Source organism: Siminovitchia sp. FSL W7-1587, from assembly GCF_037963795.1.
In the GTDB taxonomy this organism is placed as follows: domain Bacteria; phylum Bacillota; class Bacilli; order Bacillales; family Bacillaceae_C; genus Siminovitchia; species Siminovitchia thermophila.
Map to the genome: position 1 here is coordinate 230,687 of NZ_CP150169.1, position 115,343 is coordinate 346,029.

Below are 115,343 nucleotides of genomic sequence, written 5' to 3' on the forward strand. Positions count from 1 at the left end.
AACTGTCTCTTCATGATTGCTATAGTCCGGGTTGGAACAATCAACAACATGCAGCAACAGATCCGCCTCACGCGCTTCTTCCAATGTAGAGCGGAAAGCCGCAACCAATGTAGTGGGCAAATCCTGAATAAAACCAACCGTATCTGTAATCAAAACCGAGTATCCGCTTGGGAGGACAAGTCTTCGTGTCAGCGGATCAAGAGTCGCGAACAATTTGTCTTCCGCAAACGACTCCGCCATCGATAAACGGTTGAATAATGTTGATTTTCCGGCATTTGTATAGCCTACAATGGCGATTTGATACGTATTATTTCTTTTTCTCCGGGATCTGTAACCTTTACGATGTTGCACAATCGTCTCCAATTGCCTTTTAATTTCGTCAATCCTCCGCCTGATATGCCGGCGGTCAGATTCAAGTTTTGTTTCCCCTGGTCCCCTTGTCCCAATACCGCCCCCAAGCCTTGACAAAGCAATTCCTTGGCCGGCGAGCCTAGGCAATAAATATTGCAATTGGGCAAGCTCTACCTGCAATTTCCCTTCTCTTGATTTGGCGCGCTGCGCAAAAATATCAAGAATGAGCTGTGTTCTGTCCAGCACCCTTCCAGAAAACTGTTCTTGAAGATTACGCAGTTGGGTTGGAGTCAATTCGTCATTGAAAATGATTAAATCAGGCTCCAACTCTTCCACCAGCGACTGAAGTTCTTCCAACTTTCCTTTTCCCAAATAAGTTGAGGGATGGAGCCGTTCCCGTTTTTGTACCATTGTGGCCAGTACTTTCGCTTTGGCTGTAGTTGTCAACGAAGCCAGTTCATCCATTGAATATTGAAAATGATGGTCGTTTGCATCGAGCTGGCAACCGACAAGAATAGCTGTTTCTTCATGTTTGAGCATTTTAGACACTCCTGCTTTCTTTACAATGTCTAAACACATCATAACAGATATGTTTGGAAAGAAAAAAGAAACTCCGCCAGAAGTCGGAGTGGACATTTAAGTATAGGTGTTATTTTTCGCAAAGACCAAATCGCGGCTATGAAGCGTCATCAAATTATTACGGTTCAATCTGCTTTCGGAAAGAAGCCGCATGGCCTGCGCCCGCACCGCGCCTTCGATAATATTGCGGACATACCGTCCATTGGAAAATGTGGATCTGTTCACACCTTTGGCGTATATAAGATGATCTTTCAATTTCGCTTCTGCTTCATGGGTAAATTCATATTGCTTCTCTCGTAACATGCGTCTGGCAATTTCCATTAATTCATTGACAGAATAGTCCGGAAAATGAAAGACAAGTGGAAACCTGGAGTGAAGGCCGGGATTTAAACTTAAAAAATAATCCATTTCTTTTGAATATCCAGCCAGGATTAAAATAAAGGTATGCTGTTTATCTTCCATATGTTTAACAAGGGTATCAATCGCTTCTTTGCCAAAGTCTTTCTCACCACCGCGGCCAAGTGAATAGGCTTCATCAATGAATAAAATACCGCCGGATGCTTTTTTGATTAAATCCCGTGTTTTTTGTGCAGTGTGGCCAATGTACTCGCCAACAAGATCAGCCCTTTCCGCTTCAATCAGATGTCCTTTAGGAAGAACCTCCATTTTATGGAGCAATTTGCCAATCAGCCTGGCGACAGTCGTTTTTCCCGTTCCCGGATTTCCTTTGAACATCATATGCAACACTTGAGGACCGGCTTTTAATCCTGCAGCTTCCCGTTTTTTGTTAATGTAAATCCACGCATAAATTTCCTTCATTGTTTTCTTTATGTGGTTGAGTCCTACAAGGGAATCCATCTCACTTTCAATTTCATTTAAGATGGCATGTTGGCCGGGCAATGATTTGGAAACAGCATGACCATGTCCATCTTTATGTTTATCCCTTTTATGCATGTTGAGCATTATACTGATCTGGCCATTATTCTTCATCTTGATTGGTTCATCCACAGCCCATCACCTCGCATTCAGAAACAGTATACGCCCAATATGACATTTTGTTCCTCATATTGTTTGTATCCATTATATTCGAAAAAAGCCAGCCTCATTACATAAGGAGGACGACTGGGCTATTAATAAAAAAACGCTGCTTCCTGCAGTTTGGGGTTCTTTTTCTTTACGCCCATAAACTACTAACAAGCTCGGTTTCAACACTAAACGGAACAATTTATTTTCAACTGCCGTTTTCCTGAAAGATAGTTCGTGCCTCTGCGCAGCAAGTTGACGGGCCAGGAACCAGCTATTTAAAGCTAATCCGCCTGCCACTCCAAGTAACAGGTGAGTACACATTCATTATATTAATGTTATGTTGAAAACATATTAGCATACCTTCTCGACTAACGAGTACCATACATTACATACATTTAGTAAAATGAACTTCCTCCCTTTTGGGAAATACTTTTAGAAAGCTAAATCTTCTGACACCTCTCCATCTATGCGTTTCAGTTTTTTACCCTTCATGAAAACGCTTCATTTTTTTCTAAAATAACACCTAGTGTTGCATTAATTAAATTCCACTTTTGAAAATACGCTAAATATTCAATTTTGTCATTTTTTGCATAGAAACCCATCCAAATCCACTAAAAAGGACACAAACTCATGGACAAAATTACACGAAAAACTTCATTTGGACAATGGTTTTCACCAATTAATTTTTCATTATTTGAAGAACAGGTGAAAACCATGAAATTAGATTTCTATACGAAAAAATTAACGACAGAGCCATTCCTAAAATTACTGCTTTTTGCGCAGCTACATGAAATAGAAAGTTTTCATACGCTAAGTGATTGTCTTTTCGACGATCATCTTCTAAAAAGAGATTGACCTTGATTCGATCAGTATTTCGCAGCTGTCACGCCGATTAAATGGCATGAATCCAGATCTATTTCAAGAGCTTCTCCTTGACTTAGTCTCACAAATGCATGCCATATACAAAACTTGTTATGCCGTTAAAAATCATAGATTCAAGCACATTGCCACTGAGTTTAACCAACCATAGGTGGGCAAAGTTCCGCAAGACAAAAGCCGGTGTGAAACTGCATCTACGCCTTGTATTTATGGAAAAAGGAACTTCCTATCCCGAAAAAGCCGTCCAAACAACGGCAAAAGAACACGACCGTGGTCAGCTTGAAATCATGGTGGATGACAAGGAGTGCATGTATGTGTTTGACCGTGGCTATCTGGACTACGAGCGCTTTGACCGCATGACTGATGACGGCTACTTTTTTCTATCTAGACTACGTAAAAACGCTGCCATGCGATAAATTTACAATTTTAAATTGCCCGAGGATACGACTGTTTTATCGGATCAAATGGTGCTGATTGGTACGACTCAAAACCGTGCTGAAAATTACTTTCGTTTTCTAAAAGTGATGGATTCAAAAGGGAATGTACTACATTTCATTACAAATCGGTTTGATTTGAGCGCCGACGAAAGATCAAGCAGCTGGAACAATATCCGGAACCCTTGGGCGATTACAGGAAGTGGCTAAAAGGAAAAAAGGATCGACACAGCGATCTCAATCCACGCACTCACATGGAGTGCGACAATACTCGACGAATATTCATTATTACGACGGCTGATTTCAATCCACGCACTCACATGGAGTGCGACAGCGAAAATTTCCTAATAAAAGGAAAATTGCTCCCAAAATCTAGTAGGATAACCTGTTTTTGGGAGGTGTTTTGCTATCTTCTTTTCAATTTTACCATATATTTTCGTATCATACTGTTTTTTTTGGTGCGGGTCCCCTAGAGATGTTATGTTCGCTTGGGGTTCGCACCAAAGTTTACAATATTATACGAACGGACGGCTGCTCTTTTTAATTAAAAAAATTTCCAATTCTTCCATTAGTCCCAGAATCAAATGTTCAATCCTTTTTTAATTCTGTTCACAATCCAGCTCTCATGTAAGTTGACCGGTGTTTCTCTACATTTCCCGCATTAACAATTTTAATCGTCGCATTCAGTTGAAGAAGAACGTTTTATTAAAGTTGTTTCACTTGTTTTATTGCAAAATAGTATGATCTGCTTATCATTCCAATCGACGATGAATTGTCCCCAGTCCACTTGCCGGCATGGTTTCAAAGTACTCGGTTACTTTGCTTTGGAATAAACGAAAGAATGAAGAATTGTAGAAAGAGAGGTTCAAATTGATTCTGGATCGGTGCAAAACGATTATTCATTAAGATGAAAATTAGTAGTCATACAATAGATGAGCTGATATTGTTAAAGACATTTCCACTTCCTACGCTGATAGAGCAATGTGTTAGTGAGGTGCCGTTATTTCTGCTGTTTGTTATTCCTTCCATTCTTGAGTGAGAGTGAAAGTTACGACACCTTTCTAAAGTTTAAGGTAAGAACGCCATCCATTCATCTGAATGAATAGTAAAATGTTTCATTACTGTTTTTAGTTGCTCGTTTCTTGAAAAAGGAGTTCCCCAATTCCTTTGTGAGAATAGTGGCAATAAGGAGTTCAACTTTGGATCACATACCAGATCAAAGAGCACTTGCTCTTTTAGAGACGATACTGCCGAGCACTTCATAGAATGTTTCCTCATTATGTGGGGATTGCCCAATAATGCTCTCGGCAATCCCCACTCGTTAAATTCTCACTTTATTCTTCTTCAAAATTAATTTGCACGTTGCGTTGGGGCGAAAAAGTTGAGATGGCATGTTTAAAGACAAGCTGATGTTTGCCTTCAGTTTCAAATAGTACGGTAAAGTTATCAAAGCCTCTTACTTGCCCACGCAGTTGAAATCCGTTTAATAAGAACACTGTTACAGGGATTCCTTCTTTACGCAGTTGATTTAAAAATTGATCTTGAATGTTGATCGGTTGCTTCATCGGAAGACCTCCTCTTTTTCTCTATACTTATGTATTCGATTTTAATTGCAGCTTTCCTGCAATAAATTGAACAATCTCATTAATCGTATTCAAGTGTTCCCTTTCATTCGTCATATCAAACCATGTAACATCCATTTTATTACGAAACCAGGTGAGCTGGCGTTTCGCGTATCTCCTTGTATTTTTTTTCAGCAGTCGAACTGCTTCCTCCAGAGACAGCTTCCCATCAAAGTACTCAAAAAGTTCTTTATAGCCGATGGCCTGAACAGACTGGACATTACGGAGGCCTTGATCATAAAAGTATTTGGCTTCTTGAAGAAAGCCCATTTTCATCATGATGTCTACACGATTGTTAATGCGCTCATACAATTTGCTGCGATCCATTGTAAGTCCGATTAAAGCTGTGTCATAAAGCGGCTCAGCCAATGTTGCTTTCGGTTTTTCGCTCATTTTTGTTCCGGTTAAGCGGTAGATTTCCAAAGCGCGAATAACCCTTTTTACATTGTGAGGATGAATACTGCTCGCTGTTTCCGGATCCACCGCGGCCAGCTCCTGATATAGTTCATCTGTTTTTCCTTCTGAAGCTCTTTTTTCCAAGGCTCTGCGGTATTCGGTGTCAGGCGCTTCATCGGTAAATTTGTAGTCGTATAAAACCGAAGCGATATAAAGCCCTGTCCCGCCGACAATAATGGGAACGGCGCCGCGGGCGGTAATATCATTGATTTTTTTTCTGACCACTGTTTGAAACTCGGCGACTGAAAACGGCTCATCCGGTTTTTTGATGTCCAATAAGTGATGTGGAATTCCCATCATTTCATCGGGTTGAATTTTGGCAGTACCAATATCCATCCCTTTATACACTTGCATGGAATCACCGCTAATAACTTCTCCGTTAAAACATTTTGCCACTGTAATGCTCGTATCTGTTTTTCCTACGGCTGTCGGACCGACAATGACGATGAGCTTTTTTTTCTCCTTCAATGGAATTCACTGCTTTCACTAATTGCTTATGTGTTATCTTACCAAAAAAAGTATTCAAAAGAAAATGTTTAAAGCTCGTCAAGGTTTAAAAGCCATGGCAGCCCGAACCGCCGTCTGCCAACCGGCATATAATCTGTCGGCCCGCTCTTCCGCCATTTCCGGATGGAATTTTTCATCTAAAGCCCATCTTTTACCAATTTCTTCTTGATCTTTCCAAAAGCCAACTGCAAGTCCCGCCAGATAAGCTGTTCCAAGTGCTGTCGTTTCATTGATCTTTGGCCTTTCAACAGCCACACGCAGCAGATCACTTTGAAATTGCATTAAGAAGTTGTTTCTCACTGCCCCTCCGTCTACTCGCAGCTTTTTAAGCGAAATACCCGAATCCGCTTCCATCGACAATAGAACATCCTTCGTTTGATAGGCGAGCGACTCCAGGGTCGCGCGGATAAAATGCTCTTTTGTCGTGCCTCTCGTCAAGCCAAACACCGCCCCCCTCACATCACTATCCCAATACGGTGTCCCCAACCCCACAAAAGCGGGAACAACATAGACACCATCGGTCGAATCGACTTTCGATGCGTAAGTTTCACTGGAAGGAGTGTCTTTGATGATCTGCAAACCGTCCCTTAACCATTGGATCGCAGACCCGGCTACGAATATGCTTCCTTCCAAAGCGTACTCCAGCTTCCCTCCAACCTTCCACGCGATGGTCGTAAGAAGTCCGTGCTTGGAAGTAACAGGTTTTTCACCTGTATTCATTAACATAAAGCATCCGGTTCCATATGTATTTTTAGCCATCCCTTTTTCAAAGCAAGCTTGGCCAAACAAAGCGGCCTGCTGATCTCCAGCAGCACTAGCGATCGGTATTTCCTGATCAAAAAAATGTTCCGGAACCGTTTTTGCGTATACTTCCGAAGAGGGCCTCACTTCAGGCAACATGGATCGCGAAATGCCAAGAATATCCAGCAACTCTTGGTCCCATTCAAGCGTATGGATATTATACATCAATGTGCGTGAAGCATTGGAAAAGTCTGTTACATGAACCGCTCCACCGGACAGCTTCCAAATAAGCCATGTATCGATTGTGCCGAATAAAAGCTTTCCGGCTTTTGCCTTTTCCCGCGCTCCTTCGACATTGTCAAGAATCCATTTCACCTTAGTCCCTGAAAAATAGGGGTCGATCAATAGCCCCGTTTTTTTTCGAAATGTTTCTTCCAAGTTCTGTTCCTTCAAGGCATTGCATATCCCTTCGGTTTGCCGGGATTGCCATACGATTGCGTGATAGATCGGCTGCCCTGTATCTTTATCCCATACAACGGCTGTTTCCCGCTGATTTGAAATGCCAATTCCGGCTACTTGAGACGGCTTTACACCAACTTCGGTCAAGCATGCGGCAATGACGGCCAATACAGAACCCCATATTTCAATTGCATCATGCTCCACCCATCCGGGGCTGGGAAAATATTGAGTGAATTCTCTTTGGGATATGTTAACTGTTTCTCCGTTATGGTTAAATAAGATCGCCCTGGTACTGGTCGTCCCCTGGTCGATCGCCAAAATATATTGTTCCATCAAACCCCTCCCATATTTCCAATATTGAATATATTATAACAATAGAAACGATAGAACAGTGAAAAAATAAACAAGCATCGTAAAGATGCTTGATTAGCCGTAGTAAGCTATACCGATGGATACAAATAGAACAACAAGACCTAAAACTATATATATCCACGTCAACCGCTTAATGTTTACTTTTAAAGACGTTTTTTCATAATCGAGAGAACGGGCAAGCTCGTCCTCAGGCGTATCTCCTTGTTCTTCATATTGCTTCATTTGCCGAGAAACATCCCTGCCGACGAGAAACGTCCCAACAAGCGCGGCAATGCTGACGATCACACCGGCAATGATCATATAAAGAGTCACTAAAATCACCTCGACAGATCCTATATACTCATTATAACGTTCATTCCTTAAAAAAGCATTATATTAAGTGAATGATTTGTTACATAATTCTTTTAAACATCTTTTCTAAATCTGTTACTGTAAAGTGAATAATGACCGGTCTGCCATGCGGGCAAGTAAACGGATCTTCCGCCCTTCGGAGCTCGTCTAGCAACGCTTGGATTTCATCATTTCGCAAATGCCTGTTCGCCTTAATGGCCGCCTTGCAGCTCATCATGATGGCTGCTTCTTCCCGCAGTTTTTTCACGTCTACTTTTTTCATCGTCAACAGCTGTTGGATCATCTCTTCCACGATCATTTTTTCCCGGCCTTTCGGAAACCATGCAGGGTGAGAGCGGATAATAAAGCTGTTCATGCCGAACTCCTCTAGGAGGACACCGACTTTCATTAACTCTTCCTTGTATTCTATTATTTTTATATACTCGTCTCCCGAAAATTCCATGGTGATCGGAACGAGAAGCTGCTGCCATTCATTTTCCACTTTGCCAAGCTTTTCGCGGAAGTATTCATATTTGATTCTTTCCTGGGCGGCATGTTGATCAATCAAATAAAGACCGTTTTCATTTTGGGCCAAAATATACGTTCCGTGCATTTGCCCGATCGGGTAAAGAGCCGGCATCCTGGCATGCTCCATACTATCTTCTTTTTCAAGTGACGGCGCCTCCAACAAGGTTTCGTCCTCGACACCTGGCTGCTCTGTTTCATGGGGGACCGAGAGTGGCTCCTCCTCAGGCTGTTCAATCGGTTCATATAGCTTTTTCATTTCTTCAGGAGGCAACAATGTTTCCCTAGTGAAAAATGTGTTTTTTCGGCTGCTCTGCGAATGGTACGTATTTGGTTCAGTTGATGGCTCCAACTTCAGAGTTGTTTGGACACTGCTTTGCTCTCTTGAGCGGGAAGGGGCGGTCCCGTGTGGAATGAGCTGTTCCTTTTTGAAAGCTTGCTTGACTGTTTCAGTAATCAGTTCATTCAGTTCCATTTCTTTACTGAGCCGAACCTCCAATTTTGCCGGGTGAACGTTCACATCAACGAGCAACGGGTCCATCGTAATCGTAATAAGCGCAATGGGGAAACGTCCGATCGGAAGGAGTGTTTTGTAACCTTCCAGAATCGCTTTGACAAGAGAATAATTTTTGATGAATCTGCCATTGATGAGCGTAGAAATATAATTTCTGGAAGCGCGGGTCATTTCGGGTCTGGATATATACCCTTCAATGGAAAAATCAAGCGACCGGCCACTAATGGGCAGCATGTCTCTCGCGATATTTTTCCCGTAAATCGCCGCCAATACTTGTCTAATATCTCCGTTTCCGTTCGTCTGAAGGAGAATTCGGCCATTATGCTGGAGGCGGATGGATACATCCGGATGGGATAATGCCAACCGGTTTACGACATCGGTAATGTGTCCAATTTCGGTATGAAGACTCTTTACATATTTCAGGCGGGCCGGTGTATTATAAAATAAGTCTGACACGGTAATATCCGTACCCTTTCTCGATGGGGCTTTCTCATGCGCAATGATTTTTCCCCCGTCCAATACAACTTTTGAGCCATCTTCACCTTCCCTGGCCGTTATGATCTGCACCCGGGAAACCGAGGCGATACTTGGAAGCGCCTCGCCTCGGAAACCGAGTGTTCTAATGCGGAACAAATCATGCTCATCTTTTATCTTGCTTGTTGCATGTCTTTTAAACGCCGCGATGACATCCTCCTCACCGATTCCCTTTCCATTGTCAATGACCCGAATTTCACTGAGTCCCGCTTCTTTAATGGATATTTCAATGACCGTACTGCCCGCATCCAGGGAGTTTTCCACCAATTCTTTGACAACGGAAGAAGGTCTTTCCACCACTTCACCGGCTGCAATTTTGTTGGATAACGCTTCGTTTAATTCAATAATTTCACGCATCATGATAAACTCCCCTTTTTGTCATTTCTTTACTTTCTTTTGGAGTGAGAATAAAGTATTTAATGCTTGCAGGGGGTTCATCTCCAATAGATTAAGATTTTCAATTTCTTTTAAAATCTTTTTCTCACGGCTGTTCACGCCAGTTTCAGGTTTCTCAAACAAGGCCAGCTGTTCATTGAGTTGATTCGGGGCTTGATCACGAGGTTTAGCTTGTCCTATCTCCCCGCTTTCCAGTTCCGCCAAGATTTCTTGTGCCCTTTCAATCAAATCCTTGGGCAACTCAGCCAGTTCGGCAACATGAATACCGTAACTTTTGTCGGCAGGACCATCTTTCACTTTATGTAAAAAAACGAGCTTTCCTTCTTGCTCCGCCGCACTGACATGAATGTTTTTTAAATGAAGCAACTTTTCCTCCAAGGCCGTCAATTCATGATAGTGGGTAGAAAATAATGTTTTCGCGCCGATTTTTTCATGAATATACTCAATAATCGCTTGAGCGAGAGCCATGCCGTCATATGTGGATGTCCCCCGGCCGATTTCGTCAAACAAAATCAAACTGTTTTTGGTGGCGTTTGAAATGGCATTTTTCGCTTCCAGCATTTCCACCATGAAGGTACTCTGACCGGAAATCAAATCATCTGCCGCCCCAATCCTTGTAAATATTTGATCAAATATCGGTAATTCCGCCTGTTCTGCGGGAACAAAGCAACCGATTTGGGCCATGATGGCCGTTAATGCGATTTGCCGCATGTAGGTGCTTTTACCGGACATATTGGGCCCGGTGATTAAAAGCATCTCATACTGTTCATCCATTATACAGCCGTTTGGGACATATCCTTGGGAACCGATGACTTTTTCCACAACCGGATGTCTGCCATTTTCAATCATTAACTTGCGGGTTTCACTGACCTTTGACCTTGTATAATGGCGGGTTTCGCTTACTGTGGCAAAGCTTTGATATACATCAATTTCACTAATTATTTTCGCTGATTGCTGGAGCCTTGGAATATACGTTTTGACAATCTGCCTGATCTCAAGAAAGATGTCATACTCCAGTTCGATGGACCTTTCATCTGCCTGAAGGATCAACGCTTCCTTTTCCTTCAATTCGGGGGTGATGAACCGTTCTGCATTTGTAAGCGTCTGTTTGCGTTCATAACGCCCTTCCTCGAGAAATTTTACATTGGCTCGCGTTACTTCGATGTAATACCCGAATACACGGTTGTAGCCCACTTTCAATGATTTGATCCCCGTCTTTTCCCTTTCTTCCTTTTCCAAGGCGGCAATCCAATCTTTCCCATTCCGGCTGGCATCCCGAAGTTTGTCAAGTTCTTCATGGTAGCCATCTTTGATCATTCCGCCTTCTTTTACGGAAATGGGTGGATGATCAACAATCGACCTTTCCAGTAAGTCAGTCAACTCTTCACAAGGATCAAGACGTTCCGAAAGCCGTACGGTTTCCTTGTCCCCAATGCCGTTTAACAGTTCGCGAATTGCCGGAATTTGCATCAGCGATTTCTTAAGTTGTACCAAATCACGGGCGTTGGCGTTTCCAAAGGCGACCCTTCCGGCAAGTCGTTCCAAATCATAGACACTCTTTAACAGTTCATTCAGATCAAGCCGTTCAAAATAATGTTTCATGAATATATCGACGAGATGGAGCCGTTTTTCAATAGCTGTTCTTTGGATGAGCGGCCTGTCCAGCCATTGTCTTAACAGCCTCCCGCCCATCGCGGTCGCCGTTTCGTCCAACAGCCAAAGCAGAGTGCCTTTCACCCCTTTTCCCCTGATAGATTCGGTTAATTCCAAATTGCGTTTTGAATAATAATCTATCTTCAAAAATTGACTATTTTCATAGATTGAAAAAGGCTGCAAGTGATCTAAGCTGCGCTTTTGGGTTCTTTTTAAGTAATGCAGCAGCCGCAATGCGGGGGCATGCATCTTTTTATCCGTTATATGAACGAGAATGGGATGAAACTCTTCCTCAAAAGAGCATTGATGTTCGTATGATATGACGGCTTTGCTTCGTTCTTCGATTCTCTTCAAAAGCTGTTCGTCATCCTCTTGGCATGCCACAACCTCTTTGGCGCCAATAGTGGACAACTCGTCCAACAACAACTCACAATCGCCTTCGAGCAAGCTCACTTTGCTCTCCCCGGTCGACAGATCGGTATAGGCAATACCATATGTATGTTCATCTATGCAACTAATGGCCGCTATAAAGTTATTTTCTTTGGCGGCCAATTTGCTGCCGTCCATTACCGTTCCAGGAGTAATGAGCTGGACGACTTCCCTTTTGACAACGCCTTTCGCATGTTTGGGGTCTTCAGTTTGTTCGCAAATGGCGACTTTATAACCCTTTTGAATCAGTTGTTCAATATAACCTGCAGCGGAATGATGCGGAACCCCGCACATTGGGATTCTTTCTTCTGATCCGCCGTCCCTGCTTGTTAACGTGATTTCCAGTTCTTGAGAAGCCTTGAGCGCATCTTCAAAAAACAACTCATAAAAATCTCCCAGACGAAAAAATAAAAAGGCATCCTTATATTCAGCCTTCACCCGTAAATATTGTTGTATCATCGGTGTATACTGACGCATTTATACCAGTTTCCTTTCTATTCCAAAAAGCTTATCCATGATTATATCATAACATCTGTACGTCTTTTTTTTCCAAAATAAACATAACAATATAGCATCCAGCAAATTTACCAAACTCAATTCTAACAGAGCCCTTTAAAGACGCCAAGAAAAAACCGGGAGCGGGTCCCGGATGTTTTAATCTTCTTCTTTCGCTAAGAGAAAATCAGTGTCTATCTCTTCAAAATCTTCATCATCCAATTCCTCAACCCAATCATCTTCTTCATCATCACATGCGCATTTATCCGGGTAGATTGCGACACACACTTTTGTTTCGCCAATTACTTCGACAAGCAATTCTCTCTCCGCATTGACCAATATTTTGTTTCCTTTCTTTGAAATCGTTGCTTCGACACAGTTAGGCTGTTGGAGTACTTTGACTGAAACGATTTTATCATCCAAACAATCTGGATCACGGTATTTCAGCTTGATTACGTCTTTATAATCAACTTTTTCCGTGACAACTGATGTTTTTGTATTGTCGTGATGGGAATACCAAATATTAAGATCAAAAGATCCGAAAATTTCTGCTTGATTTCCGACCTTTCGCGCTTCATATTTATGATTGATAGCCCAACAGCCCAGTATGCTCGAAGGATGGTACGGCGGTGAGATCGTATGGTTGGACTGTGTATATTTACGTCCTTTCGCTACGACCGCTTTCGTTATAATTTCTCTATGATCTGCCATTCGAGCGAAACCTCCTCATTCATGATCACTTCATCGTATGCATCGGCCTAGACTCATGTGCTTATTTTTGACCGTGCATCCCCGCCTAAAATAGGCAGGTTTCCTGGTGAATACATCATATGTCTTTGTTTACATATGGGTGTTGTTGGAGGCTCACTTTCTTGCAACAGCATATTTTATAAAATGTTTGATCCTTACTGCTTGCTAGTTGCCCTGACCTCGTGTGGGGAACTTACTAGCCCGGTGAATGCTAAATCAAGCCCGAATATGCGGCCATTCGAGACAAGAAGTTTTACTGTAAAAGAAAAACCGCCATCCGAAGAATGGCGGGTCGCTTATTGGCAACTGGAAGTGCTGTTTTTAATTTTTGATCCTGTTTCTCCCGTCAGCAGATCACCGCCGGTGGAGACCAGAATTTCGTCTGTTACCTTATTGGAGATGGCAGTTGCAACAAGCTGCAATAAATCATTGACATCTGTTTGCGACTGTTTAAATTCCTGAACGATGGGAATCTCATCCAGTTCTTTTTCCAAGTTCTCAATTTTTTCTTCTACAAGCTTCAATGCACGTTCTTTTCCGTAATGTTGGAAGTTCACTGCCTGTTTCTGTAAGCTTTTAATGCTGGCAATCATCTCTCTTACCTTTTGGTTTTCATTGATTTGTGCCTCTGCCCGCTTGAAAAAATCAACTTCCTCCGTATCGGCAATCATCTTTGCCAATTCATGAGCTTGATTTACGATATCGTCTTTTGTGTATTTAGCCATTACAATTCACCTCAACCGCTTCTCTTTCTTCAACCATCACTCCGTCAAGCGTCCATGTTTTTGCTTCGTTGATTTTTACATGGACCAGTTGGCCGATCGCTGATTTAGGACCTTTAAAGTTTACCAGTTTATTTTTTCTTGTATAACCCGATAATATATCGGGGTTTGTTTTGCTTTCTCCTTCTACAAGCACTTCGACAATCTGGCCTTCATACTTTTTCATCGCTTTGGCGGAAAACTCATTAACGAGCTGATTTAGGCGCTGGAGTCGTTCTTTTTTTACTTCCATCGAAACATTATCTTTCATCCGGGCAGCCGGCGTGCCTTCACGCGGCGAATAAATGAACGTATAAGCAGTCTCAAAGCCCACTTCCCGATACAGCGACAATGTTTCCTCGAACTGTTCATCTGTTTCATTGGGGAAGCCAACGATAATATCCGTGGATAACGCCACATCTGGTATAGCCGCTTTAATCTTTCTCACAAGCTCCAGGAATTGTTCACGTGTATAAACGCGGCCCATGATTTTTAAAATGTCACTGGAACCAGATTGCACAGGAAGATGAATATGTTCAACCAAGTTTCCTTTTTTGGCCAAGACCTCGATTAACCGATCATCAAAATCACGCGGATGACTTGTTGTAAAGCGAATTCTTGGAATATCTACTTTCCTGAGGTCATCCATTAAATCTCCAAGTCCATATTCCATATCATCGAAATCTTTGCCATACGCATTGACATTTTGTCCAAGCAACGTAATTTCTTTATATCCTTGGGCCGCCAACTGGCGGACTTCCTGAATAATATCTTCGGGGCGCCGGCTTCTTTCTTTTCCGCGAGTGTACGGAACGATGCAATACGTGCAAAATTTATCACAGCCATACATAATGTTAACCCAAGCTTTAATATTGCCCATGCGCACTTTAGGAAGGTTTTCGATGATGTCCCCTTCTTTGGACCAGACTTCAATAACCATTTCCTTAGACATATACGCTTCGTTTAAAATTTGTGGAAGCCGGTGAATATTATGAGTTCCAAAGATCATGTCCACAAAATGGTGTTTTTGCAGAATTCGGTTTACTACCGATTCCTCCTGGGACATACAGCCGCATACCCCGATGAGAAGATCCGGTTTTTCCAATTTCAACGGTTTTAAGTGACCCAGCTCACCAAACACTTTGTTTTCGGCATTTTCCCGAATAGCACAAGTGTTTAAAAGAATGACATCGGCATCTTCGATTGTTTCCGTATGGCGGTAGCCTAGCTCCATAAAGATACCAGCCATTACTTCCGTATCATGTTCGTTCATTTGGCATCCATACGTACGGATGTAAAACTTTCTCCCCTGTCCGATTTCGCGAAGCTCATCTGGAATTTCAAAGTCTTTATGGTACTCAATTTCTTCCCTGCCTCTTTTTCTCGCATCTTTCAGGGAAGGTGGCATATAGACAGTTTGGAAATATTGGCTGTAATCCTTCTCTTGTTTTTGGAAGGACGTTTGCTGCTTTGCTTGCTGGCTTTCCAAACGTTGTTTTTCGTTCATAAAAATCCCCTTTCTAATCACTAAAGACAAGGTGCCATGTGAATGGCAGATTCTATATCAAAATGTATCAAGCACGAATGTAAGTGTTAACCCTTATTTATCCATACATTCTAATAGTATAATCTCTTTTGGGGATGAATACAACAGAAGGCTATGATTGTTGGCCATTTTTCGAAAAAACAAGGACGTTTAAAAACAATCGAGCGAAGCGGCTGCCAAGTTATCCGGATACAAGTTCACCACGCCGAATAAGCTTTTCTTATTTCCAACCCAATAAAAAAAGGCTCATAGAAGAGCCCTTATTTTGAATCTCTGTTCCCATTCTCCATTAAATTTTTGCCACCACTGTAAAGGCCGCTTGCGGAGAGTCCGAACATCAGGCCAATAATGATGCCTTCTTTTATATTATCTGCCAGAAGAAAAACACCGAATACGAGCCCTATAAGGATGGCTGCCAATGGTGAAAATTTTGCTGGAAGCCCATATATTTTTAACAACTGCACGATTCCGACGATTAATGGAACAATGGCAACATTATACGGTTCAAACATGTTACACACTTCCTTTTTTGCCTTCTTGTTCCTTGTCATGGTTTGCGAAATACTTGTACTATATGTATACGTAAATGAAGCGGTTTTTGCACTGTACAAAAGATTATTTTCTTCCCAGGCATCTGCCCGAATTCCAATATTTAGTTATTTGGTCAATAAAAAAAGCTGCTCCCCTAAAAGTGAAGCCAGCTCAAATTGCCTTGTATGGGACGTTTTATTTATATTATCTCGGTTCCACAATCAACTTTATGGCCGTCCGTTCTTCCCCATCAATCAATATGTCTGTAAACGCTGGAATACAAATTAAATCTACTCCCGCCGGGGCGACAAATCCTCTTGCAATCGCAACTGCTTTTACTGCCTGATTTAATGCCCCCGCTCCAATTGCCTGAATCTCCGCGCCGCCTCTTTCGCGCAGAACGCCCGCTAATGCGCCCGCCACGGAATTTGGGTTGGATTTTGCTGAAACTTTTAAGATCTCCATCTACTGTTCCTCCTTGTCATTTCCCCATATCGATCGCATGAGTGAATGCAATCGCGGTAGACCTTTCCATTTTTACTATATTCGGTCGCAGGCGGAACTATTCCGGTTTGTCCGAAACATGTGGAAGCGTATTACTTGACTGTCAGCCAGCAAAAAAAGGCGTGTCGTCGTTGATTAATATTCTTTCAATGGAAGTCGCTTTACCAGAATTTTTATTGATTTGAATGATACAGGCACTCAACTGCTTTCGTCCGCTATTTGGCACTTCAAACCTGGCCGGCAACCCAGTAATAAAACGATAAATGACTGCATCTTTTTCCATACCCAGAATGCCATCGTAGGGACCCGTCATGCCTACATCCGACAAATAGGCCGTACCCCCTGGTAAAATCCGGTTATCGGCGGTCTGAACATGTGTATGTGTGCCAATTACAGCCGTCACCTTGCCATCAAGGAACCAACCCATTGCCTGTTTCTCGCTCGTTGCTTCCGCGTGGAAATCGACAAATATTATATCCGTGCGATTTTTTGCCTCAAATACTAACTCCTCGGCTTTTTGGAACGGACATTCGAGAGGGGTCATAAATGTCCGGCCTTGCAAATTAATCACCGCTGCTTCTACATCATTTATTCTGACATAAGCGATTCCTGTTCCTGGGGCCTGAGGAAAATTAGCCGGTCTGACCATGTACTTGGCCCGATCAATAAATTCAAATATATTTTTATTATCCCATGCATGATTCCCGAGAGTAACGACATTGGCCCCCGCTTCAAGCAGCTGTTTATATATCTCTTCCGTAATTCCTCTACCCCCGGCACTGTTTTCTCCATTCACGATCGTAAGATGGGGCCGGAAATGGCTCTTCAGTTTCGGCAAGTATTCCTTTACCATTTTTCTTCCTGGAGCACCAACTACATCTCCAACAAATAAAATATTCATGTAAACTCCTCTATCCTTTAAATTAAACGTTTTGCCCTGTCTATGTCCGCATCGGTTACTTGTTTCCCGACTTAAGTTTTCCCGCGAACATACGAGCCCATACTCTGGTGTGCTCTTTCCACAGAAAAAGCGGTGTGATGTCACACCGCTTTATTTTGCATATTCAACTGCTCTCGTTTCTCGAATAACAGTAACTTTTATGTGGCCCGGATAGTCAAGGTCTTCCTCAATTCTTTTCCGAATATCACGTGCAAGTCGATGGGCCTCCAAATCGTTGATCTGTTCCGGCTTGACAATGATTCGAACTTCTCTTCCAGCCTGAATGGCAAAAGATTTTTCTACACCATCATACGATTCCGAAATCTCTTCCAGCTTTTCAAGTCGTTTAATATAGCTTTCCAATGTCTCACTGCGGGCTCCCGGCCTTGCGGCAGATAACGCATCTGCAGCAGCAACCAATACAGATATGATGGATGTCGGCTCGGTGTCCCCATGGTGGGAGGCAATACTGTTAATAACAACAGGATGCTCCTTATATTTGGTACCCAGTTCAATTCCGATTTCTACGTGGCTGCCTTCCACTTCATGGTCGATGGCTTTCCCGATATCGTGCAACAGTCCGGCACGACGAGCCAGCGCTTCATCCTCACCAAGTTCTGCAGCGAGCAGCCCGGATAAATGAGCAACTTCCATTGAATGTTTCAGAACATTTTGTCCGTAGCTCGTCCGGTATTTTAAGCGACCGAGAATTTTGATCAAATCAGGATGCAGGCCATGAACTCCAACTTCAAAAGTGGTTTGTTCCCCGACTTCCCGAATATGTTCATCAACCTCGCGCCTTGCTTTTTCAACCATTTCTTCGATTCGGGCTGGGTGGATGCGTCCGTCTTGTACAAGCTTTTCGAGTGCGATTCTAGCAGTTTCCCGCCTGATTGGGTCAAAGCCTGACAGTATTACCGCTTCCGGTGTGTCATCGATAATCAGGTCTATGCCCGTCAATGTTTCAAGAGTTCGGATGTTCCTGCCTTCCCGGCCGATAATCCGCCCCTTCATTTCATCGTTTGGCAAGTTGACCACTGACACAGTCGTTTCGGCAACATGGTCGGCTGCACAACGCTGGATTGCAAGCGAAAGAATGTTTTTCGCCTTTTTGTCCGCTTCTTCCTTGGCTCGTGTTTCACTTTCTTTTATCATTAAAGCAGTGTCATGAGCCAACTCTTTGTTAAGACTTTCTAAAAGAAGTGACTTCGCTTCCTCGCGTGTTAGTCTCGAAATGCGTTCTAATTCCGCTTTTTGCTGGCGGATCATTTCATCCACTTTGCTTTCCATCTCTTCAATATGTTGTTGTCTTTCATTAAGAGAGTCCTCTTTCTTTTCAAGCTGGTCTTCACGCTTGGCAAGAGTATCATCTTTTCTGTCGAGGTTCTCCTCCTTTTGCAATAAGCGATTTTCCTGTTTTTGCAATTCAGCTCGTCTTTCACGAAGTTCTCGTTCAGTTTCAATACGAAGTTTGTGATTTTCATCCTTCGCTTCCAACAAGGCTTCCTTTTTCAAAGATTCTGCTTCACGCTTTGCATCTTCTAATATTTGTGTTGCAGAACCTTGGGCGCCTGTTATCTTTGCTTGAGCAAATGTTTTAAAGATGAAATAGGCAACAACTACACCGACGATAAGGGTAAGCAAAATGGAGATGATGAATATGGTTGAATCCATGATTTCACCCCCTCTTGCTATAAACTTGTATCATGCAATCTAACTGTCGGCTGGTACATTGTTACAAAGCTTTCAATATACAGAGCCAAGCTCAAATTTCACGTGAAAAAAATTTGTAAAATATACAAGTTAATTTTAAAGGTGTGGACAACTATTGTCAAGGGATGGCTCCTTGTTCACCAGTAAAAGATGAAACCGCCTTCTTTTTTGCATTGAAAAACTTTCGCTTTTAACAAGAAGGGGGATGAACCCGGATAAAGATTGATGTAAAGATATATTACAGAATTTTAAACTTTCACCGTTGTTTTGTAATGTCCGCCAATCATTGTTGTGAGGGTTCGCCTTCCTTTTTGGAACCCTCATGCGCAGAGTTTCGTACCTCTCACTAACGAGTCGCTACAAGACAATGACAGTATACGTTCGTTTGATCAGCAGCCGTTACACGGTTTTTGACGTGAACAGGCTTTCTTTTATGCCAGCTCTGATTTTCCTTCCTCAAGTTCCCGGTCGATTTTTTCTCTGCTCGGTATGTGAACAGCCGAATGACGACAGTTCTGAGCGGTTTGCACCTGAGGAGCATAAGAACGCCTGCGGGCCGCTATGAGCATACGAGATCTCACCAGCTAAAAACGGGAGCCTTTCTTTTTAACAGCTCCCATTTGGATAAAGCTTAGATGGAGTCTCATCTTGCCGAAATCACCTTGCATCGCCCTTTCTAACCGATTGATTCGAATGGAGTCGTCCCCAAATCGGGAGTTGGGTCCATGCAACATCTCGGCACACACTGTTAAGCTCTTTATCACTTTAACGTTCACATCTTCGGACTTGTATCCTCTATTCTGCAAGATCACTAGGCAAAAAACAAAAACAGCAAAGCCGGCGCTCTGCTGTTGAAAGGATCAATCTAACAGTGTTAATTCTTCCTGTTCTTCTTCATTATCTGCTTTTACTTCATCCAAGCCATGATGGTTGCGGATTTTCACCATAATTTCATCCCGCAAATCTTCATTCTCGCGCAGAAACTGCTTGGCGTTTTCACGTCCTTGCCCAAGCCGCTCATCGTTATATGAATACCACGCCCCGCTTTTTTGAATAATATCCAGCTCGGATCCCATGTCGATAATTTCTCCTTCACGGGAAATGCCTTCTCCATACATAATATCTACTTCGGCTACACGGAAAGGAGGCGCCACTTTGTTTTTGACAATTTTAATCTTCGTCTTCGTTCCAACTACATCCTGTCCTTGCTTAAGTTGCTCGGCACGACGGACTTCAAGCCGGACCGAAGAATAAAACTTCAAAGCCCGTCCACCAGGTGTCGTTTCCGGATTACCGAACATGACGCCAACTTTCTCCCTAATTTGGTTAATAAATATGGCGATCGTCTTAGACTTATTGATTGCTCCGGAAAGCTTTCTGAGGGCCTGGGACATGAGCCGCGCCTGCAAACCAACGTGGGAATCCCCCATTTCTCCTTCAATTTCCGCTTTTGGCACGAGAGCGGCAACCGAGTCAATGACGATCATTTCAATGGCTCCGCTTCGTACAAGAGCTTCCGCTATCTCAAGCGCCTGCTCACCTGTATCCGGCTGGGATAAAAGTAGCTCATCTATGTTAACGCCCAGCTTTTGGGCATAAACCGGATCAAGCGCATGCTCGGCATCAATAAAAGCCGCCTGCCCCCCGCGAGCTTGGGCTTCCGCAATCGCGTGAAGCGCAACAGTCGTTTTACCCGAACTTTCAGGCCCGTAAATTTCAATGACCCTTCCTCTCGGGTATCCGCCAACACCGAGTGCAATATCTAAAGCCAACGAACCGCTGGGAATCGTCGAGATTTTACGATCAGTCTGCTCCCCCAGCTTCATGATAGAACCTTTTCCAAATTGCTTTTCTATTTGCTTTAAAGCCATATCAAGTGCAGCTTGTCTATCACTCACAAATTTTCCTCCTCGTATTTATCATGATCAATGGTGTGTTATATCAGTTCGAACTGATCTTATTATACCTTTTTTTCAAACCATTGCCAAGGAAAAAGCGAACATTCATTCTGGTATTTTTCTAGGCTGTTTTCTTGCAAAATTACAATTTGACGATACGAATATTGATTTTTAACGGAATGAAACAGTATAAATCTTAATTTTTGATGATATTAAAAAATGTTCCGCGGGCTTTAAAATGAAAGAGGGAGCATCCAAAGGGATGAAAGTTCTATATATGAGACAGCACTGCTTCGAGTACGATTCATCTGGTCTCGCGACGAGTTTTCCTTTATCTTTAATAGCACCACCGGCACGATAGGCTGATGATCGGATTCACGAGCATAGCCACTATTGCTCCAAAACAGCCAAAAGGGGGCGAGGGTGTTTTTGGGACACAATCAAGGCAAAGCGGCCACGCGAACTCGAAAAGGCACACGTTGAATTCTGGGGCTTGTACAATGGCGATAACTTCTTGAAATCCATCTCCACCAGCTACTTCAGAGGAATCCTGCAAAATCAACTCAGGTTTTGAAGTAGTGTATATGGCAACTTACATGCGGGATAAAGTGAAACTTCATTCAGTAGGGCTCCTACTGAATGTTAGTTGAACCAATCGGGCATTTAGGTGCCGTTTTCTTTGTATTCACCCAAGATTTTGAAGTGGGAGTCTTACGGCACCTTACATGCGGGATAAATGGCCCAGTGTATCATACGCAAGCTTTTAGCGTCGTCAAAATATATAGACTCCTGCGGGAATAGCTCGAGCTGAAGATCCCGCAGGAAAGCGATCTTTGCTTTCCGAGGAAGCTGAAGAGACCTGCGGAAAGCGAAATATGTTGACGTAGCGATGATAGGGATTTTTTCAACACAAATAAACCGAACAATCATAAATGAATTGTTCGGTTATTTCGTATTTGCTTATGTCCCAGCCCCAACGCTCTCACTATTAACTATTGTTGCCTGTTACTCGCTCTTACTAGTCAATTCTACGACTTTTTTGTAATTCTTTTAATAAGTGATAGCAACCCATTTTTACTGAACGTTTGCGATTTCCGTTGCGGGTTCCGGCCATTTTGGCAAGCAATGCCTTCGCTGGCTGGTCTTTAAAAGCAATGCCGATCCAGACTGTTCCCGCCGGATGGCCTTCAAGTGAATCAGGGCCTGCAACTCCGGTAAAACTGATTCCGATATCCGCACCAAGAGCTTCGCGGACGTTTGAAGCAAGCTCTGCCGCACATTGTTCGCTGACGGCGCCATGCTTTTCAATTGTTTCCGGCTTAACATTGCAAAGCTTGATTTTTGCTTTATTGGAATAACAGACAATCCCGCCAAGCAGCATGGTGCTTACACCAACAACTGATGTCATTTCCGACTGGAACAAGCCGCCGGTCAAACTTTCTGCTGCGGCAATGGTCAACTGGCGCTCTTCAAGCAATTTCAGCAATTCAGCCATGAGGGAAGTATCATCATATCCGTAAAAATATTCCCCCACTCTCTCTAATATTCGTTTTTCAATATCATCCAGCATCGAAACCGCCATGACTTCTTGTTCATGCCTGGCCGTAATTCTAATCGTCACTTCACCATCACCGGCAAGCGGGGCCACGGTCGGATTGGATTGCGATTCTATGAGATCCGAAAGCTCATGGGCTATTTGTGATTCACCAATATTAAAAAAACGAAGAACCCGCGATTCAATGCGCTCCTGTTGTTCAAGCTGGTCCAAGATGGCTTCTCGACCGTAAATCCTGAACATCGGTTTCATTTCATGCGGAGGACCCGGCAACAACATGTAGTACTTCGAGTCATTTTGCAGGAATATCCCGGGGGCCATTCCGTGTTCATTCGGAAGAACTTTTCCCCTCTCAATAACATCTGCTTGTTTTTTATTATTCGGAGTCATCTTTCTTCCAGTCCGCTTAAAGTATTCCTGGATCTTTTTCCAAGCGTATTCATCGGTTGTCAGTTGTTTGCCAAGGTGCTTGGCGACAATTTCTTTCGTCAAATCGTCTTGAGTCGGACCTAGCCCACCCGTAAAAATCAGAAGATCGGCTCTTGTTTCGGCCTGTCTGATTGCCTGAACAAGCCGGTCGGGGTTATCGCCAACGACTGTATGAAAATATACATTCACACCAATTTCCGCCAATTGTTGCGACAAATATTGGGCGTTTGTATTGGCAATTTGTCCAAGTAATAGCTCCGTTCCAACGGCAATGATTTCCGCTTTCATTCATTGATCACTTCCTGTCATTTCGAATGTTTAAAGATGCTCCGATTTATATGAAAGTACTCATAACCTGACCAAACAGTAAAGATAAGGGAAATGTAAAGCATAATATCCGCAAACGGGAAGTTGATTGCCGAAAATGGTATGTTATGAAGAAGCAAGGCACTGATGGCAACAATTTGCGTCCATGTTTTAATTTTCCCAAGCATGTTGGCCGCGACCACTTCCCCAGATCCCGCCAGAATCAATCGCAGCCCCGTAACGGCAAACTCGCGGCTTATAATCGTTATTACGACCCAGGATGGAGCCAGGTGCATTTCAACGAGTACAATTAACGCGGCGGAAACGAGCAGTTTGTCGGCAAGGGGATCGAGAAATTTTCCCAAGTTCGTAACGAGTTTTAACTTTCGTGCAAAATATCCGTCAATCCAATCCGTAATGGAAGCGATAATAAATACAACAGCACCGACAATATGAGCCGCTTTTATTTCGGTCCCAAATATATGCCAGCTTCCCCATTCAAACGGTACAAGCATTAATATAAGGAAGACGGGGATTAATAAAATTCTTGCTACGGTTATTTTGTTAGGTAAATTCACTATAATGTCCTCCCATCAAGAAAAGCTTCAGGCGCCTGAATCTAACCAGGCGATTTGTGTCCATTTATTTATACGATCCAGTCTGACAAAAAATAGCCGCTTTTAAGCGGCTGCTTCGCTACAAGATCACTCTCCCTTTTCAAATTGGATTTGAATATCTTGTTTTACATGTTGCTCTGGTGAATTCTCATACTCCAGCTTCTCCCCATTTACATAAATTTCCGTATCCAACGCTCGTCCAGCGACGATATATGCTTGAGTTTGTTCTGTCAAATCGAAGCTTTGGCTTTCTCCGTTTTTTAGCATTCCTTGAAACAGGGTTTGGTTGCTGCCATCTCTGATACTTACCCATGTCTCGCCGGTTGTAGTCGCACTGACCTTCAATTCGAATTTTTCGGCTTTGGACAGCTTATATGTTGTTACGCTGCCAGATACACCTTCGGCAGTTATACTTTGGGTTTCGGAGCTGTTAGTATCTTTGTCCTTTTTGTCTTTTTTATCTTTTTTATCTTCTTTGTCTTCTTTGTTTTGACCGTCCTCTTTGTTGTCTTTGCCTGAACCTTTTTCCTTGTCTTCCTTGTTAGCAGGCTGTTCGGGAGGAGTGATATCATCAGATTCTTCTATATCAACTGCTTGATCTTCTTTATTTCCTTCTGGCTGGTCAGCTGTATTAATGGACTTTGTAAAGAAATTCCAGATCAAGAAAAGTGTAGCGACCACAACAACTGTTGCTATGATCTTAGGCAAATACTTTAATAATTTGTTTGCACTTGCCGGCATGGAACTCCGGGACTGCACCCGGGAAAGCTGCTCTGTTAAATCTTCTTCATATGCAGCGGGTATTTCGGAACGATATTCTTCAAACAGTTCTTCAGGAGATAAACCAACTGCTTCAGCGTATTGCTTAATAAATGCCCGGGCATAAAATTTTCCCGGCATTATATCATAATTACCTTCTTCAATCCCAATCAAATACTTTTTTTGGATTTTTGTCATTGATTGAAGTTGTTCCAAACTGATTCCCTTTTCTTCACGAGCCATTCTCAGACGGCTCCCTAATTCAGTCAAAGCAAACACCACCAATCCTAAAAATCAAATCCGCCGAAACCGCCCATTCCTTGATTAGGAAAAAAGTTGTGCTTATTAACGGTTTCATATGTAATCTCTTCTTCCGGGTTGTTGCGCAGTTCAATAATGTAGTCAAAATCTTCAATGGAATACTCGGAATGTTCAACAAAAATATCCGGGTGCTCGATTACTTTGACTGCAGGCAGGCTCATAATTTCCCTGACTAGCTGCAAATGCCGCTCGTCCGCCCTTCTTCTGGAAACGATCCCGTCTATAATGAAAATGTTATTTTCATTATATTCATCTTTGATTAACTCTTTGCGGATCGTCTGCTTTAACAAGGTGGATGAAACAAACAGCCACTTTTTATTTGCACAGACACTTGCTGCAACAACCGATTCTGTTTTGCCGACTCGCGGCATTCCCCGGATCCCAATAAGTTTATGGCCTTTCTCTTTAAACAATTCGGCCATAAAATCGACAAGAATTCCAAGCTCATCTCTAACAAAGCGGAATGTTTTCTTATCATCGTGATCCCTTTGTATATAACGTCCATGACGGACTGCCAGCTTATCTCTTAATTTAGGTTCCCTCATTTTTCTTACTTTAATCGTTTCTACGGTTTCCAATATAGATTGAAGGCGGATAATTTGATCTTCGTTTTGCGCCCGAATCAGCAATCCACGCCGCCCGCTGTCTATCCCGTTAATACTGACAATATTAATGGAGAGCATGCCTAAAAGGGATGAAATATCCCCTAACAAACCAGGCCGGTCAATTTTGATCTCATATTCTAAATACCATTCTTTTCGGTCCATCTTTTTACAGCTCCTCAAAACGAAAAATGCCCCAACCATTCATTTCTAGCTTATATCATATCTGATTTTTATTAAAGTTAAAAGAAAAAAATGACGAAAAAAAAAGAGAGGAGTACGTCCTCTCTATGCTTCATCAGTGAGTGCTGTTATTTTCAACCAGCTTAACCATTACACGCGCGATGGCTTGTTGCTCCTCTTCAGACGCAACTGACCACAAATCTGATAACACTCTTTCCTGTTCATTTTTAGGATCAACTTGCTTTGCTAAATAGTCCCCAACCTGATGCGCCATTTGGTTAATAATCTCATCTGACATTCCTTGCCGTTGTGCTTGGTCTAGGCGGTCTCCGAGAAAGTTTTTCCATTGTTCCCAGTTTTCAAGTACTGACATGATCAAATGCCTCCTTCACTAAATTCGTACAATGTTATTATTTGTCACTTTACATGAATTATTCATGAATTTGGCATCGGCCGCAAAATGTCAAGTATACCAGCCGCCGTTCACAGCAATGACTTGTCCGGTTATGTAGGATGCCCTGCTTGATAATAAAAATGCTGCCGCTTCGGCGACTTCTTCCGGCCTTCCAAGCCTTCTCATCGGAATCTCTTCTTTCAGCTGTTCGAGTTCATCACTTGTAAAATGCTTTAACATATCGGTTCTGACGGCCCCGGGAGCAATACAATTTACGTTTAAACCATTGCTGGCCACTTCCTTGCTCAAAGCCTTTACGAAAGAAATCTGCGCCCCTTTGACAGTTGAATACAACACCTCACAAGCGGCGCCTGTCTGGCCCCAAATAGAACTGATTAATACAATTTGTGAAGCGTTGTTTCGCATCAGCTTTGGCAGCAAATGTCTGATTAGTGCAATTGGACTTTTTACGTGAAGTTGAATGGTTTGTTCCACCGTTTCATCATCAAGTTCTGTAAAAAGCCCAAAGGGAGCGTTTCCACTCGAATAAACAATAGCTTGAATATCGAAAATATTGTCAATCAGCTTTTGACAACCTCCGGCCTTTTCTAAATTTGCTTGAACAGGTATCATTTCAACTTCATGATATTCAGCAATTTCTTTCATAAGGGCTTTGATTTTTTCTTCATTCCTATGATAATGTAAATACAGATTCCAACCTTCTTTCGCCAATATTTTTGCGGTAGATGCTCCAATGCCTCCGCTTGCCCCCGTAATTAAAGCAAATTTTTTCATTAACATCTTTCCTTTCCGCTTAGGCGCTAATTCAGATGATTTTCCTCAAAAAATATACCTCTCCTTTCCAACAAAAGAGCCTGGCGCTAGCCAGGCCTTAACTGCCTTTTGGTATTACTTGGCAAACCGATATGCGGTCTTCGGAAAAAAATTGTTGCGCTGCGGTCACAGCATCGTTATGTGTAATGTTTTCTATAACAGGAAGCACTTCAAATAAATTGGAGTTGTTAAATGCATATCGGGTAAACTGGTTGGCGATAAATTCCGGTGAGTTCAAAGATCTTAAAAAGCCGCCAATCCGCTTCTTTTTGGCTCTTTCAAGCATCTCCTCCGTCAAGTAGGCCGATACATCCCCAAGCAAGATTTCATTAAGCCGCTTCGTCAAACGATCGGGGTCCCTTGTATCCCCCCCTATAATCGCAAACCCGAAGCTGTCTTCCTGTGTAAAATCATATTGAAACGTTTCGTCAATGAGCCCTTCATTATAAAGTGACTCGTAATGGCTTGAACTTTTGCTGAACAATGTATCAAGCAGCAAATTCATCACCACTTCTGTTTTAAGCAATTGTTTCCCCTCTGTCTCGGGTTGCATGGCTTTTACGCCTACTAAGCATTTGGCTGTCTGAACATCCATTTGCAAAACTTGTTTCTTTTTGGCGACAGTGGGTGGTTCATCCTCAAAGTGGCGTACAATATCAGCCGCTTTTTCAAATTGCTTTTTGCTTTGATCCGCGCGAATAAATTCCATCATTTCCTGTGGATCAACCGGACCGGTAATAAATAGCAGCATGTTGCTTGGGTGATAAAAAGTCTTATAGCATAGATATAAAAGATCGGCTGTAATCTCGGAAATGGATTCGATCGTACCGGCAATATCGATTTTTACAGGGTGGTTGTGGTACATGTTTTCAATGACCCCAAAATAAACCCTCCAATCGGGATTGTCATCGTACATCGTTATTTCCTGGCCGATGATGCCTTTTTCTTTTTCAACTGTTTTTTCGGTAAAGTAAGGCTCCTGGACCATATGAATAAGTGTTTCCAGGTTTTGCTTCACATTTGAGGTGCTGGAAAATAAATAGGCTGTCCGTGTAAATGACGTAAATGCATTGGCAGAAGCTCCCTGCTTACTAAACAATTGGAATACATCGCCATCTTCTTTCTCAAACATCTTATGTTCCAAAAAGTGGGCGATTCCATCGGGTACGGTTTGCAGTTGTTGACCGTTGAGCGGAATAAAGGTGTTGTCGATTGATCCGTACTTTGTCGTAAATGTGGCAAATGTTTTATTGAAACCTGGCTTTGGCAAAATATACACATCCAAGCCGTTTTCCAACGTTTCGTAATAAATGGTTTCCTTTAACTGCTCGAAAACAAGTGTCTTCATCATTTCTCCCCCTTTCCGCCTGTCAAAAAGTATATCGTATCCAATTGTACTTTTTTAGCGACGGCAACGACATTATCTTTCGTCGTGTTGGCCACTTCATGAATCCAGTCTTCCGGTTTAATGTTTGCCCGGGCAATGACGTTATGGTAAAGGACTTCAACCAGTCCTCTAGATGTATCGATCGCTTCAAGGAATTGGTTTTTGATCACTGCCTTTGTCTGTTCCATTTCTTGTTCTGTAAAATTTCCGGATTTCATGGAAGTCATTTGTTCGTGGATGATCGTTGTTGCCTGTTCGTAATTTTTATCATCAATTCCGGCCATCACCATGAGCAGCCCTTTATGACTTTCAATCCGGCTGGCCGCATAATAGGCCAAGTGTGCTTTTTCACGTACATTGATGAATAATTTTGAGTGGGGGAATCCTCCGAAAATGCCGTTAAACATTTGCAAATGGAAATAGTCCCTATGACCGTAGCGGATATTTGTACGATACCCGATATTTAATTTCCCCTGCTTTACATCCAGTCTTTCCACAATCGTTTTCAAATCCCTGTCCGGTTGCCCGCCTTCCGCATCAATGGTCTTTGGCGCGCGGTCTGTAAAGCTTATCTGTTCACAATATGTTTCAGCTTCCTCGCGGTCAATATCCCCGATAATATAAAGATCCAGCTCATCTTCCGCCAGGGCTTTTTCATAGTATTGATATAGAGATTCAGGTGTTATCTCATCTATCCGTTCCGCTTCTCCATGAACAAAAAGCGCGTATCGCTCTCCCTTGCACATTTCTTCGGTCAAACGGACGCTGGCATAACGCATTTTATCATCGTAAACAGATGTGATCCGCTGTTTTAAATTCCGCTTTTCTTTCTCGACTGTTTCCGAATCAAAAGCATTGTTAGTAGCATTTGGATGTAATAAGACTTCTTTGAGCAAAACCACGGCTTTTTGCAGCAGCGGCTCACTTCCTTGTAAATAAGCCTCATTCGCAATTTCAATGGTAAAAGTGATAATATGATATTCCCCTTTTTTGGCTAAATCCACTTGAAGCGTTGCTCCGTATAAATCATCCAAATAGGAGCGCAAGCTTGCCGTCGTTGGATGGTTTTTCGTCCCGCTTTGCAATACTTGCGGCAACAGCGCCCGCAAAGTGACTGTGTCCTGCTCTAAAGGAGCCTTCATTTTCCAGATAAACGTATTCGTTTTAAATTTATCTGTTTTTATCAAATGTAAAGTATATCCATTTATTTTTACTGTTTCTTCCTGGAGCAGCGCCATTCGCCACGCCTCCTTTTTACAATGAAAATAGGGCTTAAAATTGAAAAAACTTCCTCATGCATATCGTATGCCTTATTCCTTGGGGATATACAGCCTTGAACGTTTATGATGTCTGTTCCTCTGTCTGTTTCGGTATTAGTACTGCTCGAGGTTTACTCCCCTCATATGGACCTACTATTCCCCGAGCCTCCATTTCATCAATCAGTCTGGCAGCCCTCGTATAACCGATTCTGAATCGGCGTTGGAGCATGGAAACAGAGGCTGTCTGCATCTCCGCAATCAGTTGAACGGCATCTTCATAAAGCTCGTCCTCCACTTCAGCAGCTGTTTCCGGAATATCTTCCGGGATCATCTCTTCCTGATACTGTGCTTTTTGCTGGGATATCACAAATTCGACGACATTTTCAACCTCTTTGTCAGATAAAAATGCTCCCTGCACACGAACAGGCTTGGATGCGCCGACCGGCAGAAATAACATATCCCCCCTGCCAAGCAATTTTTCCGCCCCACCTGTATCAAGAATTGTTCTCGAATCGGTTTGCGAGGATACGGCAAACGCAATACGCGAAGGGATATTTGCCTTGATGACGCCGGTAATAACGTCCACAGATGGTCGTTGTGTGGCGATAATCAAATGAATTCCTGCGGCCCGGGCCATTTGGGCGAGCCGAGTGATCGAATCCTCCACATCATTAGAAGCCACCATCATTAAATCGGCGAGTTCGTCGACGATGACGACAATGTAAGGTAAAAGCGGCTGTTTGTCCTCCATTTTCACATTCATACGGTTGACGAACTCATTATAGCCTTCAATATTTCTAGTCCCGGTATGGGAAAACAGTTCATAACGTCTTTCCATTTCGCTGACTACTTTTTTCAGCGCCTGTGATGCTTTGCGGGCATCCGTAACAACAGGGGCAAGCAAATGGGGAATACCATTATAAACATTTAATTCCACCATCTTGGGGTCAATCATCATCATTTTCACTTCATGCGGCTTTGCCCTCATTAAAATGCTTGTAATGATCCCGTTAATACATACGCTTTTCCCGCTTCCCGTTGCCCCGGCTACGAGAAGATGCGGCATTTTATTCAGCTCTGCTACCACCGCCTCGCCCGTTATGTCCCTGCCTAAGCCAATTTGCAGCTTCGCTTCGGGCTTTTGGTGTTGTTTCGACTCCAGTACTTCCCTTAGCGATACGACGGCAACTTCCGAATTCGGCACTTCTATGCCAATTGCCGACTTTCCCGGAATGGGGGCTTCAATTCTTATATCTTTTGCCGCCAACGCCAGGGCTAAGTCGTCACTGAGGCTTACAATCCGGCTTACCTTTACACCTGCGTCCGGATGAACCTCATATTTTGTTACCGCCGGCCCCAAATGAACTTGCGTGACACGTGCTTTTACACCGAAGCTCTGAAATGTTTTTTCAAGTTTTGCCGCATTTGAATGGATTAATTTGTACTCGCTTCTTTGGTCGGCTGCTTTCGGCCTTACAAGCAAAGAGTTGGGGGGAAGCTTATAATCTTTATTTTCCACTTCTGTAAAAGTAAGAGGTTGTGATATGTCTTCGTCCGCCGTGTTTTCCTGTTTTGGCTTCACCGGCTTTTCGCTCTCCGTCACCATTGGCTGATCATGCGCAGCCGGATCTCGTTCCGTAAAACTCGATATAATGGGTTCCACTTCTTCCTCGACAACTTTTTTCACAATATCCTCGTTTTGTACCACTGTTTCATTTGCTTTTTCATCTTCTTTTCTCGCTCTTTTTTCTGCCTTTTCCGCCCTCCACTCTTTCAGGTCGTTTTTAAATGCCGCCCATTGTTTCTTAAAGAATGCCAGGCCCTTGAGACCTGCCGCTTCAATAAATCCTCCAATCGATTTGCCTGTCAAGAGTAATACGCCTGTAAAGATGAGAAAAAAGCTGATGATTTTCGTTCCGGTTGTGTCAAATAGTAAATGAGACCCCGAAAACAAAACGGCGCCGATCATCCCGCCGCCAAGGTCATTTGTCGATGTTTCATTTTGGATGATTTGCATGAAAAGGGAATATGTATTTTTAATCACACTGGCGTTGTCCAGCAGCCCTTTTTCCGACATAAATCCGAATAGCCTGATATGAGAAAACAAAAGTACGCTCGACAATATGAAATAGATGCCAATGAGCCTTCCCTTAAAAAAGGGCGGCCATTCCCTTTTAACAACAAAAAAAGCGGCCATATACAGTACCCAAAGCATCCCGGCCATATACCATTCGCCAAGGAAAAAGTAAAAGAAGTTGTGTATTCCTCGCCCGACCGCTCCCAATTTCACGATGGAAATTAAGCATAACGCGAATAACGCGATACCTGCGAGTTCAAATTGTAAGATCCTTTTCAATTTATTCGCTTTTCGACTTCTTTTTTTTCGTTTTGCCATCTTATTCACCTTGCGATCATTAAAAAATAAAGTGAAACTTCATTTCTTGGATGCCTTTCCCAAGAAATGTTAGTTGAACCAATCGGGCATTTAGGTGCCGTTTTCTCACACTTGGACTTTTTGTATTCACTCAAGACTTTGAAGTGGGAGTCTTACGGCACCTTACATGCGGGATAAAGTGAAACTTCATTTCTTGGATGCCTTTCCCAAGAAATGTTAGTTGAACCAATCGGGCATTTAGGTGCCGCTTTCTCACACTTGGACTTTTTGTATTCACTCAAGACTTTGAAGTGGGAGCCTTACGGCACCTTACATGCGGGATAAAGTGAAACTTCATTTCTTGGTATGCCTTTCCCAAGAAATGTTAGTTGAACCAATCGGGCATTTAGGTGCCGTTTTCTCACACTTAGACTTTTTGTATTCATTCAAGACTTTGAAGTGGGAGTCTTACGGCACCTTACATGCGGGGTAAAGTGAAACTTCATTTCTTGGATGCCTTTCCCAAGAAATGTTAGTTGAACCAATCGGGCATTTAGGTGCCGTTTTCTCACACTTAGACTTTTTGTATTCACTCAAGATTTTGAAGTGGGAGTCTTACGGCACCTTACATGCGGGGTAAAGAGAAAGCAGCCTGAAAACCGGGGCTGCATTTTCTTTCCATTATATCATAGATTTGGCTGGCTGAAGTAATGATACATGAAAGCGGGAACAGCGGTCAAAGCCTATAACAGCTTTGTTTCGTTGATCGTTAAGTAAGAACCGGGCTGTATTTCCGGACGCAAAAAGTCTTCCAAGTTACTGCTCATGACCCGAACCACTTTACATTGCTCCCCTTCCGGCTGCACGATGAGCGGGATGCCGTTCCACTGACACTGTCTTTGGTTCGAGAAATCTTCATCATGGGCAGGGAAAATGAGTTCATGCGGAACGATTGAATGGATGATCATTGGATGATGCCTCCTTCTTCTTCATTTTTGCCGGGATCATTTAGTTCAATGAGTTCATTCAACTTTTTCATCGCCTTTCCTATGCCGCCCACTTCATCTATTAACCCATATTTCACAGCTTCTTTTCCGATAATATTGGTTCCAATATCTCTCGTTAAATTTCCTTTCGCAAACATGAGGTCTTTAAATTTTTCCTCGGAAATATTGGAATGGCTAGTGACAAATTTTACAACCCGCTCTTGCATTTTATCCATGTACTCAAAGGATTGGGGAACACCGATGACAAGCCCGGTCAACCTGATGGGGTGGATGGTCATTGTGGCAGTCTCTGCGATAAAGGAATAAGAGCAGGAAACGGCTATGGGCACGCCAATGGAGTGGCCTCCTCCTAGGACAATCGAAACAGATGGCTTCGTCAAGGTAGACAACATTTCCGATATGGCCAAGCCCGCTTCCACATCACCGCCAACGGTATTTAATACGACGAGTAGTCCTTTAATATTGGGGTTTTGTTCAATCGCCGCCAATTGCGGGATAATATGTTCATATTTTGTTGTTTTATTTTGAGGAGGCAGTTGCATATGCCCCTCAATTTGGCCGATGATCGTCAAGCAATGTATGTTCGTATCCTGAGGCATTTGCGGAACATTCGTTTGCCCTAACTGTTGTATTTTCTCTATGATGCCGGAAGGCTTGTTTTCAGGTGTTTCATTCGGCGTTTCATTTGGTGTTTCAAAACGATATTCTGGATGATTGTCATTATTCATGGAGTCCTCCTGAGGTAAAGAATTCCACGTTATTATTTGCCTGTTTCCACTTTTCCATTCAAAGATAAAGCGTTCAAGAAAAACAAATTCTTGAACGCTTTTATCGCAACTGATTTATATTTCCATGATGATCGGCAAAATCATCGGCCTTCTTTTTGTGCGATCAAATAAATATTGATTGAGTTTGTCCCGGATATCTTGCTTGATTCCCGCCCAATCAAAAGAACCTTCCGCTACCGCTTGTTCCACGATTTTTCGTACGATTTTTGTGGATTCTTCGATTAATTTTTCCGATTCTCTGACATAAACAAACCCGCGTGATATAATTTCCGGTCCTGACGCGATGCGTTTATGCTTCTTGTCCAATGTGACAACAACCGTAAAAATGCCGTCCTGGGATAGTAATTTCCGGTCGCGAAGTACGATGTTTCCAACATCACCTACTCCTATGCCGTCAATTAACACATTCCCGGCAGGAACTCTGCCGCCTTGCCTCATTTTTCCGTCTTTGTATTCAATGACTTCCCCGTTTGCCGGTATAAATATGTGGTCTCTGGCCAGCCCTGTTTCTTCCGCCAGTTTCGCGTGAGAAAACAGCATGCGGTATTCTCCTTGGATCGGAATAAAATATTTGGGCTTCATTAAGTTAAGCATCAATTTTAAATCTTCCTGGCTGCCGTGGCCCGATACGTGTATTTTACGGTATGGTGTATTGACAACCGCGCCCGCCCGGTACAGAAGGTCGATCGTCTTGAACATAAATGTTTCCAACCCAACCGATGGAGTTGCTGTAATCAATACCGTATCACCTTTTTTAATATTTACCTGTCTATGGTTTTGTCTTGCCATTTTTTGTAGTGCTTCCAGCGGCTCGCCCATTGTTCCAGTGGATATAATGACAATTTCACTGTCATCATATTTGCCAATATCGGTGATTGGAATAATTAAATCCGTACCGGCAAGAGATAAATAGTTTAATTTGAGCGCTATTTCAAAGCTGCGTTCAATGCTCTTTCCTACAATAGCCACTTTCCGTCCATTTTCAAAAGCGGCATCAAGCGCTTGCTGGATTCGGATAAAATTCGACGCGAAACAAGCCACAATAATTCTTCCTGTTGCCGAATGAAAAATGGAGGACAGTTCCCTTTCCGTCACTGCCTCTGACGTAGTATAACCTGGGTGTTCCGCTTCCGTGCTGTCTGATAAAAGACACAATACCCCGGACTCGCCAATACTGGCCATTTTTCCGATTTCCGCCCTGTACAACCCGGTAGCTGCCTGGTCGAATTTAAAGTCGCCCGTATGGACAATTTTTCCTTCCGATGTTTGAATACAAATGCCTACAGAATCCGGAATGCTGTGTGTAGTATGGAAAAACGTAACTACTGCCCGGTCAAATTTCAGCCTGGAACCGGACTTGATCGTCTGGAAACGGACTGGTTTGACGCTATTTTCCTTCAGTTTTTCCTTTGCAAGGGCAATCGTTAATTTCGTTCCATATACAGGGGCATTTATTTTTTGCAGTACGTAGGGAAGCGCCCCGATGGCGTCTTCATGGCCGTGCGTTAAAAATATTCCTTTGATCCGTTCCCTTTGTTCTTCAAGCCATGTCGTATCTGGAATGACGATATCAATGCCAAGCATTTCGTTTTCTGGAAACTTGAGGCCGGCATCGATCACGAAGATCTCCTCATCCACCTCAACGACATACATATTTTTCCCAATCTCGCCCACCCCCCCAAGCGGGACAATTTTAATACTTTCGTTTTTTATTTTAGTCAAAATATTTTTCCTCCCATGGTGTTTTATTCCCGATCAAATGAAATCAGTTATGTTTTATTATACTTGATTGTTATTTCCATCTTCAACCCAACTGTCACCCAAAAAAAATAGCTACATGTTGCCAGCGCCGTCCAACAAGCAAATATGAGCTGTCTATGATACAATCCAATTAACCAACCTATGAAAAATATTAAAGGGGCAGCAATATGTATAAGGACTCTCTTTTTCACGAACTGGAAATGTACCGTTCTTTTATCCAATTTTCGGACATCCTTTTTTCCCGCCATGCTTTGGACGGCTCTTTTACATACGTATCACCAACTTCCGTTTCTTTGCTTGGGTACGAACAGGACGAATTGTTTAATACTCCTCTTTTCGAACTCATACACCCTGCGGATAAACATCAAGTTGAAGACTCCTTTTCAAGCAATATACACCAAAAAATATATTATCGTTTTCGCAAGAAGGAAGGGGATTATATATGGCTGGAAACGGCGATCATTCCCTTTCTTGATGGTGAAAAACCAAAGCAAATCTCTTGTATTTCAAGGGATGTCACATTTCAAATTGCCACTAAGGAACAATTGGAGGAGAATAAAGAAATTTATCGCCTTCTCGTGGAAAATTTTCAAGATACGGTCGGCATTATTACGAAACGCGGACATTTTATTTATATTAATGAAGCGGGGAAAAAATTGTTTGGCGTAACCGGAAAAGAAGAGCTGATCGGAAAATCCGTTTTCGACTTTCTCCCTATGGAGTTACATGCTATTTTTCAAAAACAATTGCTGAAAACTGGTTTGAACGAGACGTTTGAGATGAAAATATCCCGCCACGATGAACAACTAAAGCATGTCCAAGTGAAATTGATCCCTACAAAATATAAAGAACGTAGTACATATCAAATTTTAATACGCGATATGACGGAACAAAAAAAGGCCGAAGAATTGATGCACCGGACTGAAAAGTTATCGGTTGTCGGCCAGCTTGCGGCCGGAATAGCTCATGAAATTAGAAATCCACTTACCGTCATTAAAGGATTTACGCAGTTATTAAGCCAGGAAGAGGATAATGATTACCTGAATGTGGTTTTGGATGAACTGGAAAGAATTGAAGATATTGTGAGCGATTTGCTCATATTGGCCAAACCGCAGCCCTCCCGCTTGGAAAACCTTGATATTAGCCAACTACTTTCCAGTACCATCGACTTGTTTAAATCGGAAGCCATTTTGCATAATGTGGAAATCATACCGAATTTTGAGCTTTCAAATCCGTGGATTAAGGGTGAACCGAATAAACTGAAACAAGTATATATTAATATTATTAAAAACGCGATAGAGGCGATGCCAAAGGCTGGAGGAAAAATTTATATTACGGCGCAAAATTTAAGTTACCGCAAAATATTAACAAGGGTGCAAGATACAGGAGTAGGCATTCCGAAGGAAAGAATCCCCAATCTGGGAGAACCTTTTTACAGTACAAAGGAAAAAGGAACGGGCCTTGGATTGATGATTTGTAATCGCATCATTAAAAATCATGGCGGAACAATCAAAATTGACAGTGAACTAAACAAAGGAACTACAATCAGCATCATCATGCCTGCAGCAGACATCACCGAAAATGACGAGCTTGGCCAAGGGCCCCCTCTCCCAAAACCGGATACGGATAATGACCATAAGTGAAAATGAGGCTGGGACACAACAAAATCAGCTGAGAAAAACGAACAATACAGTGAAACTTCATTCAGTAGGCGTTTTCTTCCATCTCCTACTGATTGTTAGTTGAACCAATCGGGCATGTAGGTGCCGTTTCTCCCACTTGGACCTTTTGTATTCACGCAAGATTTTGAAGTGGGAGTCTTACGGCACCTTACATGCGGGATCAATTGTCCCAGTGTATCATACGCAAGCTTTTTGCGTAGTCAAAATATGTAGAGGAATAGCTCGAGCTGAAGATCCACAGGAAAGCGATCTTTGCTTTCCGAGGAAGCTGAAGAGACCTGCGGAAAGCGAAATATGTTGACGTAGCGATGATAGGAATTTTTTTAACACAAATAAACCGAACAATTATAAATGAATTGTTCGGTTTTTGCTATTTCGTATTTGCTTATGCCCCAGCTTAACAATTGGTTACTTTTACAGTTTTCAACAGTGCCTGCAAATTCAACCTTTCATCCTCCGTTAGAGGAACCAACGGAAGACGGACAGACCCCACATCAAATCCGGTTAACTGTAAAGCAGTCTTAACCGGTGTTGGACTGGGAGCATGGAACAGGCCCCGCATTAGTGGTAGTAATCGCTGATGAAGAAGTGCGGCATTTGCATGGTCTCCATTTAAAAAATAGCGTACCATTTCTTGTAATTCATTCCCAATGATATGGCTTGCCACCGATACGACTCCAGCACCGCCAATGGATAATACAGGCAGCGTAAAGGCGTCGTCCCCACTATACAATACGAAGTTGTCATCTGTTTCGGCAATTATTTTTGCCATCGCATCCAAATCTCCGCTTGCTTCTTTCACAGCCACAATGTTGTCTATCTTCGACAACTCAATGATTGTTTCTGGATGGATATTGACAGCTGATCTGCCCGGAATATTATATAGCATGACAGGCAGAGAAGTAGCCTCGGCAATTGAGGCAAAATGCTGATATAATCCAGTTTGGTTCGGTTTATTATAATAAGGGGCTACCAGCATAATTGCATCTACGCCTAATTGTTCTGCACGCTTCGTTAGTTCAATTGACTGATACGTATTATTACCGCCCGTACCCGCAATGACAGGTATACGGCCATCGGCCGCACGGACAGTATGGTCAAAAAGGGCGAGTTTTTCTTCCGTTGTCAGTGTGGGGGATTCCCCTGTTGTTCCTGATACAACCAAAGAATCGGTCCCGTTGTTGATCAGATGGTTGACAAGTTTCATTGTTTTTTTGAAATCTATATTGCCTTTGTTATCGAATGGTGTTACCATCGCCGTTGAAACTCTGCCAAATTGAGCCATTGTATTTACACCTCAACCTTACACATATTCTATTTTTTCTTTTTGCAATTCAAACACATCATGTAAAGCATTCACGGCATCCGCTAAATCTTTTCCTTCGACAAGGACCCAAATTGTCGTATGGCTGTCTGCAGTTTGCAGAATACGGATTTCCTTTTCAGCCAGCGCAGTAACAATTTTTGCCGTAACTCCCGGAACACCGGTGATTCCCGCTCCTACAACAGAAACTTTGGCACAATGACGTTCAACTTCAGGTTCGTATCCATGTTGTTTCAAGACCTCAACGGCACGGTCAATCGTATTTTCCGGTACGGTGTAGACAACATCGTTCGGTGAAATATTAATAAAATCAACACTGATATGTTTATTGGCCATTGCTTTAAATACTTCGGATTGAAAATAATATTGCCCCTCTTTGGCCGTTACTTTAATCTGGGAAACATTTTCCACATGGGCAATACCTGTTACGAGCTGTTCGCGGACATCAGGCATGTTGTTTTTCCGGTCTAACGTTGTAACAAGTGTGCCTGGGGACTCCGAATAAGTCGAACGGATTCGCAAAGGTATTTTAGCCTGCATGGCAATTTCAACAGCCCGGGGGTGAATGACTTTCGCCCCTTGATAAGCCATGTTGCATACTTCGTTGTAAGTAACCACTGTAAGCGGACGGGCTTTTTTGACAATCCGCGGATCCGCCGTCATCATTCCCTCTACATCTGTAAAGATATCAATGTATTCGGCATTAAGCGCCGCCCCAAGAGCTGCTGCAGATGTGTCGCTCCCTCCGCGGCCAATCGTGGTGATATCTCCGTTTTCAGCCGCGCCCTGGAAGCCGGCAACGACGACCACATCATTGGTCTTTAATGCTTCGATCAGGCGCTCGCACTTCATTTTTAATATTTTTGCGTTTGTATAGTCGCGGTTTGTCACAAATCCCGCCTGCGCTCCGGAAAAAGCGGAAGCTTGAATACCTTTTTGCTTCAAAGCATGTGTAAAAACGACACTGGAAATCGTTTCTCCACATGCCAAAAGCATATCTTGCTCTCTGTTTGACAGCGTTGTTTGATTACCGCCAATCAGGCCAAGCAATGTATCCGTCGCATATGGGTCTCCCTTACGACCCATTGCGGATACAACAACGACTACTTTATACCCGTTATGAATCGCATTTATAATGTGATTTTTTGCATGTTCACGTGTTTCGCTGTTTTTGACAGATGTGCCGCCAAATTTTTGAACAATTACTTTCATGATAACACCCCGATTACGAACTATGCTGTGGAGCGTTGACTAAACCCAATTTAACCAGGCTTTCTGCGATCTGAACCGTGTTTAGTGCAGCTCCTTTAAGTAGATTATCAGAAACGATCCACATATGGAACCCATTTTTTTCATCCAAATCTTGACGGATTCTCCCAACAAAGACATCTTCTTTGCCCGCGGCCATTGCCGGCATTGGGTATAGTTGTTCTTTCGGTTCATCCTGCAATGTTACACCGGGTGCACCATTCAGGACTTCCTTCATATTTTCAACTGTTACGTCATTTTGTCCAATTTCAATATAAACCGACTCGGAATGGCCAGTTTCAACAGGAAGACGGACACATGTAGCCGCTACTTTCAAATCAGGCATGCCCATAATTTTTTTCGTCTCATTGATCATTTTCATTTCTTCAAACGTATAGCCGTTGTCTGTGAATTTGTCAATTTGCGGAATCGCGTTAAAAGCGATTTGATAATGTTTTTTATCGCCGCCAACCGGTAAGATTTGCGGCTCGTAATGTTCTTCATCCAGAATCGCTTTCGATTGATCATTCAACTCTTCGATCGCGGCTGCTCCTGCCCCGGATACCGCCTGATAAGTGGAGACAACCACTTTATTTAAGCCGAAGGCTTTTCTGATCGGCTCAAGGGCAACAACCATTTGAATAGTGGAACAATTTGGGTTTGCGATAATTCCCCGGTGGTTTTTCAATGCTTCTGCGTTTACTTCGGGAACAACGAGCGGCACCTCCGGATCCATACGGAATGCACTTGTATTATCGATCACGATTGCTCCTCGTTTAACGGCTTCTTTTGCGAACTTTTGTGAAACGCTGCCACCTGCGCTAAACAAAGCTATGTCTACCCCTTCAAATGATTCAGGAACCGCTTCTGCCACAGTGATTGTTTCTCCGTTAAATGAAACTTGCTTGCCTGCAGAACGTGCTGACGAAAGCAATGTTAATTTACGAATAGGAAAGTTCCTCTTTTCAAGTGTTTGAATAATTTGCTGGCCAACCGCACCTGTCGCTCCCATAACAGCAACATGATAGCCTGTAGAATTTGACATATAAAACTCTCCTCCCAATCCCGACAACTTTTCTTAAAAACTAGGTATTACAGGATTTATTCAATAATAATCATTCTACCACATTTTTAAAAGCTTTTAATACTGTTTTGTGGAAAAGTTGCAACAGGGCAAGAACGAGCAGGGAAAAGAGAGTTGGCGATTTCTCCTTTTCCCTTTACATTTAATCGCCATCCCGAAATCGCTCTATAATGACCGGCTGGATTTGATAGCCTTCAATGGCTGCTTCAACCGTTTCAGGGAGCATATCCATGCGTGCCACCATGGATGTCGGCTTTTTTTCCGGATTATCTTGCCCATACGGAATAAAATATATATGTTTGGCGGCCATCAACCTCATTAAGTTGACGCCATTTAACCCTAAAGCATCATTGGTTGAAATTCCCAATACAACGGGTCTCCGGTTTCGCAGTGTAGCTTTCGCGGCCATGAGGACGGGGGAATCGGTTAAAGCATTGGCGAATTTGCTCATTGAATTCCCAGTCATTGGAGCAATAACCATACAATCAAGAGGCGTTTGGGGTCCCAGCGGTTCCGCCTCTACGATAGAGCCGATTATCTTTCGGCCCGCCAGACTTTCAATTTTGGCGACCCAGTCTTCGCCTTCCCCAAATTTCGTATCGGTGTTTTTAACCGTGTATGTTACAACCGGAATAACTTCCGCCCCCAATTGAACGAGCTTTTCAATTTGCGGCAATACGGCATCATACGTGCAATGAGATCCGGTCAATCCAAAACCAATGCGTTTTCCCTTCAAACTCATGGTTACGTCCCCTTTCGTTCTTGTAAATCATCCGCAAGCAATTTTGATAGAACATTTGCCAAAATATTGCCGGCCGTTTTTGGCGCAACAATTCCAGGAAGACTAGGAGCGAGTAACGCTTTAATTCCCCGTTTTTCCGCATACCTAAAGTCTGTCCCTCCAGGCTTTGAAGCCAAATCAATAATAAGCGTATGTGAAGGCATTTGCGCAATCACAGCGGCATTGATGACAAGATGGGGGATTGTATTGATACAAATATCAATATCATTCACTTCATTTCTTAATTGACTTAAATGAAATGAATCAAGCCCCATTTCTGTCGCCCTTGCAAGATCGGCTGTTTTCCTGGATCCTACCTTGACCTTTGCTCCGAGTAAAGAAAAAGCTCTGGCAACACTCATCCCGACCCTTCCCAGCCCCAATACCGCAACCGAAGAGCCATGGATGGTAATCTCGGTGTTTTGTATCGCCATCAAAATCGTTCCTTCCACGGTAGGAATCGAGTTATATATGGCCACATCATCTCGTTCAAATAAATTGACCAGTCTTCTGTCGGCATTTTTTGTAATCTTGTTTAAATAACGATTGCTGATTCCTGAATAAACGGTACAGTGGGAAGGAGTATGGCGTAAAACTTGCTCAGTGAGGACAACTTTTTCGTTTGAAAAGATCGTTTCGATCTCCCCCTCCGGGTTTGTTCCCGGGACGGGCAATACGATGGCGTCCATTTCCGCAAAATGAATGTCATGAAGCTTCTCTTTTACTGCGCCGGTAAAAGGCTGATCCAAATGTTCAAATCCTACCAGATACACTTTGGCGTCCAGTTCGGTAAGCTTTTTGATAATTTCCAGTTGCCTCGCATCTCCCCCTATGATGACAATTTGCATATCAGTCAACATTAAGTTTCCATCATCTTCTCTATCCATGGTAAATCCCTCCGCTTCCATATTGTATGTTTAACCAGGGGATGAGTGCCTGGCATTCTATGGACGTTTATATCAATTTGTACACTGCTTCTTTAAAATGAAAGAATGCCGGTAACCTCTTTCCGATAAGAAAGAGATCCGGCATTTTGACATCTGCTTTACGATTCCGGGACTTCTAAAATAATCATATCTGACCCAATTGTTCGAATATTCCTCCAAGGAACTCTGATTTCGCCCCCAGATTTTCTCATCCATTTTCCCGTTGGAATGATTAAACTGTTTATTTCACCGGTGCCGCTGTTGATTTCCAGATCAGCCTGGCCCAGTATCCCTAATCGTTCCGCTTTTTTAAAGTCCACAATTTCTTTTCCACCCAGTTCGCTTAACCGCACCTTCCCACCTCCATATTGCTCTTTCTTTAATACAATATATAGCCCGTTCAACTGATTTAGAATGACAAAAGCACCTTAGTGAATTTCACATTGAAAGAACGAAAAATGGAAAAAGCTGGGATACAACTAAATCAGTTTGATGAAAAAACGCACAAACTTCATTCAGTAGGGCTCCTACTGAATGTTAGTTGAACCAATCGGGCATTTAGGTGCCGTTTTCTCCCACTTAGGCCTTTTGTATTCACTCAAGATTTTGAAGAGGTGTATATGGGCACCTTACATGCCGGATAAATTGTCCCAGTGTACCTTTTAGCGTAGTCAACATATGTAGACTCCTGCGGGAATAGCTCGAGCTGAAGATCTCGCAGGAAAGCGAGCTTTGCTTTTACGAGGAAGCTGAAGAGACCTGCGGAAAGCAAAATATGTTGACGTAGCGATGATAGGGATTTTTTTACAAAAATAAACCGAACAATTATAAATGAATTGTCCGGTTTTTGCTATTTCGTATTTTTATGTCCTAGTCTCAGTTAGCTGCAAGTGTCAGCTGTTTTTTGGGACTGATCAATGCCAAGGTGTATTCATCTGAAAATATCTTTTCAGCCATTTCGTTTACACAGCCTACTGTTACTTTATCAATTTCAACAATAATTTCATCTAGTGTACGGTGCTTTCTCAACAATAATTCATTTTTGCCATTTCGGCTCATTCTGCTGTTCGTGCTTTCCAATCCCAGCATTAAATTCCCTTTTAGTTGTTCTTTACTGTTGGTCAGTTCTTTATCGGTTACTCCTGCTGATTTTAAGACACTGAGTGTTTTTCGAATCGTTTCAAACAACTCATCCGCCTGATTTGATCCTGTCCCACCATAGATAGTCACCAGTCCGCTGTCCTTAAATGAAGAATGGTAAGAAAATACCGAATAGGCCAGTCCTTTTTCCTCCCGCACTTCTTGGAACAGCCGAGAAGACATGCTTCCTCCGAAAATATTGTTCATGACGATCAACTTGTATATATCTGGATGTCCGATGGGTAAACCTTCAAATCCGACACACAGATGGGCCTGCTCCGTTTCTTTTTGTCTGACCGCTCTGTTCGTTTGAAAAACAGGCTTCGTTTCGGGGGATGGCCTCCCCTTTCTTTCGAAGTTTCCAAATAAGCGCTCAATCTCATAAATAAACTGCTCGTCAATATTTCCCGCAACAGATATGACGATATTTTCGGGAATATATTTGTCTTCAACGTAAGCATTGAGCAAATCACTTGTAAAAGTAGAGAGCGATTGTTCTGTTCCCAATATGGGAAAACCAAGCGGATGTGTATCATATGCCGCTTTGCTTAATAAGTCATGAACGATATCGTCAGGTGTATCTTCATACATTTTAATTTCTTCCCGGACGACGTTTTTCTCTTTATTGAGTTCATCTTCTGCAAAGGTTGAATTGAAAAACATGTCCGCCAATGTTTCCAAAGCAAATTTTGCGTGGTTGTCCAGCACCTTGGCGTAATAGCAAGTATATTCTTTTGAAGTAAAGGCATTTACATGGCCACCGATGGAATCAAATGCTTCAGCCAATTCTTTTGCGTTTCGGGTAGTTGTCCCTTTGAAAAACATATGTTCCAAGAAATGGGAAATTCCGTTATTCTCTGTCAGTTCATCACGGGAGCCGATTCCCACCCAAATACCGATAGCTACAGAGCGAACAGTGGACATTTTTTCTAGTACGACCCTTACTCCGTTTTGGCATGTATATTTCTTTATCACTATGCTTCCTCCTGTTCGTGGTGCAAAAATCTATTGAGCAGTTTGTATTTTGATTATATATTCTTCATCCATTAATTTACTTACTGTACCGATCCTTAAATGTTTGCTTTTTATTTGAATGATTAACTGTTCCAGAGCTTGAGCGGTTGGATCGGTCGGGTGCATGAGGATCATCGCACCAGGATGGACCCTCGACATGACACGCTTCAAAATTGTACCTGGCGACGGCTTCTGCCAATCAATGGTATCCACCGTCCAAAGTACGGTTTTCATGTTCAGGCCGTGGGCGATTTCAATTGTCTCTTCCCGAAATCCCCCGCTAGGCGGGCCGAACCAGACAGGCTTTTTTCCTGTCGTGGCTTCAATCACTTCATTGGCCTTTACAATTTCTTCTCGCGCTTGGGCAGTTCCAAGCGACTCCATTTTAGGATGGCTGTAGGAGTGGTTGCCAATTTCATGGCCTCCGGCAGCAATCATTTTCGCCAAATCCGGATTTTCTTTTACCCAACGCCCTTCTAAAAAGAATGTTCCTTGTACATTGTGTTTCTTCAATGTTTGCAGCATAGACGGTAAATATTCATTTCCCCAAGCTACATTAATTAAAAGTGCGACCATTGGTTTGTCGGGATGTCCACGGTAAATTGGCGCAGGGGGCAAGTCGTCCAAGTGTACTTTGGGCGGAATTTGTTTAAATACAAGTTTGCGCTCATCGAAAGAACGCCCTTTCATCTTTTTATAGGACGCATCAATATCAACTTGTATTCCGTTATACCCCGGCATCGCCTTCCATACTCTGTCGATTTGCGCATCTTGCGGCGGTATGTCATATTTTTTTGCGGCAGCTTCAATTGATTTTAACAGCTTATTTTCGCTGGATGATGTTTGAACCGCTTCATTTTTTAACTGATGTACATAGGTGCTCGTAAAAGGATTAGACACGGTCAATATTGCTAGAATAGCAACTAGTCCGAAACCAAGCAAGTTTTTTGTATTCATCTCGACATTTGGCCTCCTTCAACATTACTTTATGAAGGAGGAAGACAAGGTAGACCAATTGTAGCAATATGTAAAAAGCCAGGCACAGTACCTGGCATGTAACACGTTATTCTTTTGACTGCTTTTCTTTTTGCTCTTTTAAAATGGCTTTGCGTGACAAGTTAACGCGGCCTTGCTGATCGATTTCAATCACTTTTACAAGCAGTTCGTCACCGAGCGATACAACATCCTCGACTTTGTTCACTCTTTCTTCTGCCAATTGGGAAATATGGACAAGTCCATCTTTTCCTGGGAACAATTCGAGAAACGCGCCAAATTTTTCGATCCGCTTTACTTTTCCTAAATACACTTGCCCCACGGATACTTCGCGAACGAGATCTTCGATAATCTTTTTCGCTTTCTGGTTCATTGTATCGTCAGCTGATGCAATAAATACGGTTCCGTCTTGCTCTATATCAATTTTAACTCCGGTTTCCTCGATGATTTTGTTAATTTGTTTTCCGCTTGGTCCAATTACATCCCGGATTTTATCTGGATTAATATGAAGTGTGACGATTTTCGGCGCATATGGCGATAATTCTTTGCGCGGCTCGGAGATCGCTGCCATCATCGATTTAAGAATGACCATGCGCCCTTCTTTCGCCTGTAGCAAGGCTTCTTCAAGAATTTCCTTGGAGAGCCCTTCTATTTTAATATCCATCTGCAACGCCGTTATACCGTTTTTCGTTCCAGCCACTTTAAAGTCCATATCACCCAGGTGATCTTCCATTCCTTGAATGTCGGTAAGGATTGTGTAATGATCTCCGGATTTCACAAGTCCCATGGCAATACCGGCAACAGGCGCCTTGATGGGAACACCTGCATCCATCATCGCAAGCGTGCTCGCGCAAATACTTGCTTGCGAGGTAGATCCGTTGGATTCCAATACTTCCGACACAAGACGTATCGTATAAGGAAATTCAACCTCATTTGGTATGATTGGTTCCAATGCACGTTCGCCGAGTGCCCCGTGGCCAATTTCCCTTCTGCCGGGACCGCGAATGGGTCCAGTTTCACCGACACTGAAGTGAGGGAAATTGTAGTGATGCATAAATCGCTTCGATTCTTCGATTCCTAGTCCATCCAATATTTGGACATCCCCCAGCGCTCCAAGGGTACATATGCTTAGAGCCTGTGTTTGACCTCTTGTAAACAGACCAGAACCGTGGGTTCTTGCCAACAGGCGAACCTCAGATTGAAGCGGCCTGATTTCATCCGGTTTTCTTCCGTCGGGACGAACTTTTTCAACTGTAATCAAGCGGCGTACTTCTTCTTTTACGAGATGGTCCAAAATATAGCTTACTTGCTTTAACGTATCTTCATCGGTCGTTTCCCGTCCGGTAAAGTCAGCAATCACCTCGTCCTTTACGGATTGAATGGCTTCTTCGCGGGCGTGTTTTTCTTCAACCTGTATCGCAGCAACCAACGATTGCTCGCACATGGAACGAACTTCTGTATCTAATTCCTGATCAACTTCAAAAAGTTCAACTTCCCTTTTTTCTTTACCAACTTGTTGAACAATTTCCTCCTGAAAAGCAATTAAGCGTTTAATTTCTTCATGCCCAAACATGATCGCTTCCAGCATCGTTTCTTCAGGAACCTCATCCGCACCGGCTTCCACCATATTAATGGCATCTTTCGTTCCGGCAACAGTCAGGTCAATATCACTTTTCTCCATTTGTTCCACTGTCGGATTAATGACAAAATGGCCATCCACTCTTCCGACAACGACTCCCGCGATCGGTCCTTCAAACGGAATGTCAGATATGGAAAGCGCCAGGGATGATCCAAACATGGCCGCCATTTCGGATGAGCAGTTTTGGTCGACACTCATGACAATACTGACGACTTGGACTTCATTCCGGAAGCCGTCCGGAAAAAGCGGCCTGATTGGCCGATCGATCAAGCGGCTCGCCAAAATCGCTTTTTCACTCGGGCGTCCTTCTCTTTTAATGAATCCTCCCGGGATTTTTCCAACAGCATATAAACGTTCTTCATAATTGACTGTCAAAGGAAAAAAGTCAACTGATTTTGCTTCTTTTGAAGCTGTGGCGGTGCTTAAAACTGCCGTGTCCCCATATCGGACAAAAACAGCACCGTTTGCTTGTTTGGCCAATTGGCCTACTTCAACGGTCAGTTTCCGACCGGCCCATTCTATGGCAAAAACTTTCTTTTCATGGCTCATAGTGAGTAACGCCTCTCTTTCATATACGAATAAATTTTATTAAAGAGGATAGATGAACGCACCTGCCCGCATGTAACTGAACATTCGACAAGAATATGATCCCTGTCATATCCATGTCCAATGTTCAGTCTATATATGCCGGAGTTTTGTATATTTTCTCACGGCACATTTGTCATTTGCTGGGTTCAGGATTTGTCATCTTCTCTTTTTTATCCTAACAAAAAAGCGGGAGATAATCCCGCTTTTTTAAGCTGACTCCCCACGATTTTATCGACGCAGGCCAAGTCTGTCGATTAATTCACGATAACGCTGCACATCTTTGTTGCGCAGGTATGTCAATAAATTCCGGCGCCGTCCAACCATTTTCATTAATCCCCGTCTTGAATGATGATCTTTTTTGTGGGTTCGAAGATGTTGGTTCAAATTATTGATCTCTTCGGTCAAAACCGCAATTTGTACTTCCGGAGAACCGGTATCTGTTTCATGAATTCGATATTGGCTGATAATATCATTTTTTCGTTCTTGAGAAATGGACAACTGCCTTCACCTCCTGTTTTTCATCCCCTGTTACCGAGCAAGCGTCGGTGAGTCGCATTGCCAAGCAACGGTTCTAAGATACTGTTTTAGGATACATCTTTCTTTTGGAAAAATCAAGTTTAAAAATAGGTCAAGCTTGCAAAAAGTCGGATGCTCTTACAATGTCATATGCAATTTGAGCTTTCAAATCCTCTAAACTATGAAACTTTTTTTCATCCCTTATTCTGTGCCGCCACTCGATTGTGACTTCCTCGCCATAGATTGAACGCTTGAAATGGAGAAGATGTACCTCAATAGATAAATGGGATTGACCCGGATCATGAAAAGTCGGTTTATAACCAATATTACACACACCTTTTTCCCAACGCCCATTAACGAAGAGCCGCACTGCGTAAACGCCGGGTTTGGGGATAATATAATCCTCATTTAATTGGATATTTGCCGTTGGAAAGCCGAGCTGTCTACCGCGTTTCTCTCCGTGGATGACAGTGCCTTTCGTTTCATAATAGCGCCCCAGAAACGTTATAACTGATTCGGTGTCCCCTTCCCGAAGCTTTTCTCGAATGGCGGTGGAGCTTATTTTTTCATTGCCTTCTTCCATTTTGGTTACAGTCGTTACTTGCAATATCCCCATCCCATGGTGCGGAAGCGTATCCATCGTGCCCTTTCCGTATTTGCCATATGTAAAATCAAACCCGGCAACGACATGCCGAACATTCAAATCGATTACATACTGCTGTACAAATTGCGCCGGGTCAAGATTAGCGAAAGAGGACGTGAATCGGACGATAAACAAATAGTCTATTCCCAGCTTGGATATCAAGTCAGCTTTTTCTTTTAAAGGTGTGATATATTCCACCGGACGATTTTCCTGCGAAAGGACAACCGACGGGTGGGGATCAAAAGTCATAACAGCACTTTTCCAGCCGCTATTCACTGCCGCGGCTTTAGCCGTTTCGATGACTTTCCTATGGCCAAGATGAACTCCGTCAAAAAATCCAAGAGCCATGACAAGCGGCGGGAAATCGTGCTGCTGAAAGGTATGAGGATGCTGGACCATTAACACTTTCACTCTATGTTCACCTAATTTCATTTGTTTCTAGAACTTTGACTGGTTTTATTTGTCCGGGTTTTTCGGGATGATTTTTATAGATGGCGATTGCTTTAGATTTATGCGCCAAAACAGTTTCGTCGCCTGGCCAATGCTCCGGTTCAGGCAGAACCGCACCATTTCGTACTTTTATCGCTAATTTATCACTAATTGCAAGATGCGGCAAATGAGAAATCCCTTTTTCCAGCGGAAAAATCGCTTCCGCCGCCTTCCCTGCTTGGACCAGTTTTTCAAGCTCTTCAAACGTCACACAGTCATCTTCCCGAAACGAAGCGGATGCTGTTCTGACGAGGTCCGACATATGTGCTGGATAGCCAAGCTTCTCCCCAATCATAACGGCAAGTGTTCGGATGTAGGTTCCCTTGCTGCATTGAACAGAGAAACGAAAAGACAGCAAGCCGTCTTGCAGCTCAACAGCGTTTTCCAATAATTGGATATGATAGATATAAACAGTTCTTTCCGGCCGCTCAACAGTGATGCCTGCACGGGCATATTCATATAAACGCTTCCCTTTTACTTTTACAGCTGAATACATCGGAGGAATCTGCTTTAATTCTCCTTTGAACGACTGCAGGACTTCTTCGATTCTCTCCAGGGGAAAAATCTCTTGTACCAATCTCTTTTCGACAATATCACCGGATGAGTCCTCTGTTGTTGTAGAGGTTCCAAGTGTCACTTCGCCTTCATACTCTTTTCCTGCATTCGTTATATATTCGGCAATTTTCGTCGCCCTGCCAAGACAAATGGGTAAAACCCCCGTAACATCCGGGTCGAGAGTGCCGGTATGGCCAACTTTTTTGATCCCGAGCCATTTTCGAACTTTGTAAACACAATCATGGGATGTCATCCCTTTGGGCTTCCAGATTGGTAAAATCCCTTCCAACCGCACTTAACCTCCTCGCTTATGAATGACGCCCGCACCTTCCTGCTCTCAATATGAATAACCAGCCCCGAAACGCCAAGTAGGCGCACGGGCCCGATCGACAAGCTGATCCTTTTATGAAAGAAATCTCTTTAGAATAGCAAGCTCCTTGCCAAACTAAGACACGATACACTTGTGATCTAGGGCAAAAGCGGATATTGCCATCCTTATGGCCTTATGCCGAGCTTATACATCCAACCGCCTTGTGGACAAAGCGGATATTGCCATCCTTGGCCGGCTGCTGGCTCAAAGCGGCGCATCCGTGTCACTTCGCCATGCACTTGGACGCCCTGTCCAGCGACTCGCTCAAGCCTTGCAAAAGCAGCAGTCGCTCTTCGTACGATGATATCGCTGCCGGAGACTTCTTTTGGCCTATTACTTCCCATGCACTAAGACGTCCTGTCCGGCGAGAATTGGAGCGGGCATATCATTTCTTTCCTTTCAATTCCACTTTTTTGATCTGATGAAGAACACATCGTTTAGCACCAAGCCTGAAGACGCAGATGATTGTCTGGCTGCTTTTATCATGTCTCTGTTATCTTTCCTAACGAGGAAAAAAGGATAGACCGGGCGTCTATCCTATTCTCCATTCAATTCTTTCAACAGCTTTTCAATTTTATCTCCATATTGAATGGATTCATCAAATTCAAAGCTTATTTCCGGGGTTTTACGGAGCCGTATTCTTTGCCCGATTTCGGATCTGATAAAACCAGTGGCTTTTGCCAATCCCTTTAAAGTGTTCTCCTTTTCCTCCTCGTTTCCAAGGACGGATATAAACACTTTTGCTTGCTGAAGATCACCGGTCACCTGTACATCGGTGACTGTTACAAACCCTACCCGCGGATCTTTAATCTTGCGAGAAATAATTTCTCCCAGTTCTTTTTTCATTTGTTCTGCCACACGATGGGCTCGCAGACTCATTTTCGACACCTCACATTACAGCCATTCATACGTAGTTCCGATTCTCTCCCACTCTGGAAAAGAGTCGAGGAATTCAATGGCATGTTCCAATTCATGTTCAGCCCTTTTCCTGGTGGAAGCAACAGCGGCAATCGCAATTTCAGTACGCTGCCATAAGTCCTGATGCTTCACCTCGGCAATCGAAATATTAAACTTTTGTTTGGCCCTTGTCAGTATACGCTTGACGATTGATCGTTTATCCTTGAGCGAATGGGTATTGTATATACGAAATTCTATCAAGGCAAAGCCGATCAAGCACGTTCAACTTCTTCCATTAGGAAAGCCTCGATGACATCTCCTTCTTTTACGTCATTGAAGTTTTTAATCGTAATCCCGCACTCGTATCCTTGGGCGACTTCTTTAACGTTGTCTTTAAAACGTTTTAAATCGTCAATTTCGCCTTCAAAAATAACAATGCCATCACGAATCAGGCGGACTCCGCTGTCGCGGGTGATTTTTCCATCTGTTACGTAGGAACCAGCAATTGTACCGATTTTGGAAACTTTGAATGTTTGTCTTACTTCCGCCTGGCCAATTACTTTTTCCTCATATTCAGGATCAAGCATCCCTTTCATGGCTGCTTCAATTTCTTCAATAGCCTTGTAGATAATCCGGTGCAGACGTATGTCCACATTCTCGGATTCAGCCGCCCGCTTAGCATTGACATCCGGACGGACATTAAAGCCAATGACGATGGCATTGGAAGCCGCGGCCAAGGTAATGTCAGATTCATTGATGGCCCCGACACCGGAATGAATGATTTTGATATTGACGCCATCCACTTCGATTTTCTGTAAAGAAGCCGCCAATGCTTCAGCAGAGCCTTGTACGTCGGCCTTGATGATGACATGGAGGTCTTTCATTTCTCCTTGCTTCATGTGCTCAAACAGCGTATCAAGGCTTACACGGGATCTTTCATTTCTTAATGCTTGCAATGCCTGTTGAGAACGAGCCTCCCCGACTTGGCGGGCTGTTTTTTCATCCTCGAACACGACAAACCGATCACCTGCTTGCGGTACATCATTCAATCCGGTAATTTCAACAGGGGTAGAAGGTCCAGCTTTTTTTACTCTTCGCCCCATATCATTCACCATGGCCCGTACACGTCCATGCGTATTACCGGCAACGATTGGGTCTCCCACTTTTAATGTACCATTTTGAACGAGTAGTGTGGCAACCGGGCCGCGTCCTTTATCAAGCTGGGCTTCGATCACGGTGCCAAGGGCAAGCCTTGCTGGGTTTGCTTTTAATTCTTCTACTTCGCTCACAAGGAGAACCATCTCAAGTAACGAATCGATTCCTTCTCCTTTTAAAGCAGAAATGGGAACAAAAATGGTATCTCCGCCCCAATCTTCCGGAACAAGCCCATGTTCAGTCAATTCCTGCATCACACGATCCGGATTGGCGGTTGGTTTATCAATTTTATTGACGGCTACAATAATGGGAACTTCTGCCGCTTTCGCGTGATTAATCGCTTCAACAGTTTGCGGCATGACACCGTCATCTGCGGCAACGACCAAAATGGTAATGTCGGTTACTTTCGCTCCTCTTGCACGCATTGTTGTAAACGCGGCATGTCCCGGCGTATCTAAAAATGTGATTTTTTTGCCGTTTGAATCAATTTGGTAGGCACCGATATGCTGGGTAATGCCGCCAGCTTCTCCGGCAGTCACCTTAGTATTCCGTAAAGAATCAAGCAACGTCGTTTTTCCATGGTCAACGTGTCCCATAATGGTAACGACTGCTGGTCTTTCCACCATTTCTTTTTCTTGATCTTCGGTAAAATACACTTCAAGGTCCGTTTTATCAATTTGAATCTCTTCTTCTACTTCCACACCATATTCGGCGCAAACTAATTCGATCGCATCTTTGTCAAGCTCCTGATTAATCGTTGCGATCACACCGAGCATAAAGAGCTTTTTGATAATCTCGGACGGTTCTCTATGAAGCTTTTTAGCAAGTTCAGCCACTGAGAGAGATTCCGTAAAAGTGATTTTTTCCGGAAGTTCTTTTTGTTTCGGCGGAGCAGGCTGATGTTGGTGTTGCTTTTGGCGCTGGCGTTGTTGATTTTGCTTCCTGTTGCGATTCGGTCCTTTGTTTCCGCCTTTGAATTGGCTTTTTCCGTGCTGTCTTTGCCCGCTTTCGCTCTTTTGATTGTTCGGTTTATGATTCCGTCCGTTCTTGGCATTTTGCTGGCTTCCTTGGGCATTTTGCTGGCTTCCTTGAGCATTTTGTCCCTGCTGCTGGGGTTTGTAATTTTTCTGTCTCCCCTGCTGGCCGGTTGCTCCGCTTTTGCGGTTATCTTTTCCTTGCGTCTTTATGTTCTCCGTACTTCTCTGCCGCCCATGATTTGGTTTTTCTTTCCGTTTCGCATCTTGCGGCCGGGATTCTTTCTTTTTAAAAATGGCGTCAAGCTTCGTAACCGTTCCTCCCTCAATTGTTGACATATGGTTGGCTACTTCTATATTCATGCCTTTCAGCTTATCAATAACATCCTTGCTGGTAATACCTTGTTTTTTTGCATATTCATATACACGCATTTTACTCATATGTTCACCCCCGTTTATTCATAAAGCAAAGCAGCAATTTTTTCAGCAAAACCCGCTTCCAATATCGCTGCCACAACCCTCGCATCCTTGCCAATGGCATGGCCGAGTGTTTTTCTAGTGTCTACATGCCGTAAAGGCACATGGTAATATTGGCATTTATCCTTGATTTTCTTTGCCGTATTATGGGAGGCGTCTTTCGCCAAAATGACCAGTTTGGCACGTCCACTCTGGATTTCCTTGACTACCAGTTCTTCCCCTGAAACAACTTTCCTGGCCCGATGTGCCAGACCAAGTAACGACATCCCTTTAGCTTGTTTCACTTGTTTTCCTCTTCAACAAGAGAAAGAAGTTCTTCGTATACATCGTCTGTGACATCTGCCTGTAAATGATTCGCCAGAATATTTTTTCTTCGTGCATTCATGATGACTTCCCTGTCTTTTGACAGGTAAGCCCCTCTCCCGGACTTTTTCCCCGTTACATCAACAGATATCTCACCTTCTTTGGAACGGACAATCCGAATCATTTCTTTCTTTGGCTTCATCTCTCCCGTTGCTACACATTTGCGGAGTGGTATCTTTCTCTTTTTTACCATCTTGCTTCACCTCTATTCGATTTCTTCGTTTATAAAATCGAATGATTCGTCTGACTCTTCTTCCTCCAGATCCCTTGGATAAATGCCAGCTTCTCTTGCATCTGTCTCACTTTTAATATCGATTTTCCAACCGGTCAATTTTGCTGCGAGTCGCGCGTTTTGCCCTCTCTTGCCGATAGCCAGCGATAGTTGATAATCCGGAACGACAACTGTCGTGGCTTTTTCTTCCTCATTCACGATTACATCGAGAACTTTGGATGGACTTAAAGCATTGGCGACGAAGACAACCGGATCTTGTGACCATTCAACAATATCTATTTTTTCACCCTTTAATTCGTCCACGATTGCCTGAACTCTTGAACCTTTCGGTCCGACACATGAACCAACCGGATCGACATCTTCTTGGTCTGTCGCTACAGAAATTTTGGAGCGGTCGCCCGCTTCTCTCGCAACCGATTTAATTTCAACGGTTCCATCATATATTTCAGGGACTTCGATTTCAAATAATCGCTTTAACAATCCCGGATGTGTCCTTGATACAAATATTTGCGGACCTTTCGTCGTTTTTTCGACTTTCGTAATGTACACTTTAATTCGGTCATGCGGTTTGTATGTTTCGTTGGGCATTTGCTCGCTTTGCGGAAGCAATGCTTCAATTTTCCCAAGACTGACATATATAAAACGCGGGTCCTGCCTTTGCACGATTCCGGTCATAATGTCATCTTCCCGGTCCACAAACTCGGAATAGATGATCCCTCTTTCTGCTTCTCTTACCCGTTGGGTGACGACTTGTTTTGCTGTTTGTGCCGCAATTCTGCCAAACTCCTTCGGGGTCACTTCGAGTTCTACAATATCCCCTGTGTCATAGACCGGGTTAATGGTATGGGCTTCTTCCAATGAAATTTCAAGCCTGGAATCAAAAACTTCATCCACTACCTCTTTTCTGGCAAAAACCCTCATCGTTCCTGTTTCCAAGTTCATGTCTACACGAACGTTTTGTGCTTGGTTAAAGTTCCTTTTGTACGCAGATACTAAAGCGGCTTCGATCGCCTCGATCAAGACATCCCGGGAAATTCCCTTTTCCTTTTCCAATATGACTAGAGCATCCATTAATTCTGAGCTCATGACCATGTCCTCCCCTTTATTATTCTTCGCTTTACCTGTTAAAAGACGACTGCCAAGCGGGCTTTTGCCACTTTATTGATTGGAATTTCAAACGTCTTTGTCCGGGTTTTTATTTTCACTTCAACTAGCAGGTTTTCTCCGTTAAACTCCGTTAACCGTCCCTCAAACACTTTTTCCCCATCGATCGGTTCATATGTTTTAACATGAACTTGCTTTCCAACCGCATTGGCAAAGTCGGCTTCTTTCTTTAAAGGACGCTCCGCTCCGGGCGAGGAGACTTCCAGAAAGTAATTATGGGGAATCGGGTCTACTTCATCAAGCTTCTCGCCAAGACGCTCACTGACTATGCCGCACTCTTCAATATCAACACCATCCGGTTTGTCAATGAAGAGGCGGAGAAACCAGTTTTTTCCTTCTTTTACATATTCAATATCGACCAGTTCAAGTTTCATTTCGTCCAAAATAGGAGCCGCAAGATTCTCTACTGTGTCTGTTACTTTACTCATACAAACCTCCTATGTTCAGGTATCCATGTATATCAAAGTTTTCCGTAACAATACGAAAGAGTGGGGGGCGCCCACTCTTTTGCAACGAGAGTATTCATAGTATTTCCAATAAAAATATACCATAACCGATTTTCAATTGCAAACAAGGCAAACTACCGCCAAGTATGCAAAGAAAAGCGGTTCCTACTTTTCTTCTAGAAAAGGGATAATTGATTCTGTTCGGGAAGTGATTCCAAACAGCCATGGTTGTCCAAATACTCCATAATTGTTTTGGATACTTTTCCACGGATTTGCAAGTCCTCTTTGGAAAGAAATTCTCCGTCTTCTCTGGCTTTTACAATATTCAACGCCGCGTTCGTACCCAGCCCCGGAATAGAGTTAAAAGGCGGGATAAGAGAATCTCCGTCTATGATAAACTCGGTGGCGCTCGATTTGTACAAATCTACGCGCTTGAACTTAAATTTGCGTTCGCACATTTCCAACGCAATTTCCAAAACGGTAAGAAGACTTTTCTCTTTGGCCGTCGCATCCAGGCCTTTGGCATTGATTTCTTCGATTTTGGAGCGAATCGCCTGAGAACCCCTGACCATTACTTCCAAATCAAAATCTTCTGCCCGCACCGTAAAGTAGGCGGCATAGTAAAGGAGCGGATGGTGCACTTTAAAATAGGCAATCCTGACAGCCATCAAAACATATGCCGTGGCATGCGCCTTGGGAAACATGTATTTTATTTTTTTACATGAATCAATATACCATTCCGGCACATTATTTTTTCTCATCTCTTCTTCCCATTCTGGAGTAAGACCTTTTCCTTTTCGTACAAACTCCATAATTTTAAAAGCAAGAGACGGTTCCAAACCTTGATAAATGAGGTATACCATGATATCGTCCCGGCAGCCAATCACTTCCGACAGCGTACAAGTTCCTGAACGAATCAGCTCTTGTGCATTGCCAAGCCATACATCTGTACCATGTGAAAGGCCGGATATTTGAACGAGCTCGGAAAACGTTGTCGGCTTTGTATCTTCAAGCATTTGCCTGACAAATCTTGTCCCAAATTCGGGAATTCCAAGCGTTCCTGTTTTACACATAATCTGTTCCTCTGTTACGCCGAGAGATTCGGTACCACTGAATATTTTCATCACTTCCGGGTCATCGATCGGAATCGTTTTTGGATCAATTCCGCTTAATTCCTGAAGCATCCGGATAACGGTCGGATCATCGTGGCCAAGAATGTCCAGTTTGAGTAAGTTGCTGTCGATGGAGTGGAAATCATAATGCGTCGTTCTCCAATCAGACCCAACCGCGTCAGCCGGATATTGAATCGGTGAGAAATCGAAAATTTCCATATTGTCCGGCACAACAATAATCCCTCCGGGGTGCTGGCCGGTTGTTCTTTTTACGCCTGTACACCCTTGGACGAGCCTTTCCACTTCCGCATTTCTCAACATAAGATTATGGTCTTGCTCATAAGCTTTGACATACCCGTAAGCGGTTTTCTCTGCTACTGTTCCGATCGTGCCAGCACGATATACGTAGTCTTCCCCAAACAAAACCTTCGTGTAATGGTGGGCTTTCGGCTGATAGTCCCCTGAAAAGTTCAAATCAATATCTGGCACTTTATCTCCCTTGAAGCCCAAAAACGTTTCAAACGGAATATCATGTCCGTCTTTTTTATATGTTGTCCCACACTTCACACAGTCTTTGTCGGGCAAGTCAAATCCGGACCCGACCGAACCGTCATCAAAAAACTCGGCATGCTTGCAATTGGGGCAGACATAATGCGGGGGAAGGGGGTTTACTTCCGTAATTTCCGTCATGGTGGCCACGAAGGAAGAGCCGACAGAGCCCCGTGAACCGACAAGATATCCGTCTTCAAGCGATTTTTTTACAAGCTTATGAGAAATTAAGTAAATAACTGCAAAACCATGGCCAATGATGCTTTTTAGTTCTTTTTCGAGCCTGGCTTCCACAATCTCGGGAAGCGGGTCTCCATAAATGGATTTGGCCATGCCGTAGCTCATTTGCCTGATTTCATCTTCGGCTCCTTCAATTTTCGGTGTGTACAAGTCATCTTTAATCGGTTTTATTTTATCGATCTTGTCATTAATGAGATTGGTGTTTGTGACAACCACCTCATAAGCTTTTTCATCACCAAGGAAAGAAAACTCGGACAGCATTTCGTCTGTTGTCCGGAAATGAACATCGGGAAGCTTATGCCTGTTTAGCGGATTTGCCCCGCCTTGGGAGTTTATGAGAATCTCCCGGTATATTTTATCTTCTTTATTTAAATAATGGACATTTCCTGTTGCAACGACGGGCATGTTTAAAGTTTCTCCCATCATGACGATGTTTCGGATAATGTCTTCCAAGTCTTTTTCATTCCTGACAAGCTCCATCTCAATTAGCGGGGCATATACAGGTTTGGGATGTATTTCCAAGTAGTCGTAAAAGGCGGCCGCCTGTTCGGCCTCAGCCCGTCCTTTTTGCATCATCGCTTCAAACACTTCACCTTTGTCACACCCGGAGCCAACCAAAATCCCTTCTCGGTGTTTCTCCAGCAAAGAACGCGGGATGCGCGGTACTCTATAAAAATAGTGCAGATGCGAATAAGATACGAGTTTATATAAGTTTTTCAGACCCGCTTCATTTTGGGCAAGCAAAGTGCAATGGTATGGACGCGCCTGTTTATAAGCGTCACCTTTGCCCATATTGTCATTGAGCTGATCATGATAAAGGATTCCCTTTTTCTTGGCATCGCCCAGCATTTTCAAAAAGATATTACCAGTTGTTTCGGCATCATAAATGGCCCGGTGGTGTTGCACAAGCTCTATATCAAACCTTTTTGCCAGCGTGTTTAACCGATGGTTTTTAAATTCGGGATATAGGAATCTTGCAAGCTCAAGCGTGTCAATGACCGGATTTGCGACTTTATCAAATCCAATCCTTTGATATCCGCTATTTAAAAAGCCGATATCAAAAGAGGCGTTGTGGGCTACAAGAATGCCGTCCCCTGTCCAATTCTTAAATTCTTCCAGCACTTCCTCGATTTCGGGGGCGTTTTCTACCATATCGTCTGTAATGCCTGTCAATTCAATCGTTGTTGCGGACAATGGATGGTGGGGATTGGCAAATCTCTCAAACTTGTCAATCACTTCCCCCTGATGAATTTTGACTGCCGCCAGTTCAATGATTTTGTCATATATCGCCGATAGACCGGTTGTTTCCACGTCAAAAACGATAAACGTATCTTCTTCCAGCAGCCTGTTGGCGCTATTATAGGCGATTGGCACCCCGTCGTTTACCAAATTGGCTTCCAGCCCATAGATGATCTTCATATCATGTTTTCCGCCCGCCCCAAACGCTTCGGGAAATGATTGAACGACGGCATGGTCGGTAATTGCCACCGCCGGATGTCCCCACTTTTTCGCCTGGGCAATAAGATCCCCCACTGAGGTAACAGCATCCATTTGGCTCATGGGTGTATGCATGTGGAGTTCAACCCGCTTATCACCGGCTGCTTTATCCTCACGTATTTTCGGCTTTACTTCATTAATGTCTTGCGCCATAATGACCAGTTCGCGGGCAAATGTGTCCGTTTGGACACTTCCTCGAACCTTCACCCACATGCCTTTTTTTAAACTGGCCATGATGGAAGCATCCTCATTATCTTTTGAGAACATTTTTACGGAGATGGAATCGGTATAATCCGTCATTTTAAACGTCAGTAAAGTTCTTCCGCTTCGCAGTTCCCTTGTCTCTGCCTGAAAAACATACCCTTCTACCGTGACCCTGCGCTCTTCGTCCACTATTTCCTCGAGTCTTTTCATCTCTTCACCATTTTTAATGGCATACCCAAGCATTAACGGTCCGGAAGGCGCCTCACCTTCGTTTGTCCGCCTTTCCTGCTCAAGCTTTTGCATTTCTAAAACAGCTTGTCTTGCCCGCTCTTCATCCTCTTTCCGTTTCGCTTCAACAAATTTTGCATATTCTTCACTCGATTCACTTTCAGAGCGGACTTCCGCTGAAAATAGGAGTGAAGGAAAGCCAAAGTATTGATACACTTCGGTGATGATTTTTCCATATTTCTCTTGAAGCGTCCTGGCCTCCATATCGTTGCGGACTTGAACGATGATTTTATTTCCATCGACTTTGGGTGTTTGATGATGTAAAAGACTGAGCAGCATAGGAGACATTCCTTCTATTTCTTTCAAGCAGCCCTGCCAGTAATCTGCCACAAGCTGATCAGTGATCGTTGTTTGCGATATCGACAACGAGAATTGAACCCGGGCAATGTGTTGAAACGACTGTTCAAGTCTCCTGGTGAAATGTTCATATATTTGGAAAGGCAAAATCCGCTCAAAAATAAAATAAAAATGCCATTTCTGATTGATGCGATCCACAACAAGCTTTTCAATTTGTCCAGACCGCAAGTGCTCTATGTACGGGTCATCTGTTAAGCCGATCTGTTGCAGCAGCAGATGGAAACGTTTCTTTTGTTCGACGGGATTTTGCGTCTTTTGCATCGTTTATCCTCTCCCATCTATTAATCGTCCAATCAATAAAAAGATCATATGAAACTTCAATCAGCGAGGGCTTTCTTCCCCCGCTGATAAGAAATAATACAAAAGCCCAGTTCTATAGCGTCCTGTTGGCAAGCTCAGGCAACGATGTCACCAAATTGCACTAGTACATCCTGTACGTCGCAAAGCATTTGTGACCGATACCCTTGATGCATGATAGATGTCGAAGTCTTTCAGGTTCTGTCTATCGGAAATAGACAATGATCTGACACCCTTCTCCACATATAGACGGAAGCCTTGCCGGCTTTTACATGCGGGTAAAGGAGTCACCTGAAAGAACCGTTATACCGATAATGCTTTAAAAATATTTTGCAATGTTGCCGAAAGATCCCCCCGATGTACTTCCAACATTTCACCGGTCTTCCGGACTTTCACTTCCACGATTCCTTCGGAAGCTCTCTTTCCGACAGTCACGCGAACAGGAAGACCGATTAAATCCGAGTCGTTAAATTTGACGCCTGCGCGTTCGTTGCGGTCATCAAACAGCACATCATATTCAGCCTGTAATTCATCGTATAATTGTTCGGCACAGCTCGCTTGTTCCGAATCTTTCATATTGATCGGAATAAGATGAACATCGTATGGCGCAATATTCACAGGCCAGATCAACCCTCGCTCATCATTGAACTGTTCCGCTACTGCGGTAAGGGTTCTTGATACACCGATTCCGTAACAGCCCATGATATAAGGATGGGGTTTTCCGTTTTCATCAAGGAATCCGGCGGACATCGCTTCACTGTACTTTGTTCCCAATTTAAAAATATGCCCTACTTCAATACCACGCGCGAATCGAATTGTTCCTTTTCCATCAGGGGAAGGGTCGCCTTCCTGGATAAACCGGAGATCGGCATATTCGTCAACAGCAAAATCACGCCCTGGTACGACATTGATATAATGATGCTCATCTTCGTTGGCGCCGCAGACCGCATTGACCATTGCCCCGACCGCATGGTCGGCTATGATCTTCATTTCGGATGGTATCTGGATCGGCCCTATCGATCCGAAGGAACATTTCAATAGCTCTTTCGTTTTTTCTTCCTCCGCAAATTCTACCATTTTGGCGTTCAAAGCATTTTTCACTTTAATATCGTTTACTTCGTGATCACCTCGCACGAGTACCATGACGGGCTCTTCATCTGCAAGCATTACAAGGGATTTAATAACTTCTGAAGGCTTTACACTTAGAAACTCTGAAACATCCACGATCGTTTTTTGACCTGGGGTTTTTATTTTTTTCAACTCTTTTTCCGCAACATCCGGCTTTTCATAAACTTGACAGACGTCTGCCATTTCAATGTTGGCGGCATAATCGGACTGATCGGAATAGGCAATGGTATCTTCGCCAATCTCCGACAACACCATGAACTCCTGTGTGTCTTTACCGCCAATGGCTCCGGAATCCGCCAATACGGATCTAAAGTTCAGACCGCACCTTTTAAATATATTCGTATACGCCACATGCATTTTCTGATAAACTTCATCCAAACTTTCGTGTGAAGTATGGAAGGAATAAGCATCTTTCATAATAAATTCACGCCCGCGAAGCAACCCGAAACGGGGGCGCTTTTCATCCCTGTATTTCGTTTGAATTTGAAATAAGGTTAATGGCAGACGCTTATAGGATTGGACTGCATCCTTTACGATACTCGTAATGACTTCTTCATGAGTGGGACCTAAAGCAAAATGTCTGTCGTGGCGGTCATGAAGGCGCATTAACTCATCGCCATATGTATGCCAGCGCCCGGATTCCTGCCATAGTTCAGCAGGCTGGAGAGCCGGCAGAAGCAGTTCTGCAGCTCCCGCCTTTTCCATTTCTTCCCTAACGATATTTTCGATGTTATCGAGCGCTCTTTTTGCCAATGGCAAATAGGAATAAATGCCGCTGGCAATTTGCTTAATAAACCCTGCTCTTAAAAGCAGCTGATGGCTTTTTATTTCTGCATCAGACGGAACTGCCCTTAGAGTGGGGATGAAAGTCATGCTTTGTTTCATCAATTGCACCTCTACTTATAGTTATTTAATAATAAAAAAGCGCTGTATATCATTCCAGGTGACTACAATCATCAAAACCATCAAGAGCGCAAAGCCGATAAAATGCACCATTCCTTCTTTTTGCCGGTCAATCGGTTTACCCCGCAACGCCTCAACGCCGAAGAACAAGAGGCGGCCTCCATCAAGCGCCGGTATCGGCAGCAAGTTCATGATGCCGAGGTTAATGCTCAACAACGCAGCCCATTTCATTAATATCAATATTCCTGCCTGGGCAGCTGTCTCTGTCGTTTTATAAATCCCTACCGGACCAGCCAGCATATCAATGGAGAATTGACCCGTAACAAGTGTTCCCAGCAACTCGATAATTTTGACTGTCCAATTGTACGTTTCTACAAACCCGAATGTCGCCAGCCGCAGGAACGACTTGTCGACCGGTGCTTGTACCCCGATTAAGCCAATTTCCTTATCCTCGATGATTTCCCGTTTTGGTGTCACCGGAACGTCCAGTGTTTCTTCATTTCGTTCCACCGTAAAAATGAGCTCTTCTTCAGGATGGCTTCGTACAATTTCAGTGATGTCATCAAAATCCGAAATTTCCGCTCCATCAATGCTCAGGACAACATCACCCTCCTGCAGCCCCGCTTTATGGGCAGACCCTTCAGGAAGAAGTTCACCGATGAACGGCTCATTGACTTGAACCCCTTGGATAAAACCGAGCAATGTAAAGATCACAATTGCCAGTAAAAAGTTCATCATCGGACCCGCAAAAATCGTCATTGCTCTGGCCCCGAGCTTTTTGGAAGCAAATTGCCGGTCCCAAGGCGCGATAAGTGTTTCCGCTTGTTCTTCCACAATGACTGCGGTGTGAGAAAGATGAAATGTTTTCAATGTCTCATCTTCTTCGTCTTCATATCCTTTAATGATCAGATCGTGTTCCAAATCAGCCATTTCCACTTCGATAATCCTGGCGTTTGGAAACCGGTCTTTCCCCTGTAAAACAATTTTTTCAACGAGATTATCGTCGTTCAATACGAGCGCGATCCGATGACCCGGTTTAATTTCAACCATTTCGGGGTCGTCTCCCGCCATCCGGACAAATCCGCCGAGCGGCAAAAGCCGAATCGTATAGTTCGTCTCATTTTTTGTGTGAGAAAACACTTTCGGTCCAAATCCGATGGAAAAATCCCTGACAAGGATTCCAGCGCGTTTGGCAAAAATAAAATGTCCAAGTTCATGGAAAAACACAAGCGCCCCAAAAATAATAATAAACGCAATGACTGTATTCAAAAAAATAACCACCTTTTACAGGAGTGTATAAACGTGCTTCCTTGTCTCACGGTCAACTTCCTCTATAGCCGCCAAATCCGGCTGATCAATAACATTATGCCTTTCCAACGCTTTTTCAATCAACTCTTCAATATTTAAAAAGGAAATTTGTTCTTTCAAAAATGCTTCGACAGCTACTTCATTCGCCGCATTTAACACTGTGGGCATCGTTCCCCCTCTCATTCCCGCATCATAAGCAAGCTTTAGGCAACGATAGCGATCCATGTCCATTTTTTCAAAATGAAGGATGCCTATCTCCGCGAGGCCGAGTCCTTTCGTATCAAGCTTCATTCTGTCCGGATAAGTAAGTGCATATTGAATCGGAATACGCATATCCGGAGTACCTAGTTGGGCGATGACGCTGCGATCCTTATATTCCACTAGTGAATGGATGATGCTTTCCCGGTGAAGAAGAACCTCAATGTTTTCATAGGGAATATGGAACAGCCAATGTGCTTCGATCACTTCCAGCCCTTTGTTCATCATTGTAGCAGAGTCAATCGTAATTTTGGAACCCATTGACCAGTTTGGGTGCTTCAATGCTTGTTGTCGTGTAACATGCTTCAGCTCTTCCCTGCTCAAATCCCGAAAGCTTCCTCCGGACGCCGTGATGATCAATTTAGAAACATTTTCCCGGCTTTCTCCCTGCAAGCACTGAAAAATAGCAGAATGTTCGCTGTCAACCGGAAGAATATCCACTCCGAACTTTTTAGCTGCACCCATAACAATATGACCCGCCGTTACAAGTGTTTCCTTATTGGCCAGCCCAATCGTTTTTTTAGCTTCAATCGCGTGCATTGTCGGAACAAGGCCGACGCTTCCCATAACGGCGTTTAATACAATATCGGCCTGGTCGTGTACCGCGGCCTCGATTAAACCATGCTTGCCGTAAGTAAATTTGATCCCGGACGGGAATTCGGCTTTTAATCGTTCACAGTCTTCCTTTTCAAGCACTGCTACGAGATTTGGTTGAAAATCTGAAATGATTTTTCGGACTAGGTCAATGTTTCTTCCAGCCGAAATCGCGCAGAGCCGAAATTGGTCCGGATGTTCTTTTATGACTTGCAGTGCTTGCGTCCCTATCGATCCGGTTGCGCCCAGCAAACTAACATACTTCATCATTTCACTCCTAAACTAATTCTACGCTTATATGATTTGCAAAATGTGTATGAGCGGCAAAACGAAAAGCCAGCTGTCACACCTGTCCAAAATGCCCCCGTGGCCCGGAATAAGCTTGCCGGCATCTTTTACCCCATAATGGCGTTTAAACGCTGATTGGACCAAATCCCCCATTTGCCCAAACATGGACAATAAGACCGTTACAAACAACAATTTTAAGGTAGGAATGCCCATGTCCGCAAAGACAGAAAACAACAGGGCAACGACAATTGCAACGACTATGCCCCCGATGGACCCGCCGATCGTTTTATTGGGACTGATCACCGGCCACAGCTTTCTTTTTCCGAGTGACTTGCCAATAAAGTAAGCTCCGGAATCCGTTCCCCATATGACGAAAAGGACATAAAAAAGATATATAAGCCCCGCTTCACGAGTCGCTATCAAAAAATAGAACCCGACACCGACATATAGTGCCGACAAGATGGAAAAACCGGCATTGTCAAAGGTAAAGCGGTTTTTTGAAACGACCGTATATGACAAAATGAGCAATACAGCCAAATATACAATTTCCATTTTTGTCATTGCCCCCGCGAAAAGCAACTGAAAATATTCGTTCGGCAGCAATATGACCCAAAGCATGACAAAAGATAGCAAGCTTTGTCCGGACATTACCGGCTGCTTTTTCATTCGTAACAATTCAAAAAGTCCTATAGTCGCCATCATATATGTCAAAATGACGAAAGGTAGTCCGCCTATCCATACAAGCGGCAAAAAAATTCCCATGGCAACAACTGCTGATATAATTCTTTCTTTCATTACTGAAACTCCTCGCTGATTAATCCGCCGAACCGTCTAGAGCGGCGCTGAAAAGATTCGATCGCATCCATTAAATGTTTTTCTGAAAAATCGGGCCATAATACATCAATAAAGAATAATTCTGTATAGGCAAGCTGCCAGAGCATAAAGTTGCTCAACCTCAGCTCCCCACTTGTTCTAATCAATAAATCGGGATCACGCAAACTTTTTGTCATCAAATAATTGGAAAAGCATTCATCATCAATATCATTTTCATTCAGCCGGCCATCCTTGACATCGGCGGAAAGTTGCTTGATTGCATCAATGATTTCTGCACGGCTCCCATAGTTCAATGCAAAGTTTAAAATAAGTCCATTATTATGTTTCGTTTTGTTGATCGCATGGTTGACAGCTTTTCGTGTAGTCTCCGGTAGACGGGTTGTGTCGCCCATTGTACATACTTTCACATTTTCTTCAACAAGCTCCGGTAAAAAGTTTCCGAGAAACTCTTCCGGAAGCTTCATTAAATAGTCCACTTCCGATTTGGGCCTTTTCCAATTTTCTGTTGAAAAAGCATATAATGTTAATATTTTCACCCCAAGGCGGTTGGCTGCTTTCGTTATTTTTCTGACCGTCTTCATTCCTTCGTGATGGCCTGCAATTCTCGGAAGTGCCCTCTTCTTCGCCCACCGGCCATTCCCATCCATAATAATCGCGATATGTTGCGGTATCGGCTGGTTCATTATTTGGCCTACTCGGTCTTCACTAATTTCTTTATCTTTTGAAGTTTTCCATAACTTCATTTTATTAAACATAATTAGTCCTCCGTCAGAAGTGCTGGCATCTAGCATCAAACATATTTTAGCATATTGGAAGGAATAAGCGATATGATTCCCGCCTGATTTATTATTACAATTTCAAGAGAAAGAATAAAATACGAAAAAGAGACGTTAACGTCAATAGAGGGAAACTTGATCATCCCATAAAAAAACCCTCCGATAGGAGGGGATCATATCAATTATATTTGCCTAAACTTCTAAAACTTCCTGCTCTTTTTCCTTCGTTATCTGGTCAATTTTCTTGATGTGTTCATCTGTAAGCTTTTGGATATCTTCTCCATATGAGCGCAAGTCATCTTCAGATATGTCTCCGTTTTTCTCAAGCTTTTTTAATTCGTCGTTCCCATCCCTGCGAATATTCCGGATGACGACTTTGGCATCTTCCGCTTCTCTTTTTACTTGTTTCACAAGCTCTTTGCGACGTTCTTCCGTCAGCTGTGGAATCGAGATTCTTAAAAGAGAACCATCATTTGCCGGTGTAAGGCCAAGGTCAGATTTTAAAATGGCTTTTTCCATATCGCCCAAAACCGCTTTATCGTAAGGTTGAATAACGAGAAGCCGTGCTTCTGGAACGGAGACTGTCGCTAATTGATTGATCGGTGTTGGGACACCATAGTAATCAACTGAAATTTTGTCCAAAAGTGCCGCGCTTGCTCGTCCGGCACGAATGCTGGCCAATTCCCGGGTGTAGACTTGAATGGCTTTTTTCATTTTCTCTTTGACATTCGAGATTACTTGATTAGGCATTATTCCTTCCCCCTTACTATCGTTCCGATTTGTTTACCTAACACAGCGCGCTTAATATTTCCTTTTTCCGTAAAAGAAAAGACGATCAGCGGAATATCATTGTCCATGCAAAGTGATGAAGCGGTTGAATCCATGACGGCCAATCCTTCTTTTAAAACGTCAAGATATGAAAGCTGCTCATATTTGACAGCATCTTTATCAAGCTTCGGATCGGCATTATACACGCCGTCAACATTGTTTTTCGCCATTAAAATGACGTCCGCTTCAATTTCGGCAGCCCTTAAAGCGGCAGTGGTGTCCGTTGAAAAATAAGGATTTCCCGTACCAGCGGCAAAAATGACAACGCGCTTTTTCTCGAGGTGGCGAATGGCTCGGCGCCTGATGTAAGGTTCAGCTACTTGAATCATGTCTATCGACGTTTGAACCCGCGTTTCAATTCCCAATTGTTCGAGGCTGTCTTGAAGGGCAAGCGAGTTCATGACTGTTGCGAGCATACCCATATAGTCTGCTGTAGCCCGGTCCATTCCCATTTCGCTTCCGACTTTCCCTCTCCAAATATTTCCTCCGCCAACAACTACGGCAATTTCAACATTAAGCTCCGCCACTTCTTTTATTTGCTCCGCAATGGATTTGATGATGGCCGGATTAATGCCAAAGCCTTCTTTACCCGCCAACGCCTCTCCACTCAATTTCAGTACAACTCGGTTATATTTCGGGATGCTCATCTGAACCTCCAAATCAATTATGTATTCCATTTTCAGTTTGTAAAAGAGGGAACACAAAGTGTTCCCTTTAAAGCTGGATGAGATTTATTTCTTCGCTTGATTCATTACTTCTTCAGCAAAGTTTTCTTGGCGTTTCTCCAACCCTTCGCCGACCTCATAACGAACAAAATCGACAACTTTCGCTCCGTTTGAGCTGACAAATTTACCAACTTTTTCATCAGGGTTTTTTACAAAGGATTGGTCAAGCAGACAAATTTCTTCAAAAAATTTGCCGAGTCGGCCTTCCACCATTTTTTCAACAATTTTTTCCGGTTTGCCCTCATTTAAGGCTTGCTCTGTCAACACTTGGCGTTCGCGTTCTGTTTCCTCCGCAGGCACTTGATCGCGAGAAATGTATTTAGGCTTGATTGCGGCGACATGCATCGCAACATCCTTGGCAACATCGGCGTCTGTCGTTCCTTCAAGAACAGTCAAAACACCAATGCGTCCGCCCATATGCAAATACTCACCAAATACGCCATTATCCGTTTTTGTTTTTACTTCAAAGCGGCGAAGCGTGATTTTTTCACCGATTTTCGCAATGGCTGAGTTAATATATTCAGTGACAGTTTCGCCGCCGCTCATTTTTTGCTCAAGTGCTTCTTCCAATGATGAAGGTTTGTTGGCAAGCAAATGCTGGGCCAATTCTTTTACAAGCTCTTGGAAGTTTTCGTTTTTTGCAACAAAATCTGTTTCGGCGTTCACTTCTAAGATGACAGCTTCATTGCCCTCACTGAGGATATAAGCTGTTCCTTCGGCTGCAATCCGATCAGCTTTTTTTGCTGCCGAAGCCATGCCTTTCTTTCTGAGAAAGTCAATTGCTTCTTCCATGTTTCCATTTGTTTCTGTTAGTGCTTTTTTGCAGTCTAGCATGCCCGCACCTGTTTTGGCACGCAGTTCTTTTACCATTTGTGCAGTAATTGCCATTATTTTTCCTCCTTGAATGAGATACGAACCAAGTTGTTTTAAAAAAAGGTGACAAGCGTATCCACTCTTATCACCTTTTCACTGCATTAACTGTTATGCATTGGCAGTTTCAGACGCTTCTTCTTCTTCCTGCTCTTCTTCGCTGTATTTAGCTTCCAACAAGGCATCGGCCATTGTAGCTGTCAACAACTTAACCGCGCGGATTGCGTCGTCGTTTGCCGGAATCACATAATCAATTTCATCCGGATCGCAGTTCGTATCAACAATACCCACAATCGGAATATTTAACTTCCGGGCTTCAGCCACTGCAATGCGCTCTTTTCTCGGATCAATGATAAACATTGCGTCAGGAAGAGTCTTCATGTCTTTGATTCCGCCTAAAAACTTGACGAGACGGTCACGTTCCCTATTCAGCATGACAACTTCTTTTTTCGGTAGAACGTCAAATGTTCCGTCTTCTTCCATTTTTTCAATCGCTTTTAAGCGCTCGATTCTTTTTTGGATTGTTTCAAAATTCGTTAAAGTTCCGCCGAGCCAGCGGTGGTTGACATAAAAGTGTCCAGCTCTCTCCGCTTCATCTTTAACAGATTCCTGGGCTTGCTTCTTTGTTCCGACGAATAAAACTTTCCCGTCGTTTTCGGCAAGCTCTCTCATAAATTTGTAAGCTTCCTCGACCTTTTTCACAGTTTTTTGCAAGTCGATGATATAAATACCGTTTCTTTCCGTAAAAATGTATTTCTTCATTTTAGGATTCCAACGGCGGGTTTGGTGTCCAAAATGTACACCAGCTTCAAGCAATTGCTTCATAGAAATGATAGACATAAAATGTTTCCTCCTTGGTTTTTTTCCTCCGTTTCAATCATTTTTTGTGCAGGCTGTTTTTTGCAATAATGCCAAACAGCACCCTGTCACAAAATTATGAAACGTGTGTTTTAATACCACCAAATAATATAGCACAATCAAAAATCGTAATCAAGTAATGTTTTAAGCCTGCTGGTAAAATTTCATGGCAAGTTCAATTTCGGTTTTCCCCTTCCCAAGAGCTTTTGCGATCTCTGTCATTGTCATCCCCTGGGCCGCCATTGCTTCCACTTGGTTTCGGAGGGATTGTTCCTCTTGAGCATTTTCCGTTTCTTCAACCCTGTCTAACATTTCTTCAGTGATGTCTATTGTTTCTTCAGTACTGTCTATCGCTTCTTCGGATAGCCCGCCTTCAATGACGTCTTCAGGTTTGTCCGCTTTATCGTTATATGAGGTGTTCTGCCCCGGTTTTTCATCCATCTTTCTAGCATGCGCGAGTTGCTGTAAAAACCGGTCGTTTTCTTCCCTCATCTCCGCAAGCAGGCCGCTTACCAGCTCTTCCGCTTCAGATAGCATTTCCCGCTGCTTTTTTTCAACCTCCAATAGCCGATTTTGCCGCATAAACAGGAGGATAATGGCAAAAATCAAAAGAGCGTTTATTAAAAATAAAATAAGTATCATTACGGCTGTCAAGATGATCCCTCGCTATCTTAATTGCATGAGCTGGTTTCTTAACTTAAATAACGCTTTAGAATGAATTTGGGAAATTCTTGAGGTCGACAAGTCTAGGACTTGGCCGATCTCTGTCAATGTTAGCTCCTCTTTATAAAACAGGCTTAAAACGAGTTGTTCATTTTCCGTCAGATGGGCGATTGCCCCAGCCATTTCTTCCAGCCATTCATGATGGACAAGCTGTTCCTCAGGTCCGGGGGTTTGTTCATCTTTTATGATATAGCCGTGATGTTCTTGATCTTCGTCTCCAGTTAAAAAATCATCCACTGAAATAATTTGTGAAAAATAATATTCATTTAATGTTTTCGTTACATCTGTTTCATCAAGGCCGAGCTCTTGCGCAATCTCTTCTACGGTTACACGCCGCATATATTGCTGTTCTAGCTTTTGCTGCACAGATTCGATTTCTTTTGCTTTGTCGCGGGTGTTTCTCGGAAGCCAATCTTCCTTCCGAAGGCCGTCCAAAATCGCGCCTCTTATCCGAAACGATGCATACGTTTCAAACTTTAGATCCCGGGAATGGTCAAATTTTTCAAATGCGTCCAAAAGACCAATGAGCCCAAGGCTCCGTAACTCTTCCCGACTTACATTTTTAGGCAAATTGACGGAAATCCGCTGGACATGGTATGAAACGAGAGGCATATATTTTTTAACCAAATGGTTGCCGGATTGTTCATCCCTTGTTTTTTTCCAGAGATCCCAATGCCTCCGTTCTTCAAGAGGTGGGGAAAGTGACATATATATCTCCTCCTTTTCGAAATGGAAACGGGGGAAACGTTTGAGAAAGTAGCCCCTTGTTTATTTGCCGTGAAACAGCTTGCGCAATCTTGCCATAAATGAATCGTTCTTTGTTTCACCACCAGACCTGCCGTTTCTTCCCGTCAATTGGTCAACGGCATGTTCCAATATAATAGATACGGAAGAACGGGGATACACACAATAAACAGGGGTGTAATTCAAGACGGCTTCTCGTACAAGTTTGTCTTCCGGTAATATCCCCAACAATTCGATTTCCTTTTGAAGAAACTTGCGCATGGCTTGCTGTAGACGAAAGAATGTTTCCCGTCCCTGTCGTTCATGATCAGTCCGGTTGCACACTACGAGAAACCGGGTATTTTCATTCTGCAGATAGGCCAGTTTCATGATTGAGTAAGCATCCATGACCGCAGTAGGTTCCGGGGTTGTCACAACGATTAAATCATCGGCTGCCAGCAGGATATGGAGCAATGCTTGGCCGGCTCCTGCCGCCATATCAAAAATAATATAATCGTATGTTTCCTGAAACATTTGTAAACCTGCAAGAAGCGACTTGACCGTATTGTTATCCAGTTCAACCGCGCCATATAGCCCGTTTCCGCCTGCAATATACGAGACGCCCAAAGGCCCTTTCTGCACAATTTGGGCTAACGGTTCACCTTTTAGGATAAAATCACCCATTGTCTTGTCCGCTGAGCCACCCAACAGTAAATTGACATTCCCCATGCCGATATCGAGATCAAAAACAAGCACTTTATATCCTCTTTTGGCAAGGATGACAGCTAAATTACTTGAAATATTGGATTTGCCCACTCCGCCTTTCCCACTGACCACGGCTAAAGTCCTCGCCTGTTTCTTTGTTATGTTCTTCAATTTTAAACGCAGGCCTTCTGCTTGATCCTTCATCTGCTTTGCTCTCCAAAGATATAGTTGCCAAACAACTCCGGTGCAGCAAGGACAAGGTCATCGGGTACTTCTTGCCCGTCTGTGATATAGTCGGCCGCCAAGCCATACTGAAGCATCATGTTAACCATGGGACCGTAAACATCCGTTTCATCCACTTTTGTAAAAATAAATTTTTGAGCACTGAGATGCTGAAAATGCTTCATGATGGATTCAACATCCCTTTCTTTCATGGAGGCAGTTAATATGAGATAAACATCCAAATCACTTACCAGTGAAAGTATACCGTTTAAATCGGTGACGAATTTGCCATCACGATAATTCCGTCCCGCTGTGTCAATAAATACATGGTCAAAGGAAGCAAGTTTGTTTGCGGCTTCTTTAAAATCATTCGCGTCATATACGACTTCCACCGGGACATCAAGCAGCTTAGCGTATGTTTTTAATTGTTCGATCGCGGCAATGCGGTATGTATCCATCGTCATAAAGGCGATCTTCTTTTTCTGTTCGAGCATGGCGCAGGCTGCCAGCTTGGCCAAGGTCGTTGTTTTTCCCACACCCGTAGGCCCGACAAGCGCAATAAATTTTTTTTCGAAAGTCGCGCCAGAAAAGCCCAATTTCTTTAATTCGCCGCAAAGAATGGATTTAGCCGCCAGCGACATCTCCATTTCATCGGGTTCTTTTTCTGCTTTCCTCCATATGTCCAATAACTGGTCCCCAATCGCCAGGACAAAATTCTTATCCAGCTCTTGATTCATGCATCTTAACAAACTTTTTTGAATCGCGGACGGATACATTTCGAGTTTGGGATCAGGGACATAACTTCTTTTTTTCACAATTTTTTTCAACGTTTCCAGTTCTTTTAAAACAGCATCATTTTGCGCTGGTTGGAGCATTTGGGCATAAACTGCCGGTTGAACTGGCTTTGTTTCCTCTACGTGATCAAGAGCGGCAATCACTTCAAATTGCTTTTTCTTGAAAAGTCCCATAACGCCCTTCGTCCATAACACTTTTGAGCTTAATATGACAGCATCCTCGCCGAGCTGTTTTTTTACCCTGTTAATAGCCTCCGGCATCGAAGCTGCCACGATTTTTTCTACCTTCATCAGATATTCACCATCCCGATGCTCTGTACTTCAATATCCGCTTCCAACTCATTATAGGATAGAACTGGCACTTGTGGGAAATATCTCTCGGTCAATTGACGGACATACATTCTGACAGCAGGAGAACAGAGTAAAATGGGTATTTGTTGCACCTTCGACAATTGTTCGAGTTGTGCCGCAATAGATTCCAATATTTTTTTCGAGTCATTTGGCTCGATGGCCAAGTAATTGCCATTCTCCGTTTGCTGTATGCTGTCAGCAATCATTTTTTCCACTTTTCCTGAGACTGTCAGGACTTTTAAGACTGGCTCATCTCCTACATACTGTTTTGTTATTTGCCGTGCCAGCGCCTGGCGAACATATTCCGTTAGCAGATCGGTATCAATGGTCGTCTTTGCATAATCAGCAAGTGTTTCAAATATAACAACCAAGTTTCTGACCGATACTTGCTCTTTTAACAATTTGGCAAGGACTTTTTGAACTTCTCCAATCGTGAGCGGATTAGGTGTTACTTCTTCAACAAGAATCGGGTGTGTTTCCTTTAAGTGATCTATCAATTCTTTCGTTTCCTGTCTGCCGAGCAGCTCATGAGCATTCGCCCTAAGCACTTCCGTTAAATGAGTCGCTACGACAGAAGCAGGATCGACAACGGTATAACCGGCAATCTCGGCCTGTTCTTTTACTTCTTCTGTAATCCATTTTGCGGGAAGTCCAAAGGACGGTTCAATCGTATCAATTCCCTCAATCTCGTCCTCGCCTCCCGGACTCATTGCCAAGTAATGATCCAATAACAAATTACCGGAAGCAACAGGGTGACCCTTAATTTTAATTTGGTAGGCATTAGGTTCCAACTGGATATTGTCACGTATCCGTACAACAGGAATCACAATTCCCAGTTCTAATGCCAATTGCCTCCTAATCATGACAATTCTGTCCAGCAAATCTCCTCCCTGCTTCACATCGGCAAGCGGAATGAGCCCATACCCAAATTCAAACTCAATCGGGTCCACATGCAATAACCCAAGTATATTTTCCGGCTTTTTCATTTCTTCCGCTTCCAGTTCCTCAGGAGCTTGTGCTATTGCAGCACTTTCTTTGTCGGGTATCCGGGAAAGGAAGAACCCCCCTGCTCCAAGTAAGCCTGCAATCGGGACCGTTAGCATATTATGTATGGGTGTTGCAAGACCAAGCAGAAAAATGGTGCCAGACGCGATGTACAGCAACTTTGGGTAACTGAGCAGTTGTCCGACGATATCAGAACTAAGGTTCCCGTCTGATGCGGCCCTTGTCACAACAATACCGGTTGCCGTTGAAATCAGGAGCGCAGGGATTTGGCTGACAATCCCATCTCCTACCGTAAGCATGGAGTATTTCAAAGCGGCTTCCCCGATCGGCAGGCCATGTTGCAGCATTCCAATCAAAATTCCAAATAATAGATTGATCAGTACAATAATAATACCGGCAATGGCATCACCTTTTACAAATTTGCTGGCCCCATCCATCGCTCCGTAAAAATCGGATTCGCGGGCCACTTTTTCTCTTCGCACTTTCGCCTCGTGCTCTGAAATAATGCCGGCATTTAAATCAGCATCGATGCTCATCTGTTTGCCCGGCATCGCATCGAGGGTAAACCTCGCGGCTACTTCCGATACCCGTTCGGCTCCTTTTGTAATGACGACAAATTGAATAATGACCAGTATAAAAAAAACAACCAGTCCAACAAGGACATTACCGCCAACTACGAATGTCCCGAAGGTTTCTACGACATTTCCGGCATCTCCAACGGAAAGAATAGATCTCGTCGTCGAAACGTTTAGTCCCAGCCTGAACAAAGTGAGCAGCAATAATAAAGATGGAAAAATTGAAAACTGCAGCGGCTCATGCATGTTCATGGAAGTAAGTACAACCAACAGTGCGAGAGAAATGTTCGCGATGATGAGAAAGCTTAACAGCCATGGCGGAAACGGAATGACCAACATGGCGATGATTAATATAACGCCTAATAAAATAGTAATATCTTTTACTTTCATCATACGTTCTCTCCCTAAAGCCCAAATCAAATCTTATGTTTGATTCGATACACATAAGCTAATATTTCAGCAACCGCCTTAAAAAAGTCTTCGGGTATTTTGTCCCCGATGTCGGTTTGTTTGTATAATGCCTGTGCCAATGGACGATTTTCAACAAGCACAACATCATGTTCCTTGGCAATTTTTTTTATTCTTTCCGCCATGAAATCGAGTCCTTTTGCTACCACAAACGGAGCGTCGGATTCATCTTCGTCATATTTAAGGGCAATGGCATAGTGTGTGGGGTTAGTAATGACAACATCCGCATTGGGAACTTCCTGCATCATGCGAGCCATGGCCATCTCTCTTTGCCGCTGCTTAATTTTTGATTTTACCAGCGGATCGCCTTCTGTATTTTTAAATTCGTCCTTTACATCCTGCTTGGACATCCGGATGTTTTTTTCAAAATCATACCGTTGATATAAATAGTCCAATAGGGATAACAGCAATAAGGCGATGGAGGCGCTGATTCCCATTTGCAAGGTCAAGCTTGCGATTGTTTTTAAAGCTGCGGGGGCGGCTTTATGGGACAGCACGAGCACTTCGTCAATTCTTTGCCACAATACAAAGAAAGCCACGAAGCCGACAAACCCGATTTTCAAAATCGACTTTAACAATTCAACAATTGCCCTGACAGAGAATATCCTCTTCATTCCTTTGATCGGATCAATTTTTTCAAACTTTGGTTTGAGCGGCTCGGTTGTTGCCATAAACCCGATTTGCAGCAAGTTCGCCCCCACTCCTGCCAGCAATCCCAATAGCATGATGGGCCCCAAAAGAATAGCCATTCCGTTTAATACTTCAATGGAAATGAGCCGCAAATTCCCAGGCGTCAAATCAAGAAGCATATATTCCGTAAATGTTTCCCGAAAAATATGAAAAACTGTTTGGCCCAGCTTCGAGGAAAAAAACAGTAAAAAGGTGAAGACAGCAAGCAATCCAATCGCTGTATTGACATCTTGGCTTTTTGCCGCCTGTCCTTTTTTTCTCGAATCTTGCCTTTTCTTCGGTGTTGCTTTCTCTGTTTTCTCCCCCGCAAAAAATTGAAGATCCAACTGAAACTGTTTCATGATTGACTCCCCAGCATTTCCATCACATCTCTCATCACTTGTCCCATCGTTTCAAATAACTGTTGAATGACACCAAATATGACACCCATCACAATAAACAGGACAATAAAACTGACAGCAATTTTGATTGGAAAACCAACGACAAACACGTTCATTTGCGGTACCGTCCTGGCCACTATCCCGAGTGCCACATCTACCAGAAAAAGCACGGCAACAACAGGTACTGAGATTTGAAAAGCAATTAGAAACAGCATCGAAAAAGATTTTGCGATATACTCCGCCAGATTGGCATTGGCAAATCCAAAGCTGGCCTGATCGAGCGGAATAAATTGATAACTGTAAAAAATCCCGTTTAGCAGCATATGGTGTCCGTCCACGGCCAAGAGCAATAAAAGAGAAAAAATATACAAATACTGGCCAATTAAGGGAGATTGAACGCCTGTTTGCGGGTCAATGATATTAGCGATGGCAAACCCCATCTGAAAGTCGATAAAATTTCCGGCAACTTGAATGGAAGTCAAAACCATATAGGCGATAAACCCGATAAAAAGTCCTACAGCCGCCTCTTTTAACATCAACAGAAAATAAGCCGCATTAATATCAATCGTTCCCTGGTATACCGATGCATACATCAAAACCGATACAAAAAAAGCAAGGCCGATACGAAATAAGGAAGGCAGTGTCCGGTATGAAAATAGCGGCATCGTGACGAAAAAGGCAGACACCCTGACAAATACAAGCAAAAAGACTGAAAATCGTGTAATAAACTCTTCCATTCCATCAACCTACAAACTGGGTTAAGTTTTGGAAAATATCCGAAGTGTAGGATAACATCCGACTTAACATCCAGGGCCCGAAAAATACAATTCCCAACAGGACTGCAATAATTTTGGGAATGAACGCGAGGGTTTGTTCCTGTATTTGTGTCGTTGCCTGAAAAATACTGACGGCCAGGCCAATGATTAATGCAAGTAGCAGAAGAGGGCCGGCGATAATTAAAATCGTATAAACTCCCTTTCCCGCTAACGAAATAACCGATTCGGCGCTCATATGATCACCTTCTTTGAATGTATAAAGTGAAATAGGACCACATGGTGTGGTTCATGCAGACGTTGCCGCACGATGTGGCGTTCCCGTTAATGAAAAGCAGAAAAAAGGCAAAGGCCGAAAGCGTCCTATTCATAAGCCCATGTCATGCAGAGACTTCCTCGAAAAAGCTTGCGCTTTTTCTACAGATGATGACGGTACGATCGAAACTTTCCTTGTCTTTTCGCTTCGCTTGTACGTTGCAACGCCTTTTTTCCCTTTTTGAAAACAATGCGATGTATCACTGTCAAAGTTTCTCCTTATCCTGGCCATCCAAAGCCATCGGGCGATTACCGGCAGTTGCTCCCTATACAGGCCACGCACATGTGATTTTCTGAAAGCAGGGGGCTTACTGCCAGTCAAAGCCGGATAAAGTGAAACTTCAATTAGTGACGTTGAGACCCGTAATAGGGGTCAGCGGGTTAAAACTTGTTACGTAAAACTTTCAAGCAATGATTTGATCACCAAGTACCACCCGTCAACGAGCACAAAGAGCAAAATTTTAAACGGGAGAGAAATCATCATCGGCGGAAGCATCATCATCCCCATAGACATCAAAACACTGGCCACAACCATGTCAATGACCAAGAAGGGGATAAAGATCATAAAGCCAATTTGAAACGCGGTCTTCATTTCACTGAGCGCAAAGGCCGGCACAAGTGCCTGCAATGGAATATCCTGAATCGACTCGGGCGGTTCAGATTCTGTATACGTTAGAAAGAGTTCCAAATCTTTTTGTCTTGTATGCTTGCTCATAAATTCTTTAAAAGGCACCGCAGCCTTTGTGTACGCTTCTTCCAAAGTAATTTCATCCTGAAACAAAGGGGTCAGCGCTTCATTATTTACCTCGTTGAATGTGGGTGCCATAATGAAAAATGTTAAAAACAGCGATAAGCCCACGATGACCTGGTTAGGAGGCATTTGTGGAGTTGCCAGGGACGTTCTCACAAATGAAAGAACGATCACAATACGCGTAAATGATGTCATGACCATTAAAATGCCTGGAGTGATCGACAACACGGTTAACAGGAGAAACAATTTAACGGAAGTGGACACCGATTCTGGTGAACTGTTAAAAAACTCCGTGATTTCACTCATGTGTCTCACTCTCCTTCCGCAAACGATCAAGCGCCTGTAATCTTTCTTTTTTGATGCCATCCATTTCATCCATCAGCTGCTGGTGAAAATCTTTTTTATGTTTGTTGTCCATTCCGCTTCCATGCTTGACAGCCTTTTTTACATTGTTAACCCATTTTGTCAGCTTTGTTGGCTGAAAACTCTTTTCCAACTGCTCGTTATACTGGTGAAGATATTCCTGAATTTCTTTTTCGTCTGATACTTCTTTAATCAAGCGAATATCTTCACCAACACCCAAAACAAAAAGGCGCTTGCCGACCCTTACCATTTGGAGCGAGCGGTTGCCGCCCAATGCCGTCCCGCCAAGATTTTGGATCAGGCTTGTTTGTTGATATGATTGGGTCCGTTTATTGATAAACTTTAACAAGAAATATAAAAGGGCGATGACAAAAATCAAGGCAAACAGCATTTTTAAGACATCCATCACACCGATTGAAACTGACTGATTTTTTTTGGGCGCAACATCCCCTTGTTCCGTATCTTCTTTATCTTCTTTGCATTTCTCAGGGTTTTCCATGCATTCGCCGACGGAATAACCCGTTTTGCTTGCCTGGGCAACGGGCGGGTTGATCAGGGTGAAAAAAATGATCACGCACCATAAAACTTTACTTTTGTTTATCATTGTTCGATTTCCCAACTCTATGAAAATATATGGTTTTGCCTCCATTCTATCTCAAACGTTCGAGGCGATTCCGCTTGTTCAAAATATTAGTGACTCTTACACCAAAGTTTTCATCAATCACAACCACTTCCCCTTTTGCTATGTGACGGTTGTTGATTAAGATATCTACTGGTTCCCCAGCCAATTTATCAAGTTCTATAATGGATCCTGCGCCAAATTCAAGTATTTCCTTAACCGAACGGCTAGTTCGTCCGAGCTCAACAGTCACTTGCAAAGGTATATCCAGTAAAACATCAAGGTTGTTGGCTTCAAAACTATCAACACTCTCTTCATTAAAATCGGAAAAGTCGGCTTTATGAACATTGGGCGGAGTGTTTTCGGCAGCCATTTGTTGAGTCGCTGTCCTTGTATTTTCCTTCCTGGGACGCGATGCCTCTTTATCTGTCATTTGAGGGGAAGTCGTCTCACCCTGTTCTTTAACAGGTTTCTCTCCTGCTTTCTCCATCTTGGACTGCTCATCTCCTCCTTTTTCAAGCTTTAACATAAGTTCTTTCACCAAATCCTTTGCAAAGTCGATCGGTATGAGCTGTGTTAATGTGGAATCAATAATATCACCGACTTTTAACTGGAAAGAAACGCGGGCAAACTTGCTTTGGTTTGACAACTCTTCCAATACTTCAACAAAGGAGTCTTCAGGCCAATGAATAGTGGGAGGAGAAATATCCACCCTTTTACTAAAAAATGTGGACATCGATGATGCTGCTGAACCAATCATCTGATTCATCGCTTCCTGAACAGCGCTTAAATGGATCTCATCCATTTCTTCTGCAGGCGACGTTCCATCCCCGCCCAACATCATATCGGCAATGGCAGCCACATCGCTTTTTTTTAGAATTAATACATTTACCCCTGAAAAGCCGGAAGTATAGGTAACACGGACAGCCACACCCGAATCCAAAGGCTCATCCGAGATATCCCTGTCTAACATAGAAACAGTCGGCGTTGTGATTTCTACTTTTTGATTTAGCAGTGTAGAAAGAGTGGTTGCTGCCCTGCCGACAGAGATGTTGCCTACCTCGCCTAATGCGTCACGTTCCATTTCATTCAAATCATCTATTTCATTGTTGTTTTCATTCTCTTTTTCAATGAATCCTGTAGAAAGCAGCATTTCAATCTCTTCCGGAGAGAGCTTCTCATTATTCATTGTCTTCATCTCCCTCGTTTATCATCGATAGAATTTGTACAGCAAGATAATTATGTCTCCTGCCCGGTTGACCCAGGTATTTCGGGATGCCGGCAATTTTGACAGTTAGGGGGTCATCTATACTTGTATTGAGTTGAAAAACATCCCCCTCATTAAGCGACAGAAAATCTTTTACAGTCAGATCCGCCGAACCCAAGTCGGCTGTTATTTCCATCTCTGTACCTCTTATATTTTTGTCCAATGCCAAAATGGTTTCAGGCTTTCTTTCTTTGGCGCCCGATTCCATCCAATATTGTGCCGAAAGCTTCGGAATGATGGGCTCCAGTACAACGTGGGGAATACATATATTAATCATTCCGCTCGTTTCTCCAACCGTTGCCTGCATTGTAATGACAACAACCGTTTCATTTGGGGAAACCATTTGTAAAAATTGTGGATTCACTTCAATTTCGGTTAAAATCGGATCAATATGCGTAATGCCCGTCCACGCCTCTTGCAATGGTTCCAGCGTCCTCCGAAATAGCTTTTCCAACAGCTTCATCTCTATATCTGTTAAATGATTGATCTTGTTCAAACCAGAACCCTTACCGCCCAAAATGCGATCAACCATCGCATAAGCAATATTGGGATGGACTTCCATGATCATTCTGCCTTTAAGCGGCGGTATTTCCAAGACATTTAAAAATGTCATACTTGGAATGGAACGTATGTACTCGTCATATGGTATTTGATCAGCCGATGCGACTGAAAAATTGGTATATGTTCGTAAATGAGCAGAATAAAGAGTTGTCAATAACCTGGAAAAATTGTCATAAATCCTCGTTAAGCTTCTGATTTGATCCTTGGAAAAGCGTAAAGCCCTTTTAAAATCATAAACTTGCACATCTTTTTCTTGCTCATTAAGTACTTCTTCTTCAAGAGTGATGTCTCCCTCTGAAAGCCCCGATAATAAATCGTCAATTTCACTTTGAGATAATATCTCATCAGACATGATAGCCACCTCCAATGATACAATTTGAATATTTATTCATGAAACAATATAGGAGGTGATATATACTTTTTTTATTTCACCATTTTGTAACAGTTCGCCTATTTTGACTTCCATCATTTCTTCTAACTTCCTTTTCCCTTCTTTTCCCTCTAAATCTCCCGACTTCATGTCTGCAAGTTCAGACAGAATGATACTCCGAATTTGAAAATCACGCTTTTCAAGCTCTTGTTTCGCTTCTTCCCCGTCCGTTTCCACTGTCAAAGACAGCTTAATATAGCGGCCATCCTGCAAGTTCGTCGTAATGTCATTTACATGAACTGATGCTTCTAACACTTCGTCAATGGAAGGCTCTTTATCTTTCGATTTTCCACTGTTGTCATTTATCAACAAATAAGCTGTTCCGCCAAGAAGCACAACGATAAATATAATAAGCAAAATATTGATAATTCGTTTACCCATCAGCATGGCCCCCCTGTTTCTGGCCAAAAAGTTGAATTGATTGATAAAAATCAAGCATTCTTTCCCTGACCAAAATTTCAGATTCCGAAACAACATACTTATGCCCATTCGTCAAAGTAATGGTCGTATCAGGAAAAGTTTCAATTTTTTCTATGTACAATGCATTCAAATAAAAAGACTTTCCGTTTAATTTCGTCACCTGAATCAATAATCATCCAGGACCGGAGTGTGACCGGTCCTGTCCCCTCCTTTTAGTTAACGTTTTAAGTTGACAAGTTCCTGAAGTATCTCATCGGATGTGGTAATGATTCTTGAATTGGACTGGAAGCCGCGTTGTGCAATGATCATTTCTGTGAATTCTTCTGAAAGATCAACGTTTGACATTTCCAACCTTCCGCTTAAAAGCTTCCCTGCCCCGTTTTCCAGAGGCTGCCCATGCGCGGGAGGCCCGGACGCTTCAGTCGGAATGTAAAAGCTTTCCCCTGATTTTTCCAGCCCACCATTATTAGGGAACCTGGCTACTCCGATCACCCCGGCAGTACCAGGTGTTCCATTACGCATAAATGAGACTGTTCCATCATCTGCGATGCTTATGTTTGAAACTTGATTAATATCATTAATGACAATCGGATCCCCATTACTTTGCAATACTAGGGCACCAGTAGATGTAACAAGGGTGCCGGATTGATCAAAACCAAGATTTCCAACCCGTGTGTATTTAATGTCATTTCCGACCTGGGCAATCAAATAGCCGTCTCCTTGAATGGCGACATCCAGCATTCTATCAGTCATTTGCGGGCTTCCTTGCGTATCGATCGTTTCAATCGCGGAAATCTGCGAGCCCAGCCCCACTTGTTTAGGATTGACTCCTCCACGATTATTCCCCCCGCCGCTGGCACCGGAGATCGTCTGGCTTACCATGTCCTGAAAGGTGATACGCCCTTTTTTAAATCCGTGTGTGTTGACATTCGCGATGTTGTTTCCTATTACATCCAGCTTAGTTTGAAAGTTTTTCATTCCACTTATTCCTGCATACATTGATCGCAGCATATTTTTTTCCTCCTTTAATCAACCGCTTCAGTCATTCCGCGGTTACGGCTCCCTATTCAGGTCCAGCCGTTTGCAAAATGTCTATTCCATAATGATGGTTCCATCAATATTTGTGAAAATATGGCTCGCCGCTTCTTTTCGGTCCAACAATGTTATAACGGTATGATTCTTCGTACTGATCAGAAGGGCCGCCTCTTTCAGCAGCACAAGCGGTTCATTTACGCCTTTTGCCTGTGCCTTATGTATTTTTTCTTCTATTTGGCCCCACTTGTTGGGACTTATATGGATATTCCTTTGCTCCATCCTCAACCTGGCATGTTTGCTTAATGTCAGCTTGTTCGATTGTTGAATCGTTTCGTTTAGCTGTTGCGCAAATGAATGTTTATTTTGCACGGTTGCATGTTTCGCTTCGTTTGCCGGCTGGCGGATTACATTCACTTTTCCGCTGTAGGGATGAATAAAATGATTGTTCATGGATCTTTTATCCTTTTTACAAAATTTTCGTAATCTGATTGAAATCAACGACAGTCTGATCTTCAAGCAGAAGCGATAGTACACCGTTTTTAACAGATACGGATTGTACAGTTCCGGATTGTTCATTTTGTTCATCGTCCATCCATGACACTGTTTTTCCAATGAGATGGCTCGCCTCAAGCAATGGATTTCCAGCCGGAGCAGGCATTAATTCAGAGATGTTCGCCGGTGTCAGTTCTGTACCGTCTTCAAGAATGATCCGTACCGTATCCCCAAGAAACTGGACAGATGCTACAACTCCCTTGCCTTCAGTAATGATCGGCTCTCCCGTCTCACTATCTTGACCATCAACCCTATGCCAAGTCACTTCTTTCCCGACAAACTCGGTAAAAGAAAGCAAAGAGGACTGTGAAAAACCATCTTGCCACATTTCCAAGGTCTTATTAATATTTGTCAACTGCTCTAATGACGAGAAAGTGGCCATTTGCGCAATAAAATCTTTATCTTCCATCGGATTCAGAGGGTCTTGATTTTGTAACTGTGTTAGTAAAATCTTTAAAAACGCATCCTGCCCTAAAGTGTTTTGACCCTCACTTTTCTTTTGAAATGGATTTTCCGGTACAGAATAGTCGTTGTTGATCGCGTTTGTCACAATTTCACCTACACTTCCGTCTCAAATATGGCATCATTTAGTACAATGGAAAAATGTTGTTCATTCTTTTCCTTCTTTTCTTTCTGTGTTTGTTCGCTGTGTTGTTCTTCTTGCTGCTCCTTTTGCCCTTGCTTGCCGTCAAAGTACGGGTGCTTTTCGATGTTTGGCTGATGTGTTACATCCACTTTTTCAATTTGAATGTTGTGGTTTACCAAGCCATGCTTCAGTTGCTGTAAATTCGAATCAAGCAGTTTTTTGGCCATTTGCGTAGATGCGATAATACGGGCAACCATTTCCCCTTCTTTTTGGAATAACTCGACTCTCAGCATCCCCAGATGTTCTGGATAAAGGCGAATCGTCAATTGTTTTGTTTGATGAATATTGGAAAAATGAGCGTTCCGTAAAACGGAAACTAATTTCCTTACAAGTGCTCTCCCCTCTGGTTCTTGAACACCGTCATCAAGTAAGCGGGACAAGTATTGCTTTGTATGAGCTTCTGTCAAACCCATATTGAAAGGACTGTCGCGGTCAATCGAAATTCTTGGTGCTGCGTGTTCCTGATAAGCTTGGCGTCCGAATATAAGCCCCAAGTTCAATTGTTGCTCCCTGCTCACTTGATTGTTCACTGGTTGCAACGATCTTGACTTCGCCAATTGTACAATAGGAGACTCTTTATGTTTCTCAGTTGAGTCCGCTACTTTCGGCCATTCGTTTTCCGGTTGAACAGCCCTGAGAGATTCAGGCCGCTCTGGAACAGTCTTAGTCGGCTCCGGAACAGTCTTAGTCAGCTCTGAAACAATTTCAGACCGCTCTGGAGCAGGTCGCGTTTTAAATTCGTCAAAGCGCAAGTATTTCTGAGCTTCTGGGGTTCCCAAGATTGATGTCAACTTTTCTCCCAACTGATGCAGTTGTTGAATAGTGTTGTGCTCATGCTCAACCGGCGATTCAGCAACAAGGGAAATGAACTCCTCCAGTTTCTTTAATAAATCAAGCGGATTCGTGACTTCTGTGTTCTCCAGTTCCAAAAGAACTTGTTTCATATTTTCCAATAATTGCGGGTCTATATGTTCCAGCTCCTGCTCTATTTCTTTCGAAAGCAAGGGAACCAAATGCTGAATGTCCTTGATCAACTTTTGGAGTACCGAACCATCTTCCTCAGAAAGCAAAGAAGCAAAGTTTTGAACATCCTGCGTTAATTTTTGCGACTGTGAATCACCTTCTTCAGAAAGCAAAGACGGGTCATCACCATTCAAATTTTTTATCAGTCCTCCAAGCACCTGATGAAATAAAGTGCCTTGATCCACATTTGCCTGGCCCGTTTCGGACGTTACTTTATTGGGCATCATTTCTAACAGCTGCAGCCGCACTGCACTCACCTCCTTTCATTGGCCTCCGTTGATAATTTCTGGGAGAAGGCAGCCGCTCTATCCGGAGGCATTTTCTCCAATATCCTCGCCAATGATTCGGTCGATAAATTAGAAAGTATGTTTAATGATTCCTCTTCTTTCATTTCCAGGATAATCAGTGCAGCTTTTTTGGGCGCCATCGTTTCATAGACCGCTTTTATCTCTTTTATGTCAGGCTTAGCTTCCTTATTGTTTTCTGGATTCCCTTCTGCGTCTTCTTCAATGGAACTCTCCAATCTTTCCTGTTCCAAAAGCAACTTGTCCGCTTCCGCTTCTTTTTCTTCCAATTTTTTTTGAAGGCGTTCAAGTTGAGTGTTTTTGTCTTGTATTTCTCCTTCCAGATCCACAATTCTTTTTTGATACTCTTCAATGCTCAATGTGCTGCTATCTGTAAAAGCCGAAAGAATCGGTACTTTGCTCATTGATTTTTTCGCCTTTTCAAAGACGTTTATACCAGCAATGGATGCAATGACAAGAATGAGGAGCAATATGACTAAAAGCGGAACCGCCACCCATAATATAAACTTCTTAAATACTCCCTTTTTCTCGTTTTGTTCCATATCTTTCAAGGATTTATCCACTTCACCACCTAATTTCCCTTTCGATGACTATATTGAATAGCTGCCAATTCATCCATTTGAGTGTTTTCATGACGCTGAATGAATTGTAAGAAAGACTCTTCGTTTTTTTCTTTTAAACGCTCATATTTCTTACATTCAATATCCCTTTCCAGAAGTTCATCTTTCAGAGATTGCATCTGTTCCCTCGCTTGAATGACTTCCAATTGCCAATGATCAATCGTCTCAGTCATACTTTGCAAAAATTGTTGATACTGCCTAATACCGTTTACTGTAAACCCTTTTTGTAGTTCGTTTGACTGGACTTGTTCAAGGTTCTCTTTTTTCCTTAGAAACTCATACAATGTGGTGGCCGCTTTTTCAAATTGATGAACTGCATTTTGATACGACACATATGCTTCATCTTTTTCTCTTTCTTTTATCTCTAATAAGTTTTGAAATCGATATTCAAACTTCATTTAAACTCACCTGTTTCTACTAAATGAATCAATGACCTGATACATTCTTCACTGGATATCCGTTCATTTGTTTCCTGCTGCAAAAACTTCATAATAGCGGGATAATATTGTATGGCTTCATCAATTTCTGCAGAGCTTCCTTTTTTATAGGCGCCTATATTGATTAAGTCTTCATTATTCATATAAGTACCTAATACATTGCGAATTTTTTCTGCAGCTTTTTTGTGTTCCGGTGTAACCAGGTGATTCATTAGCCGGCTGATACTATTCAATACATTGATCGCTGGATAATGGCCTTTTTGGGCCATTGCCCTGTCTAACACAACATGCCCATCCAATATACCTCTTACTGTATCAGCAACCGGTTCATTCAAATCGTCTCCATCGACAAGAACTGTATAAAAGGCAGTAATGGACCCCTTTTCGCTTGTCCCTGTCCGCTCCATAAGCCTGGGAAGTAACGCAAAAACAGAAGGTGTGTAGCCTTTTGTTGTTGGAGGTTCGCCAACAGCCAAGCCAATTTCTCTTTGGCTCATTGCCACTCTCGTTACCGAATCCATTAATAACGTTACATTGCAACCCTTATCCCGAAAGTATTCAGCAATGGCCGTTGCGGTAAAAGCGCCTCTAATTCTCATTAAGGCAGGTTGGTCGGATGTTGCGGCAACGATAATTGATTTCTTCAATCCCTCAGGACCTAAATCACGTTCAATGAATTCTTTCACTTCTCTTCCCCGTTCACCAATTAAGGCAATGACATTTACATCTGCATGAATATTTCGGGCAATCATGCCAAGAAGCGTACTCTTCCCAACGCCGCTTCCCGCAAATATGCCGAGACGCTGTCCATGACCCACAGTAAGCAAACTGTCAATCACTCTAATTCCAACTTCCAATTTGTTGGATATGGATGGCCTTGTTAATGGTGGGGGCGGATTTCTTTCTATCGGTACCGAAGGCATGCCTTGGGGAACCAATGATCCATCCATCGGAACCCCCAAGGGATCGACAACTTTTCCAACCAATTCATTCCCCACATGTATCTTAAGAGGCTTGTTGGTTGATTCAACAAGACTGCCCGGTGCTACTTCCATTAAATTGGAATACGGCATGAGAATTAATTTTCTCCCTTGAAAACCAACTACTTCTGCCATCACAGTACGAACCTTGCCTGTTCTGCCGGAAACGTGAATAAGACATACGTCGCCAATTGAACTTTCTGGCCCATGTGATTCGATCATTAACCCGACAACTTTCGTCACTTTTCCATATCGTTTAAACGTATTAATATTACGGATATGCGGAATTAAGTCTTTCGCCTTCATTTTTTTTCATCAGCGGAAAGTATTTCCGTTAGCTTTTCTTTTAACTCTGACAGTTGGCTGTCGATACCTGCTTCTATTCTGATATTTTCCGATTCTATAATGCAGCCATGTTCGTCCATTTCTTCAGATGGGTATATAAACATTTTGACATCAGTGGAACTTGCGGCGGCAAGCTCTTTAGACGCTTCCATCATGAAAGGATATTGGCAAGGATGGACATATAAAGAGATTTCCGGTTCGTTTCTCAACTCTTTTAATACGTTTTTCACGATACCAATATATTGTTCCGGATGATTCGAAACTTCGGATTGCAAAATGGCTTGCGCACTCTCGATAGCGAGTTCAAGTATGGTATACTCGGCCTCTTCGATGTATGCACGGCATTCGTTTTTTGCATGTTCAATGACGCCCTGGGCTTGCATAATCAATTGCTTGTATTCTTTTTTACCTGCTTCTCTCCCGGCTTCCAATCCTTTTTGATAAGCTTCATTCCATGCTTCCTCTTGCAATCTCTTTTTTTCGGCATCCCATGATTGGCGTTCTTCTTCAATGTCCATTTTTAATTTGTCGGCAGCATCGTTAGCATCAGCTAAAATCTTTTTTGCTTTATGTTCTGCTTCAATAATAAATTCTATCGTTTTATTTTCGGTGTCCTCTTCATAAGGTTGTACTTTTTCTATAATTTTTGGCTTTATTGTGGCAGACGTAAGGTGTTCGGAATTCAGTTTGATGAGCTTAGACAAGTATATCGTCTCCTCCTCCTCGCGCCAGTACGATTTCTCCGGTTTCTTCCAAACGGCGAATAATCGAAACAATCGTTGATTGCGCTTCTTCAACATCACTTAATCTGACTGGTCCCATGAGCTCCATCTCTTCTTGAAGCGTCATAGCCATCCGTGATGACATGTTCTTGTAGACCATTTCTTTGACTTCATCGCTTGCCACCTTAAGCGCCAACATCAGATCTTCATTTTCACACTCTCTTATGACTCTCTGAATAGAGCGGTCATCGAGTGTGACGATATCTTCAAACACAAACATCCGCTTTTTAATTTCTTCCGCCAATTTGGGATCTTGAACGCCAAGCGCATCAAGAATGGTTTTCTCGGCTGCACGCCCAACACCTTGAAGGACCTCCACCACAGTATTAATTCCCCCGCTTTGTGAATAATCGTTGGTTACAGTGGCAGAAAGCTTTCTTTCGAGTATCGACTCAACTTCCTTAATGACATCCGGAGATGTTCTATCCATTACCGCGATCCTTCTGGCGATATCAGCCTGCGTATCATTGGGCAATTCCGAAAGAATTTGACCTGCTTTCTCCGGATCCAGATAGGACAATACCAAAGCAATGGTTTGCGGATGCTCATTTTGTATAAAGTTTAAAATTTGGCTTGGATCGGCCTTTCTTGCAAAATCAAAAGGCCTAACTTGCATGGTGGATTGCAATCGATTGATGATTTGGCTGGCTTCTTCTTCGCCGAGCGCTTTTTCGAGCACTGCTTTTGCATAGTCAACGCCGCCTTGAGATATGTACTTCTGGTCGATTGCAATTTCGTGAAATTCTTGAATAACCTCGTCAATTTGTTCCGAGTTAACATTTCTAACCCCAGTAATCTCCATCGTTAATGCTTCAATTTCTTCTTCTGACAAATGCTTATATACTTTAGAGGCACTTTCAGGACCCAATGAAATAAGAAGCACGGCAGCTTTTTGCCTGGCTGTTAGTTCTTGATCTTTTCTCATATGCGTCATGCCTCCTCATCGTCAGCCAGCCACGTGCGAAGCAGCTCCGCAAATTGTTCGGGCTTTTCTTGCGCAAATACTTCCAGCTGTTTACGGTGTTCAAATGGTTCCAGTTCGGCTTTCATATCCGTGTCTGCGTTAGTGTCTTCCGGTTGTTCCACAACTTCCACTTCTTCGGCTTCTTCCCTTGATTTAGAAGATCGAATCCATAAAAATATCAAAGTTGCTATGATGGCCACAAGTAGTCCAAATATGATATATGCCCACCAAGGCAGTAGGCTTCCTTTGGCTTCCTCATCCATGGCTGTTTTTCCATTAAACGGCTGCACAGATACGACAACCTTGTTTTCAATCTCTTCATCCGTTACTTCCACATCCGGATCTTTGTCAATTGAAGTCCTGACAACAGTAGAGAGGATATCACGAATATCGTCGACTCGCTCTTCCGGAAAAGAGTTTTCATCTTCCGGGTCTGGCGGCTCGACCATCACTTGTATCCCCAAATCCCGTATTTTATAAGGACTTTCGACGATTTCCTTGCGGACTTTGTTTACTTCATAATTAATCGTCTCTTCGGACTTCTCATATTCCCCGTTATTTCCAGCACCTTCAACGTATTGATTGGCGCCGGCGTCTGCTGGATCACTTGCTTGAGGCACTCCGCCAGGAACACCCTCTTCTCCTGTATAAGCTTCATTTATTCTTTGGGCGCTAATGGCAATTCCGCGCATATTTTCTTCGTCTACAGGTGTAACCAAGTTCTCCTCCCTGTTTTCTTGGGAAAAGTCAATATCGGCTGTAACAAGAGTGACCACTTTGTCAAATCCCGTTAACGTGCCAAGCATTTGTTGAACTTGTCTTTGAATATTCTTTTCAATTTTATCCTTGATTTTCATTTGCTGATCTAATCTGTTATCAGCAAGGCCGCTTTCTTCCAAGTCGTAATACTCCAAATATTGGTTTCTTATCACAATATTCTCAGTTGGAAGATTGGGCACGCTTTTTGATACAAGATGATATAAAGACCGTATTTGCTTTTCAGTAAATTCGTGACCGGGTTGAGTTTGAAGGACAATGGAAGCAGTTGCTTTTTCATCTCCTTCTTTTACGAAAACGCTTTTCTCAGGTATGTTGATCATCACTTTTGCTTCATCAACACCCTCGACGCTAGCTATCATTTCCGACAGCTCATTTTGCATTGCATCCAATTTAATGACATTAAATTCATTGTCTGTCATCCCAAAACTTGCATTGTCGCTAAAGAAAGAATAATCGATATTACCCGACTTCGGAATTCCTTCCGCTGCTAACTCAACCATTAATGACTCAGCCTGTCCCTCTGGCACCTTTATTGTTGTTCCATCGTCTGTGATTTCCGACTTAATTCCTTTGGAATCCAGGTTTTCCTTGATTGAGCCGGTTTCGGCGGCCTTTAAGTTTGTATACAAGGGAACCATTGACGGCCGATTGAATATGTAAGTTAAGCCCACAACCAATAACAGGCCAATAACGAGCAATGAGATAAACAGTATTTTTTGCTTCTTAGATCGCTCCACCCAAAAGTTTTTTATGTATTGTAGTTGCTTTTCCAGTTTCTCCCTCATCGAATATCCCCTTAAATATTACACTTGCATCCTCATGATTTCTTGATATGCTTCTACTGCTTTGTTTCTGATTTCCAATGCCGCTTGCATGGAAACGGATGCTTTTTGTGATGCGATCATTACTTCATGCAATTCTATCTTTTCTCCCGCAGCCAACTTTTTTGTCGCCACATCAGATTCTAGCTGAAGATTATTTACCTCATTTAAAGCTTTTTTCAAATAAGTGCCAAATCCGTTTTCCTGACCGGCCCCCTGCATTGCTTTGCTTGTTTGATTGCCAGGGTTCGAGTTTACTAATTGTGAATTTAGTAGCTGTACTTCCATTCAGTGTCATTCTCCTCTATTTTCCAATTTCTAGAGCTTTCATTAACATTCCTTTTGTCGCATTGAGAACAGTTACATTTGCTTCATAGGATCGGGTGGTACCGACCAGGTCCACCATTTCTTTCAGGGGGTCAACATTTGGATAGTACACATACCCATCTTCGTCTGCATCCGGGTGAACCGGATCAAATACTGCACGGTAGGGCGTTTGATCTTCAATGATACGTGACACCTTTACGCCATTGTGCATTTTTTCATTACTTTTTGAACTGACAGCTTTGTTGAAAATGGATGAAAAGGATGTGTCCTGCGGCTGCATCACTACCATCTTGCGCCTGTAAGGCTGCCATTGGCCATCTACCATTCTGCCGCGCGTCGTATCTACATTCGCCATATTCGACGAGATTGTGTCCATCCTTAGACGTTGGGCAGTGAGAGCCGAGGAGGAAATATTTAACGAATGAAACATTTTATCTACCTCCTTTTATAACATTTTTTAGTGAATTGAATTTTCCATTCAATCTGTCTGATATTGCATTAAAGTAAATTTGGTTTGCCGCAAGATCCGACATTTCTTTATCTATGTCCACGCTATTTCCATCATGGCGATATTGGACACGTACATTATCAATGCCGGTGGTCGGGTGCAAATCAGACTTCAATGTAAAATGTCGTGGATCTGTCCTATGACTTTTCATGTTTGCAACAGAGTTATCCAATGCCTTTTTAAAACTTACTCGTTTCCCCTTGTAGTTCGGTGTATCCGCGTTTGCAATATTCTGGGATGACACCTCATGCTTAATAGTGGAATACTTCAGTGAAGCCTCTAGGGTCGGGAAGATTCCAGAGAATAATGTCATACAAAACACCATCCATTTTTTTCATGTTTCTCCTAAACTTACTACTATTGTAATCTGAATGTCATATTACGTCTATAGATGTCGATACTTTTTTGCGGGTTTAAGGGGTAAAAAGGTGAAAAATGGTACTTTAGTTCTATGAAAATGAGATTGTTTTGTGACATTTTATTGCAAAAATGTATTAAAAATTACATCAAAACGTAAAGTGAAAACAATTGATATGATTTTCATTTTTTTATGAAAAAGAGTAAGAAATCCATATGTTATCGAGAAATACAGGTCAAATTTCAAAAAGTCGACCTTTTTAGTCATACCAGTATTTTGACTTATGACCAACAGCCTATACTTGCCTTTAGCACCTGTCGCCCGAACACTTTCAGACCTTCAAAATGCTGTATTTTTCCTTTTTATGGCATTTTTTACATCTAAACCGCTTCTTCTGCGACGTCGGTGGTACTAGGACTTTTTATATGTTAGAGCCAGCACTAGCGTTCATTCATTTCCATGTTTTTTCCCTTCCGTTTTTTCAAGTTTTTTCTTAGGGTAAAATACCATTTGCTCTACGGCTGAAAACCTTGCTGGCACTCAGCAAAATTCGACAACTTTCCTGTTTTTATGACAACAAGGTCTTTTTTTATCTTGTTGGGGAGCTGTAAAATAACCCTTTGACCTTGATATAAGCAAAGAGAAAGAGCATGTTTAGATACATCTTTTTCAAAACATGCTCTTACAATGTGAATGGATGGTACTAACTGTAGAGTGACATTTATGTTTTTATCTCAGCGTCACGATGTTATTCTTTCTGGATATTACGGTGAGCATCTTCCAAATCCATCCGTTCGACTTTTATGATATATTCCTCTTGCGAAATTTCTTCAGACTTCTTTATGGAACAGCATTCATGCAAAAAACTGCAATGATAACCGACTCGGCAGCAAATCCCGTTTCCTCCATTATAACAGCAAGATCCCTTTCGCTTCACGCACCACCATGTGGCAGACCATGCGACATTCCTTCATGTTTTTAGGATATCATGACGGGTTGGTCAAATAATAGAACATATGCAATATCTTCTTATGATCGATCCAAGCCATTCTCATGGGAATATGGAGATCATATCATTAAACCAATCTAGACCATGATCGAATCACTTTTTTAAAACACGCACCCATCTTATCGAGGTCGAAACAAAGCGCTTTTCCTTCGTACTGTGATATGGGACGAAGTCAGCGCCCGCTTCGCCTGCACTGGAACGGAAATGTCCAATTCAGCTGCTGACACGTCTGTGTCGCTTTTCATACACTAGGACATCCAGTTCAGCGGCTTGTCCATCCGGCGTTGGCCCCGTGCATCACTTGTATACTTCAATGTGCTGTTTTAGCGAATCTGGGCATTTCATATACATGTCGCTTCCATATCATACTAACATAAAAAACGCCGGGAAAATCCCGGCGCTGATATTAGTTTGATTTTAATTTGTCCAATTCTACGAGGAATTTTGAGTTCAATACTTTAATGTATGTTCCTTTCATTCCAAGCGAGCGGGATTCGATTACTCCCGCGCTTTCCAGCTTTCTCAATGCGTTGACAATGACAGACCGGGTAATACCAACACGGTCGGCAATTTTGGATGCGACAAGCAATCCTTCCGTACCATTGAGTTCCTCAAAAATATGTTCAATCGCCTCTAATTCACTGTAAGACAATGAACTGATGGCCATTTGAACAACGGCTTTGCTGCGGGCCTCTTCTTCAATTTCCTCGGCTTTTTCACGAAGGATTTCCATTCCTACAACTGTCGCGCCGTATTCTGCTAAAATCAGATCATCGTTGTCGAACTCCTGATCCAATCTGGCCAAGATCAGTGTGCCCAAGCGCTCACCACCACCATTGATCGGAACAATCGTTGTTAAACCCGTCGCAAATAAATCTTTGCTTTCTTCAGGAAATGCCGTGTATGGGCTGTTTACATCAAGGTTTGATGAAGTTTCTGTAATGTTAAACAGATTTTTCGTGTAATCTTCGGGAAATTGGCGATCCTCAAGCATTTTTTTCATTCTGTCATTTTCAATTTGTTGGCGGATTGCATAACCAAGCACCTTTCCCCGCCGGCTTAATACATATACATTTGTATCGATAACATCACATAATGTTTCGGCCATTTCCTTAAAGTTGACTGGTTTTCCGGCTGCTTTTTGAAGCATTGCGTTAATTGTTCTTGTTCTTGATAATAGTTCCATTGTTTCTCCTCCTAACGGTTAATTAGACTCTACTTCCAACAATATTAAAGAATAAATTGGCTTAAATCTTTGTCTTCCGAGATTACTGCGAGTTTTTGGTCAACATACTGCGGTGTGATTTCCACTTTTTCAAGCGTAATATCTGGTGCTTCAAATGATAAATCTTCCAATAATTTTTCCATGATTGTATGGAGGCGCCTGGCACCAATGTTATCCGTATTTTGATTCACCTCAAAAGCAATTTCCGCAAGCCTGTTAATAGCATCGTCTGAAAATTCTATTTGTATACCTTCCGTTTCCAATAATGCCGTATATTGCTTAATTAATGCATTATCGGGTTCGGTTAAAATTTTGACGAAATCATTTACGGTCAATTTTTCAAGTTCCACCCTGATTGGAAAGCGCCCTTGAAGTTCTGGAATTAAATCAGACGGCTTTGCCATATGAAATGCGCCCGCAGCTATAAACAAAATATAATCCGTTTTGACGGGGCCATATTTTGTTATGACCGTGGAGCCTTCCACGATTGGTAAAATATCCCTCTGAACACCTTCCCTTGATACGTCTGCAGATGAAGATTGATTTCCTCTGCTGGCAATTTTGTCAATTTCATCAATAAAGATGATGCCTGTTTGCTCCGCTCTTTGGATAGCTGTTTGCGTAACTTCATCCATATCAATCAATTTTTGGGCTTCATCGTTTGTTAAAACAATTCGTGCATCTTTTACGGGAAGTTTCCTTTTTTTCATGCGTTTAGGCATGAGGTTGCTTAATGCATCCTGCATATTCATTCCCATTTGCTCCATGCCCGAACCTTGGAAAAGATCAAACATAGATGGTTGCTGTTCCTCAACTTCCACTTGGACGATTTCATTTTCGAGTTCTCCGTCCGCAAGCTTTTGCGCAATGATCCTCCGCTTCTCACGGATGCTCATTTCTTCCTGCTCATTAGCAGAATCGGTCGTCTCGCCTTGTTGCGCTCCCCCAAAGATCATTTCGAAGGGATTTTTAAAACCCTCCGCTTTTTTCTTGTCGGGGACAAGAAGTTTTACGAGTCGTTTGTTCGCCTGCTCTTCCGCACGTTCCTTCACATCCAGCATTTTTTCTTCTTTTACGATCCGGATGGACGTTTCCATGAGGTCGCGAATCATCGACTCAACATCTCTGCCGACATAGCCTACTTCTGTAAATTTGGTTGCTTCCACTTTTACAAAAGGCGCTCCCGTCATTTTAGCCAGTCTGCGGGCAATCTCGGTTTTACCGACACCCGTAGGGCCTATCATCAAAATGTTTTTGGGGACAATTTCATCCCGTAGATCTTCTTGTAAAAGTCCTCGCCGATAGCGATTCCTCAACGCAACAGCAACAGCACGCTTCGCTTCTTTTTGCCCAATGATATATTGATCAAGCCGCTCAACAATCTGTCTTGGAGTTAAGTCATTCCCTTTATTCAAAATTGGCAAATTAGTCCCTCCTTACATACAGTACCGCATTGAGCAGCCGACATGTGTTACAATTCTTCGACAATTATTTGTCGATTTGTGTAGACACAAATATCGGCTGCAATTTCCAATGCCGCCTTTGCCATTTCTTTAGCTGATAAATGTTCGCCAGCATAATGTTTCAGGGCCCTGCCAGCGGCAAGCGCATAGTTTCCCCCGGAACCGATGGCCAGAATCCCGTCATCCGGTTCAATCACTTCGCCTGTTCCGGATATGAGGAGCAAGTTGTCTTTGTCCATCACAATTAACATCGCTTCAAGCTTGCGCAATATTTTATCACTGCGCCATTCTTTGGCAAGCTCCACCGCAGACCGTTGAAGGTTGCCATTGAATTCTTCGAGTTTTCCTTCAAATTTTTCAAAAAGCGTAAATGCATCTGCAACAGATCCGGCAAACCCGGCGAGAACTTTTCCATGAAATAATGTACGTACTTTGCGGGCAGTATGTTTCATGACGACGGCATTACCAAAAGTTACCTGCCCATCACCTGCCATCGCACACTTGCCATTATGATGAACGGCAAAAATCGTCGTTGCATGAAATTGATCCATCGGAATCTCTCCTTCTACCCCGCTACGCTCTCGGGTGAAAATTCATGTATGTTTTTCGCAAATGTTCTTTCGTTACATGTGTATACACTTGAGTGGACGATAAATGCGAGTGGCCTAAAAGCTCCTGCACTGTTCTCATATCGGCGCCATTATTCAGCAAGTGTGTCGCAAAACTATGACGGATCATATGCGGATGCAATTTCCCATTCAATGACGCCTTTTTCATTAATTCGGTTAATATATAACGGATTCCCCTTGGAGTCAGCGGTCCACCCCGCGCATTGACAAACAGTCTGTTGTGGGCAGAGGGCTGTTTTACCAGTTCGTTTCTTCCTTTTTCAATATATATCAGCAATGCCTCCCTGGCAAAATCGCCAAAAGGAATGTAGCGTTCTTTTCTTCCCTTTCCCTTCACCAGGACTGTAGAAAAGTCGAAGTCAATGTCTTTGTCTTCAATTTCCGCACATTCACTTACCCTGATGCCCGTAGCGTACATCAGCTCCAATAGCGCCCGATTTCTTTTTCCTAATGGGGTGGAAACATCACAGGCGAGAAAAAGCTGCTCCATTTCTTCTTCATAGAGAAAGCTGGGAAGCTTGACCCCGAGTTTTGGTTGAATAACCAACAGAAAGGGATTTTCAGATACCAGTTTTTCTCTCAAACAGTATTTGAAAAAGCTTCGTAAACTTGAAATTTTCCTGGCTGCGCTCGTTCTGGCATATTTCTTTTCATATAAAGTGGTCACATATAAGCGCGCATCTAGGTATTCAACTTCTTTAAACGACCCGATTCCGTTCTCTTTCATAAAATGGATGAATTCGTCAATATCTTTTTTATAAAACTGAATTGTATAAGAGGAATGGCTTTTCTCAATTTGCATATACTCTAAAAATGATTGTACCGCTTTATGCACCATATGTAATCCCTCTTTCGGAAGCCTTCTAAATATTATCACAATTCATTTATCGGCGCAACTTCCATAAAGTTTTGAATGGTAGCTAATGCTCTTTGCGCATATTGTTCGATTCGCTGCTTTTTGTTCCTTACTTTTTGTGGGAGTTCGGGAAAAAGCCCGAAGTTTACATTCATTGGCTGAAAGCTTTTCGCTCCTGTTGTTGTGATATAGTTGGCCAAACTTCCGATGGCCGTTTCCTTCGGAAAGACAAGCGGTTCTTTTCCACTGGATAGCATGGCGGCATTGATTCCTGCAACAAGCCCGCTCGCTGCCGATTCGACATAGCCCTCCACTCCTGTCATTTGTCCGGCAAAGAATACTGTTTCTTTTTCCTTAAACTGATAGGTGTTTTTAAGCACCTTGGGCGAATTAATAAACGTATTTCGGTGCATGACGCCATAACGGACAATTTCAACCTTCTCCAAGCCGGGAATCAGTTGGATGACTTCCTTTTGGGGTCCCCATTTCATATGGGTCTGAAATCCCACCATATTGTATAGCGTTCCTGCTGCATCATCTTGTCGAAGTTGGACAACGGCATAAGGTGTTTTTCCAGTACGTGGATCTTCCAAACCTACCGGCTTCAGCGGTCCAAACAACATCGTCTTTTTGCCCCTTTTGGCCATGACTTCGATCGGCATACAGCCTTCAAAGAACATTTCTTTTTCAAATTCTTTCAATGGGACGGTTTCCGCTTCGATTAACGCTTCATAAAAGCGATCGAATTCCTCCTCATTCATGGGGCAGTTCAAGTATGCTGCTTCTCCTTTGTCGTATCGTGACTTTAAGTAAACTTTATCCATGTCAATGCTGTCTTTTTCCACAATGGGCGCGGCGGCATCGTAAAAATATAAATATTCTTCTCCGGTCAGTTGTTTTAATTTTTCAGAAAGGCCCGGGCTCGTCAATGGTCCCGTTGCGATAATGGTAAGCCCTGTAGGTATTTCTGTTATTTCTTCGTTATAAACCGTTATGAGCGGGTGGTTACGAATCTTCTCGGTTACATAACCGGCAAATTCATGACGGTCGACGGCCAAAGCGCCTCCGGCAGGTACGGAAGCCGAGTCGGCCGCTTCAATGATAAGCGAGTCGAGGATTCTCATCTCTTCTTTCAGTACACCGACTGCGTTCGTTAAGGAGTTGGCCCTTAGAGAATTGGAACAGACCAATTCGGCAAATTTATCCGTATGGTGTGCAGGTGTCTGTTTTGCAGGTCTCATCTCGTATAAATGAACGGGGACGCCCCTTTTCGCCAACTGCCAGGCAGCTTCACTGCCAGCGAGCCCTGCCCCGACTATATTAACAGATTGCGTCATCTATTTACCTCCTGATAATGATCAATCATTCACAAACTCCACTATTTCCACATCCCTATTGCATTTTACCCTAAATAATTCAGAAATAACAACAATGAGCTTATGGATCGTGCATTTTTTACATTCATAGAAAAAAGCGAGCCAGTGCTCGCTTCACATTACTCTTGCGGTTGTTCTTTATAGGTACAATTTGAACATTGCACCTGTTTGCCTTTTTTCAATTTTTTCTCTACAAGCAAGCCTTCACATTTAGGACAAGGTCTTTCAAGCGGCTTATCCCAAGACAAGAAATCACACTCCGGATAGCGGTCACAGCCAAAAAATATTCTTTTTTTCTTGCTTTTTCTTTCAACAATACTGCCTTTATGGCATTTCGGGCATTGAACACCAATATGTTTTACAATCGGCTTTGTGTTTCTGCAATCCGGGAAGTTACTGCAAGCCATGAATTTTCCGTACCGGCCCATTTTTATGACCATCGGATTGCCGCATTTTTCACAATCCTCGCCTGCGTATTCATCTTTGATTTCTACTTCCTTCATTTCCTCTTCTGCTTTTTTCAGGTTTTTCTCAAAGCCTTTATAAAAGTCATCAATCAGTTTTACCCAGACAAGCTGGCCTTCTTCAATTTCATCCAAATTGGATTCCATTTTTGCCGTAAATTCCACATCCAAAATTTCCGGAAAAAACTCCATAATCAGCTCCAAAACAATTTCACCGAGTTCTGTCGGTACAAAACGGCGGTTGTCAAGAGCGACATAGCCGCGTTTTTGGATCGTGTCCAATGTAGGCGCATAAGTGGATGGCCTTCCGATTCCAAGCTCTTCAAGTGCTTTGACAAGCCTTGCTTCCGTATACCGTGGAGGTGGCTGCGTAAAATGCTGTTTCGGATCAAGTTTCTCAGCTTTTACATGCTCTCCTTCGGAAAAAGCCGGCAGGACATTTTCCTTTTCCTCAAGCTGATCATCGGTGCCTTCTACATAAACCTTCATGAAGCCCGGGAATTTGATCTGTGAGCCGGTTGCGCGAAATATGACTTCTCCATTTTTTAAATCGACTGCCACCGTGTCCATGACAGCCGGAGCCATTTGACTCGCTACAAATCTTTCCCAGATCAATTTATACAATCTAAGCTGATCCCGGCTCAAATAGGCCTTTACCGAGTTCGGTTCCCTCATCGTACTTGTCGGCCTGATCGCTTCATGGGCGTCTTGGGTGTTGACAGCCTTTTTCTCTTTCCGGCCGCCGGTTCCTTTATATTCTTGCCCGTAGCTGGCCGTAATGTATTCCGCCGCTTCGTTTTTGGCCAGATCTGAAATTCTCGTGGAATCTGTTCTCATATACGTAATCAGTCCGACTGTGCCTTCTTTTCCTAAGTCAATTCCTTCGTATAGTTGCTGGGCCAGCATCATCGTCTTTTTGGCCCGAAAGTTCAGCTTTCTCGCGGCTTCCTGTTGCAGTGAAGAAGTCGTAAACGGTTTTGCCGGATTCCGTCTTCTTTCTTTTTTAGTGACGGTATCTACTATAAATTGATCGCCTTTGACTTTTCCCAATATGTTTTTGACGTCCTCTTCGGACGTCAGTTTTACTTTCTTGCCGCCAACTCCGTAAAAAGCTGCTTGAAAAGGGTCCTTTCCTTTTTTAAAACTGCCTTCAATGGACCAGTACTCTTCAGGCACGAAATTTTTAATTTCATTTTCCCTGTCGATGATCAGTCTGACTGCCACTGATTGCACCCTTCCGGCGCTCAATCCCTTTTTCACTTTTTTCCAAAGAAGCGGGCTGATATTGTACCCTACCAGTCTGTCCAGAACCCGTCTTGCCTGTTGTGCGTCCACCAGGTCCATGTTGATGGGACGGGGATGTTTAAACGATTCTTTAATGGCATCTTTCGTAATTTCGTTAAAAATAACCCGGCAATTGGAAGTGATGTCAACATCCAAGCTGTGGGCGAGATGCCAGGCAATCGCTTCTCCCTCCCTGTCTGGGTCAGCTGCAAGATAAACCTTTTTCGCTTTTTTTGCCGCAGTCCTTAATTCTTTTAAAATGGGGCCTTTCCCACGGATGGTAATATACTTTGGTTCGTAATTATGTTCGATGTCTACACCCATTTGGCTTTTCGGCAAATCGCGGACATGCCCCATGGATGCTTTCACTTTATATTTTTTTCCTAAATATCGTTCAATGGTTTTCGCCTTTGCAGGCGATTCCACAATAACCAAATAATCGGACATACAAAAATCCTCCCTAGAGGTGTAGTTACTGAAATCAGAATAAATCTTATACATGTATTATTCTTTTGTCAATGAAATAAATAGAACAGGCGAAAGGTGACAGCCTGTTCAAAGCTTCTTTTGATGAATCTATCCCACTTTTGGCCAAAATGCAAGTTTTATTGTTTTACAAAATCCTCAAAACAGGAGTTCTTCTAAAATGTCTTCCCCGGATGATACGAGTTTGGCCCCTTGTTTAATCAGTCTATTCGTCCCTTCTGACAAAGGACTGTCGATGGGCCCGGGAACCGCAAAAACTTCTCTGCCTTCATCTAGAGCAAAGTCTGCTGTAATCAGAGAACCGCTCTTTATGTTCGCTTGAATTATAACGGTTCCTTTGGCAAGACCGCTGATAATTCTGTTGCGCATCGGGAAAAACCACTTTTTCGGCTTCCAGATGGGGGGATATTCGGACAAGAGCAAATGATGTTTACTCATCTCTTCCGCAAGAGTTTTGTTTTCAGGCGGGTAAAGGTGAAAAAAACCGCCTCCCAACACCCCGATTGTTTTTCCACCCATCATCATTGTCTGTTGATGGGCTATGCTGTCGGTTCCTCTTGCCAATCCGCTAATGATGATGAATCCTTTTTGAAGAAGCGGAGGAAGCAGCAATCGGATCGACCTTTTGGCATAATCGTCCGCCTTTCGGGCCCCCACAATCGCTAATGAAGGCCTTTTCAAAAGAGCGGTGTCTCCTCTGGCAAACAGAACGAGCGGCGGATCATAAACTTCCTTCAATTGTTCAGGATATTCTTCGTCACGGTAAGTGATAACGGCAATGTTGTTCGAATGGTATAAAGAAAGAAGTTTGTTCATGTCCATTGTATAAAATTGCTCCGAAAATCGCTTCTTGGAAGAAGGGTCTAAATGGAGTAAAGATTGAAGTGTTGAGAAGGAAATCGAATAGAGTTGTGATAAATCGGGGTCCAATTCCAGCAAGTGTCTAATGGAGCCATTCGGTAATTGACAATGGAGAAGATGTAACAATCTTTCCTTAAAAATGAATACCATCTCCTTTATAACAGCCCCTCAAAATGAGGGGCCATTTTTGAAAAACTGGGGGAAAAGCCTTCAACATGATGGTAACGGGCCAATCCCTTTTTCGTTCGTTTTTAAGCATGCGTTTTGCATTTTTCGTACAGCCCTTTTTCCTTAAGGACGCCGATCAATGTTTCACCAATAACAGCTGGTGTTTCCGCTACTTTTATGCCGCATTCATTCATGACGCGGATTTTTTCATCAGCGGTTCCTTTTCCTCCGGAAATGATGGCTCCCGCATGACCCATCCGCTTTCCTGGAGGTGCTGTACGACCGCCAATAAATCCGACAACCGGCTTTGTCATGTTTTCTTTTACCCAGCGGGCCGCGTCTTCTTCAGCTGTTCCACCGATTTCCCCGATCATGATGACCGCCTCTGTTTCCGGGTCTTCATTGAATGCGGTTAAAACATCGATAAAGTCGGTGCCGTTAACAGGGTCTCCGCCAATTCCGACCGCAGTGGATTGGCCGACTCCCGCTTGGGAAAGCTGATGTACGGCTTCGTATGTCAATGTTCCCGAGCGGGAGACGACGCCTACGTGGCCTTTTTTATGAATATAGCCAGGCATAATGCCGATTTTACATTCTTCCGGAGTAATGACTCCCGGGCAGTTCGGGCCGACAAGGCGTGTTTTCTTGCCTTCCATAGCTCTTTTTACTTTTACCATATCAAGAACCGGAATATGTTCTGTAATGCAGATGACCAAGTCAAGCTCGGCATCGACAGCTTCCAAAATGGCGTCTGCCGCAAATGGAGCAGGAACATAAATGACGGAAGCATTTGCACCAGTTGCTTTTACAGCATCTTCGACTGTGTTAAAGACCGGAACTCCTTCGACCTCTTGACCGCCTTTGCCAGGTGTTACTCCCCCGACAATTTTTGTTCCATATTCAAGCATTTGTTTTGTGTGAAATAATGCGGTTGAACCGGTAATTCCCTGTACGATCACTTTTGTATCTTTATTTATATAAACACTCATGATTTTTTAACCTTCCTTTCAGTTTTGTACAGCCGAAAAGAAAAACAAATCGTGTACATGTATTTTGTTTTTTTAGCTGACAAGCTCAACAATTTTTTGGGCACCGTCAGACATGGATTCAGCAGCGATGATATTGAGTCCGGATTCGTTCAATATTTTTTTGCCCAAATCAACATTCGTGCCTTCGAGTCTTACAACGAGAGGGACACTCAAGCCGACTTGCTTGGCCGCTTCAACAACACCGGTTGCAATAATGTCACACTTCATAATTCCTCCGAAAATGTTGACAAATATCCCTTTCACATGTTCATCGGAAAGAATAATTTTAAACGCTTCTGTTACTTTCTCCGCGGTAGCCCCGCCTCCAACATCCAGGAAGTTTGCAGGATCTCCGCCGTAATGTTTGATAATGTCCATTGTAGCCATCGCCAGACCGGCACCGTTGACCATGCATCCGATGTTCCCATCAAGGGAGATATAGCTCAGGTCATATTTGGAAGCTTCAATTTCTTTCGGGTCTTCCTCATCCAAATCGCGGTATTCCAAAATATCCTTATGCCTGAATAGGGCGTTATCATCAAAGTTCAGCTTGGCATCAAGTGCGAGCACATTGCCGTCGCCTGTAACGACTAGCGGGTTGATTTCCGCAATGGAGCAATCATTATCAACAAAAGCATTGTAGAGAGTGATCATAAATTTGGCCGCTTTTCCCACAAGCTCTTTTGGCATGTTTATGTTAAATGCAATACGTCTTGCTTGGAAGCCAGTTAATCCAACAACCGGATCGACGACCTCTTTAAATATTTTTTCCGGCGTTTTAGCTGCCACTTCTTCGATGTCCATCCCGCCTTCTTCGGATGCCATTAAGACGACTCTATCTGTGGCGCGATCTACAACGAGACCGACATAATATTCTTTCTTGATATCGCAGCCTTCCTCAATCAATAACCGTTTTACTTCTTTTCCTTCCGGTCCTGTTTGATGAGTAACGAGGGTTTTTCCAAGTATTTCGTCAGCATATGTACGAACTTCATCTAGATTTTTCGCGACTTTCACACCACCGGCTTTCCCGCGTCCCCCGGCGTGGATTTGCGCCTTTACAACGCATATTTCCGTACCCAGTTCTTTTGCCGCATCGACCGCTTCATCAACGGTAAATGCCACTTTTCCATTTGGTACAGATACGCCGTATTTTCTCAGGATCTCTTTACCTTGATACTCATGGATATTCATTTTCCGTCCTCCCTCAGACTGTAAAAAATAGATTACCGTGTTTATTGTATTAAAATGGCGAATGGAAGTCCACCCTTAAAGCCTTTTCATTTCGATTCTCCGGTTTTCTTGTCGATTTGATAGATAAAAGCCAGAACTTCGGCAACTGCGCCGTATAGTTCTTCCGGAATGGCTTCGTTGATATTTAGCTGTCCCAGCAATTCAGCAAGAGTGGGGTCTTGCTGCACCGGAATATTATTTTCTTCCGCCTTTTCCAGAATTTTCTCCGCCACTTTTCCCGTTCCTTTTGCCAATACGATAGGCGCCTGATCGCTTTCAGCATACCGTAAAGCAATGGCTTTCTTCTGTTCTACATTTTTCTCATTCATATCCGAATATCAACCCCAGTATACGGATTGCTCTCCAAGCCAGATAGCCGGTTTACGACAGGGCTTTTGTTTGCCGGCTTGCGAATATGCACCGTGGATAAAGTATAATCCAACTTTTTTAATTCAGTTTTTAGAAAGGGCATAAGCGTTTGCGCCAGGGGTTTGATTGCCTCTGATTCGTTAAAGAGCGTAACTGTGACGACCCGGTTTTGTATTTGCATGTCCACAACCGTTTCCTTTAAATGTTGCAGGTCAAGGTAAAATAAAATCCGACAATAATCAGCGTCTATTTTTCCATCCGGTTTCCGCTTTGCTGTCCATTGCATTGTTAATTCGGTGTATTGCTGAAAAACTGTTAAAGGAATAGTGAAAACGATTTGCTGAACAGATGTGTTATTGGCTGAAAATAGCTGCTGTCCGTTCATTTTTAAAATAATTTGCTCCGCGTAATTTCGCGAAGTGTTTCCAGCTTCATTGATCCCGACATATTTTACAAGAAGGGATTTTAATGCCAACTCCGGCTTGAGCTGTTCCATATTGGCTTCATAAAAGATCCCTGTATGCTTAATCGCTCTCATAAGATGTTGAAAAACGTCCTTGCCTGTTCCTGTATGAGCTTTTTCTTGATGGCTGCCATGATGGAGCAGCTCCTCAAGATGCTGAAGGATTTGTTGAACGAGAGGGGCATTTTTTGGTTCCTGCTGGAGGGATTCATATAATGAGGACATTAAATTGGTGAAGGATGTTTTGTTTACAGCCGCAAAAAGGGATTGAAACACCGAGTCAATAAAGGGTAAGTTTTGCCTGCTCATAAAACGGATGACATCCATAGCCAAACTTTGGTCATTCACTGTCTTCAGCCATCTTCCAGCAGTGAATATTTGCTCTTTCGTCAATGGAACGGGTTCCTTCATTAAGAAATTTGTAAGCTCTTGCAATCCCTTCTGCTCTGGAAATGGAGAGTGATCGAGCGAAATGGGACCAGGGGTGCGAGGGGCTTCTTTCGACAGTAATTTTAAAAGCAATTCTCCTTGTTGAAACGCTGCCTGAAACCAATATCCCTTTCCGCTTTCCAAAGGAACCTCCAGTTTTGCAATCAAGCGGTTGGATCCAATTTGAATTTCTGCCAGCTGATTGGGAAAAAAGCGGAGTGTTCTGGCAAATACTACTTGGCCATCCCGCAGTATGAACGGCTGGTCAGCCGGGACTTTATCGGTATTAAACATTATTCTCGAAATGGTATGTATATCCAATCAACTCACGTCCTTCTCACTGGCCGGCATGTTCTTTTATCGGGCCGAAAGATTTTCGGTGAATCGGACAAGGCCCGTAAGATTGCAATGCAGACAAGTGGCCTGCAGTTCCGTAGCCCTTATGGATGCGGAAACCGTACTGGGGAAACTGCTCATCATATTGTATCATAAGCCGATCGCGGGTGACTTTGGCAATGATTGATGCAGCCGCTATTGAAACACTTGCTGTGTCGCCTTTTACAATCGACTTGTAGGAAAACGGCACATCTATTTCCATGGCGTCAAAAAGGATAAAATCCGGCTGGACACTTAATTCGCTGATGGCTGTCTGCATTGATTTTTTGACGGCATTATGTATGTTCAATATATCTATTTCCCGCGCCGAAATAATCCCAACTCCGACAGCGATTGCTTTTTCCGTAATTTCTTGATAAATGTCAAAGCGTTTTTTTTCGGAAAGTTGTTTTGAATCATTGATCCCCGCGATATAACAGTCGGCAGGCAATATGACAGCGGCCGAAACAACCGGCCCGGCCAGCGGCCCGCGCCCGGCTTCATCAACTCCCGCGATATGCTCATAACCCGCCGCTCTCGCTTCTTCTTCCAATTTGCTCATGTTCTCATATCGCTTCCGCTCAAGTAGCGCTTTTTGTTTTTCACGCCGCCATTTCGCTACAAGGGTTTGGACGCCCTTGCGTGAATCCACGGCAAGCTGCTGAAATAATGGGTCCTGCTCGTCTGTTATCTCTGGCAGCAATTTTTTTACTTGTTCGACAGTCATCTTGTCCATCCATTGTCCCTCATTGTCTATCTGTTTTTTATATCGGCCAAGTGAAGAGGTTATGAATATGTTTACAAAAAATTAGTCGGATTGTTCTTTCGGAAAATCAAATGTCAATCGACCAAGCTTTTGTGTTCGCACATCCATCACGATGATGTCAGCCGTTTTATCATAATCAACTTCCCCTCCGGACATTAAACAGCCGCGGAGCTTCCCGATATGATCGAATAAATCAGCCATTTCTGTCGCTATATCCGCCATTTGGTACCTCTCCATTAAGCGTTGCGGATAATGGCTTTTCAGGAAATCCAGCGCATAGACGGCAATGTCTTGCATATTTAATAATGAATCCTTAATGGCTCCTGTTAAAGCCAACTTGTATCCAATTTCTTTATCTTCAAATTTCGGCCATAAAATTCCGGGTGTATCGAGAAGTTCCAGTTCTTTTCCGACTTTAATCCATGCTTGTCCGCGTGTTACTCCCGGTGTATTGGCAGTTTTGGCGATATTACGCTTTGCAAGCCGATTAATCAAAGTTGATTTCCCCACATTCGGTATGCCAATAATCATCGCCCGCAAGGCTCTTGGCTTTAGACTTTTTTTTGCCCGCCGCTCGATTTGCTCCTTCAGCAATTCCTTCGATGCTGCGATGATTTCTTTCAATCCCTTCCCTTCCTGGGAATTAATGGCAAGCGCCTTATGGCCCTTTTCACTGTAATAACGAATCCACTCCTTCGTATAATCAGGATCCGCCATGTCAGCCTTATTCAAAAGAATAAGGCGCTTTTTTTGCAGAATGATTTCATCAAGCATAGGGTTGGCGGATGAGATGGGAATCCGCGCATCAACAAGCTCGAACACAATATCTACGACTTTTAATTTTTCTGTCACTTCCCGGCGAGCCTTTGCCATATGCCCGGGAAACCATTGAATTGCCATGAATGTTCCTCCATTCAATCACTTTACAACTCTAACATCCTTTAAAGGCCAATATACAAATTTGGTGTCGCCAATCACTTTTTCCATTGGTATTGTTCCTATATGGCGACTGTCTTTACTTGAACGGCGGTTGTCCCCCATTACAAACAGTTCACCTTCCGGAACGGTTTTGTGGCCGGTAATTTCCTCCAAAGTAAAATCTTCCGTTAAAGGACCTTCCGGATTTTGCTTTTTGTAGACTTCCAAATATGGTTCCTTATAAGGCTTTCCATTCACATAAAGTGTGTCGTTTACATACTCAACGGTATCTCCGGGCAATCCGATCACGCGTTTTATATAATCCTTTTGCTCAGGGGCATGAAAGACGATAATATCAAAACGGTCCGGTTTGCTCAGTTTGTTAACAATCATTCTGTCGCCGTTATGGAGTGTGGGCATCATGGAAAACCCGTCTACAACAATCGGAGCAAAAAGGAAGTAACGAATAATCGCAGCCAGCCCTACGGCAATGAGCAAGGCTTTTGTCCATTCCCAAATCTCATTTTTTTGTTTCGCCATTTTGTCACCATCCAATCATCACTGGGAAGTTTTCACATGTTTTCTCTCATATGTATACACCATTTTACACGAGTTTAAAACGCAAGGAAATAAATTGCAAAGTAAAAGGAGCTTGAATCCAAGCTCCTTTGACAAATTTCATTTACGGCCTCTTGTTGCAACGAAGCAGGCATGAGCCATAAATTAACGAATTTCTTTGATACGAGCCGCTTTACCACGCAGTTTGCGCAGATAGTAAAGTTTTGCACGGCGAACCTTACCGCGACGCACGACTTCAATTTTAGCAATTCGTGGTGTATGGACCGGAAATGTTCTTTCCACACCAACACCGTAGGAAATTTTGCGAACGGTAAAAGTCTCGCTGATTCCGGCACCTCGCCGGCGGATAACGACTCCTTCAAACAGCTGGATCCGCTCACGCGTTCCCTCTACGACTTTTACATGAATCCGAACTGTATCCCCCGGGCGGAATGCCGGCAGGTCAGTACGAAGCTGCTCTTTCGTGATTTCCTCTATTAATTTGTGCATCGTATTCATCTCCTTCCACCGATGCTCATGCAAACGTTCAATCTTGCAGCGGAACACCGTAGTCACCGACTGGAAACAACTTGCTACATTCCCAGCCACAAAAGTAATAATATCATAGCCAGCCGTCATTTACAATTGGAATTAGGACAGATTTTCCTCGTCAAGCCACTTTTTTTGTTCTTCCGTTAACGGATAGCTGTCAAGAAGGTCGGACCGGCGATTTTTTGTCCTTTTTAAAGATTGCTTGATACGCCATTCTTCGATCTTTTTATGGTTGCCGGATAGGAGCACGTCAGGCACCTTCATTCCCCGAAACTCGGCCGGCCTTGTATAATGCGGGTGTTCAAGCAATCCGGTTGAATAAGAATCCAAAACAGGTGATTTTTCATTTCCAAGAACGCCCGGCAATAGCCGGACAACCGAATCAATGACAACCATAGCGGCCAGTTCACCGCCTGTTAATATGTAATCCCCAATGGAAATTTCGTCAGTCACAATACTTCTGATCCGCTCATCATATCCTTCATAATGTCCGCAAATGAAAATAATTTGCTCCTCTTTTGACAACTGTTCCGCCTTCTTTTGGGTAAATGTCTCTCCCTGCGGGCATAAAAGAATAACGCGCGATGAATGTTTCTTTTTTACGCATTCTACCGCATCGAAGATCGGCTGCGGCTTTAATACCATTCCCGCGCCGCCGCCATAAGGGTAATCATCTACCGTCTTGTGCTTGTCATCGGAAAAATCACGGAAATTTGTTAGATGGTATGTGACGGCATTTTTTTCGGCAGCTTTTTTTAAAATGGAAGAACCGAGAACTCCTGAAAACATTTCGGGGAACAAAGTCAATACGTCAATCCTCACGGCAATAATCCCTCCAGCGGATCAATGACAATTTCTTTTGTATCAACAGAAACTTTAAGGACTACATCAGCGATATAGGGTATGAGCAAATCTTTTCCGTTCTCTCTTTGGACGACCCAAACATCGTTGGCCCCTGGGGTTAAAATTTCTTTTACAGTACCAAGCTCTTCTCCGTCAACAGTCAACACTTTGCAGCCAATGATTTGGTGAAAATAGTATTCGCCTTCTGGAAGATCCATCAATTCTTCTTCGGAGACTTTTAACATCCCGTTTTTCCATTGTTCTACTTCATTCACATTGTCATATCCTTCAAAGGTAAGCAAATCAAATTGTTTATGCTTGCGATGTGTTTTGACTACAAGTGGAATAGGTGCTGCTTCGTTGAGGAAGAGATGCAGGGTATTACCCGGGGCGTAGCGTTGTTCCGGAAAATCGGTTACGGAAATCACTCGGACTTCTCCGCGTATTCCGTGGGTATTGACAATTTTTCCAACATTAAACCAACAGCCCATGACAGTCACCTTTCTCGAATTTCAGATATGATTCCGTCTTTTATAATGACGGTTTTCCCTTTCATTATTTCTTCCCAATTATCACCAATTTCAATTTCTACAAGTGCCTGGACATCTTGATCCTTTAGCTCGCTCCCATACGGAAGCATCCCAAGCTGCTCAATTTGAAAGTCGATTAATTTTATTTTTTCCTTTCTCAAATCAATTTCCTTATCAAATTGGGCTTTAAGGCCGACGGCTGAAAACTTTCTTGTTCTTTCCAATTTTTTCATCTCAAATAATAATTGATCGCATTCTTTTTGCAATTGCTGTTTTTGCTGGTTATATTTAGCGGAAAGCTTTTCACGGCTTTTTTCGGTTAAAATTTGTTTGACGGTGACAGTTTGGATAATTTTCACACGATCATCCTCCGTCTTTTATTTTCGGTGATATCGTTAAAAAAAAGGGAGGTTTTTCCTCCCTATTCGTCGATTTCCATGTATACCTTCTTATGTTGTTTGGATCCTGCAGCGGCATACACGACCGTTCTAATCGCTTTGGCTACACGTCCATGCTTTCCAATCACCTTCCCGATATCCTTTTCGTGAACCGTAAGATGATAAACAATTCGTTTGTCATCTTCACTGACACGCACTTGAACATCGTCAGGATGATCAACAATCGGCTTGACGATCGACAAAATTAATTCTTGCATCGCTATCACGTTTACTTGCTATTCTTCGCGTTATGGTATTTCTCCATAATACCTTGTTTCGAGAACAGGTTGCGGACGGTATCAGAAGGTTTCGCCCCATCCTGAAGCCACTTTAACACACTTTCTTCATTAATTGTAACTTGTGCAGGCTCAGCGACTGGGTTATATGTGCCAACCTCCTCAATGATGCGTCCGTCACGCGGTGAACGCGAGTCGGCAACAACGATCCGATAAAAAGGAGCTTTCTTTGCTCCCATACGTTTTAAACGAATTTTAACTGCCATGCTTTAAAGCACCTCCGAATAGTTTCACACAAGATAGTATAATATCAGTGTGTGTTTTGTTTGTAAAGTGTTTTTTCTTAACATGTTAAAATGACATGTATGCAACCCCAAGACGGGATAACTACGTGGCATACAGTTGCCTTTTGGTAATCGGCGGAAGCTTGATATTATCTTGCTCCCGCGCCGCTTATCGACTAGCTGACTTTACGCTAATATGCTCCTGCGCCTCCGGCCTATTCGATAGAAGCCTTATTCAGCGCGTCACAAGATGCAGACGCTTTGCACAGCTTCTTGTCTTCTGAGACACAGTACACTTAATGAAGTGGTTAAACCTCAGCGCATCACAAAGAAGCTTATTCTGATTGGAAACAGCTGAGGCGCCGTGGCCCTATTAACTTGGCAAAAGCGCTCTAGATAAGCAGGCGCTTTCCGCTTTTCTTATTGTCCAGCTCTAGCGCCTATCGACTTGCAGACTTCACGACTACTCCTACGATAAGTCAACATCGGCTCGGTCCTCGCCGTGTTTCCTTTATCTCGTCGCAGGCACTCCAGTCTGTACGTCGATAAGCAGGCGCTTTTCGCTTTTCTTATTGTCCAGCTCTAGCACCTATCGACTTGCAGACTTCACGACTACTCCTACGATAAGTCAACATCGGCTCGGTCCTCGCCGTGTTTCCTTTATCTCGTCGCAGGCACTCCAGTCTGTACGTCGATAAGCAGGCGCTTTTCGCTTTTCTTACATAAACGGAAATTTGAAGCCTTTCTTTCTCCCTTTTTGCTGCATGCCCGACATTTGTTTGAGCATTTTTTTCATTTCCTCAAACTGTTTCAGGAGCCGGTTTACTTCTTGAACGGGACGCCCGCTCCCTTTGGCGATTCTTCTGCGCCTGCTCGCATTAATGATTTCGGGATTTTCTTTCTCGGCTTTTGTCATGGACCGGATAATGGCCTCCACATGCCCAATCTGCTTTTCATCCACTTGCAAATTGTTGAGCCCTTTCATCTTGTTGGCGCCCGGCATCATTTTGATCAATTCATCGAGCGGCCCCATGCTCCTGACTTGGCCAAGTTGTTCAAGGAAATCGTCAAATGTAAAAGAGGCTGTCCGGAATTTATGTTCCATTTCCTTCGCTTTTTCTTCATCGACAGATTCCTGGGCTTTCTCAATCAAGGTAAGCACATCGCCCATACCCAAGATCCGGGAAGCCATTCGCTCGGGGTGGAACGGTTCGAGTGCATCCATCTTTTCTCCCATCCCCACAAATTTAATGGGTTTTTGGGCAACGGAGCGAATGGATAAAGCAGCCCCTCCGCGGGTATCCCCGTCCAGCTTTGTCAAGATGACCCCTGTAATGTCAAGCTGCTCATTAAAGCTTTGTGCCACATTGACAGCATCCTGCCCCGTCATCGCGTCCACTACAAGGAATATTTCATCCGGATCGGCTACTTCCTTGATTTGCCTTAATTCTTCCATCAGCTCGTCATCAATATGCAACCGTCCGGCAGTGTCGATTAGAACATAATCACAATTTTCTTCCTTTGCCTTTTCAATTCCTTTACGGACAATGTCCACGGGGTTCACTTGGTCGCCCAGCGAAAACACTGGCATATCGAGTTGCTTTCCGATCGTCTCGAGCTGTTTAATGGCCGCCGGCCTGTATATATCGGCTGCAATGAGCAAAGGCTTGCGGTTGTAGCTTTTGCGCAACAAATTGGCAAGCTTCCCCGTTGTCGTCGTTTTACCGGCTCCTTGCAGTCCGGACATCATGATCACCGTCGGTGGACGTTTCGCCGTGGCAATCTTGCTTTGTTCACCGCCCATCAGATCGGTAAGCTCTTCTTTCACCACTTTAATGACTTGCTGGCCAGGCGTGAGGCTTTTCATTACCTCCTGCCCGACTGCCCTTTCGCTCACCTTTTTAATAAATTGTTTGACAACCCGAAAGTTGACATCCGCCTCAAGCAAAGCAAGCCGGACTTCACGCATCATTTCTTTGACGTCCGCTTCTGTTACTTTTCCCTTGCCGCGGATTTTTTGAATTGTCGATTGCAACCGGTCGGCCAATCCTTCAAATGCCATTATTGCCGCCCCCTAATCCAATTCCTCTAATTTATCCAGATAGATGGATATTTTATCCTTCAAATCCGGGAAGTCGCTTAACTGTTCCCTCATCAAACTCGTCAAATGTGTTCGTTTTTGGAATTTTTCCAGCAGTAAAAGCTTGCTTTCATACTCTTCGAGCAATGCTTCAGTCCGTTTTAAATTATCGTATACAGCTTGCCGGCTCACGCCATAGTTTTCGGCAATTTCTCCGAGTGAAAGATCATCCCGGTAGTAAAGGGCCATATAATTACGCTGCTTTGGAGTCAACAACGTTTGATAAAAGTCATACAAGTAGTTCATGCGCGTTGTCTTCTCAAGCATCATCGGGATCTCCACCTTGTTAAGTTAAAAGCCTTTACACACCCTAAATCTTACACCATTACCAGTGAGGCGTCAACCCGTTTCCTTGAAAGCGACTATTCCTCCGTTTTCTCGATCGCATCAGAAAACAATCCGTAAATATATTTCTCAGGATCAAATGGCTGTAAATCATCTATTTTTTCACCAAGGCCGACAAATTTCACCGGAATATTGAGTTCTTTCCGAATCGCCAATACAATGCCGCCTTTGGCTGTTCCATCCAACTTGGATAACACAATGCCGCTGACATCGGTCGCTTCTTTAAAAGTTTTTGCCTGGAGCAAGGCATTTTGCCCGGTTGTGGCATCCAGAACGAGCAAAACTTCATGTGGTGCCCCAGGAATCTCCCTTTCTATGACACGCTTGATCTTTCCCAGCTCGTTCATCAAGTTTACTTTGTTCTGCAGGCGGCCTGCGGTATCACATAACAAAATATCCGCTTTTCTCGCTTTTGCGGCCTGTACCGCATCATACATGACAGCAGCCGGATCCGAACCCGCTGTTTGTTTAATGACTTCCACACCGACACGCTCACCCCATACTTCAAGCTGCTCAATGGCTCCGGCGCGGAACGTATCTCCTGCGGCAAGCAACACTTTGTTTCCCTCCGCTTTAAAATGGTGGGCCAGTTTGCCGATCGTCGTCGTTTTGCCGACGCCGTTAACCCCGACAAATAAAATGACGGTTAGACCATCCTTCTGGATGTTCAAATCACCGAGATGATCCTCCCCCGACTCGTAAATCTCAATCAGCTTTTCGGATATAACGGATTGGACCTCTAGCGGATCTTTCATGTTTCTTCTTTTCACTTCCGTCTTTAACTCATCGACAAGTTCCATAACTGTGTCAAAACCGACATCCGCCTGAATCAATATTTCTTCAAGCTCTTCAAAGAAGTCTTCATCCACCGTACGATAGCGGGCGACGAGGTCATTGATTTTATTGGAAAAATTATCACGGGTTTTTACAAGGCCTTCTTTAAATTTTTCAGAGATGGTATCGGTTGATGTTGTAAATTTATATTTTAATTTTTTAAAAAAACTCATTTGCTTCACCCCCAAGGTTATTTGGCCAGCGCTTCGGCTTCCTCCAGTTTTACAGAAACAAGTTTGGATACGCCGGACTCCTGCATCGTGACGCCGTATAATACGTCTGCTCCGGACATAGTGCCTTGTCTGTGTGTAATGACGATAAACTGGGTGCTTTGGCTGAATTCTTTTAAATAATTGCTAAATCGAAGGACATTCGCTTCGTCCAGCGCCGCTTCCACTTCGTCCAGCACACAAAACGGGACTGGTCTGA

Annotated in this window: 110 protein-coding genes and 1 pseudogene (2 of these 111 running past the window's edge); 2 read left to right on the plus strand and 109 right to left on the minus strand. The window is 43.2% G+C overall.

Annotated features, from left to right (window positions below):
* Together hflX and spoVK are read right to left on the minus strand one after the other, a co-directional pair.
* Positions 1 to 891: the 5' portion of a GTPase HflX gene (gene hflX / locus NST31_RS01100; protein ID WP_339163427.1), read on the minus strand. The gene continues 357 nt to the left of window position 1, outside the view; the window shows 891 of its 1,248 coding nt (coding positions 1–891); it begins with the start codon at positions 889 to 891; the stop codon falls past the left edge of the window.
* A 96-nt stretch (positions 892 to 987) separates the two neighbouring features.
* Positions 988 to 1,938 (minus strand): stage V sporulation protein K, encoded by a 951-nt coding sequence (spoVK, locus tag NST31_RS01105; protein WP_077110299.1) that lies wholly within the window; start codon positions 1,936 to 1,938, stop codon positions 988 to 990.
* Between the two features lie 648 nt (positions 1,939 to 2,586).
* Here spoVK and NST31_RS01110 point away from each other — a divergent pair.
* Positions 2,587 to 3,422, plus strand: a pseudogene (locus NST31_RS01110) (IS4 family transposase); the annotation flags it as partial.
* 1,181 nt (positions 3,423 to 4,603) lie between these two features.
* Here the strand turns inward: NST31_RS01110 and hfq are convergent.
* From hfq to NST31_RS01240, 26 genes are all read right to left on the minus strand, one after another.
* Entirely contained in the window at positions 4,604 to 4,834 is a 231-nt protein-coding gene (gene hfq, locus NST31_RS01115) for an RNA chaperone Hfq (protein WP_339163429.1), read from the minus strand.
* 27 nt (positions 4,835 to 4,861) lie between these two features.
* Positions 4,862 to 5,815, minus strand: coding sequence for a tRNA (adenosine(37)-N6)-dimethylallyltransferase MiaA (gene miaA, locus NST31_RS01120; RefSeq protein ID WP_339163431.1), 954 nt, complete (start codon positions 5,813 to 5,815; stop codon positions 4,862 to 4,864).
* A 78-nt stretch (positions 5,816 to 5,893) separates the two neighbouring features.
* Positions 5,894 to 7,387, minus strand: a complete 1,494-nt coding sequence (glpK, locus tag NST31_RS01125; RefSeq protein ID WP_339163433.1) for a glycerol kinase GlpK — start codon at positions 7,385 to 7,387, stop codon at positions 5,894 to 5,896.
* A gap of 93 nt (positions 7,388 to 7,480) precedes the next feature.
* Complete coding sequence (locus tag NST31_RS01130) at positions 7,481 to 7,747, minus strand: hypothetical protein (protein WP_253191885.1); 267 nt, start codon at positions 7,745 to 7,747, stop codon at positions 7,481 to 7,483.
* Positions 7,748 to 7,817: 70 nt separating this feature from the next.
* Positions 7,818 to 9,686 (minus strand): DNA mismatch repair endonuclease MutL, encoded by a 1,869-nt coding sequence (gene mutL / locus NST31_RS01135; RefSeq protein WP_077111830.1) that lies wholly within the window; start codon positions 9,684 to 9,686, stop codon positions 7,818 to 7,820.
* 21 nt (positions 9,687 to 9,707) lie between these two features.
* On the minus strand, positions 9,708 to 12,284 hold the full coding sequence (gene mutS, locus NST31_RS01140) for a DNA mismatch repair protein MutS (protein WP_339163436.1): 2,577 nt from the start codon (positions 12,282 to 12,284) through the stop codon (positions 9,708 to 9,710).
* A 177-nt stretch (positions 12,285 to 12,461) separates the two neighbouring features.
* Complete coding sequence (gene cotE / locus NST31_RS01145; RefSeq protein ID WP_077111661.1) at positions 12,462 to 13,013, minus strand: outer spore coat protein CotE; 552 nt, start codon at positions 13,011 to 13,013, stop codon at positions 12,462 to 12,464.
* 335 nt (positions 13,014 to 13,348) lie between these two features.
* Positions 13,349 to 13,777 (minus strand): RicAFT regulatory complex protein RicA family protein, encoded by a 429-nt coding sequence (locus tag NST31_RS01150; protein ID WP_077111662.1) that lies wholly within the window; start codon positions 13,775 to 13,777, stop codon positions 13,349 to 13,351.
* A complete protein-coding gene (gene miaB, locus NST31_RS01155) occupies positions 13,770 to 15,320 on the minus strand; it encodes a tRNA (N6-isopentenyl adenosine(37)-C2)-methylthiotransferase MiaB (protein ID WP_077111663.1) in 1,551 nt (516 codons plus the stop codon). The genes NST31_RS01150 and miaB overlap by 8 nt, the downstream gene beginning before the upstream one ends.
* Positions 15,321 to 15,619: 299 nt before the next feature.
* Positions 15,620 to 15,871, minus strand: coding sequence for a hypothetical protein (locus NST31_RS01160; RefSeq protein WP_077111664.1), 252 nt, complete (start codon positions 15,869 to 15,871; stop codon positions 15,620 to 15,622).
* A 223-nt stretch (positions 15,872 to 16,094) separates the two neighbouring features.
* A complete protein-coding gene (gene spoVS, locus NST31_RS01165) occupies positions 16,095 to 16,355 on the minus strand; it encodes a stage V sporulation protein SpoVS (RefSeq protein ID WP_077111665.1) in 261 nt (86 codons plus the stop codon).
* 142 nt (positions 16,356 to 16,497) lie between these two features.
* A complete protein-coding gene (locus tag NST31_RS01170) occupies positions 16,498 to 17,295 on the minus strand; it encodes a TIGR00282 family metallophosphoesterase (protein ID WP_077111666.1) in 798 nt (265 codons plus the stop codon).
* A gap of 150 nt (positions 17,296 to 17,445) precedes the next feature.
* Positions 17,446 to 19,008 (minus strand): ribonuclease Y, encoded by a 1,563-nt coding sequence (gene rny / locus NST31_RS01175; protein ID WP_077111667.1) that lies wholly within the window; start codon positions 19,006 to 19,008, stop codon positions 17,446 to 17,448.
* Between the two features lie 899 nt (positions 19,009 to 19,907).
* A complete protein-coding gene (gene recA / locus NST31_RS01180; protein ID WP_077111668.1) occupies positions 19,908 to 20,945 on the minus strand; it encodes a recombinase RecA in 1,038 nt (345 codons plus the stop codon).
* A 1,018-nt stretch (positions 20,946 to 21,963) separates the two neighbouring features.
* Positions 21,964 to 23,217: a competence/damage-inducible protein A gene (locus NST31_RS01185; protein ID WP_339163442.1), complete on the minus strand. Its 1,254-nt coding sequence runs from the start codon at positions 23,215 to 23,217 to the stop codon at positions 21,964 to 21,966.
* Positions 23,218 to 23,234: 17 nt separating this feature from the next.
* Positions 23,235 to 23,813: a CDP-diacylglycerol--glycerol-3-phosphate 3-phosphatidyltransferase gene (gene pgsA / locus NST31_RS01190; protein ID WP_077111670.1), complete on the minus strand. Its 579-nt coding sequence runs from the start codon at positions 23,811 to 23,813 to the stop codon at positions 23,235 to 23,237.
* Positions 23,814 to 23,939: 126 nt separating this feature from the next.
* A complete protein-coding gene (locus NST31_RS01195) occupies positions 23,940 to 24,893 on the minus strand; it encodes a RodZ family helix-turn-helix domain-containing protein (protein WP_339165450.1) in 954 nt (317 codons plus the stop codon).
* A gap of 5 nt (positions 24,894 to 24,898) precedes the next feature.
* Complete coding sequence (locus NST31_RS01200; RefSeq protein ID WP_077111672.1) at positions 24,899 to 25,699, minus strand: DUF3388 domain-containing protein; 801 nt, start codon at positions 25,697 to 25,699, stop codon at positions 24,899 to 24,901.
* Between the two features lie 133 nt (positions 25,700 to 25,832).
* Positions 25,833 to 26,090 (minus strand): DUF3243 domain-containing protein, encoded by a 258-nt coding sequence (locus tag NST31_RS01205; protein ID WP_077111673.1) that lies wholly within the window; start codon positions 26,088 to 26,090, stop codon positions 25,833 to 25,835.
* A 90-nt stretch (positions 26,091 to 26,180) separates the two neighbouring features.
* Positions 26,181 to 26,906 carry an SDR family oxidoreductase gene (locus NST31_RS01210; protein ID WP_205179991.1) on the minus strand — a complete coding sequence of 242 codons (726 nt, stop codon included), beginning with the start codon at positions 26,904 to 26,906 and terminating at the stop codon, positions 26,181 to 26,183.
* A gap of 97 nt (positions 26,907 to 27,003) precedes the next feature.
* Positions 27,004 to 28,293, minus strand: coding sequence for a pitrilysin family protein (locus NST31_RS01215; protein ID WP_205179997.1), 1,290 nt, complete (start codon positions 28,291 to 28,293; stop codon positions 27,004 to 27,006).
* Positions 28,293 to 29,570, minus strand: coding sequence for a pitrilysin family protein (locus tag NST31_RS01220; RefSeq protein WP_339163444.1), 1,278 nt, complete (start codon positions 29,568 to 29,570; stop codon positions 28,293 to 28,295). Before NST31_RS01220 ends, NST31_RS01215 begins: the two co-directional genes overlap by 1 nt.
* A 103-nt stretch (positions 29,571 to 29,673) precedes the next feature.
* The gene (locus NST31_RS01225) at positions 29,674 to 31,986 is read right to left on the minus strand and encodes a DNA translocase FtsK (RefSeq protein WP_339163446.1); all 2,313 of its coding nucleotides are present in this window, start codon (positions 31,984 to 31,986) and stop codon (positions 29,674 to 29,676) included.
* Positions 31,987 to 32,708: 722 nt separating this feature from the next.
* Positions 32,709 to 32,933, minus strand: a complete 225-nt coding sequence (locus NST31_RS01230) for a YlzJ-like family protein (RefSeq protein ID WP_205179881.1) — start codon at positions 32,931 to 32,933, stop codon at positions 32,709 to 32,711.
* Positions 32,930 to 33,700, minus strand: coding sequence for a ClpP family protease (locus NST31_RS01235; protein ID WP_077111679.1), 771 nt, complete (start codon positions 33,698 to 33,700; stop codon positions 32,930 to 32,932). The genes NST31_RS01230 and NST31_RS01235 overlap by 4 nt, the downstream gene beginning before the upstream one ends.
* A gap of 114 nt (positions 33,701 to 33,814) precedes the next feature.
* Complete coding sequence (locus NST31_RS01240; RefSeq protein WP_339163450.1) at positions 33,815 to 35,482, minus strand: ribonuclease J; 1,668 nt, start codon at positions 35,480 to 35,482, stop codon at positions 33,815 to 33,817.
* A 206-nt stretch (positions 35,483 to 35,688) separates the two neighbouring features.
* On the opposite strand from NST31_RS01240, the gene NST31_RS01245 reads away from it, so the two are divergent.
* A complete protein-coding gene (locus tag NST31_RS01245; protein WP_339163452.1) occupies positions 35,689 to 37,164 on the plus strand; it encodes a PAS domain S-box protein in 1,476 nt (491 codons plus the stop codon).
* Positions 37,165 to 37,600: 436 nt separating this feature from the next.
* On the opposite strand, the gene dapA is transcribed toward NST31_RS01245, so the two are convergent.
* The 81 genes from dapA to smc form a co-directional block, all read right to left on the minus strand.
* Positions 37,601 to 38,488, minus strand: a complete 888-nt coding sequence (dapA, locus tag NST31_RS01250; protein WP_205179883.1) for a 4-hydroxy-tetrahydrodipicolinate synthase — start codon at positions 38,486 to 38,488, stop codon at positions 37,601 to 37,603.
* An 18-nt stretch (positions 38,489 to 38,506) separates the two neighbouring features.
* A complete protein-coding gene (gene dapG, locus NST31_RS01255) occupies positions 38,507 to 39,739 on the minus strand; it encodes an aspartate kinase (protein ID WP_205179884.1) in 1,233 nt (410 codons plus the stop codon).
* Between the two features lie 13 nt (positions 39,740 to 39,752).
* The gene (gene asd, locus NST31_RS01260; RefSeq protein ID WP_205179885.1) at positions 39,753 to 40,820 is read right to left on the minus strand and encodes an aspartate-semialdehyde dehydrogenase; all 1,068 of its coding nucleotides are present in this window, start codon (positions 40,818 to 40,820) and stop codon (positions 39,753 to 39,755) included.
* Positions 40,821 to 41,001: 181 nt separating this feature from the next.
* A complete protein-coding gene (gene dpaB, locus NST31_RS01265; protein ID WP_077111685.1) occupies positions 41,002 to 41,601 on the minus strand; it encodes a dipicolinate synthase subunit B in 600 nt (199 codons plus the stop codon).
* 2 nt (positions 41,602 to 41,603) lie between these two features.
* Positions 41,604 to 42,500 carry a dipicolinic acid synthetase subunit A gene (dpaA, locus tag NST31_RS01270; protein WP_205179928.1) on the minus strand — a complete coding sequence of 299 codons (897 nt, stop codon included), beginning with the start codon at positions 42,498 to 42,500 and terminating at the stop codon, positions 41,604 to 41,606.
* Positions 42,501 to 42,685: 185 nt separating this feature from the next.
* A complete protein-coding gene (locus tag NST31_RS01275) occupies positions 42,686 to 42,919 on the minus strand; it encodes a YlmC/YmxH family sporulation protein (RefSeq protein WP_077111686.1) in 234 nt (77 codons plus the stop codon).
* Between the two features lie 523 nt (positions 42,920 to 43,442).
* Positions 43,443 to 44,681, minus strand: a complete 1,239-nt coding sequence (locus NST31_RS01280; RefSeq protein WP_205179887.1) for a pitrilysin family protein — start codon at positions 44,679 to 44,681, stop codon at positions 43,443 to 43,445.
* A 30-nt stretch (positions 44,682 to 44,711) separates the two neighbouring features.
* Positions 44,712 to 45,677 (minus strand): polysaccharide deacetylase family protein, encoded by a 966-nt coding sequence (locus NST31_RS01285; RefSeq protein WP_339163456.1) that lies wholly within the window; start codon positions 45,675 to 45,677, stop codon positions 44,712 to 44,714.
* Positions 45,678 to 45,783: 106 nt separating this feature from the next.
* A complete protein-coding gene (gene pnp, locus NST31_RS01290; RefSeq protein ID WP_077111689.1) occupies positions 45,784 to 47,901 on the minus strand; it encodes a polyribonucleotide nucleotidyltransferase in 2,118 nt (705 codons plus the stop codon).
* A 267-nt stretch (positions 47,902 to 48,168) separates the two neighbouring features.
* Positions 48,169 to 48,438, minus strand: coding sequence for a 30S ribosomal protein S15 (rpsO, locus tag NST31_RS01295; protein ID WP_077111690.1), 270 nt, complete (start codon positions 48,436 to 48,438; stop codon positions 48,169 to 48,171).
* Between the two features lie 130 nt (positions 48,439 to 48,568).
* Complete coding sequence (ribF, locus tag NST31_RS01300; RefSeq protein WP_077111691.1) at positions 48,569 to 49,510, minus strand: bifunctional riboflavin kinase/FAD synthetase; 942 nt, start codon at positions 49,508 to 49,510, stop codon at positions 48,569 to 48,571.
* Positions 49,511 to 49,517: 7 nt separating this feature from the next.
* Entirely contained in the window at positions 49,518 to 50,432 is a 915-nt protein-coding gene (gene truB / locus NST31_RS01305; protein WP_339163460.1) for a tRNA pseudouridine(55) synthase TruB, read from the minus strand.
* Between the two features lie 206 nt (positions 50,433 to 50,638).
* Positions 50,639 to 50,857 (minus strand): hypothetical protein, encoded by a 219-nt coding sequence (locus NST31_RS01310; protein WP_205179905.1) that lies wholly within the window; start codon positions 50,855 to 50,857, stop codon positions 50,639 to 50,641.
* Between the two features lie 193 nt (positions 50,858 to 51,050).
* Positions 51,051 to 51,392 carry a 30S ribosome-binding factor RbfA gene (rbfA, locus tag NST31_RS01315; RefSeq protein WP_077111693.1) on the minus strand — a complete coding sequence of 114 codons (342 nt, stop codon included), beginning with the start codon at positions 51,390 to 51,392 and terminating at the stop codon, positions 51,051 to 51,053.
* A gap of 15 nt (positions 51,393 to 51,407) precedes the next feature.
* Positions 51,408 to 51,686, minus strand: a complete 279-nt coding sequence (locus NST31_RS01320) for a DUF503 domain-containing protein (protein ID WP_077111694.1) — start codon at positions 51,684 to 51,686, stop codon at positions 51,408 to 51,410.
* Positions 51,683 to 53,980: a translation initiation factor IF-2 gene (gene infB, locus NST31_RS01325; RefSeq protein WP_339163463.1), complete on the minus strand. Its 2,298-nt coding sequence runs from the start codon at positions 53,978 to 53,980 to the stop codon at positions 51,683 to 51,685. The genes NST31_RS01320 and infB overlap by 4 nt, the downstream gene beginning before the upstream one ends.
* A 14-nt stretch (positions 53,981 to 53,994) precedes the next feature.
* Positions 53,995 to 54,282, minus strand: a complete 288-nt coding sequence (locus NST31_RS01330; RefSeq protein ID WP_077111832.1) for a YlxQ family RNA-binding protein — start codon at positions 54,280 to 54,282, stop codon at positions 53,995 to 53,997.
* A 14-nt stretch (positions 54,283 to 54,296) separates the two neighbouring features.
* A complete protein-coding gene (locus NST31_RS01335) occupies positions 54,297 to 54,572 on the minus strand; it encodes a YlxR family protein (RefSeq protein ID WP_077111696.1) in 276 nt (91 codons plus the stop codon).
* Between the two features lie 12 nt (positions 54,573 to 54,584).
* Positions 54,585 to 55,697 carry a transcription termination factor NusA gene (gene nusA, locus NST31_RS01340; protein ID WP_077111697.1) on the minus strand — a complete coding sequence of 371 codons (1,113 nt, stop codon included), beginning with the start codon at positions 55,695 to 55,697 and terminating at the stop codon, positions 54,585 to 54,587.
* A gap of 38 nt (positions 55,698 to 55,735) precedes the next feature.
* Positions 55,736 to 56,203 carry a ribosome maturation factor RimP gene (rimP, locus tag NST31_RS01345; protein WP_077111698.1) on the minus strand — a complete coding sequence of 156 codons (468 nt, stop codon included), beginning with the start codon at positions 56,201 to 56,203 and terminating at the stop codon, positions 55,736 to 55,738.
* 194 nt (positions 56,204 to 56,397) lie between these two features.
* Complete coding sequence (locus tag NST31_RS01350) at positions 56,398 to 60,729, minus strand: PolC-type DNA polymerase III (RefSeq protein WP_339163465.1); 4,332 nt, start codon at positions 60,727 to 60,729, stop codon at positions 56,398 to 56,400.
* Positions 60,730 to 61,068: 339 nt separating this feature from the next.
* The gene (locus NST31_RS01355) at positions 61,069 to 62,778 is read right to left on the minus strand and encodes a proline--tRNA ligase (RefSeq protein WP_077111700.1); all 1,710 of its coding nucleotides are present in this window, start codon (positions 62,776 to 62,778) and stop codon (positions 61,069 to 61,071) included.
* A 21-nt stretch (positions 62,779 to 62,799) separates the two neighbouring features.
* Positions 62,800 to 64,065: an RIP metalloprotease RseP gene (rseP, locus tag NST31_RS01360; protein WP_339163467.1), complete on the minus strand. Its 1,266-nt coding sequence runs from the start codon at positions 64,063 to 64,065 to the stop codon at positions 62,800 to 62,802.
* Between the two features lie 15 nt (positions 64,066 to 64,080).
* Positions 64,081 to 65,223: a 1-deoxy-D-xylulose-5-phosphate reductoisomerase gene (dxr, locus tag NST31_RS01365; RefSeq protein ID WP_339165452.1), complete on the minus strand. Its 1,143-nt coding sequence runs from the start codon at positions 65,221 to 65,223 to the stop codon at positions 64,081 to 64,083.
* Positions 65,224 to 65,250: 27 nt separating this feature from the next.
* Positions 65,251 to 66,039: a phosphatidate cytidylyltransferase gene (locus NST31_RS01370; protein WP_077111703.1), complete on the minus strand. Its 789-nt coding sequence runs from the start codon at positions 66,037 to 66,039 to the stop codon at positions 65,251 to 65,253.
* Positions 66,039 to 66,833, minus strand: a complete 795-nt coding sequence (locus tag NST31_RS01375) for an isoprenyl transferase (RefSeq protein ID WP_077111704.1) — start codon at positions 66,831 to 66,833, stop codon at positions 66,039 to 66,041. The genes NST31_RS01370 and NST31_RS01375 overlap by 1 nt, the downstream gene beginning before the upstream one ends.
* 213 nt (positions 66,834 to 67,046) lie before the next feature.
* Complete coding sequence (frr, locus tag NST31_RS01380; protein WP_077111705.1) at positions 67,047 to 67,604, minus strand: ribosome recycling factor; 558 nt, start codon at positions 67,602 to 67,604, stop codon at positions 67,047 to 67,049.
* The gene (gene pyrH / locus NST31_RS01385) at positions 67,604 to 68,329 is read right to left on the minus strand and encodes a UMP kinase (RefSeq protein WP_077111706.1); all 726 of its coding nucleotides are present in this window, start codon (positions 68,327 to 68,329) and stop codon (positions 67,604 to 67,606) included. The genes frr and pyrH overlap by 1 nt, the downstream gene beginning before the upstream one ends.
* An 84-nt stretch (positions 68,330 to 68,413) precedes the next feature.
* On the minus strand, positions 68,414 to 69,295 hold the full coding sequence (gene tsf, locus NST31_RS01390; protein ID WP_077111707.1) for a translation elongation factor Ts: 882 nt from the start codon (positions 69,293 to 69,295) through the stop codon (positions 68,414 to 68,416).
* Between the two features lie 93 nt (positions 69,296 to 69,388).
* Complete coding sequence (gene rpsB / locus NST31_RS01395; RefSeq protein WP_077111708.1) at positions 69,389 to 70,117, minus strand: 30S ribosomal protein S2; 729 nt, start codon at positions 70,115 to 70,117, stop codon at positions 69,389 to 69,391.
* A gap of 162 nt (positions 70,118 to 70,279) precedes the next feature.
* Positions 70,280 to 70,789 (minus strand): hypothetical protein, encoded by a 510-nt coding sequence (locus NST31_RS01400; protein ID WP_339163470.1) that lies wholly within the window; start codon positions 70,787 to 70,789, stop codon positions 70,280 to 70,282.
* Positions 70,790 to 70,801: 12 nt separating this feature from the next.
* Positions 70,802 to 71,566, minus strand: coding sequence for a FliA/WhiG family RNA polymerase sigma factor (locus NST31_RS01405; protein WP_077111710.1), 765 nt, complete (start codon positions 71,564 to 71,566; stop codon positions 70,802 to 70,804).
* Positions 71,567 to 71,626: 60 nt separating this feature from the next.
* Positions 71,627 to 72,490, minus strand: a complete 864-nt coding sequence (locus NST31_RS01410) for a MinD/ParA family protein (RefSeq protein ID WP_205179913.1) — start codon at positions 72,488 to 72,490, stop codon at positions 71,627 to 71,629.
* A complete protein-coding gene (gene flhF, locus NST31_RS01415) occupies positions 72,487 to 73,593 on the minus strand; it encodes a flagellar biosynthesis protein FlhF (protein WP_339163474.1) in 1,107 nt (368 codons plus the stop codon). The genes NST31_RS01410 and flhF overlap by 4 nt, the downstream gene beginning before the upstream one ends.
* Complete coding sequence (gene flhA / locus NST31_RS01420; RefSeq protein WP_077111833.1) at positions 73,593 to 75,623, minus strand: flagellar biosynthesis protein FlhA; 2,031 nt, start codon at positions 75,621 to 75,623, stop codon at positions 73,593 to 73,595. Before flhA ends, flhF begins: the two co-directional genes overlap by 1 nt.
* A gap of 26 nt (positions 75,624 to 75,649) precedes the next feature.
* Positions 75,650 to 76,732, minus strand: a complete 1,083-nt coding sequence (gene flhB, locus NST31_RS01425) for a flagellar biosynthesis protein FlhB (protein WP_077111713.1) — start codon at positions 76,730 to 76,732, stop codon at positions 75,650 to 75,652.
* Positions 76,729 to 77,508, minus strand: a complete 780-nt coding sequence (fliR, locus tag NST31_RS01430) for a flagellar biosynthetic protein FliR (RefSeq protein WP_077111714.1) — start codon at positions 77,506 to 77,508, stop codon at positions 76,729 to 76,731. Before fliR ends, flhB begins: the two co-directional genes overlap by 4 nt.
* A gap of 4 nt (positions 77,509 to 77,512) precedes the next feature.
* Positions 77,513 to 77,782, minus strand: a complete 270-nt coding sequence (fliQ, locus tag NST31_RS01435) for a flagellar biosynthesis protein FliQ (protein ID WP_077111715.1) — start codon at positions 77,780 to 77,782, stop codon at positions 77,513 to 77,515.
* 468 nt (positions 77,783 to 78,250) lie between these two features.
* Complete coding sequence (fliP, locus tag NST31_RS01440; RefSeq protein WP_205179921.1) at positions 78,251 to 78,916, minus strand: flagellar type III secretion system pore protein FliP; 666 nt, start codon at positions 78,914 to 78,916, stop codon at positions 78,251 to 78,253.
* Positions 78,909 to 79,577, minus strand: a complete 669-nt coding sequence (locus NST31_RS01445) for a flagellar biosynthetic protein FliO (RefSeq protein ID WP_077111834.1) — start codon at positions 79,575 to 79,577, stop codon at positions 78,909 to 78,911. Before NST31_RS01445 ends, fliP begins: the two co-directional genes overlap by 8 nt.
* Positions 79,578 to 79,623: 46 nt before the next feature.
* Complete coding sequence (fliY, locus tag NST31_RS01450) at positions 79,624 to 80,781, minus strand: flagellar motor switch phosphatase FliY (protein ID WP_339163480.1); 1,158 nt, start codon at positions 80,779 to 80,781, stop codon at positions 79,624 to 79,626.
* Entirely contained in the window at positions 80,774 to 81,772 is a 999-nt protein-coding gene (gene fliM, locus NST31_RS01455) for a flagellar motor switch protein FliM (RefSeq protein ID WP_077111718.1), read from the minus strand. The genes fliY and fliM overlap by 8 nt, the downstream gene beginning before the upstream one ends.
* A 36-nt stretch (positions 81,773 to 81,808) precedes the next feature.
* Complete coding sequence (gene fliL / locus NST31_RS01460) at positions 81,809 to 82,231, minus strand: flagellar basal body-associated protein FliL (protein WP_077111719.1); 423 nt, start codon at positions 82,229 to 82,231, stop codon at positions 81,809 to 81,811.
* Positions 82,224 to 82,439, minus strand: coding sequence for a flagellar FlbD family protein (locus tag NST31_RS01465; RefSeq protein ID WP_077111720.1), 216 nt, complete (start codon positions 82,437 to 82,439; stop codon positions 82,224 to 82,226). The genes fliL and NST31_RS01465 overlap by 8 nt, the downstream gene beginning before the upstream one ends.
* 47 nt (positions 82,440 to 82,486) lie before the next feature.
* Positions 82,487 to 83,281, minus strand: a complete 795-nt coding sequence (gene flgG / locus NST31_RS01470) for a flagellar basal body rod protein FlgG (RefSeq protein ID WP_077111721.1) — start codon at positions 83,279 to 83,281, stop codon at positions 82,487 to 82,489.
* Positions 83,282 to 83,362: 81 nt separating this feature from the next.
* Positions 83,363 to 83,755, minus strand: a complete 393-nt coding sequence (locus tag NST31_RS01475; protein ID WP_077111722.1) for a TIGR02530 family flagellar biosynthesis protein — start codon at positions 83,753 to 83,755, stop codon at positions 83,363 to 83,365.
* A gap of 16 nt (positions 83,756 to 83,771) precedes the next feature.
* Positions 83,772 to 84,407, minus strand: coding sequence for a flagellar hook assembly protein FlgD (flgD, locus tag NST31_RS01480; RefSeq protein WP_077111723.1), 636 nt, complete (start codon positions 84,405 to 84,407; stop codon positions 83,772 to 83,774).
* Between the two features lie 8 nt (positions 84,408 to 84,415).
* On the minus strand, positions 84,416 to 85,774 hold the full coding sequence (locus tag NST31_RS01485) for a flagellar hook-length control protein FliK (protein ID WP_077111724.1): 1,359 nt from the start codon (positions 85,772 to 85,774) through the stop codon (positions 84,416 to 84,418).
* 5 nt (positions 85,775 to 85,779) lie between these two features.
* On the minus strand, positions 85,780 to 86,394 hold the full coding sequence (locus NST31_RS01490) for a hypothetical protein (protein WP_339163485.1): 615 nt from the start codon (positions 86,392 to 86,394) through the stop codon (positions 85,780 to 85,782).
* 8 nt (positions 86,395 to 86,402) lie between these two features.
* Positions 86,403 to 86,849 (minus strand): flagellar export protein FliJ, encoded by a 447-nt coding sequence (fliJ, locus tag NST31_RS01495; protein ID WP_077111726.1) that lies wholly within the window; start codon positions 86,847 to 86,849, stop codon positions 86,403 to 86,405.
* Positions 86,846 to 88,174 carry a flagellar protein export ATPase FliI gene (gene fliI, locus NST31_RS01500; protein WP_339163488.1) on the minus strand — a complete coding sequence of 443 codons (1,329 nt, stop codon included), beginning with the start codon at positions 88,172 to 88,174 and terminating at the stop codon, positions 86,846 to 86,848. The genes fliJ and fliI overlap by 4 nt, the downstream gene beginning before the upstream one ends.
* Positions 88,171 to 88,917, minus strand: coding sequence for a flagellar assembly protein FliH (gene fliH / locus NST31_RS01505; protein WP_339163490.1), 747 nt, complete (start codon positions 88,915 to 88,917; stop codon positions 88,171 to 88,173). Before fliH ends, fliI begins: the two co-directional genes overlap by 4 nt.
* Positions 88,910 to 89,920 carry a flagellar motor switch protein FliG gene (gene fliG / locus NST31_RS01510; RefSeq protein WP_077111729.1) on the minus strand — a complete coding sequence of 337 codons (1,011 nt, stop codon included), beginning with the start codon at positions 89,918 to 89,920 and terminating at the stop codon, positions 88,910 to 88,912. The genes fliH and fliG overlap by 8 nt, the downstream gene beginning before the upstream one ends.
* 5 nt (positions 89,921 to 89,925) lie before the next feature.
* Positions 89,926 to 91,524 carry a flagellar basal-body MS-ring/collar protein FliF gene (fliF, locus tag NST31_RS01515; protein ID WP_077111730.1) on the minus strand — a complete coding sequence of 533 codons (1,599 nt, stop codon included), beginning with the start codon at positions 91,522 to 91,524 and terminating at the stop codon, positions 89,926 to 89,928.
* An 18-nt stretch (positions 91,525 to 91,542) separates the two neighbouring features.
* Positions 91,543 to 91,848 carry a flagellar hook-basal body complex protein FliE gene (gene fliE, locus NST31_RS01520; RefSeq protein WP_077111731.1) on the minus strand — a complete coding sequence of 102 codons (306 nt, stop codon included), beginning with the start codon at positions 91,846 to 91,848 and terminating at the stop codon, positions 91,543 to 91,545.
* Positions 91,849 to 91,864: 16 nt separating this feature from the next.
* The gene (flgC, locus tag NST31_RS01525) at positions 91,865 to 92,317 is read right to left on the minus strand and encodes a flagellar basal body rod protein FlgC (RefSeq protein WP_077111732.1); all 453 of its coding nucleotides are present in this window, start codon (positions 92,315 to 92,317) and stop codon (positions 91,865 to 91,867) included.
* A gap of 1 nt (position 92,318) precedes the next feature.
* A complete protein-coding gene (gene flgB, locus NST31_RS01530) occupies positions 92,319 to 92,708 on the minus strand; it encodes a flagellar basal body rod protein FlgB (protein WP_077111733.1) in 390 nt (129 codons plus the stop codon).
* A gap of 1,460 nt (positions 92,709 to 94,168) precedes the next feature.
* Entirely contained in the window at positions 94,169 to 94,948 is a 780-nt protein-coding gene (gene codY / locus NST31_RS01535) for a GTP-sensing pleiotropic transcriptional regulator CodY (RefSeq protein WP_077111734.1), read from the minus strand.
* A 44-nt stretch (positions 94,949 to 94,992) separates the two neighbouring features.
* The gene (gene hslU / locus NST31_RS01540) at positions 94,993 to 96,402 is read right to left on the minus strand and encodes an HslU--HslV peptidase ATPase subunit (RefSeq protein ID WP_339165455.1); all 1,410 of its coding nucleotides are present in this window, start codon (positions 96,400 to 96,402) and stop codon (positions 94,993 to 94,995) included.
* 56 nt (positions 96,403 to 96,458) lie between these two features.
* Positions 96,459 to 97,001, minus strand: coding sequence for an ATP-dependent protease subunit HslV (gene hslV, locus NST31_RS01545; RefSeq protein ID WP_077111735.1), 543 nt, complete (start codon positions 96,999 to 97,001; stop codon positions 96,459 to 96,461).
* A gap of 22 nt (positions 97,002 to 97,023) precedes the next feature.
* Entirely contained in the window at positions 97,024 to 97,917 is an 894-nt protein-coding gene (gene xerC / locus NST31_RS01550) for a tyrosine recombinase XerC (protein WP_339163495.1), read from the minus strand.
* A gap of 35 nt (positions 97,918 to 97,952) precedes the next feature.
* Entirely contained in the window at positions 97,953 to 99,272 is a 1,320-nt protein-coding gene (gene trmFO, locus NST31_RS01555; RefSeq protein WP_077111737.1) for an FADH(2)-oxidizing methylenetetrahydrofolate--tRNA-(uracil(54)-C(5))-methyltransferase TrmFO, read from the minus strand.
* Positions 99,273 to 99,430: 158 nt separating this feature from the next.
* On the minus strand, positions 99,431 to 101,506 hold the full coding sequence (gene topA / locus NST31_RS01560) for a type I DNA topoisomerase (RefSeq protein WP_077111738.1): 2,076 nt from the start codon (positions 101,504 to 101,506) through the stop codon (positions 99,431 to 99,433).
* Positions 101,507 to 101,683: 177 nt separating this feature from the next.
* On the minus strand, positions 101,684 to 102,556 hold the full coding sequence (gene dprA, locus NST31_RS01565; protein ID WP_077111739.1) for a DNA-processing protein DprA: 873 nt from the start codon (positions 102,554 to 102,556) through the stop codon (positions 101,684 to 101,686).
* A gap of 101 nt (positions 102,557 to 102,657) precedes the next feature.
* A complete protein-coding gene (sucD, locus tag NST31_RS01570; protein WP_339163499.1) occupies positions 102,658 to 103,563 on the minus strand; it encodes a succinate--CoA ligase subunit alpha in 906 nt (301 codons plus the stop codon).
* A gap of 72 nt (positions 103,564 to 103,635) precedes the next feature.
* Complete coding sequence (gene sucC / locus NST31_RS01575; protein WP_077111741.1) at positions 103,636 to 104,796, minus strand: ADP-forming succinate--CoA ligase subunit beta; 1,161 nt, start codon at positions 104,794 to 104,796, stop codon at positions 103,636 to 103,638.
* A gap of 86 nt (positions 104,797 to 104,882) precedes the next feature.
* A complete protein-coding gene (locus tag NST31_RS01580; RefSeq protein WP_077111742.1) occupies positions 104,883 to 105,164 on the minus strand; it encodes an EscU/YscU/HrcU family type III secretion system export apparatus switch protein in 282 nt (93 codons plus the stop codon).
* Positions 105,161 to 106,417 (minus strand): hypothetical protein, encoded by a 1,257-nt coding sequence (locus NST31_RS01585; protein ID WP_339163501.1) that lies wholly within the window; start codon positions 106,415 to 106,417, stop codon positions 105,161 to 105,163. Before NST31_RS01585 ends, NST31_RS01580 begins: the two co-directional genes overlap by 4 nt.
* Before the next feature lie 16 nt (positions 106,418 to 106,433).
* Positions 106,434 to 107,207 carry a ribonuclease HII gene (locus tag NST31_RS01590; RefSeq protein ID WP_077111744.1) on the minus strand — a complete coding sequence of 258 codons (774 nt, stop codon included), beginning with the start codon at positions 107,205 to 107,207 and terminating at the stop codon, positions 106,434 to 106,436.
* A 72-nt stretch (positions 107,208 to 107,279) separates the two neighbouring features.
* Positions 107,280 to 108,137, minus strand: a complete 858-nt coding sequence (ylqF, locus tag NST31_RS01595; protein ID WP_339163505.1) for a ribosome biogenesis GTPase YlqF — start codon at positions 108,135 to 108,137, stop codon at positions 107,280 to 107,282.
* Between the two features lie 18 nt (positions 108,138 to 108,155).
* Complete coding sequence (gene lepB / locus NST31_RS01600) at positions 108,156 to 108,695, minus strand: signal peptidase I (protein ID WP_077111746.1); 540 nt, start codon at positions 108,693 to 108,695, stop codon at positions 108,156 to 108,158.
* A 183-nt stretch (positions 108,696 to 108,878) separates the two neighbouring features.
* Positions 108,879 to 109,223, minus strand: coding sequence for a 50S ribosomal protein L19 (gene rplS / locus NST31_RS01605; RefSeq protein ID WP_077111747.1), 345 nt, complete (start codon positions 109,221 to 109,223; stop codon positions 108,879 to 108,881).
* 141 nt (positions 109,224 to 109,364) lie between these two features.
* The gene (trmD, locus tag NST31_RS01610; RefSeq protein ID WP_077111748.1) at positions 109,365 to 110,087 is read right to left on the minus strand and encodes a tRNA (guanosine(37)-N1)-methyltransferase TrmD; all 723 of its coding nucleotides are present in this window, start codon (positions 110,085 to 110,087) and stop codon (positions 109,365 to 109,367) included.
* The gene (rimM, locus tag NST31_RS01615) at positions 110,084 to 110,599 is read right to left on the minus strand and encodes a ribosome maturation factor RimM (RefSeq protein ID WP_077111749.1); all 516 of its coding nucleotides are present in this window, start codon (positions 110,597 to 110,599) and stop codon (positions 110,084 to 110,086) included. The genes trmD and rimM overlap by 4 nt, the downstream gene beginning before the upstream one ends.
* Positions 110,600 to 110,604: 5 nt before the next feature.
* Positions 110,605 to 110,997 (minus strand): YlqD family protein, encoded by a 393-nt coding sequence (locus tag NST31_RS01620; RefSeq protein ID WP_077111750.1) that lies wholly within the window; start codon positions 110,995 to 110,997, stop codon positions 110,605 to 110,607.
* A gap of 62 nt (positions 110,998 to 111,059) precedes the next feature.
* Positions 111,060 to 111,293 carry a KH domain-containing protein gene (locus tag NST31_RS01625; RefSeq protein ID WP_077111836.1) on the minus strand — a complete coding sequence of 78 codons (234 nt, stop codon included), beginning with the start codon at positions 111,291 to 111,293 and terminating at the stop codon, positions 111,060 to 111,062.
* Positions 111,294 to 111,304: 11 nt separating this feature from the next.
* Entirely contained in the window at positions 111,305 to 111,577 is a 273-nt protein-coding gene (gene rpsP / locus NST31_RS01630) for a 30S ribosomal protein S16 (protein WP_077111751.1), read from the minus strand.
* Positions 111,578 to 112,313: 736 nt separating this feature from the next.
* The gene (ffh, locus tag NST31_RS01635) at positions 112,314 to 113,657 is read right to left on the minus strand and encodes a signal recognition particle protein (RefSeq protein ID WP_077111752.1); all 1,344 of its coding nucleotides are present in this window, start codon (positions 113,655 to 113,657) and stop codon (positions 112,314 to 112,316) included.
* Between the two features lie 12 nt (positions 113,658 to 113,669).
* Complete coding sequence (locus NST31_RS01640; RefSeq protein ID WP_077111837.1) at positions 113,670 to 114,002, minus strand: putative DNA-binding protein; 333 nt, start codon at positions 114,000 to 114,002, stop codon at positions 113,670 to 113,672.
* A gap of 95 nt (positions 114,003 to 114,097) precedes the next feature.
* A complete protein-coding gene (gene ftsY / locus NST31_RS01645) occupies positions 114,098 to 115,087 on the minus strand; it encodes a signal recognition particle-docking protein FtsY (protein WP_339163512.1) in 990 nt (329 codons plus the stop codon).
* Between the two features lie 17 nt (positions 115,088 to 115,104).
* Positions 115,105 to 115,343: the 3' end of a chromosome segregation protein SMC gene (smc, locus tag NST31_RS01650; protein ID WP_339163515.1), read on the minus strand. Its footprint extends 3,325 nt past the window's final position; 239 of the gene's 3,564 nt are visible here — the last part of the coding sequence; its start codon lies beyond the right edge, outside the window; the stop codon is at positions 115,105 to 115,107.

Coding starts and splice junctions, on each gene's coding strand:
- ffh (WP_077111752.1), bottom strand. CDS start 113,657: ATGGCATTTGAAGGATTGGCCGACCGGTTGCAATCGACAATTCAAAAA.
- pnp (WP_077111689.1), bottom strand. CDS start 47,901: ATGAGCCATGAAAAGAAAGTTTTTGCCATAGAATGGGCCGGTCGGAAA.
- NST31_RS01625 (WP_077111836.1), bottom strand. CDS start 111,293: ATGCAAGAATTAATTTTGTCGATCGTCAAGCCGATTGTTGATCATCCT.
- dprA (WP_077111739.1), bottom strand. CDS start 102,556: ATGGTATTCATTTTTAAGGAAAGATTGTTACATCTTCTCCATTGTCAA.
- ftsY (WP_339163512.1), bottom strand. CDS start 115,087: ATGAGTTTTTTTAAAAAATTAAAATATAAATTTACAACATCAACCGAT.
- NST31_RS01245 (WP_339163452.1), top strand. CDS start 35,689: ATGTATAAGGACTCTCTTTTTCACGAACTGGAAATGTACCGTTCTTTT.
- rbfA (WP_077111693.1), bottom strand. CDS start 51,392: ATGAGTCTGCGAGCCCATCGTGTGGCAGAACAAATGAAAAAAGAACTG.
- infB (WP_339163463.1), bottom strand. CDS start 53,980: ATGAGTAAAATGCGTGTATATGAATATGCAAAAAAACAAGGTATTACC.
- spoVS (WP_077111665.1), bottom strand. CDS start 16,355: ATGGAGATCTTAAAAGTTTCAGCAAAATCCAACCCAAATTCCGTGGCG.
- NST31_RS01285 (WP_339163456.1), bottom strand. CDS start 45,677: ATGAATACAAAAAACTTGCTTGGTTTCGGACTAGTTGCTATTCTAGCA.
- xerC (WP_339163495.1), bottom strand. CDS start 97,917: ATGGTGCATAAAGCGGTACAATCATTTTTAGAGTATATGCAAATTGAG.
- mutL (WP_077111830.1), bottom strand. CDS start 9,686: ATGCGTGAAATTATTGAATTAAACGAAGCGTTATCCAACAAAATTGCA.
- NST31_RS01330 (WP_077111832.1), bottom strand. CDS start 54,282: ATGTCGTTACTTGGTCTGGCACATCGGGCCAGGAAAGTTGTTTCAGGG.
- flhA (WP_077111833.1), bottom strand. CDS start 75,623: ATGAAAGTAAAAGATATTACTATTTTATTAGGCGTTATATTAATCATC.
- cotE (WP_077111661.1), bottom strand. CDS start 13,013: ATGGCAGATCATAGAGAAATTATAACGAAAGCGGTCGTAGCGAAAGGA.
- topA (WP_077111738.1), bottom strand. CDS start 101,506: ATGTCCGATTATTTGGTTATTGTGGAATCGCCTGCAAAGGCGAAAACC.
- rimP (WP_077111698.1), bottom strand. CDS start 56,203: ATGAGTAAAGTAACAGACACAGTAGAGAATCTTGCGGCTCCTATTTTG.
- nusA (WP_077111697.1), bottom strand. CDS start 55,697: ATGAGCTCAGAATTAATGGATGCTCTAGTCATATTGGAAAAGGAAAAG.
- pyrH (WP_077111706.1), bottom strand. CDS start 68,329: ATGAGCATCCCGAAATATAACCGAGTTGTACTGAAATTGAGTGGAGAG.
- flhF (WP_339163474.1), bottom strand. CDS start 73,593: ATGAAGGTAGAAAAAATCGTGGCAGCTTCGATGCCGGAGGCTATTAAC.
- hslV (WP_077111735.1), bottom strand. CDS start 97,001: ATGGATCAATTTCATGCAACGACGATTTTTGCCGTTCATCATAATGGC.
- dxr (WP_339165452.1), bottom strand. CDS start 65,223: ATGAAGTATGTTAGTTTGCTGGGCGCAACCGGATCGATAGGGACGCAA.
- NST31_RS01160 (WP_077111664.1), bottom strand. CDS start 15,871: ATGTTTGAACCGTATAATGTTGCCATTGTTCCATTAATCGTCGGAATC.
- NST31_RS01230 (WP_205179881.1), bottom strand. CDS start 32,933: ATGATCATCCATTCAATCGTTCCGCATGAACTCATTTTCCCTGCCCAT.
- trmFO (WP_077111737.1), bottom strand. CDS start 99,272: ATGACGCAATCTGTTAATATAGTCGGGGCAGGGCTCGCTGGCAGTGAA.
- NST31_RS01170 (WP_077111666.1), bottom strand. CDS start 17,295: ATGAATATTTTATTTGTTGGAGATGTAGTTGGTGCTCCAGGAAGAAAA.
- NST31_RS01215 (WP_205179997.1), bottom strand. CDS start 28,293: ATGAAGACACTTGTTTTCGAGCAGTTAAAGGAAACCATTTATTACGAA.
- glpK (WP_339163433.1), bottom strand. CDS start 7,387: ATGGAACAATATATTTTGGCGATCGACCAGGGGACGACCAGTACCAGG.
- flgB (WP_077111733.1), bottom strand. CDS start 92,708: ATGACATTATTCTCTGGAATCTTCCCGACCCTAGAGGCTTCACTGAAG.
- NST31_RS01410 (WP_205179913.1), bottom strand. CDS start 72,490: ATGAAGGATCAAGCAGAAGGCCTGCGTTTAAAATTGAAGAACATAACA.
- rplS (WP_077111747.1), bottom strand. CDS start 109,223: ATGCACAAATTAATAGAGGAAATCACGAAAGAGCAGCTTCGTACTGAC.
- fliF (WP_077111730.1), bottom strand. CDS start 91,524: ATGAGGGAGAAACTGGAAAAGCAACTACAATACATAAAAAACTTTTGG.
- NST31_RS01580 (WP_077111742.1), bottom strand. CDS start 105,164: ATGAATGAGAAAAATGTAGAACAGAAGAAAGCCATTGCTTTACGGTAT.
- lepB (WP_077111746.1), bottom strand. CDS start 108,695: ATGGCGAAACAAAAAAATGAGATTTGGGAATGGACAAAAGCCTTGCTC.
- NST31_RS01150 (WP_077111662.1), bottom strand. CDS start 13,777: ATGGCTAAATACACAAAAGACGATATCGTAAATCAAGCTCATGAATTG.
- NST31_RS01445 (WP_077111834.1), bottom strand. CDS start 79,577: ATGATAAACAAAAGTAAAGTTTTATGGTGCGTGATCATTTTTTTCACC.
- NST31_RS01335 (WP_077111696.1), bottom strand. CDS start 54,572: ATGGTAAAAAAGAGAAAGATACCACTCCGCAAATGTGTAGCAACGGGA.
- mutS (WP_339163436.1), bottom strand. CDS start 12,284: ATGCGTCAGTATACACCGATGATACAACAATATTTACGGGTGAAGGCT.
- NST31_RS01225 (WP_339163446.1), bottom strand. CDS start 31,986: ATGGCAAAACGAAAAAAAAGAAGTCGAAAAGCGAATAAATTGAAAAGG.
- fliM (WP_077111718.1), bottom strand. CDS start 81,772: ATGTCTGATGAGATATTATCTCAAAGTGAAATTGACGATTTATTATCG.
- asd (WP_205179885.1), bottom strand. CDS start 40,820: ATGTCAAATTCTACAGGCTATCATGTTGCTGTTATGGGAGCGACAGGT.
- flgC (WP_077111732.1), bottom strand. CDS start 92,317: ATGTTTCATTCGTTAAATATTTCCTCCTCGGCTCTCACTGCCCAACGT.
- codY (WP_077111734.1), bottom strand. CDS start 94,948: ATGGAACTATTATCAAGAACAAGAACAATTAACGCAATGCTTCAAAAA.
- NST31_RS01370 (WP_077111703.1), bottom strand. CDS start 66,039: ATGAAAGAAAGAATTATATCAGCAGTTGTTGCCATGGGAATTTTTTTG.
- dpaA (WP_205179928.1), bottom strand. CDS start 42,500: ATGTTGACTGATATGCAAATTGTCATCATAGGGGGAGATGCGAGGCAA.
- NST31_RS01375 (WP_077111704.1), bottom strand. CDS start 66,833: ATGTTTAATAAAATGAAGTTATGGAAAACTTCAAAAGATAAAGAAATT.
- fliG (WP_077111729.1), bottom strand. CDS start 89,920: ATGAGAAAAGATCAAGAACTAACAGCCAGGCAAAAAGCTGCCGTGCTT.
- NST31_RS01310 (WP_205179905.1), bottom strand. CDS start 50,857: ATGGGAAGTAATAGGCCAAAAGAAGTCTCCGGCAGCGATATCATCGTA.
- NST31_RS01185 (WP_339163442.1), bottom strand. CDS start 23,217: ATGAAAGCGGAAATCATTGCCGTTGGAACGGAGCTATTACTTGGACAA.
- miaB (WP_077111663.1), bottom strand. CDS start 15,320: ATGAACGAAAAACAACGTTTGGAAAGCCAGCAAGCAAAGCAGCAAACG.
- NST31_RS01475 (WP_077111722.1), bottom strand. CDS start 83,755: ATGAACAATCATTTTATTCATCCCTACAGCGGAAAAGTGAATGTAATC.
- fliI (WP_339163488.1), bottom strand. CDS start 88,174: ATGAAGGCGAAAGACTTAATTCCGCATATCCGTAATATTAATACGTTT.
- NST31_RS01355 (WP_077111700.1), bottom strand. CDS start 62,778: ATGAAACAAAGCATGACTTTCATCCCCACTCTAAGGGCAGTTCCGTCT.
- dapA (WP_205179883.1), bottom strand. CDS start 38,488: ATGGCTCAATTTGGCAGAGTTTCAACGGCGATGGTAACACCATTCGAT.
- NST31_RS01640 (WP_077111837.1), bottom strand. CDS start 114,002: ATGCTTGAGAAGACAACGCGCATGAACTACTTGTATGACTTTTATCAA.
- sucC (WP_077111741.1), bottom strand. CDS start 104,796: ATGAATATCCATGAGTATCAAGGTAAAGAGATCCTGAGAAAATACGGC.
- fliJ (WP_077111726.1), bottom strand. CDS start 86,849: ATGAAGTTTGAATATCGATTTCAAAACTTATTAGAGATAAAAGAAAGA.
- NST31_RS01220 (WP_339163444.1), bottom strand. CDS start 29,570: ATGGCGCTGCTCCAGGAAGAAACAGTAAAAATAAATGGATATACTTTA.
- frr (WP_077111705.1), bottom strand. CDS start 67,604: ATGCCTAATCAAGTAATCTCGAATGTCAAAGAGAAAATGAAAAAAGCC.
- rny (WP_077111667.1), bottom strand. CDS start 19,008: ATGGATTCAACCATATTCATCATCTCCATTTTGCTTACCCTTATCGTC.
- sucD (WP_339163499.1), bottom strand. CDS start 103,563: ATGAGTGTTTATATAAATAAAGATACAAAAGTGATCGTACAGGGAATT.
- fliL (WP_077111719.1), bottom strand. CDS start 82,231: ATGGGTAAACGAATTATCAATATTTTGCTTATTATATTTATCGTTGTG.
- NST31_RS01235 (WP_077111679.1), bottom strand. CDS start 33,700: ATGAATAATGACAATCATCCAGAATATCGTTTTGAAACACCAAATGAA.
- NST31_RS01205 (WP_077111673.1), bottom strand. CDS start 26,090: ATGTCAGTACTTGAAAACTGGGAACAATGGAAAAACTTTCTCGGAGAC.
- fliP (WP_205179921.1), bottom strand. CDS start 78,916: ATGAGTGAAATCACGGAGTTTTTTAACAGTTCACCAGAATCGGTGTCC.
- fliE (WP_077111731.1), bottom strand. CDS start 91,848: ATGGAAGTACAGCTACTAAATTCACAATTAGTAAACTCGAACCCTGGC.
- NST31_RS01590 (WP_077111744.1), bottom strand. CDS start 107,207: ATGGACAAGATGACTGTCGAACAAGTAAAAAAATTGCTGCCAGAGATA.
- NST31_RS01350 (WP_339163465.1), bottom strand. CDS start 60,729: ATGCAAAAGACGCAAAATCCCGTCGAACAAAAGAAACGTTTCCATCTG.
- fliQ (WP_077111715.1), bottom strand. CDS start 77,782: ATGAGCGCCGAATCGGTTATTTCGTTAGCGGGAAAGGGAGTTTATACG.
- NST31_RS01200 (WP_077111672.1), bottom strand. CDS start 25,699: ATGGACCGAAAAGAATGGTATTTAGAATATGAGATCAAAATTGACCGG.
- NST31_RS01405 (WP_077111710.1), bottom strand. CDS start 71,566: ATGTCACTTTCCCCACCTCTTGAAGAACGGAGGCATTGGGATCTCTGG.
- flgG (WP_077111721.1), bottom strand. CDS start 83,281: ATGCTGCGATCAATGTATGCAGGAATAAGTGGAATGAAAAACTTTCAA.
- rimM (WP_077111749.1), bottom strand. CDS start 110,599: ATGGGCTGTTGGTTTAATGTTGGAAAAATTGTCAATACCCACGGAATA.
- fliR (WP_077111714.1), bottom strand. CDS start 77,508: ATGGAAGAGTTTATTACACGATTTTCAGTCTTTTTGCTTGTATTTGTC.
- dapG (WP_205179884.1), bottom strand. CDS start 39,739: ATGAAAGTAATTGTTCAAAAATTTGGCGGCACATCTGTCAAAAACAGC.
- flhB (WP_077111713.1), bottom strand. CDS start 76,732: ATGAAACAGTTTCAGTTGGATCTTCAATTTTTTGCGGGGGAGAAAACA.
- rpsP (WP_077111751.1), bottom strand. CDS start 111,577: ATGGCAGTTAAAATTCGTTTAAAACGTATGGGAGCAAAGAAAGCTCCT.
- ylqF (WP_339163505.1), bottom strand. CDS start 108,137: ATGGCAATTCAATGGTTTCCCGGGCATATGGCAAAGGCTCGCCGGGAA.
- tsf (WP_077111707.1), bottom strand. CDS start 69,295: ATGGCAATTACTGCACAAATGGTAAAAGAACTGCGTGCCAAAACAGGT.
- rpsB (WP_077111708.1), bottom strand. CDS start 70,117: ATGTCTATCATTTCTATGAAGCAATTGCTTGAAGCTGGTGTACATTTT.
- hfq (WP_339163429.1), bottom strand. CDS start 4,834: ATGAAGCAACCGATCAACATTCAAGATCAATTTTTAAATCAACTGCGT.
- NST31_RS01210 (WP_205179991.1), bottom strand. CDS start 26,906: ATGAAAAAATTTGCTTTAATTACGGGGGCAAGCGGAGGCATTGGAGCA.
- fliY (WP_339163480.1), bottom strand. CDS start 80,781: ATGAATAATGAGAAGCTCTCTCCGGAAGAGATTGAAATGCTGCTTTCT.
- dpaB (WP_077111685.1), bottom strand. CDS start 41,601: ATGAGTTTGAAGGGAAAACGCATTGGTTTTGGATTGACCGGATCTCAT.